The sequence below is a fragment of the Moritella sp. 24 genome (assembly GCF_018219155.1).
Classification (GTDB): domain Bacteria; phylum Pseudomonadota; class Gammaproteobacteria; order Enterobacterales; family Moritellaceae; genus Moritella.
Genome location: NZ_CP056123.1, coordinates 3,633,303 through 3,748,645, shown reverse-complemented (window position 1 = coordinate 3,748,645; position 115,343 = coordinate 3,633,303). Strand labels below are relative to the sequence as shown.

Here is a 115,343-nt window from a genome sequence, read left to right as displayed (position 1 = left end):
ATGCTTAGGGTTTACCTTTAACTCTTCACTACTGACATCATAACCAAGGTACGCGATTCGTTGACGTTTTTTGATGTCGTCATAGACTTCACTATCAGACTCTGAAACCTCAACAATAAAGCGCATAGGTTCTCGCATGGCTTGATGCACCTCTGCACACAACTCTACATAGGCTTGGGTGATGACAATATCGCTCTCGCCATTATCGGTTAGCGCGCTTAAATCAAAATTAACCTGACCAAAAATAGTGTCGCCATTACTGTCGAATCCGCTGCGTAAACAATCATATTCAACACCGTCTTTACTTGAAGTACAGGTTCTACCTGCTGAGATCGTTGTATTTTCAGCTGCAAGGGTGTATTCAATTTCAATATTAGGACGGTAATGAATACCCCCACCGAAGCGCCCATAACCAATATCAAATTGCATCATCTGTGAATCGTTGGCTAGTGGTAATGTTTTAGGTCCTTGAATACGCAGTAATAGGCGACCATTTGTAAGTTGACTCTGTAATGCTTGGCGCTCTACATCATTAAAGTACCAATGACGCCAGATCCCTTGTGTTTGTTGATCCGAACCAATGGCATAACCCAGTGTTTCAACGGGTGTTGCTTGATCTATTTCAGCAAAATTAGTGATATCAGTAATATCTTCAGGGTTTAAAATTGAGATAGACCATTCACCATAATCTTCAATTTTGGTGCCGACGCGATTCATTGGATAAAGATAAAATGTCGCCTTACGGATAATGGCATCAGGTGGCAGACGCAATAAATCAAAATCAATGACGCCATAACAGACACCTTGGGTTTTGTTTACGCCGATAAACAATGAATTATGGCCAAAATGTTCTTTATTTTTAGTCTGATTCAGTGAGCTAACATAACCAATATTATTGCTTTGTGGAAATAAGGTATTGGAAAACTCATCTCGATTCAGCTTGGTTTTTAATTTCAACTCTGGCGCGAAAGGAGACTTTATATTCGAATCTCGATTCACCTTACGGATATTGTAGAAATAGCGCTGGTTGGCTTTTAGCTGCTTGTCGACATAGGTTTTATTTGCGGTGATAGCAATAAGATTATGCTCGGTACAATAATCTTTCGGCTTTTCACTGCGATATATCTCAAAATAGCAATTTGGCTCGTCTTTGCTATCGGCCCAAATTAAGTCACATTGATGACTGTTTATATCTGTTGTGGTGAATTGCTGTGGTCGCGCAGGTGCGTTGACGGAGTAATTAATGGTTTCACCTAAGGCATACAATAATGCAGGTATATTTTCTTCTACATCTTGAACCATGTTGGTGAGGTAATCTGGAATATTACGCGTGCCGACTTCAACGACAGATGAGAGTATATTTCGGTTAAAATAATATTCTCGTCCACTGCCATTAATCAAGTTCGCTGGTGGCTTACCACGATGGATCCCATATCGACGACCTGAAATACGATAGATTTCTTGTGCCATATTGGCGCAAAGCACATTCAGGTCAGTCCCTTCTAGTTCAGCTTCGTGATTAAATTTATGTGCAGGAAAAAATACATTCCCCTGAGAATGGTAATCTAACGCGATGGTAATATTTGGTTTATTATCGACGAAATTTTTAATGGCTTGTGTTTCAGGTTCTGAAAATGCGTGTGTGCCACCGTAAATATTTGAACTCGTATTATTTGTTTTACGGAAGTTAACGTCAAAATTACGATTAAGATCCACGCCAAATGTACCGTCGCCATTATCTCTTCGGTTTTTACGCCAAAAAGAATAATGCAGTCTTGAGTATTCAAAACCATCGGGATTTAAACAGGGCACCATGTAGAGCGTATTACGTTTTAGTGCCTGTAGAACTTTTGGATTATTGGGATAGTTATCAATAATGTAACGCACAAAATTAATCGCTAGTTCAATACCAATCCATTCTCTCGCATGGATAGTACCTGTATATAATAACGCTGGTTTTGTATCTGCGTTGGCGATATTTTCCGACAAGGTGACCATCATAATTGGTCGACCTTCACAAGTATTACCTATGCTTTCCAGACGGATCAAATCAGGATGATCCGCCATGGCTTGAGTCAGAAAATCAATCGCGTCTTGATAAGAAACGTATTGTCTTTTCATTTCATAACCTAATTATTGATAAAAGCTATGCGAGCTCTGTATAGTGATTTGATGCTCTAGGTTGATAACCTTGAGCGGCGAGGTGCCTAAATTTATCTTGAAAGTTCCAACACTCACTCGGCCACTCTTCATGCTGAGAATATTGAGTGCGTTGTAATGGGTAGAGCTGTGAACCGGGTGCTAGCTCGCCTGTATCTGTTGAATATTCTTGGCTACCAAAAGCAATATGGCGCAGCGTACGTAAAACAGATGGTGATATTTTCCCGAGTTCTTCCCAGTTCTTATCCATGAAATAAGGCTTTCTAAACTGACCATTGCCTAATAGCCACATGAGATATTGACCGATCCAGTCGCGAATATAAGGGAAGGCTGCAAACGCTGTCGCGCATTCTAAAATACTGTATTTATCGTCAAAACTAACGGCAATATCCGATGCCCAGTATTCACTGTTTGCGGCTTTTGATGCTGCAACAGCAAGGTTTAGCGCTTCTTGTGGCACGTCTTGGTAATCCATGCTGCCACCTTGGCTTGTGTTCGTTAGCCATTCGCCTTCAGGAGGACGACGCCAAAATGCGCAAACAGGTTGATGACCAATTAGCATGACTCGAATATCGGCTTTCATTGGTACAAAATCTTGAATGTAAGCAGGTAGGTAGCGTTTTTCTTGTAATAAACTAATTGCTTCATCGGCACTATCTACTTTGTGAACGAAGTATCCACCATAGTTAGAAGGCCCATAAGATAGCTTAATAATTTTTGGGAAGTCGGTCTGACGTAAAAAATCGAGCGCTTCTTGCTGCTGGTAAAAAATATGTGTGTTCGGTGCTGCTAATTCATTTTTACGGCAAAAATGGGTAACGTTCTCTTTTGATTTATTACAGAATTGGCTATCCAATGATGGAATAAAACGGACATTGGGTAACGCTTTTGCAATGTCTCTAAAAGTTTCGTAAGCGGTAGCAGGGATATTACCGATAAGTACGTCGATATTTTTACTTTTCACTTCATCAATAAACCGTTGTTTGTCATTGCCCCAGTGATAGGAAACCTGTTCAATTTTATCAGGCCAACCTTTGAAGTTAGAACGATCAAAAAATCGTAATACGTGATCAAGGTATAACAAACCGATTTTAGGTTTTTTAATGTGATTAAGAGGTAAATTAGCATTAAGCTGTGACATAGTTAAGCTCCGTATTAAGCTGAGTATTGGCAACATTTGAATTGATGTTAATCGCGTCTAAAATATTGTTTAATGAAGGCTTGGCTGTCGTGATATCAATCAGTTCGACGATCTTATCGATCTTATGTTGATTGAAGTTTAAGCCTAAAATTTCTTGCTCTGGTGTTGCAAATGCAGGGATACCATTCACTTCGATAACAACATACTTTTCATGCTCAAGATCATAAATAATATCGACGCCAGCAATTTCTAACCCCGTTATTTTCGCAGCATTAATAGCGAGTGCGATGACTTCATCGTTGGGTTCTCGAAGCATAATATTACCGCCATTGGTAATATTCGTTTTCCATTCGCCCTTTGCTGCTTGACGGCCATAGCATGAAACAACCTGACCATTGACGATATCGATTCGATAATCAGAAAAATCATTTTCAATAACACGTTCAATGTAAAATTGCGGTGCATCTTGTTTCAATAAATAAGGTGTTAGCAGGTCAAAATCACGTTCACTTTCAAGCTTAATTAATCCTCGTCCACCCCAACCATCTACGGGTTTACAAATCGCTTTGCCTTCCCAAGATTGCAGTTTTTGTTTGAGCATCGGAATATTCTTTCGATTACATAAAACGTGGTCTGTTGTTGATACATTGTGACGACGTAATAGATGTGCGGTTCTGAATTTATCTTCAGTTAACGCAAAGGCGTGATAGTTATTAATAGTCGGAATTGATTCTGACAAGCTCTGATATAGATACTGCTGATAATTAGTTTGCTGGCCAGCATTATAAGAAAAAAACAAATCAAGCTGATTCATGATAATGCCATTACAGAGAATTTGACCATCAAATGATGTGGCTTCAGCCAGATCTAGATTGGTAACAGCATTAATTTCTCTTTCTCGTAAACCTTCTAATATTTTTTGTTCGATGGCCTTGCCGCCACAGTTTTGGTACATCCAAATGCCAATATTCCTGAATGCCATACTTTAGTCCTTAATGTTAATCACTTGTTGATATAAAAAGTTGAAGCTGAAGCTTTATGTGGAGATTGTATACCCTATATATATGTTTTTGTAGCCTTTTAAGCTATTTATTACTACTATTTAGGTAATGGTTATTAAAGTGTTGTTTTTTAGTGAATATGTGTGCAATCGAATATAAGGTTTAATCATGAATATCGACTTTTCGGATTTAAAAAAATTAGTAGAAATAAATTCTTGGACGGGTAATAAGCAAGGCGTAGATCTTAATAGAGAGCTGATGATGGCATTTTTATCGCCATTGGGTTTTGAAAATGAGGTTTACCACAGGGAGCACATAGGCAGTCATATTTTGTTTAAGAGTCAGCATGGTGAAAATAAACCGCGAGTATTATTACTCGGGCATTTGGACACTGTTTTTCCTCCTAATACATTTGAATCTTTCAGCGAAGATGAAGAGTGGATATATGGACCTGGGGTCTGCGATATGAAAGGGGGGAATTTTGTTGCGCTATCAGCCCTAAGACGTATTTTTGCAGATAATGGCAGTGTTAATCATATCGATATATTACTCGTGAGTGATGAGGAAACCGGGAGTGATGATAGTAAATATCTAACGCAGGAACTCGCGAAAAATTATGATGTTTGTTTTGATTTTGAAGCGGCAGGTCGAGAACACGAAGTGGTTGTTGCGCGTAAAGGGGTGGCTACATTTTATATTGATTTAGTGGGCAAGGCGGCACATGCAGGAAATCATTATGTAGATGGTGTGAATGCGAATCTTGCCGCGGCAAAGCTGCTAATCGCGTTAACAGAGCTGACTGACTTAGCACAAGGTACGACAGTTAATGTAGGCAAAATCGAGGGCGGAATTGGTGCGAATACGATATCTCCTACATCACACCTTGCTGTCGAAGCAAGATTTACGTCGGAAGAAGAAAAAGATCGAGTACTTGCGGACATTCAGCATTTAAGCCATGAATCTTGGGTTGCTGGTATTGAGATAAAAATGTCTGGTGGTCTACAAAGAGGTGTGATGGCGGCAAACCATCAGCAAACTAAATTGCTAGCACGATTAGCGGATGTACTTGGTTATGCGTTAAAAACAGAGCATCGAGGCGGGGTGAGCGATGCGAATGTAACTGCTGCGGCTGGGTTAGTCACGTTGGATGGGTTTGGTCCTTATGGTGACGGTGATCATACTGTGCATGAAAGGGCGTCTAAAGCCAGTTTTGAGCGCCGTATTGAAGAGGTATATAAAATTTTATTGTCTTATCAGTAATATTAATTACTTATCTACAGATAGCAAAAAACCAGCCGAGGCTGGTTTTTTCATATTAACTTATATTCTTATTTAACTGACTTTATATGGTAATAAGAAGATGTTCAATGAAACGCTAAATTAGAACTGGTTCATCGTGTTGTCTTTACCGCCTGCTTTCAGTGCTGCATCACCAGCGAAGTATTCTTTATGGTCATCGCCCATATCAGAACCAGCCATGTTTTGGTGCTTAACACATGCAATTGATTGACGAATTTCTTTACGCTGAACACCTTTAACGTAACCCAGCATACCTTCATCACCGAAGTACTCTTTCGCTAGGTTATCAGTTGATAGCGCAGCTGTATGGTAAGTCGGTAGTGTGATTAGGTGATGGAAAATACCCGCTTCACGTGCTGAATCAGCTTGGAATGTACGGATCTTCTCATCAGCTTGGATTGCCAATTCTGTGCTATCGTATTTCTCGTTCATTAGGTCTGCACGATCATACGCTGCAACATCTTGACCTGCTTCAACCATGATATCAAAGATCTGTTGACGGAAGTTAAGCGTCCAGTTGAATGATGGCGAGTTGTTGTAAACTAGTTTCGCATTTGGTACTACTTTACGGATTTCATTTACCATTGCACCGATTTGACCAACGTGTGGCTTCTCAGTTTCAATCCATAATAAGTCAGCGCCGCCTTGTAGCGATGTAATGCAATCAAGTACACAACGTGCTTCACCCGTTCCTTGTTTAAATTGGAATAAGTTACTTGGTAGACGTTTAGGACGTAATAATTTACCGTCTTTCTTCAGTATTACATCGCCATTGCCTAGCTCTGCTTCTGAGATCTCATCACAATCAAGGAATGAGTTATATTGGTCACCAAGATCACCTGGTTCACTTGTTACAGCGATTTGTTTCGTTAGACCTGCGCCTAGTGAATCTGTACGCGCAACAATCACACCATTATCAATGCCTAGCTCTAGGAATGCGTAACGAACTGCGTTGATTTTCGCTAGGAAATCTTCATGTGGTACCGTTACTTTACCATCTTGGTGACCACACTGTTTTTCATCAGATACTTGGTTTTCGATTTGGATACAACATGCACCGGCTTCAATCATTTTCTTAGCAAGTAGGTAAGTTGCTTCTGCGTTACCAAAACCAGCATCGATATCTGCAATGATTGGCACAACGTGCGTCACGTGATTGTCAATCTTGTCTTGTGTATCAGCTACTTTAGCTGAATCGCCCGCTTCTTTTGCAGCGTCTAGTTCACGGAATAAACCGCCTAGTTCACGTGCATCAGCTTGACGAAGGAATGTGTATAGTTCTTCAATTAATGCAGCAACAGATGTTTTTTCATGCATTGATTGGTCTGGAAGTGGACCAAACTCAGAGCGTAGTGCAGCAACCATCCAACCAGAAAGGTAAAGATAACGACGGTCAGTGTTGTTCTCAAAATGTTTCTTAATAGAAATCATTTTTTGTTGACCGATAAAACCATGCCAGCAACCTAAAGACTGCGTGTACAATGAAGAATCATTATCGTAGTTTTCCATATCAGCGCGCATAATGTCAGCTGTGTATTGCGCAACTTCTAGGCCTGTTTTGAAACGGTTTTGAGCACGCATACGTGCAGCATATTCAGGACTAATTGCAGCCCATTTAGAACCTTGTTCAGCTTTTAGCGTCGCTACTGAATCGATATCATTGTTGTATGTTGACATAGCAAATCCCTTACAGTTATCAAGTATGAATAATTAAATTGAAACGCAGTGAGTAAAGCCTTTTATTCGTTTGCGTTTTGATGAGTTAATATTAAACGCTCATTTAATATTTAGTTAGTTTATATTTTTTATAGTCACCATTCACAGTGTGAATATACCTAGCTGTGAATTTACCTTATTTATGGTGTATTCTGTTTATAGCGGTTAATTAAGGTTGAATTTAACTCAATGTAAGTCTGTATTTCATTGGGTTAGCACCATTTTTTTACTTTATTATTGTAGGTATTTATTTTATGAATATATCAGGGATTGATCTTAATTTATTGATTTACTTCGATGTTTTGTTACGTGAAAAGAATGTGACACGTGCTGCTAGTATGCTCAATATCACCCAACCTGCAATGAGTAATGGATTACGCCGATTGCGTACTTTATTAGATGATCCTGTTTTAGTGCGTACATCCGATGGTATGACGCCAACTGAAAAGGCACGTAAGTTAGCGCCCGTAATAAGAAAGCTATTATTGGAGTTAGAAGAAGCCTTACAAGAAGAAAAAGAATTTGATCAAAGTAGTCAGCGGGTATTTCGGATCATGGCCAGTGATTATGCGGAATCGACGTTGATACCATTACTGTTAAGCAAGCTAAGTAAAGTCGCGCCAAATATGACTGTGGATATTATGACGCCATCAGATGTGACCTTTCATGATGTGGAAGAAGGCAAAATTGATATGGCTATTAACCGTTTCGATGAGTTACCCCAGTCGTTCTATCAAAAAACGCTTTGGCATGATTCGTTCACTTGTATGATGAATGCGGATAATCCGATTGTGAATAAGTTTAATCTTAATCATTATCTCGCGTCGAAACACGTATGGGTATCTAAAACTGGTTTTGGTGTGGGTGTCGGGATGAATCCACATGATGTACAAAAATTAGGTTGGGTTGATGAGGCGCTAAATCGTTTAGGTAAAAAACGAGATATTAAAGTGTTTACCCGTAATTATAATGTAGCGATGCAACTAGCATTACAAGATGAATTAATTGCAACATTACCAACGCAAGCAGCCTTAATTCATAAGAATAATAGCGATTACACTTTATTAGAGCCACCGTTTCCTATTCCGAATATTGAATTGAAAATGATCTGGAGCCCGTTATTACACCATGATGCTAGCCACGTTTGGTTCCGCCAGTTAGTACTCGAAGCTGCAATGGAGCTGCGTGATAATAGCTAGTCTCTAATGCAGTAAAGGTACTCTCTAAATGGAGTTAAGGTACTCTATTTAAAATACGTATTAGTATTGCTGGATCTCTAAGCTGCTAATGATGTGGTGGCCACTGGTTACTTGCTGACTAAGTTGATACATGGCGTTAGCCAGTTGCTCGATAGCGATGGGTTTCTGTTGCTTCAGTAGCGGCAGTGGTAACAAAGATAATACGCTCAGCGGATAATAAGCAAGGGCTTCCATCAGTCTAAACTCATCACGCTTACCATGTAATAATGTTGGCTGATAAAGAAATAATGCGGCCAGAGGAAGTTGGCGTAATAATAGCTCTGTTTCCCCTTTTGTTTGTAAATAACTACTTGGCGATTTAGCATTCGCACCCACTGCGCTAATGACATGCAGTTGCGCGGTACTGTGATTAGCAATCCACTTGCCAAAATTAACAATGTAGTCTTTATCTACTTGCCTAAATGCAGCGAGTGAACCTGCTTTTTTACGTGTTGTTCCTAAGCAGCAATAGGCGCAATCAATGTCAGCATCAATATTCAAATGGGGTAACTCGGCTAAGTCGATGACGATCTCTGTTACTTTTTCATTTTGCTTAAAAGGTGTTGTTCGGTAATGTACAACATAGATCTGAGCAATATTAATATCATTAAGTAATTGCTGCATAAGCAGGCTACCTGTCGCGCCAGTTGCGCCCATGATAATGACATTTTTCATGATTATTCCTTATTCATAAAATAGCTAGGCAGTATTGGCTGCAATATTTGAAAAACGGTATCGTTGACGCCAAAGTAATGCGGCTAATTTGATGATGAGTAGCCAGATTAAGTTGAGACTGATACCACCGATTAATCCGGTGATTAATGCTGCTTGGCTTAATGGTATACCGGGTTTGAATAGCATCAGGGTATTTTGAGCTAGTTTACTATCAATACGAGTGACAAAATAAGTGAGCTTATTAAGGTAGTTACCGTCGCTGAGTATTGCTAAATCGGCAGCTAAGGCGGGTACTGATTGTTGTAATGTAAATACTTGCTTACCAACCTGCTGTACAGCAGGTGCTGGACTGTTATTGAAATCCGTAATCAATTTATCAAGCTGACCATGAAAATTGATATCAGCAATTAATTGAAATTGTTTTAGTTGGTTTTGTTGAGCAAGATAATAGCCGGAGAGTTGTTGACTGTAGTGGTCAATGAACTGAGGAAATTGCATAAAAAGTATGACGCCTACCGTAAATAATAAGCGTTGTAATAAACCGTGAATAAACGTCATACCGAGCGCGTCCTTGTTAAGCTTTATAGTTCTGCGCCGTATTGTGCTTCCATCCAGCCTTCTAGGATAACCATTGCTGAAGCACTATCAATTGCGCCTTTTTGAAGGGCTTTAAAACCACCTTCTTCAAATAAACGTGCTTTAGCATCTTTGGTGGTAAGGCGTTCGTCATGCATTTCTGTTTTCACATTAAATCGGCCTGTTAAGCGGTTAGCAAATTTAATTGCACGCTTGGTGATCTCTTGCTCTGTGCCATCCATGTTTAATGGTTTACCTACGATCACAAGATCTGGTTGCCATTCTTTAATTTGCTGCTCGATTAAATCCCAATCTGGAATGCCATCGTTTGCTTTAAAAGCAACAAGCGGTCGCGCTGTGCCTGTAATTTCTTGACCAACGGCGATACCAATACTTTTTGTTCCAAAATCAAAACCAAGTAGGGTTCTTTGTCCGCTTTCTGCATTACTCATATTTTTCTCCGTAGGCCCCTTAATATTAAGAGTGTCCTACCTCACTAGATAGTTGGCTGACGTCGATACCTATTTTTTGGACAGCCTGTTCCCAGCGTTGGTGTACAGGGACTTTAAATAAAATATTTTCGTCTGCGTTAATAGTTAGCCAACTGTTGTCAGCAATTTCTTGTTCTAACTGCCCTTTAGTCCAACCTGAATAACCCAACGCGACAATGTAGTTGTCTGGTTGCTTTTTGGTACCAAGTGTCGCTAATACATCAAGCGATGAAGTGATCATCAATTCATCATTAATTTGTAAACTAGAGCTAAAACCAGGTGAAGCAGTATGTAACACAAAACCACGATCTTCAGATACAGGACCGCCTTTAAAAACAGGGTCATTAATAACTGTTTTTGTATCGTTTTTTGGTGCTGTCTCATCATCAAGATCGGCTTCGACAGTTTGTGATAATAATTCGTCGATAGAAATATTGACGGGTAGATTAATAATAATCCCCATCGCACCCTCGTTATTATGTTCACAGATATAGATAACAGAGCGTTCGAAAATACCATCTTTCATGCTCGGCATCGCGATGAGGAAGTGATCTTGTAAAGAGTCCATAGGCTTATCTCTGTTGTTAGCTGTGAGTTTCATTATGGCAGAAAATCATAGCTACAGTGGTTAAAGTCACTATAAGCTATGATTTATTGATAGCAGGGCAGGTTAATTAATCTTTTTTTAAACGCGCTTCAATCGCATCCATCAACATACCTGTGACGCTAACATCATAAGCAGCTTCGATTTCACGGATACACGTTGGGCTAGTCACATTGATTTCGGTAAGTTTGTCACCAATCACGTCTAAGCCAACAAAGATTAAGCCTTTTTCTTTTAATTTAGGCCCTAATGCTTTAGCAATTTTCCAATCACTTTCTGATAACGGACGTGCTTCACCGCGGCCGCCAGCTGCGATATTACCGCGTGTTTCACCACTTGCTGGGATACGCGCTAGGCAATACGGCACTGGTTCACCATCAATAACTAAGATGCGTTTGTCGCCATCTTTGATATCTGGAATGAATTTTTGTGCCATGCAGTAACGTGTTTCATGTTCAGTCAGTGTTTCGATAATCACGCTTACGTTTTTATCTTGTTCGTTAAGACGGAAAATTGATGCGCCACCCATACCATCTAGTGGTTTTAAGATCACGTCTTTGTGTTCTTTATGGAATGCGCGTAATTTGTCTTTACGACGGGTTACTAGCGTTGTTGGCGTAAATTCGTTAAACCATGCTGTGTACAATTTTTCGTTTGCATCACGTAAGCTTTGTGGCTTATTAACGATTAATGTACCTTCGTCTTCTGCACGCTCAAGCATATAAGTTGCGTAAACAAATTCAGTATCGAACGGAGGATCTTTACGCATTAACACAACGTCAAGGTCTGATAGTAGGTGGTTAGTTTCTTCACCTAGTTCATACCAGTTTGCTGGGTCTTGCTGTACTTTTAATGGACGAGAAGCGGCATATGCACGGCCTTCAAGCATAGAGAGATCTTGCATTTCCATGTAGAAAAGTTCGTAACCACGGTTTTGCGCTTCCATTAACATTGCAAAGCTAGAGTCTTTTTTAATATTAATGTCTGCGATGGGATCCATCACGATGCCAAGTTTAATTGTCATATTCTTTATCCTATCCTAAATCGCCAAAGCGGCATTGTAGTGCGGTGATCGCCGTTAATGCTGCCGTTTCTGTTCGTAATACTCGAGGACCCAATAACGTTTCTTCAAAGTTGAATTGTTCTGTCATGCTGATTTCATCCGCAGATAAACCGCCTTCAGGACCAATTAACAAACGCACGCCATTTTTCGGCTCGGGTAATGTGTTAATGCTGTATTTTGCGCGTGGGTGCAGGTTTAATTTTAATTCTGTTGTTTCTTCTGCTGCCCAGTCTTTTAATTGCTTTGGTGCTAATACTTGTGGCACGAAATTACGGCCACTTTGTTCACACGCAGAAATGACAATTTTTTGCCATTGCTGTACTTTTTTCTCTAAACGTTCACCTGATAGTTTCACACCGCAGCGCTCACTAAAGAGTGGCGTGATAGTCGTCACACCCAGCTCGACTGATTTCTGGATAGTGAAATCCATTTTTTCGCCGCGAGAGATTGCTTGACCAAGATGGATCTTTAATGGTGATTCACTGTTGATGTCTTGAAATTCGTCAATATGAACGGTCACTGATTTTTTAGTTGTTTGTTCAATTGTGGCTTGGTATTGGCCACCTTTACCGTTAAATAAAGTTAGCGTATCACCTGTAGTCATACGTAACACACGACCCACATGGCCTGCGCCGTCTGGTGATAATTCAATGCTAGCACCAACGGTTAGTTCGTTGGTTTCAAAGATGCGAGGATGACGCATACTGTTTACCTTTATTTAAAAATGTAGTTAATAAAATGATTATACCCACTTTTTTAATTGGCCGATGAAATTTATCAGTTAGCGGTTCAAAAAGTTAGTTAAATAGTTGGTTAATCAATACAGGTGTGGGAATGAGATGATCATTCGCCCAGATCTGATCCAATGATAGTCTGAATAAGATCTGGGGTTGAATGGTGCTTTTATCAAGGCTTAACGCAGTTGTAAGCCTTTATTCAGGTCGATTAATTTACTCAGCACTTTGTCTCCGTCCATACGAATACCGTTGTGTTCGAACTCTGAGGTTAACCAGTATTTTAGGTTGTTAACACGTGAGACCGTTTCGAGACTGTATTGCATGTCGACATACATGTCTTCACTGTAGATGGCCGCTGCAACCGGAACTTGGTTATTCTTAAGTACGTCAAGGTCGTAAAGGTTAGACCAATCTTGTTTTTCAGCTAGCTGTTGTGCCGCTGCTTGTAGTGGTTTTAAGTTATTAAATTGCTCAAACATCCACGGATAAATCATCTCTCCAGTGAATAAGAATGGCTGACCAGCTTGATAGTTGAACTCGTCATAATCAGCTCGAACACGGTGTGCAGCCCAGTCAGATGCTTGTTGTTGGCAATAGATAGACTCGTGTAGCAGGGCAAAGATCGGGTTAGTGTTGTAATCAAGGAATTGACAGAACTGCGCTAAAAATAGCGGATTAACTTGCGTACCATGTTGCGTGGTAATGAGCGCTTGTTCAAGTAGGTAATAAACGGCTTCTGGGCCTTCTTCCATACCTAGATTAACACCAAGTAGTTGTAGCATTTCAACCGTCAGTTTTTCACCTGTCGCAAGATAAGTATCGTTCTCGGTAATATGCGCTGCTAGTGCTGCCACAAGGCCTTGAGCGTCATTAAAACGACTAAAGAAATCGTTGTTTTTTGCTAATACGCGTTTATAGGTTGCTTGATAAACATCGTCAGCAGGACGTGTCAGAGAGGGGAGTCCACCCGTAACGAAGGCTTGTGTTAACCCTTCTGGCGCAGCGGTTAAGTAGCGTAATACACAAAAGCCACCGAAGCTTTGGCCGATGATACTCCAAGTATTAAATGGAGATAGTTGTGCGCGAATTGCTTCAGCATCACGGACAATATTATCTGCACGTAAATGGCTTAGGTACTCAGCTTGTTCATCAGCTGTTAAATGATTAAGACTTACCGAACTGATTGGCGATGATAGCCCTGTGCCGCGCTGGTCGAGTAATAATACGCGGTATTCTTGTAATGCTCGTTTGATCCAGCCGCCATTCGCCATCGGACGTACCGCACCAAACCCTGGACCACCTTGAAAATAGACCAAATACGGCAGGTCTTGATCTTGTTTATCTGGCGCAACAAGTTCACGTACAAATACGTCAATCGTGTCGCCGTCAGGTTTGTTGTAATCAAGTGGCAAGGTGAATGTATGCTTTTGTGCAACTAAGCCGCTTAATGTGAGATCAATTTTCATGGCAATCCTTTGTTCGCAATAAAGTAATTATGTAGGGCATTGTAACCTTAAATTAGCGTTATGCATTAGCCGCGGCATGTTGTTTCTGTGCTTTATAGCGAATTTGGGCGATAAGTAGTATTGAGAATGAAACAATCGCTAGGATTTCGAATCCTGAAAATTGTGCAATGCCTAATGCCGTTAAAAATGTCATACAAAGTACAGGAATCGATGGCATGAATTGCGCTGTGACAGCCGCGCCTAATTTTTTTATCGCAACTTGCATTAAGAATAACGGTATGACACTACCGGTGATCGCTGCACCAGATAACATTAACCATTCGTTAGTGTTGAGCATTAATGTATTGGGTTGTAACAAGGCGTAGCTGCCGCAAGCCAAGATCACGAGGTAAAAGCGAACCGATAATACTTGTGAGGGTGTTAATCCTGTTTTTCGATGGAAATATTCTGAGCGCTGCATGTATAGCGCAGCAAAAAAGCATGATATCAGTGAGTAGCCAATGCCTTGAAAGGTTACGGCCATAACTCGGTCTGAGATATAAAACGCGAGAAAAATGGCACTCAAGCAGGACACTAAATTAAAGATATAACTGGGTTTACTATTGGCAAATAATCGCCACTGTAACGCGCTATTAAAAAATGGCAGGCAGCCAAAAAAGACAATGGCATAAATTAAAGGCGATACATACGTCATGACAACAAACGCGAGCAGGGTATTGGCTAACGTGGTTATGTTTAATTGCAACAGTGTTGAAGGGTGCTGGAGACTCACTGTGACAATTTGGCGAATATTTTTGCTGTTGAGGAGGGTAAATATAAATGCTGTCAGACTATAAGTAATAAATGTTGAAGTAACAGGATCGACAGTTTTAACGGCTTCAGCCATTAAAATAAACGAAACGGATGAGATAATGCAAAATATCAGCGCTTCCTTGTACTTACATAAAGCGTGATTACTCAAATTATATTTCTCAAAATGTTGGAACATATCCCTTCTCCAATGACGTTTTACAGCTTAATACCACTTAATTGATACTTCTTGACCTAACCTTCATCTTATATTAAAAAATAGAGAGTTAATGATGTTAAATTCATTACTATCAAATAGATAAATCTGTTTAACGTTAGGATTATTGCGTGTTATTGAAAAAGTGAGAGGGAACCATAATCATGGATAAAGATTATAAAATCAGTGCTAATTTCGCTGATATGGATGTAGATGTCATACACGGATTTATTTCAGGCTCATACTGGGCGAAAGGAATTCCGATGGCCACGTTGCAGCGCTCGCTAGAAAACTCATTATGTTTTGGTGTGTTTACTCAAAGTGGTGAGCAAGTGGGGTTTGCGCGGATGATCACAGACAAAGCAACCTTTGCTTATTTATCTGACGTGTTTGTACTTGAAGCGCATCAAGGTAAAGGGTTAAGTAAATTGCTCATGGCGGCTATATTAGATCACCCTGATTTACAGGGACTCAGACGTATGGTGCTAGCCACGAGTGATGCCCATGGATTATATCAACAATTTGGTTTTACAGCGCTGGCAGCACCAGAGGTTTACATGGAACTGCATACGCCGTATTTGTATGAGTAAAAACGCTCAACGCTGGATTAAATAGCCTCCATTTTTTAGAGGCTAATGTTCATTATTTGTTTATTATGATTTCAGCGCGAGCAATGCGCCAAAACTAACAAGCCCAACTCCACACACCTGATTCAATCGTTTTCTAACACGTAATAATCGTGTCTGTAATGCCGCTGAAGTAAATAATATCGCGACGATGGCAAACCATATTCCATGTAGGGCAATCATATAAACACCGTAGATGAAGGCGTGGGTATTGTCATTTGAGTCTGGTGAGATGACTTGGCTAAATACACTTAAGAAAAACAACATTGTTTTAGGGTTTAAGACATTACACAGAAACCCTTGAGCTAGATATTGCCAATTTTTATTTTTACGTTGTTCTGCCGACGTGGTATTTAATGGACTGTTCGCAGAGTAGATACCTTTAATACCAAGGTAGATCAAATAGCCTGCCCCCGCGTAGCGGATCATGTTATACAGAAATTCATTCTGTGAGATTAAATAGCTAATACCAAACATCGAGTAACTGATGTGGACACAGATGGCGAGACTTAAACCGAGTGCAGTAAAAATTCCCGCTTTACGCCCATCATTGATACTGGTTTTTAAGACTAAAACAAAGTCAGCGCCGGGGCTGATAACGATTAATACACCTAATAGAGCCAGACTAAATATTTCCATAACGCTTCCTGTATAATTCATAATTATTGGATAGAGGTTCATTGTAGGAGAATTACAGCTTCGCTATAATCGAATTGATTTCAATTTATATGTGAGAAAAAGTCACCAATGAGGCATCTAAAAGCATTTCATGTTTTTCATGTGGCAGCTGCACTGGAAAGCTATAGCAAAGCAGCTGACAAACTGTGTATTACTCATGGTGCGGTGAGTAAACAGATTAAAACATTAGAAACCCATTTAGCAGTGAATTTATTTTATCGAGAAGGGCGAAATGTGAAATTAACGCCTGCGGGTAAATTATTGTCTGGATATACCGAGCAAGCATTTAATGCACTTGAGGCGGGTATTCTGCATGTGGCTCAAGCGACACATAAACACTTAGAAGTATCGTGTGAGCCGACATTAACAATGCGCTGGTTAATGCCGAGGTTAAGTGATTTTTATCAAGATAATATAGATGCTGATGTGCGGCTATCTACAGCAGGTGGTCCTGTGATACTGGGTAGTAATGGTTTATCGTTAGCGATACGACGAGATGACTTCCCACTGTTACAGGATTATCAACGGACGCCTTTAGTTGAAGAATGGGTTGGTCCCGTATTTTCTCCTGAATATTGGGAACAGGTAAAAAATGACGCTGGTAAGATTAAGTTACTGCATAGCCAAACACGGCCGCAAGCTTGGGATTATTGGTTACAAGATAGTTGGTTACAAGATAATTCGATCGCTAGTTCGGTCGCTAGTCAGGGAGACAATTTTCAAGTTTCAAGTGTTCAGGTTCAAACGATTCAAGTTCAAGATCTTCAGATACAAAGTGAGCAGACATTCGCACATTTCTATTTTTGCTTACAAGCAGTGGTTGATAACTTAGGTGCTGCGATAGGTTCATACCCTTTAGTTATGGACGATCTACAACGTGGTAATTTAGTTGCCCCGTTTGGTTTTAAGCGTTCGGGTCATCATTATATTTTATTAAGCCAAGATAATTCTTCATTAGCTCAAGACGATGAGAGTGGAGAATTACAGAAAGCATTCACTAATTGGTTGCAACTGAATCTTGCTGCATGTGTGCCAAATTAATGAGAATAGAGAATAGAGAATAGAGAATAGAGAATAGAGTGATAAGTGGTAGGGGCGGAGCAAGATGAAAACGGCGTTCATGGCACTATAATAGCCAAAGAATAGACCTACATTGCAATAATGAAATAGTGCAATGTAGACCCTACCATGTTGTGCGTTATATTCTTACCAAAGTCCGCGATCTAAACAGGCCGATTTAACAATACTATTTTCGTTACCTTGTAAGTTTTCAATTAATTGAGTACGTCGGCATTCAGTTCGTGTTACAGGGTATTGTTTATCCCATGCTTGTAACTCTCGTTTTTGTCTACCTATGTTATAAGCGGGATAAGCAGCTTCCATATAAAGGTAAGCACGAGCAATTTGACCTTTGGCATAATCAGGCGGTTGTACAGTTTTATTTTTCATTTTGATTGGGCAACTACCGAATTGATTCTTTTCTGCGGTAACTTGTGACGCAAAGTTATAATTACTGCGCAGGGCATTCACTGCACCAATAGCGGGATATAGGTTATACATATCTGCTTGCATATAACGGTAAGGGATATTCAACTTTTCTGCACAACGACGGCCTTTAAAGATTTTACCTTTACTGTTTACACATGCGCTATCACCTTCACGCCATTCTTTAAAATTACGGCCAAAGTTCTCGGCTGGCACAACGTGTTCCCATTCTATTTTAGCCTGACGTTTTACATGCTTTGTAGAGGTAAAGCCATTATGGTCAGTGATCTTCTTTTTACTATTAAAATCGGCCTGACAATAGATCGTCAGCTTAGGTACTTTAGTGTAAACCTCTCGCTCAAGCATTTTTTTGGCTTTGCTAAAAGATTGATTTGTTTGATTGCCATCGTTAGAAGCATAAGAGAAAGAGGGGAGTAATAGTGAGGTTGATATAACTATAATACTGAGTTGTTTTAACATTACAGGCTGCTCCAATGTAATAATACAACATTGTAGCACAGCTAAAATAGACGAAAGAATACTGAAAATGGATATTAAGTTTGTTTTGGTCGAGATGAGTGAGAAATTAAAATAATACCAAAATACGCGTTATAGCGTGATATTTGAATAATCGATTAAAGATTAAGTGAAATTTTTTGGGGGATAGTGGAAGATACAGATATAAAAAAGAGCAGAAGATAACGACTGCTCTTTAGATATCGAGGTAATAAATTAGTTTGCGCGAGATGCTGCGTAACGAACTGCGATATCTGAATCTGTTAACATTTTTTCTTTTAACACACCTGATTTAGCCATAAAAATACGTTGAGAGATCGATAAAGCACTCAGATCAAGACTACGAGCAATTTGCTCCGCCTGATTTTTATTACGCTTTAAAACTGCAGCTATCAGTTTTTCCATTTCATAATCGGTTGATTTTGCAGTATCCAACGTTTGAGTCATAACCTAGTTCCCTATCACAATGGTATGTATTAAGTTATTTTATCTTATGAATTTAGATAAATACACCTATATAACGTTAATTTTTCATATAATTAGCTAACAAGTTGTCATATTAAAGTTTTGGGTTAATCTCTTGTTATTAAATACAATTTAATACTTTATGGTTAAACTTTTTCTGCAAAATCGACAAATATATTTGACGTTATCGCGAACTATTTTATTATGACGACGAATTGTTAGCTGATGCTCAGTACATTGACAAGCATAGGTAAAAGTTTTGCCTTTCACACTCGATACGTCATATTCATGTGTTGTTTTTGCGGTGAGATCAAATATTTTATTCATGATTTGTTGCCACTCTTTACCATGGGGCTTAGTTCGACCAAAAATTTGGTAAACCAATAGGTGAGCAACTTCATGTGGGACGGTATGTGCAATGAAATGTTGTTGATTTTCTCGTAATAAAACGGGATTAAAACGTAATTCATTTGTTTGTAATCTGGCACTTCCTGCTGCTTTACCACGTTGATTAAAATTAATTTGTGGGCGAGGGAAGTTGCGATTTAACCGTTGTTCGGCTTGCTGGTAGCACGTGTCTATTTTTGCTAACACTAATTGCGCTAGCATTTCAGGTGTAGGATTTTGTTGATGTGCACTCTGTGGTGGTGCATTTTGTGATAATAAAGTGTCGGGCATAATTGGTATCTATAAAAAAGGCGCTTTGGTTATATAACCAAAAGCGCCTCTACTATTAACGATTAACTCGCAACTGTTAATTAGCAGTTGCTAGCTAAATGTTAATGTTGATTAAAGACCTGCTGCATCACGTAGGATTTCAGCTTTGTCTGTTGCTTCCCAAGAGAATTCGCTACGACCAAAGTGACCATAAGCAGCTGTATTTTGGTAAATAGGGCGCTTAAGATCTAGCATTTCGATTAGACCGTGTGGACGTAATTCGAAATGTTCACGAACAAGTTTAGTTAATAACTCTTCGCTTACTTTACCAGTACCGAATGTTTCAACAGAGATTGACGTTGGTTCTGCAACACCGATCGCGTAAGAAACTTGGATTTCACAACGGTCAGCTAGGCCAGCCGCTACAATGTTTTTAGCAACGTAACGTGCTGCATATGCTGCTGAACGATCTACTTTTGATGGATCTTTACCAGAGAATGCACCACCACCGTGACGCGCCATACCACCGTATGTATCTACGATAATTTTACGGCCAGTCAAACCACAGTCACCTACTGGACCACCGATAACGAAACGACCGGTTGGGTTAATGAAGAATTTAGTATCTTTCGTTAACCATTGCTCAGGTAGTACTGGCTTGATGATTGTTTCCATCACGGCTTCAACTAGATCTGCTTGTTTGATATCTTCAGAATGCTGAGTTGAAAGAACAACTGCATCGATACCAACAATTTTACCGTCGTCATAAGCAAATGTGATTTGGCTTTTTGCATCAGGACGTAACCAAGGAAGTGTACCGCTTTTACGTACTTCAGCTTGGCGTTTAACCAGCTTGTGTGAGTAAGTAATTGGCGCAGGCATTAATTCTTCAGTTTCATTGTTTGCATAACCAAACATTAAACCTTGGTCACCAGCGCCTTGCTCTAGTGGATCATCACGGTCAACACCTTGATTGATATCTGGAGATTGCTTACCGATTGTGTTTAATACAGCACAAGAGTCAGCGTCAAAACCCATTTCTGAGTTGATGTAACCGATTTCACGTACTGTCTTACGAGTGATTTCTTCGATATCAACCCAAGCGTCAGTCGTTACTTCACCACCAACCATAACCATACCTGTTTTAACATAAGTCTCACAGGCTACGCGTGCTTTAGGGTCTTGAGCGATGATTGCATCAAGTACAGCATCGGAGATTTGGTCTGCAATTTTATCAGGATGACCTTCTGATACTGACTCAGAGGTAAACAAATGTTTAGCCATGGTTCTTATTCTCTCTCTATATTTAAACACAACCGACGTAATATACGTTTATATGTGTAGAAGTTTTAACATCTAGACGGCTATTCTAAACCACTTTACCGGTATTAAGATAGTCTTTATGTCATATTAATTTATTAAATATGTTTAAAACTGCGATTTTCAGTGGATTTTTATTTATGTATATATGTAATAAACAGTCAATATGCAGTAGCATAGGACGAAAGTACTAAAAGTATGAAGTCACGACTATTTTTTAGCTGAAATTAAATATTCGTTTACTATTATTAAATATAATTACCATTATCACTCATTTGCCATTGGGAATAATTAAAGTGTCATTGAAAAAATCATTAGTTATCACAGCAGGGTTACTCGCTAGCTTTAGCAGTGCTGCATCAAATATTTCACTTGCTTTCGATAACGATAATATCGTTTTGGGCTACGACATTGAAATGCAAGAAGCACTTAAGTTAAAAGGTGATTACCTACAAACTATCGACAATGGTTACACTGTAGATACAGGTCTTTATGCGTTTCAAGATGTAGGTTCAACGTTTTTTGAACTTGGCGCAAAAGCGATGAGAATGGATAACGACAATGGTGATGGTTATGCATTAGCATTTGGTGGTTTAGGTGGATTACGCTTAACTGAAGAGTTTAGCCTTGAAGCTGAGTTTCACTTTAGTCCAGAAATCTTAGCGTTTGGCGATACAGAGAATTACACACAGTGGATTGCACGTGCTAGCTATGCGGTAATGCCGACTGCAAGTTTCTTTGTTGAATATAACCATACGACAGTTGAATATGATCGCATGCCAAGCGAACGTTTAACAAGTGATATATTATTTGGTCTAGCGTGGGTCTTCTAAGATCACTTTAGATTCATTTATATCGTAAAAAGCACCTAAGGGTGCTTTTTTTGTTTTTCGTCATGTGAATTTATCGATAAATCACATATTAATTGACTGAAACAGGTGTTGCCAATCTCTCTTTTTCTTCTTCAGGGCCTGCTTCTTTGGGTAAGGATAATTTTAAGAGTTCGGCGTAAAGTGGTTTTCCGCCAATTGCTTGAGCGACGAATGTTGCGCCAAGGCAAGTGATTAATAAAGGTAAAATCAATTCATAGCTATCTGTCATTTCAACGACTAACACAATACCTGTTACAGGTGCTCTTACTGTCGCTGCAAATAATGCGCCCATACCTGCAATTGCATAGACGATAGGTTCGTCAACGAAACTTGGAAATAGTTCGGCAGCAATAACACCGTAAGCCAACCCAAATAATGTACCTAAAGTCAGCATAGGGGTAAATACACCACCAGGGGCGCCAGAGGCAAAACAAGCAATAGTCCCCATTAAACGCAGCACAAATAATCCGACTAAAATAACCCAAGCACTTGGGTCTTGCACCATTCTCACCATTAAATCTCTACCGTTACCAGCGATATCTGGGGCGAATGATTGTAATAGGGCAAACAGGCAGCCAAAGAAAACACCAGTCAGAATAATACGGTGCATCTTATTATTTTGTTTACGTTTTAATAATTTAGTACTGCTGATTATCCAACGGTTGAAATACACGCCAATGACACCAAAAATCGAGCCTAATAAAAGAAATAGCCAAAGTGAGGTGAGTGGTGGCACATCAAAATCAACGATGGGCATCACAGCGTCTTGACCATGAAAAGCACGCATGACGATCGTCGCTACCGCAGCTGCAAGGGTTACGCATTTTATAGACGTCATGTTATAGCGAAAGTGAGGACGCATTTCTTCAATAACAAATAAAATACCGGCAAGGGGAGCATTGAATGCGGCTGCTAAGCCTGCTGCGGCCCCTGCCGCCACTAAAATATGGGTTGAATTAGTATAGCGCTTAGCGGTATCTGCAAACATCCGTCCGACTGTGCCACCAATTTGAATTGATGGACCCGCACGGCCAAAAATCATTCCTGAACTAATTGCTAATGTGCCAGCAACTAATTTTACCGGTAATAAACGACGCCAACGGATATCATACATATCATCCAACGCCCCTTCGATATGCGTAATACCGCTGCCAGATGCTTCGGGAGCAAAACGCAATGTTAACCAAAACGCAAAGCCAACCATGGCTCCACTGAGCATCATAATGAAAAGAATATTAATCGCTGGTGGGAGTGCTAAAGGGTTAAATATTTGTAATCGCTGTGCATCGGTCCAGAGTACCGCAGCTTCAAATAGCGCGATCATTAAACCTGTCATCCCCCCGACGAGAGCTGAAATAATAGGGAGAACAATATAATCGTGCTTGGCTGAGAGTAACTTAGGACTTGTACGGTGCTTACGCAGTGCTGTTTTGAAGAATTTTAAATTGGGTGATTTAGCCATTCACATGTGCCACCTGAACCAGTGAGAAGAGTGCACATAAGCTCGTATCAAATAGTAGAGAATCAATGCAGAAGCAGTATAACGAATAAACAGTGTTGATAGTATTTCTTTTTAGTTAGATCCAATAAAAAACAATTTTGATTAAAAAACATTATTTATGTGCAATGTTCACATTATTACAAATAAAATCGCACACTTAAATTCGTTTGAGTGCTAAAATGGTTTCATTCGAAAGGTGTTATGGTTAGCTTAGAACGTTAATACGTCATTGCTAACTGAAAAACCGATAAATCTAAATAAACTAAAAAAACTTGTTATACATAAGATAATTTTATGACAATATAACAGCTTAAAAGTATTTTAAATTAATCTTAGCAGGAGCAAAATATGCCATCTCGTCAAGAGCTAGCGAACGCAATTCGTGCCCTAAGTATGGACGCAGTTCAACAAGCAAATTCAGGCCATCCAGGCGCACCTATGGGCATGGCAGATATTGCCGAAGTATTATGGCGTAAAAACCTAAACCATAACCCAGCAAATCCAAACTGGGTTGACCGTGATCGCTTTATTCTTTCAAACGGTCATGGCTCAATGCTTATTTACTCACTGCTTCACCTTACTGGCTATGCATTACCAATTGAAGAATTGAAAAATTTCCGTCAATTGCATTCAAAAACGCCGGGTCACCCTGAATACGGTTATGCACCGGGCATTGAAACAACGACTGGCCCACTAGGTCAAGGTATCACTAATGCTGTTGGTATGGCGATTGCTGAAAAAACATTAGCAGCACAGTTCAACAAGCCTGAACATGATGTTGTTGATCACTTCACTTATTCTTTCTTAGGCGACGGTTGCTTAATGGAAGGTATCTCACACGAAGCATGTTCACTTGCTGGCACATTAGGCCTAGGTAAACTGGTTGCATTCTGGGATGACAACGGCATTTCAATTGATGGCGAAGTAGATGGTTGGTTCACTGACGATACAGTGAAACGCTTTGAAGCTTACGGCTGGCATGTTATTTCTGTAGATGGTCATAACCCTGCAGAAATCCAAGCGGCAATTGATGCATCTAAAGCAGAAACATCACGTCCAAGCCTTATCTGTTGTAAAACAGTAATCGGTTTCGGTTCACCAAACAAAGAAGGTACGCATGACTGTCATGGTGCTCCTCTAGGTGACGCAGAAATCATTGCAACACGTGAAAAATTAGGTTGGAAACACCCTGCATTCGAAATCCCAGCAGATATCTATTCTGAATGGGATGCGAATGAAGCTGGCGCACAAGCAGAAGCTGCATGGAATGAAAAATTTGCTGCTTATGAAGCTGCATACCCTGAACTAGCTGCAGAATACGTTCGTCGTACTTCTGGTGAATTACCAGCTGACTGGGAAACTAAAACGTCTGACTACATCAAGCAGCTTCAAGCTGACTCTGCAAAAGTAGCAACACGTAAAGCATCACAAAACTGTATTGAAGAATTTGGTGCATTATTACCAGAACTACTAGGTGGTTCAGCTGATTTAGCACCATCTAACTTAACGATGTGGTCTGGTACTAAAGCAATCACTGCTGATGACGCATCAGGTAACTACTTACACTACGGTGTACGTGAATTCGGTATGACTGCAATCATTAACGGTATGTCTCTACATGGTGGCTTCACGGCTTACGGTGCTACATTCCTAATGTTCATGGAATATGCGCGTAACGCAATGCGTATGGCTGCATTAATGAAAGTGCAAAACATCCAAGTTTACACGCACGATTCAATCGGTCTAGGTGAAGATGGTCCAACTCACCAACCTGTTGAACAAGTTGCAAGCTTACGTATGACGCCTAACATGAGCGCATGGCGTCCATGTGATTCTGTTGAATCAGCTGTTGCTTGGAAACACGCAATTGAACGTAAAGATGGTCCTACAGCATTAATCTTCAGTCGCCAAGGTCTAACTCCAATGGCACGTGATGAAGCACAATTAGCAAACGTTGCTAAAGGTGGTTACACGCTAGTTGATTGTGATGGCAAACCAGAGCTTATCCTTATCTCTACGGGTTCTGAAGTTGAACTTTGTACTAAAGCTGCTGCAGAACTTACTGCAAAAGGCCGTAAAGTACGTGTTGTATCTATGCCTGCTACTGACGTATTTGATGCGCAAGATGCTGCATACCGCGAATCAGTTTTACCTTCAGACGTTGTTAAACGTGTTGCAGTTGAAGCGGGTATTGCTGACTTCTGGCACAAGTACACTGGCTTTAACGGTGCTATCATCGGCATGACAACATTTGGCGAATCAGCACCTGCTGACCAATTGTTCGAAATGTTCGGTTTCACTGTTGCTAACGTTGTTGCAACGGCTGAGTCACTGTAATTTTAAACCTGTGTGCTGATCGCACGCAGATTTAATCTATTACGGTAACGAAAAAAGAGCGCTATGCGCTCTTTTTTATTGCTTGTCATTTAATGACAGCGAATAAGATGACGGATACAAAAAAACCAGCATAACGCTGGTTTTTTATTATTCCGTATCGATTTGCTAACTACGCAACCTGTACTGGAATATCGTTACTTGTGCGAACAATATCATTCACTTGATCAAGATAAACAAGTGAAGGCTTGTGTTGTTTCGCTTCTTCATTGTCCATGCGAACATAAGCACAGATAATGATACGATCGCCTACTGCTGCTTTACGTGCTGCTGCACCGTTCACAGAGATTATTTTTGAACCGCGTTCGCCAGCAATCGCGTAAGTTGAAAAGCGCTCACCATTATCAATGTTATAGATATCGATTGCTTCATATTCTAGGATCCCTGATGCATCAAGCATATCTTGATCGATTGCACATGAACCTTCATAGTTTAATTCTGCATGTGTTACACGCGCTTGGTGTAATTTACCTTTTAGCATTGTGGTTTGCATTGTTCTAAAACCCATTCCATTAATTGTTTATGAATGTACAAAATATGTACCAGCGACCATAGTAGCGTATTTGTCCAATTAGCGCAATTATACTACTTATCAGGTAATTTGTACTTATTGTCAGTGAGCTATGTTTATGATTAGCTTAGTTTAATCACTTGGTTATCGATTAAGCGTGCTTTTCCTAAAAATGCTGCCATTAAAATAACGGCTTGCTGACTGTGTGCAGTGAGAGTTGCTAAAGTATCCGCATCTACAATATCAATTGCATCGGTATTGAAACCTGCAGCATTAAGTTGTGCTGTTGCTTGCGTGACTAGAGCTTGATTTGCTTGCTCATCAATCGATACTTGGCTTGCAATCGTCGCCATGACTTCTGCAAGTAGAGGGGCGATAGCGCGTTCTTCTGCTGTTAACAGGCCATTACGAGAGCTCATTGCTAATCCAGACTCTTCACGTACTGTCGGCACGCCTACGATTTGAATCGGCATTGCTAGATCGTTGACCATATGACGAATTAAGGCTAATTGTTGGAAATCTTTTTCGCCAAATAAAGCCACATCAGGTTGTACTAAATTAAATAATTTAGCCACGATTGTCGATACACCGTTAAAGTGACCTGGGCGATGCTCACCTTCAAGCACTTCTGAAATACCTGGTACTTGAATAAACGTTTGTGCCGCTAAGCCTTTTGGATAAATAAGCTCAGGTGTAGGTGTGAATACTAAATCAGTATCAACACTTTGTAAGGCGCGACAATCTTGATCTAACGTTCGTGGGTAGGCAGCTAAATCTGCAGCTTGGTTAAATTGCATTGGATTAACAAAGATACTGACGACAACACGATCTGCGTATTTCTGTGCTTCTTTAACGAGTGTTAAATGACCGTCATGGAGATTGCCCATAGTAGGAACAAAAGCGGTTGATATACCTTGACGGCGCCAAGCGATAACTTGCTCTCTAAGAGCATCAATATTTGCAATAATATCCATATATTAATTACCTAATAAAATTGAAGGGTATGTGAAAAGAGAGCTGTGTAAATGTGAGTTATTTACACAGCCCTTAACCCATTTATGAGAACATGTGCTCATCGGCAGGGAATGTTTGCGCAGCAACTTCATCGATGTAAGCGCTAATTGCTAAGCGCATATCACCGGTTTCGGCTAAAAAGTTTTTCGAGAATTTAGGTACGAAGCCTTTCGAAATACCAAATGCATCATGCATTACTAAAATTTGACCATCTGTGTCGCGACCCGCGCCAATACCGATTACAGGAATAGTAAGCGCTTCTGAAATACGTTTGGCTAATGGTGCAGGGATACATTCAACAACTAATAATTGAATACCAGCAGCTTGTAATGAGAGCGCATGCTCGACCATCTCATCGGCTTTATCCTGGGCACGACCTTGTACTTTAAATCCGCCAAAAACGTGTACTGATTGTGGTGTTAAACCAAGGTGGCCACACACTGGAATACCACGTTCAGTCAGTGCTGCAACACTTTCGACTAACCATTCACCACCTTCCACTTTAACCATGTTTGCACCGGCTTGCATTAGCGTTGTTGCATTCGTTAAAGTTTGTTCTTTGGTCGCGTAGCTCATGAATGGCATATCAGCGATAACAAGTGCTTTCGTCGCACCAGCACGTACACAACGGGTATGATAAGCAATATCTGTTACAGTGACAGGTAACGTATCATTATGGCCTTGTAATACCATTCCCATCGAGTCGCCAACTAATAATATCGGCATTCCGACTTCATCAAATAATGCTGAAAAACTCGCATCATACGCGGTAATACTGGCAAATTTTTGTCCTGCTTGCTTCATCTTAAGCAGTTTAGATACGGTAACCTTGCTCATTGGAAATCCCTCTTCACATTACTCTAAGTTTTGAAAAATAGTTAAGTCATTACGAGGACATTCCTCAAGTAATTCTGACAATATTTGACCACAAGGAAGCTGTAATTGTGGTGCTATTTCTGCTAATGGATAGAGTACAAATTCACGTACTTTCATGCCGTAATGTGGCACTGTTAAGCGTGGTGTACTCATCACTTCATCGCCGCACAGTAAGATATCTAAATCGAGGGTTCTAGCTCCCCAATGTTCTTTACGTACACGGCCTTGTTCATTTTCGATATGTTGCAGTGCATCGAGCAACTGAATCGGCGTTAAACGCGTATCAACACAGGCAACCGCATTGATATAATCAGGCTGCTCTTGTGGCCCCATCGGCTTACTGGCATACAGCGATGATACCGCAATAAAACGACTTGCTGTTAATGTCTGTAGTGCGGTAATTGCTTCTTTTGCTTGGCTAACCGGATCGGCAAGGTTACTGCCGATCGCGATATAACAACGCGTGTAATCATTTTCCACAGAAGATGACATATTATTCACCATCGTTCTCACTCGCTGTTTTTTTCTTTTTTACACGACGTGGACGTGTCTTTTTAGCTGCTGGTGAGTTCAATTCTTTGATTAGGTTTTGGCGACCTGTTGCGTTTGCACTTTGGTAATCACGCCACCATTGAGTCACTTCAACTAAATCGCCACCTTGGATCTCTGCACGCATTTCTAAGAAATCAAAGCCCGCACGGAATTTTAAGTGTTCGAATGCTTTTTCTGCTCGTTTACCTTGGCGGCGTGGTAGGCGGCCTTGTAAATGCCAAATATCGCGGATAGTTGAGGTAAAGCGACGTGGAATAGCAATGCTCTTCGTTTGTGAATCAAGCGCGTCATTCATCGCAAGTAATATCGCATCGTTATAATTAAGACCGCTATCAATTACGCGCTCTTCAGCCATCGCTTCAAGTGGATACCATAGCATTGCTGCATAGAGGTAAGCAGGAGTCACACGTTTACCAGCGTTGATACGACGGTCGGTATTTTCTAATGCAATTTGAATGAATTTGTCACAATGACTTGTGCCTTCTTCATTTTGGTATTTGCTTACTAATGGGAACAATGGCTGAAATAAACCGTGTTCTTTCATTAGTTTGTAAGTTGCTAGGCCTTGGCCATTTAAGAACAGTTTTAATGTTTCTTCGAATAAACGTGCAGCAGGAATACTTTGTAATAAGTTTGCCATGCGTTTAATTGGCTCTGCTGCATCGGGACTGATTTGCATATCCAGTTTAGCGGCAAAACGAACGGCACGTAGCATACGTACTGGGTCTTCACGGTAACGCGTTTCAGGATCACCGATTAAACGTAACTGCTTGCTTTGTAAGTCCGCAAGACCACCTGCGAAGTCATACACGGCACGATCTGCAATGTTGTAATACAGTGCATTAACGGTAAAGTCACGACGTTCCGCATCTTCACTGATTGTACCGTAAACATTATCACGTAGTAGCATTCCGCCATCAGACTGCTTCGATGTTTGTTGGTTTTGTTCTTCAACATGGTGACCACGGAAAGTCGCAACTTCAATCATGTCACGACCAAATAAGATGTGAGCAAGACGGAAACGGCGGCCAACTAAACGACAGTTATGAAATAATTTTTTGATTTGTTCTGGTTCTGCATTCGTCGCAATATCAAAATCTTTTGGTTCTTGACCGATAAAGATATCACGTACACCACCACCAACAAGATAAGCTTGATAACCTGATTTGTGCAAACGATAAAGTACTTTTAACGCATTTTCACTGATTAAGTTATGGCTAACTGGATGCTGACCTTTTTCTAGTTTGAATTCATTTAACGCTAAACCTTGACCACTCGGTACTGGCGTTGCGATGACAGCTGGTTCTGCTGGTTTTGAAACGTTATCAGAACGAGTTTGTTGAGGTTTTTTCTGGCTCTGTGTATCACGATCTTTGCGTGTATTTGACGCAGTTACAGGTGCGGCTTCTGCTGCATCTGAAGTTTGATCCATCTGTTTTTTACTCAGTAGATTTTTACAGAATTTAGTGATTTGAGTGAAAATGGTACACCTCGGATTAATATAAAAATTGGTTGAATTATTTATGCCGCCATATAATAGCGCTGCGTTGGTAAAATGACAAAGATTGTCGACGAAATTTAGTATTAATCTTGCCTTATGGGCCTAATACGATTGATTTCTGTCTGGGTAGGTTTTTGACGGACCAATGTTCTGTTCCCCACTGTAAAAGTTGTGGGATAGAAAGATCTTCAAGCGCATTAAAAACAGGTAATGCTAAAAACTTAAATGCTTCAATTAAAAGCGTTTTAGTTTTCGTTGTATCGAGACCCGGAGCATGATTTTGCTTACTTAGCTTTGACCCATCGACATTGCTGACTAAGGGTAAGTGTAAGTACGATGGTGCAGGCTGGGCAAATTGACTAAAAAGATATAGTTGTCGACCTGTTGGTTCAATGAGGTCTGCACCTCTGACCACCTCGGTAACACCTTGATAAATATCATCAACTACGACAGCTAAGTTATAAGCGAATAAACCATCTTTACGGTGAATAATAAAGTCTTCCGCCGCCAGTGCTTTTTCGATCTCTATTTTTCCGTGTAGTTCATCAATAAAATAATTAACGGGTGTCGTTGTTGTTAGGCGTAAAGCAGCATGCTCAGCGGTAAGTTTTTTGTGCTTACATTGCCCTTGGTAAAACTGACCTTGAGCTTGAATTTGTTTGCGGGTGCAATGACAGTAATAGGTTAGGCCCTGTTGGCTGAGCTGTGCAATTGCGTCGCGATATGCTGGTTCACGTTGACTTTGATAGATAACGTCACGATCCCAATGTAAGCCAAAGGCATCAAGTGTCGTGAGGATATTAGCTGCCGCACCGGCGACTTCTCTCGGTGGATCAAGATCTTCAATGCGTACTAACCAAGTACCTTGGTTGGCTTTTGCTTGTAAGTAGCTGCCAACAGCAGCGATCAGGGAACCAAAGTGTAGCGGTCCTGAAGGGGAGGGCGCAAAGCGTCCTACGTAGCTATTGGACATAAATAACGTTCTTAAAATAAAAAGGGCTATAAATAGAAAGAGGGCTAATAAGCCCTCAATAAAATCATGTCAGTAGAAACTGATTAGCCAACCATTTGCTTTTCTTTAATTTCAGAAAGCGTTTTGCAGTCAATACACTGTTCTGCAGTTGGTCGAGCTTCTAAGCGACGGATACCAATTTCGATACCACAAGTGTCGCAAAAACCGAATTCATCATTTTCAATTAATTGAAGTGTTTTTTCGATTTTTTTGATCAGTTTACGTTCACGATCACGTGCTCGAAGTTCTAAGCTAAACTCTTCTTCCTGTGCTGCACGATCGACAGGATCTGGGAAGTTTGACGCTTCATCCTTCATATGAACCACTGTGCGATCAACTTCTTCACGCAGTTCATTACGCCAAGCACTTAAAATATTTTTAAAGTGATCTCGTTGTTTCTCGCCCATGTATTCTTCACCAGGTTGTTCCTGGTAAGCGTCTACACCTGCAATGGCTAAAACGCCGAGTAATTTTTTCGCTTCAGGCATGCTATCTCTCCTAGTCCGCATTACGCCGCAATATTACAGAGCACTGCTAAGCAATATTTATGGGCGGTATAAATACCAGAAACACACAAACTGCGCAAACTAAACTGGCAAATTGTTCACTAACACCCTCTTTTGGGTTAGTTTGGCTGTGATGTTAGTCACAGTTGAATGAAATTTGCTCTACCAGTAAAATTTGGTGTGTTTCTATTGTACTCGCGTATGCGAATACTTCAACTCCTCGGTTAATGGCCTGCTTAACAAGATCACTATAGTCCTTATCGAGGTGTTTAGCAGGTTTTAAGGTCTTAATTCCGGAGTGTTGAATCACAAATAATAGTACGGCTCTGTGTCCACTTTCCTTTACAGCAATGAGTTCTCTTAGGTGTTTTTGCCCACGGACACTGACAGTATCAGGAAAATATCCGCAGCCACCTTCTAATAAACTGGCACTTTTAACTTCGATGTAGCATTTACCTTGTTTTGCATCATCGAGTAAAATATCAATGCGACTATTTTCATGACCATATTTCACTTCAGTGGTCAGATTTTCATAGCCAACCAGCTGTGATATAGCATCTGATTCTATCGCTTCTTTAGCAAGTTGATTCGCTTTCATTGTATTAATGCAAATCATGTCGCCATTGGCTTTTTCGGTTAACTCCCAAGAACGTGAATATTTACGCTTGGGATTGTCTGAGGTTGAATACCAAATTTTATCTCCAGGATCACCACAGCCTGTCATTGCACCTGTATTCGCACAATGAATCGTTACTTCTTCACCACTTTCTAGGATCACATCGGCTAAAAAGCGTTTGTAGCGTTTAATTAATGTTGCTGGCTGCAGGGGCGTTGGATAATGCATAGAGTTGCTCGTTAGTAAAAAATCAGCCTAGAGCATAATAATTTTTGAGAGATAAAGCTATACGTAACCACGTGATGAGAAAGTGGTTACGTATAGCGCAGGATGTATTAATTAAATTTTGATAAATCTCGTCGCCATTTTTTATCTTCTTCAAAACTGGCTTTCTGCCATATCTGTTTTACATTGACTGTCAGCTGAGTATCAATTTCATTGGCGTCGAGTGTAAACGTAAGCGGGTTCGCCATATTAGGTTGTGATAAAATTTGTTGATCGTGAAATACTTGTTCAACGATACAGACTGAGGTTTTATCTAGGCTATCGGCATCACGCGCTAATGGATTGTTACAATTATTCATAACATCGCCACCATTGGGATACATCACACTCAGCATTTTATGTTGACTACCAATAGATACATCAAAATAAATTTTCTGGCTTGCGAGATAATTATAAATATTGGCTGACAGTACCGATGGTGCGCGGTCGTTTTCATTATAGTAACGTGATAGTTTCACATACGAAGAGCTCCCACCTGGTGCGGTAACATCGGCTGAACGCGTGTATTTATGCAAGATACGCATGTGATGTATTGGTAATGTCCAACCTACTTGCACCTGTACTTCGATGGTGCCATTACTGAGCTCTTCGACATTGGTGATACGCGTTTGAACTTTGGTGTTGAGAATCGGTTCGATGACTTCACTATCAATGTTGTCTCGTACTTTTAATAACTGTGTAAGATTGAACTGTGGACTACGACCATGATTTGAAAATAGACGTTTTACATCATCAAGTACAGAGCTGAGTTGCACCACTTCATGATCTTGCTGACGAATGAGACGTGCGCTTTGTTGTGTTGAAATTTGTTTGTCAGCAATCGCTAATTTTATTTCGCCAAGGTTTTTTAAATTATTATCAAATTCATTGTCTAGGGTGATGAGGCTTTTTTCTATCGTGAGGTTGTTACGTAATATTTTTACGCTTTCGCCAATATAATGCTCGTCAAATGTGGCTCGTATTTGTTGAACAACAAATACATGGCCCTTATAAACATCGCCATTTTTAACTATCTGAGGTTTATTTTGAGGGGTTACATTAATATAAGCCGCTTGAATAATCGGGACATATTGTTTGTAGTTCGTTAAATCAACGGGTTTATTCATTAACTGATAATTACGGACATCAAAGCTGGCTTTGATGCGGGCTTTTTCTAGCATAATTTGTTTTGCACTGGCAATGCTTTCACCATTGGTGAGTTGGTGGGTGATGGTGTATGTTTTTGACCAAAAGCCAACATGAGCGACGGCTGAATGGCTAAATATGACGATTAAAGATAAAAAAAGTGACGTAAATAAGCGCATAGTAAGTTCCTTTTGCTATTCCTTATAAATAATAGACTTAAATTTAATGAATGGTGTTTTTAGGGTAAAATCTTCCTAATTACTGATTTAATTAATTTCATTCAGAGAGGCCATTGTGGCAGCGTTACCGATCACGTCCGTATTACCAAGTTTGTTTGCGGCATTAAAATCATCAAATCAAGTTATTTTACAAGCGCCACCTGGAGCGGGTAAGTCAACGCTGTTGCCATTAAAACTACTACAAGAAAATATCTTTAGTGGGCGTATTTTAATGTTAGAACCTCGGCGTCTTGCTGCGCGTAACATTGCTGTTTTTATGGCGTCACAGTTACAACAGAAAGTCGGTGAAGATGTGGGTTATCGTATGCGTGGTGATACCAAAGTGTCTCAATCCACACGGCTTGAAGTGGTGACGGAAGGGATCTTAACGCGAATGATTCAGCAAGATCCGGAATTAACCGATTACGACTTGATCATATTTGATGAATTTCATGAACGTTCATTAAATGCGGATATTGGTTTAGCCTTTGCCTTAGAAGTGCAACAAGGATTACGTGATGATTTGAATCTGTTAGTGATGTCGGCGACACTCGACAGTGAAGGTTTGCAGAATATGTTGCCTGACGCTAAATTGATCACTGCTGAGGGGCGCTGTTTTCCGGTTTCTTATAGCTATCACCCAATGGATTTACAGCGCAGTAATATCAAACAAGCATTACCGAATTCGATTGTTGCCACGGTTAAATTAGCATTGCAGCAGCAAGCCGGTAATGTTTTAGTATTCTTACCGGGTGTGAGTGAAATAAAACGTTGTCAGCAGCAATTGCAGGAATTAACGAATGAGCACCTGCAGGTTTTACCTTTATACGGGCAATTGACCCAGCAGCAACAGCAAGCGGCCATTAATCCTTTAGCCAAAGGACAGCGTAAAATTGTATTAGCCACTAATATTGCGGAAACGTCTTTAACCATTGAAGGTATTTCGGTCGTAATTGATTCAGGCCTTGAGCGTCGAGTGAGTTTCTCTCCACGCTCAGGTGTTGGACGATTACAAACAAAACGTATTAGCCAAGCTTCTGCTACACAGCGTGCGGGTCGTGCAGGGCGTTTACAAGCTGGTCATTGTTATCGCTTATGGCGTGAAGAAGACCATAGCCGTTTAGAGGCGCAAATAGAGCCGGAAATTATAGCGGCTGATTTGACGTCGACCTGCTTAGAATTAAAAGTATGGGGTGTTGATAGCTTTGCTGAACTGGCATTACTTGATCAACCGTCGACGGCTAACGTGCAATATGCAGAAGAGCTGTTAACGGATTTAGGTGCATTAGAGTCGGGGAGTTGCAGTAAGCATGGCCAAGCACTCGCTGAGTTTGGGATGTCACCTCGTTTAGCACATATGTTATTAACGGCAAAAGAGTGGGAAAATGAACGCCCGGGAATTAGTTGGCTAGCATGTCGGTTAATTGCATTGTTAGAAGGGAGTGAACGCTTACCGTTGGATTTAGATTTTGCGCTACAACAAATGGCGTCGGGTCACTTTAAACAAGCATTGCGACAAGCGCAGCAGTGGGCGCAACGTTTTAGCTTTGTTAAAAGTAGCAGTAAACAAGCTAACACTCACGCTTACACAGGCCTGTTATTAGCATTAGCCTATCCAGATCGTATTGCACAGCGCCGCACCTGTAGTGGCTCTGGTCAGGCTGCGCGCGGACAAGCTATTTATAGTCAAGATGTTCGCTATATGTTGAGTAATGGACTTGGGGTTAAATTAATGGCGGATGCGAGTTTAGCCACGGCAGAGCTCTTAGTCGTAGCGGACTTGTCATTAACGGAGCAAGGTGCGGATGCCATGGTATACAACGCCTGTGACGTCGATTTAGCGGAACTAAAAGCTGGATTACCGCAGCTATTTACTGAACAAGCGTTTGTGCAATGGGATTTAAAAGCCCAAAAGTTAATTGCCCAGCAACGCCAATGTTTAGGTAAGCTTGTGTTATCTCGCCAAGTATTAACAACTATTACCCCAGCACAAAAACAAGCTGCGGTACTTGCGGGTATTCGTAAAGCTGGATTATCGGTACTGCCATGGAACGATCAAAATAAGGCACTATTAACGCGTTTACGTTGTGCAAATCAATGGTTACCCGAACTCGGGTTTATTGATTACAGTGATGAGGCACTTATTGCTGATTTAGATAATTGGTTATTGCCGTATTTAACAGGTGTTACTGGCCCTGCTCAGATGAAGAAAATACCACTGACGGATGCATTGTTATCACGCTTAGAATGGTCGTTACAACAGCGCTTAGACAAGGAATTACCTACCCACTTTACTGTGCCGACGGGGTCTAAAATAAAATTACGTTATAGTGATAATGTGGCGCCGAGTTTACCCGTGCGAATTCAAGAAATGTTTGGTCAAGCGAATAAACCTGCGGTTGCCAACGGTCGTGTGCCGATTGTGATAGAACTCTTGTCACCCGCTCAGCGTCCGCTACAGATAACTCAAGATTTACTCGGTTTTTGGAGTGGCAGCTATACCGAGGTTAAAAAAGAGATGAAAGGGCGTTATCCGAAGCATTATTGGCCGGATAATCCATTAGAAGCGATGCCGACAAGACGTGTTAAAAAACATATGTAGGAAAGCAGTAATAATTATGCGTAATCTGCTATTATCCGGCAGAGTTCGTTTCAGCAAAACAAAAGAAGATTATCATGACTAAAAAAATCGCTACATTGCATCCCCGTAATCCACATCAGGGACGTTATGATTTAACAGCCTTAGTTAAAACATACCCAGCATTAAAAGCGTATATTACGCAAAACCCTCGTGGAGAAGAAACGGTCGATTTTAGTGATGATAAAGCCGTTGTTTGCTTGAACAGTGCTTTATTAGCGCATTTTTATCAAGTACCAAATTGGCAGATCCCGACTGGCTATTTATGCCCGCCAATTCCGGGGCGTGCCGATTATATTCACTATATTGCCGATCTACTTGCAGAGATTAATGATGGTGAAGTGCCAACTGGTAAGCGTGTTAAAGCGTTAGATATTGGTACAGGTGCAAACTGCATTTATCCGATTATTGGCCATCGTACATATGGCTGGGGTTTTGTTGGTACTGATATTGACACGGTTGCGGCTAAAACAGCGAATGTGATCGTACAAGCAAACCCAAGCTTAAATAAAGCGATTAAAATCGTATTGAAGAAAACACCAGGCAGTACTTTTAAAGGTGTTATTAAATATAACGATAAATATTCTGTAACGGTTTGCAATCCTCCATTCCATGCATCAATGGCTGACGCCGAAGCTGGTACAGAACGTAAGATTAAAAACTTACACAAAGGTAAAGCGGCACCGACGAACACCAAGAAACTGAACTTTGGTGGTCAAAATACTGAACTTTGGTGTGAAGGTGGTGAGTTACGCTTTGTAAAAGACATGGCAAAAGAGAGTAAAGATTTCGCAGAGCAAGTGTGCTGGTTCACAAGCTTGATTTCAAAAGGTGAACATCTTGAAGAGCTTGAGCAGCATTTACACGCGTTAGGTGCAAAACAAATACGTGTGATTCCTATGTCACAAGGCCAAAAAGTAAGCCGCGTATTAGCGTGGAGCTTTATGGATTCTGACGAGCAGCAAGAGTGGGCTGCGGATAACTGGTAAGAACGACGAGTTAAAGCACTGCTAATAAAGCACGAATAAACCGTGACTAGCAGATAGCGTCATATTCAGGTAAATTTATACGGCAAGCATTACGCTTGCCGTTTTTATATCTGATAAGTCTACAATCAGGGAGACATCATATGTTGATATGGTTAGGTTACTGTTATTTAGTATTGAGTATTATTACATTGCTGGTATATGGAAAAGATAAATGGGCGGCAAAACGGCAGGCATGGCGGACGCCAGAAAAGACATTGCACCTGTTGGCATTACTCGGGGGATGGCCAGGAGCTTTAGTTGGGCAAACGCTATTTTCTCATAAAAAAAGTAAAGCCAGTTTCAAACGTATTTTTTGGTTAACCGTGGTTGGTAATGTATTAATTGTATTCGGCATTTTTCAAATAGATCCGAGCTATGTGATTGTCAGCTAATTTAAAAGATTAAAACTTTCGCCTGATTTACACATTTTTACGCTATCTATACTATGCCTTTGTTTTGTTGTGGTATACCATTTCGGCATTATTATGCTGATTACGGCTATTTTGAACGAGAATTGGGTATTCATTAATGTCGTCAATTAAGAACAATAAATTACAATTAGCACTAACGTGGGTGTTATTAACAAGCGTGTTAGTCCTTATTTTTGCACTATTACCAGTGAACGATAAGGCAGAAATAAATAAGGTGGCGGAGAGTAGCAATACGAATACCAAGGCAAGTGCGATCACAGCCTCGGTTGCCGATGAACCGAAAGTTAAAAAATCGGTATCCTTAGAAGCATCGTTAGCCCCTGCCGGTAGCGTGAATTCAGCGACAGCCTTGCTCGCGAGTACTGCTATTTCTACGACTGTTAGCGAAGATAATACGACGGTTACGGCAGAATCTGTTGAAATCATTGCAGAGGAATTAGCTAAATCGTATCCAAAAACAACCAATTACGTGATCCAATCTGGTGATACTCTTGGTGGTATATTCGAGCAATTAGGCTTGAGCCAAACAAGTTTATATCAAATCCTAGAAGTTGATTTAAACGTATTGGCATTAGACAGTATTAAACCGGGACAAACGTTAATTTTTACTGAGTTTGAAGGGCAGTTAACACGCCTTGAATTAAAAGTTAGTCTTTCTCAGCAAGTTATTTATAAAAGCTCTGGTGATAATGGCTTTGAATTTGAACAAGTTAATATCGATGGTGAGTGGCGTGAGCACAGCTATATTGGCAAAGTTAAATACAGTTTTGCAGGTTCGGCAAAGCAAGCGGGATTATCGTTATTCGAAGCACAATTTATTGCTCGTTTATTAAAAGATAAAATTAATTTCAGCCGTGATTTTCGTACGGGTGATACGTTTAAAGTGTTGGTATCACGCCAATATATTGGTGACGAATTAACAGGTGAAAACCGCATCAATGCCGTGAGTATTAATAATCGTAACCGTAATATTAGCGCTTATCTATATGAGGGCACGTATTATGACGAAGCGGGCTTAAGTATTGAAAGAGCGTTCGTGCGTTGGCCTGTAAGCAAAAAATATCGTATCTCATCCAACTTTAATCCAAGACGCGTGCATCCGGTGACAGGCTTATTGCGTCCGCATAATGGTACTGATTTTGCGACTCCGATTGGAACCCCTATTTTTGCGACAGGCGATGGTGTGGTGTCTCGAGTACTTAACCACAAGTATGCAGGGCTTTATATCGAAATATCAAATGGACAAACATACCGCACTCGTTTCTTACATCTGAGTAAGGCGTTTGTTAAAAAAGGACAGCGAATAAAACGCGGACAAAAAATTGCGTTGTCGGGGAATAGTGGTCGTATCACGGGACCTCATTTGCATTATGAACTACATATGCGCGGTCGTGCAGTAAATGCAATGAAAGCTGATATCCCTATTGCTACCGCGATTGAAAAAGATCAACAAGCGGCATTCAAGGTCGCATTAACGAATTATCATGCAGCTTGGGAAGAGGCTAAAAGCTAACTTTACCACGCATAGTTTTCGTTTTTCCACGCTGAGTTTTAGTGTCCATACGTTTCTTTTTGGCATTACGACTCGGCTTGGTTGCACGGCGTGACTTTTGGATCACGGTCGCCTGTTTAATCAATTCAACTAAGCGTTCAAACGCTACCTGCTTATTAAAATCTTGGCTTCTTGATTCCTGAGATTTTATAATAATAACCCCGTCTTTCGTAATACGATGATCACTTAACGCCAACAACCTTTCTTTATAAAATTCCGGTAGTGAAGACGCTTTAATATCAAAACGCAAGTGGATCGCAGTTGATACTTTATTGACGTTTTGGCCACCTGCACCTTGAGCGCGGATAGCTTGAATATCAATTTCTGAATCGGGAATTGATACATTGCTAGAGATGAAAACCATTGAGTAACCTTGGTGTTAATTAGTGAGTAAGCGCTAGCGTCTGTTCGGCTATAAGCCTATGATACTCTTGTTTCCTGCGATTGTTAATTTTCAATTGCGTGAGGTTACTGTCTTCTGTGTGATGAGAGAATATTTATGATGATAATTAGACCTGTCAAAGTCACGGATGCTGAAGCTTTATCAATGCTACTCTCCCAACTTAATGGCGAAACCCCGTTTATGGCGATGGGAGAAAAAAACAGTGCCGCTGAACTGTGCGCGCATCTTGCGCTGTTTATTGAGGCGTCGACACAGGTACTCTATGTTGCAGAGCAAGTGTTAAATAATGAATCATCATTGATTGGTTTTACTATTGGTATTGCGGGTTATGTTGGTCATGATATGGATGCTATTTCTTTGGTTATTGGTGTGCAACAGGCGAGTATTGGTGTGGGGCTTGGACGTGAGTTACTTGCTCATGTCGAAACGTGGGCACGACTGTTAAATTACAAGCAGCTAGAATTAACCGTCATGATAACGAATAAAAACGCGATAGTATTTTATAAAAACAATGGCTTTAAGCAAATTATAGCAAAGCCGAAAGGGATGATTGACGGCATGACAAAAAATGAATTATATATGGTAAAGGTGATTAATTAGGATTAAGGATGATCAGATGGATATAGGCTACTGGGCAATGTTTTTAACCGCGTCGTTGGCATTAAATATGACTCCGGGACCTGATCTGATATTTGTACTAACGAAAACCGTCAGTAATGGCCGTAAAGCGGGGGTTGTTGCCGCTGCAGGGGCTTGTTCTGGAGCCTTGGTTCATGTGGGTGCTGCGGCATTAGGACTATCTGCAATTATTGTTTCTTCAGCTTACGCCTTTATGTTGATTAAAATTATCGGTGTTGGTTACCTTATTTATTTAGCTTGGCAGGCTTTTACGGCATCAGGTGGCATTGAACTCACCTCGACAGAAAACATGAATAGTGATATTTCATCGACTCCTTCACATTGGAAAATATTCAAGCAAGGGGTATTAATCGATGTGCTTAACCCCAAAGCTGCTATCTTTTTTATGGCTTTTTTACCGCAATTTGTGCGAGAAGGACATGGTTCAATTCCAATGCAATTATTACTGCTTGGTCTGATTGTGGTAGTCGGTGCATTCGTGGTCGAACTCGGCTATATTTTTGCCGCGCATCGTTTAACTAAAAAGGTAAAAAGTAATCAAAGTTTTACACTGTGGCTTAACCGTGCTGTCGGTACAGTTTTTGTTGCCCTTGGGATCAAACTCGCAGCAACGTAATTAGGTAGTAAAAATACACATCCCCAATAGTTGAGTTAGAGGGAATGAACAGGGTAAACTAGCGACTCTTTTTTATGGTATTTTATTTGATCGTATTTTACCGTATTTAATGCAATTTCTAGGATCCTTTCCATTGGCTAAACGTCCCGTAAGTGATGACACAAAAAAGATTGTCACAAAACGTAAAACACCGGCAAAATCAGCAGCAAAAAAAACCGCAAAGAAACCGACCACAAAAAAAGCCGCTAAGAAGAAAGTCACAAAAACCAAAAGTCGAACTTGGACACGCAGTGCCCTTATCTTCCTATTCAAATTTACGTTAGCTTTTTCGGCTATTTTCGTTCTCTACGGTATGTATTTAGACAGTAAGATCCAAGCTCGATTCTCTGGTCCTATTTGGAAAACCCCTGCACAAATATACGCGCGTAGTTTAGAACTGAAACCGGGTATGTTCTTACCACACGAAAAACTGGTTGAAGAACTGGAACTGCTTAATTATTTGAAAGTAGCGAAACCACGTACCGCGGGACAGTTTGCTATGTCGAGCAATAAGATAGAATTGTTGCGTCGTAGTTTTACGTATCTGGATGGTGTGGAGCCTAACCAAGCGCTGTTTTTGAGCTTTGCCGAGAATCGTTTAGTCAGTATTCGTGATCAAAAAACCGGTAAATACCTGAATTCGGTCAACCTTGACCCTATGCTACTGGATACGCTGCAAGCACCAAATCAAGAAGACCGTATATTAGTTGAATTGCAAAATTACCCGCAATTACTCATTGATACTTTGCTGCTGGTGGAAGATCGTGATTTTTATCATCACAGTGGTGTATCACCTGTTGCCATTATTCGTGCTGCATTTGCCAATATGAATGCAGGTCGTACCGTGCAAGGTGGTAGTACCTTAACGCAGCAATTAGTTAAAAACTTTTTCTTAACCCGTCAACGTAGTTTCTGGCGTAAATTTAATGAAGCATACATGGCGATATTGATTAACTACCGTTTAAGTAAAGACGCGGTGCTAAGTGGTTATCTTAACGAAGTGTATTTAGGCCAAAATTACAGTGATGGTGTATATGGTTTTGGTTTGGCGAGTTATTTTTATTTTGGTCGTCCTGTTCCAGAGCTAAGCATCGATCAAATGGCCTTTTTAGTGGCGGTAGTTAAAGGACCATCATTTTATGATCCGTGGCGTTATCCTGATCGTGCCCTTGAGCGTCGTGACATGATTATTCGTCTATTATCAAAAAATGGCAAAATAAGTACAGCTGAATATCGAGCTGCTATTTCTAGACCCTTGGGTATTATTCCTCGTGGTCACATGAGTGTCTCTAAAGCGCCTGCGTTTTTATCATTATTACGTCGAGAGCTAAAAACGACCTTTGGCGATGCGCTCTATGATCAGTCTGGATTGAAAATTTTCACCAGTTTAGACCCGCTTGCGCAACGAGCGGCAGAAAAAGCAATCTCTGAAAGTTTACCGCGTTTAGAGAAGGCGCGTAAAATCGATGGACTAGAAACCGCAATGGTGGTGACCGATCGTCAATACGGCCGTGTGACCGCGATTGTTGGTGGCCGTAATACGCAGTATGCTGGTTTTAATCGTGCTTTAGATGCTTCCCGTTCGATTGGTTCATTAGTCAAACCTGCGATTTATTTAACGGCATTTGAGCAAGGCTATGATCTTAACTCACCATTAGAAGATAAACCGTTGCGATTAAATAATCAGTACGGTAATAATTGGCAGCCAAAAAATTATGATCGTAAATACCGCGGTGAAGTGCCTTTGTATCAAGCCTTGATGCAATCGTTAAATGTACCTACTGTTAATTTAGGTATGGCGCTTGGTGTTGATAATGTGATTAAAAGTTTAAAGCGTTTAGGTATTAATAAGGTCGATAACCACTATCCATCGATGTTGCTAGGCGCATTAAATATGTCTCCGTTTCAGGTGTCACAGATGTATCAAACGATTGCGACAGCTGGTGAATATCATAAGCTAACGAGTCTTGTCGCAGTGGTGGATGACGAAGGTGATTTAGTTTATCAGCAGAGTCTGAAAGGAAATCGTCGCTTTGCCCGAGAGGACACCGACTTGACGATTTATAATATGAATCTCGTCGCGAAACAAGGCACAGCACGTCGCCTTAGTTGGCAATTTCCGGGGATTAACTTCGCTGGTAAAACAGGCTCGACAGACAAATTACGTGATAGTTGGTTTGTTGGCTTAGACAACCGCGATGTAGTGACCGTGTGGGTTGGTCGCGATGATAATAGAACGTCTACGTTAACTGGCTCAAGTGGTGCACTAACTGTGTTTGGTGATTATATGAAACTGCGTAGCGCTGACAGTTTAGTGGTGAATTAAGGTATGTAAGTGCTAATATTGTAAAGTAGGCTCAGTTAATGAGCCTACTTTTTTTCTGCCCTAAAATCTGCGTACGTAATATTTTACCCAAACCGTCGCTAGACGGACCTATTTTTCTTTCTATTTCTATAAACGCCCTAAGCTAGATTACTCGACGGTTTTCATCAGGACATTTTGAAATATTTCCAATGTTATATTTTATCAATCAGCTCGGTGTTTAACATTGTGTTAACAATATTGTGCTGCCCGACTCAGCAAAACCGCCATTCTTTCTTATGAATTAAACGCTTAAATATCGTTAATTAATCATAAAGTATTATTTCACCCTGTAAAATAAGATATGAAATGATCTTGGATCACAAAGAAATGGCAGGGTGATACAAAGCATTAAACACACAACACGGATCACTATTTTAGCGTTATTAACTTACTACAATATATTTTTGATATTTATAAAAACCACTTAATGATCGTTTAAGGATAAGCGTAATGAGTATAAATAGAACTAAGTTAGTGAGAAAAACATTTGCTCTGAGTAGTCTAACGGCAGCATGCTTGATAGCATTTAACGCACAAGCAAGTACGTTTGATTGTACGAATATTGCTTTGTGGGATCCGCAAACAACGTATGAAAAGAAAGATACTCAAGTACAAAAAGATGACCTTGTATATATAAATAAATATTGGGCAACGGGAACGGATATTCCTGATCCCGACGCCCCTACTTGGGCTAACTGGCAAAAGCAGGGGAGCTGTGAAGGAACGGGACCCGGAACAGATCCTGGCGTCGATCCTGAACCAACACCAGGGGTAGCGCTGGTGATGCCAAAGCGTGCTAACCCAGTATCACTGAAAGTAAAAGGCTGGCCAAGTACATTAGCAATGGGGACGTTGACTGATACAAGTCCAGCGATGAATACCCAACTAGCAGCAGCGCAAGTTAATGCAATCTTTGCAACGCAAGCAAGCAGTCGTGGCACACTTATTGATCCTACGGTTATCACTCACCTTATTAAACAAGCACGTGATATCGAAGTTGGAAGTTCAAATGTAGTATTACCCACAATTGCACTTAATACAGTCGATGCGAATGATGGCGTTGCTGCTGATGACATTGTTCACTACGAAAATTTAGTTATCCATTTTCAAAACATGATCCGTGCTAGCGCAACAATACAGCAAAGCAAAGATGCTTCTCATGCTAATCCAGCTTCTGTTGTATTAAATACAGGTTTATTAGAAAGTTGGCAATCACCAGAGTTTACAACTACCTATGGTAAGCAAAATGCTTGGACTGTGATTGAAGTTAAAAAAGCATTAAAAGAAGCCATCAACAAAGAAACTGCTTATCAAGTGAAGGATGTAGACGGTGTTACCAGTACTCTGAGTCAACTTTATGACTTAGCGGCCTTAGAAACGGAAGTCGATAGATTAATTGAGAATAATATTATCGGCTGGGTACAATCGCAAAACTTTATCATGAAACGTTTTAGTCCAGATATCGCATTTGGTTGGGTTGCTCCGCGTATTGACAGTGTTGATGTACACGCTACTCACTCGGGTTTGGGAGCGGTTTGGAGTAAAGCTTCAAATGATGCAACTGCATTTATTTTGTCAATTCAAGCATATAAAAAAAATGTGCTGCAACCGGATTTTTTAGCATTTGATAAAGCCGACGATGATGCATTCTCTGCAGCTGGTCTTGGCAATGAGGTCTATGGTGCAAAGCAATGGGATACCTATTTAACTTACGTAAAACAAGTGACTGATTTCTTAGATAAACCCGCAATGTTATGGCAAATTCCTGGTGGACACTTGCCGAGTAAAGCCGATACCACGCCCCTCACTCGAGTGTCTGCCGCGGGTAGTTACTTTATGGGTGACAAAGACATTGCAAATTCAGTCGACAACATTCGCTTAGATGTTACAAGCCAAGCGTTAGATGCGAGCGTATATGGGGCAAGTAGCGCTGGTTCTGTCCTACAACCTGCTAAAGATTATGATTGGGGTACTAGCCGTTTGCGTCATGCCGCATACAGTAATGTATTTGCAATTCAATGGGGTGGAGAATCATCTGTCAGTGTGACGGGTAGTAACTGGTTGCAAGATAAAGTGGTTAATTATCAAAATAAAGCCAAGGTACCACTTTATTTTGCAGGTACTGGCGATAATACGTCGAGCCAAATCACCTCTATTGCACAGTTAAATCAAGACTTAGCCGCAGCTGAAAATAAAATGGATAATGAAGTATTTCTTTCTCTTCAAGCAAATGGTTCTTACATCCCCTCAACCGTTTATAAGTGGGCGGATTTCTTAGCTGCGCTTAACCCAATGCATAATGTGGGCGTTGCTGACGTGAAATTCTGGTTAATGGATCCAGCCGTCGATGATGCAACCAATATCTTATATGCAAAAGTAGCCATTGCCGCTTTCCTTGCTCAGAGCATGAAAGAGACAATCAAATACAACGTATGTGACGAAAACAATTGGTCGATCGATACTGGCGAGCCTATTGATTATCCAATGACCGCTTCTTGTGGCCAGTTACAGCAAGACTATGCGAGTTATGGTGAAGATGCTTTAGGTAACGATAATCCATATTCTTGTCCTCGCAATAGTAAAATGGAAGTGTCTGCATTAACGAATGCAACTTGGTATGGTGCTCCAGGGCCTCTATTTGCAGCACCCGATGCCGTATTAGAAGAAAAAGGCCTATTAGTGAACGGTAGCGCGGGCTACTGGGAAACGAGCTCTTGGTGTAATACCGCTGAAGCTGGTCCTATTGAGGAGAATAAACAGGTTTATGACCGTAATAAATGCGAAACATACCCAGGTCAAAAAGCAGGTGGTTTTGTGTGGAATGGTATAGCAGGTAAATCAGTTGAAGGTTGTGGCTGGTGGGGACGTGGTGTTATTCAAACAACAGGTCGTTTGAACTTTGGTAAACTAAATCACTTTATTGGACGAAGCCATGTAGACACCGATAATATTGGTAAAATGATTCAAGGTATTCAGGTTGATGCAGCACCAGAAAATCCATTGTATGCCGATCTTGACCTTTGTTCTGAACCTGAGTTGATTTGTAGTTCAACTGAGCACGGCGAGCTTAAATGGATTGCAGGTATCTTCTTTTGGATGAATGAAGTGCAAGGTTACAATGATGTTGGTGGCCCTTATGCGGACTGGAATTACTTCACAGAGCTGAAAGCTTATGTTGATGGTGGCCTAGTCGGTGATAAATTTATTAATGATACGTCAGGTATCGTGAACCGTGGTTGCCCAGATGATAAATGCCTGAAGCCGGATGGCGTATTAGATCCTGTGGATGGTTTAAAAGATCGTGCAGATAACTTCAAAAAAGCACTTAAAGCAATGGGCGTTAACGCGACTTAAACGAATGCTATTTTTGTTTGATATTGACCCATAATAAAACGGTGAACTCTCTCTAACTTGATTTGGTTTAGTTAGAGATAGTTCACCGTTATTGATTATTGATTATTGATTATTGATTATTGATTGTTATAGCGCTGTTAGTGTTATTTAGAAGTGACCTTCAAAACCAACAAATACACCGTCAATTGTTGCGTCAGCTTTTACGTCATCAACGTTAAAATCAAGCTGTTGTATACGATAACCTGCGCGGATAGACCAATCTAATACGTAAGCTGGGTTTAATACAAAAGAAAGACCAACTTCTGCATCACCGTATACATCACCAGTGATACCAATTGCATTTACCATTGCAAAGGCTTTAAGTGGGAACATTGGTAGACCAACTTCACCATATAAGTAACCCATAGGTAATGGACCTTTGAATGAGTGCTCATTACCATTTTCTTGGAAAGTACCGCTCAGTTGACGCCAAGTAACACCCGCATCTAGAGATACGATGTCATTGTCTAAGAATTCATAATACAACGTGAAATCAACGGTTTTAAGGTTAATGTTTTCACCCGATGAAGAGCCTTCAACATCAACATTTGAAAAGCTAATTGCACCATTTGGAATTAATGGGATAGGGTGCTCAAATTTAGCATACATGCGGTAGTTATATGTATCTTCATAATTAGTAAAACTAGCATTATTGTTATATTTGATAGTTCCATCAACACCTGATTGCCAGATATTTGCACCAAAGTAAGTGCCGATAGTATCAGCCATTACGCTGTTTGAAAGACCAGTCAGAAGAGTTAGTGCAAGTAGTTGTTTTTTCATAATGAGTCCATGTTCATTTATGTAATTTATCGCGCAACAGTAACAGCAAGCGTCCTTAGTCAATAAGTATTAGACATTTATTCATTAAATCCTAATGCTATTAACTCGTGATTAATACTTTCGGCCGGTATGGAAAAAAGTTTAGCGCTAATATTAGCGCTAATATTAGCGTTTATAAAACGGCTCGCATGCAGTTGTTTTTGTGGTCATTATACATTTCGCAGTTAAATAATCATGTTTATTGAACTATTTATGTCATTTTAACTAAAGTAGGTTGGTTTATTTTTGACTAGTACTTTTACTAGGTAAAAAAAAGACACAAAAAAGCCCTAAAAACAGGGCTTAATTAAATGATAAAAATGGTACTTTTATCATACTTTTCAGTATGTAATTGTTAAGCTAGTTTAGCGAAACAACGTTCAGCAGCTGCAATGGTTGCTTCAATGTCTGCACTGGTATGCGCAGTTGATAAGAAACCAGCTTCAAATGAAGACGGTGCTAGATAAACACCTTCGGCCAACATAAGGTGGAAGAACTGCTTGAAACGCTCTGCATCACATTTACATACAGCTTCAAAACCTGTCACTTCAGCTTGGTCTGTAAAGAAGAAACCAAACATACCACCCACATAGTTTACTGCTAATGAGATGTTTTGGCGTGCAGCTGCCGCTTTAAGACCTTCAGCAAGTTGCTTTGTGCTTGCACTTAATTGTGCTGCTACTTCAGGTTTATCTATTTCATTTAGCGCAGCTAAGCCAGCAGCCATTGCAATAGGGTTACCTGATAATGTACCAGCTTGATATACAGGACCTGTTGGTGCAATGTGTTGCATGATTTCAAGTTTGCCGCCAAACGCGCCAACTGGCATACCGCCACCGATTACTTTACCTAATGTTGTTAGATCTGGTTTTACTTGATAGTGCGCTTGTGCACAACCTGTAGCAACACGGAAGCCTGTCATTACTTCATCAAGAATAAATACAGCATTGTATTTATCACAGATGCTGCGTAGACCTTGTAGGAAACCATCTTGTGGTGGGATACAGTTCATGTTGCCAGCAACAGGTTCTACAATGATGCAAGAAATGTCTTCTGGGTATTCAGCAAATAATGCTTCAACAGAGGCAAGATCATTGTATGTTGCTGTTAACGTATGTTTAGCGAAATCAGCTGGGATACCTGGTGAACTTGGTTGACCTAATGTTAATGCACCTGAACCTGCTTTCACTAATAGTGAATCAGCGTGGCCATGGTAACAACCTTCAAATTTTAGGATCTTGTCGCGGTTTGTGTAACCACGAGCAAGACGGATAGCACTCATTGTTGCTTCTGTACCAGAGCTAACCATGCGAACTTGTTCCATTGATGGCACCATCGCTTGAACTTTTTGTGCCATGATCACTTCGATTTCAGTTGGCGCACCAAAACTTAAACCATTTTCAACAGCAGCAAGTACAGCAGATTTGATTGCTGGGTGGTTATGACCCAAGATCATTGGACCCCATGAACCAACATAATCAATATAGGCATTGTCATCTACATCATAGATACGTGCGCCTTCGGCACGTTGAATAAAGAGTGGGCTACCACCAACGCCATTGAATGCGCGCACTGGCGAGTTTACGCCACCTGGAATAATTGCTTGAGCTTGCGTGAAAAGTTGGCTTGATTTAGACATCTGCAATCCTTTTATCTACTGTCAGAGACGACATATATCCAAGCATTTTGAAGTAACTTGGGTATATTAATTAAGAAATATTTTAGGGCGTTATTATACCTGTTAAGTGGTTTAAACGTAGCTTTTTTACATTTTTAGCGACTTGCATCTAAGTAGTCTTTGTTTTCATCGACAGAATAGTTAAAATAGCGCTCTATTTTTATGCTTATTCACGCAACAAGGCTGACATGTTTAAGATTATTAAACCACGTTACATCGTATTATTAGCACTCGCTATATTATTAGGTTATGGCTTTTCTTATTTAAAAGGCATGGAATCAGCAGCAAAAATAATCATGAAAGATGATGAAATAGCACGCCTTAATACTGGTTTGGCTGAAACAAGTAAAATGAAAGCACAAGTCGAAGTTGAATTACAAACCTCGCAAATATTAGTGGAACAATTAACAGAGCAGCAGCGTAATTTATTTAATGAAAATGCAGAGCTAAAGCGTGAGTTAGTTTTTTATCAACGAATCATGGCGCCAGAAGACGTAATTAATGGCGTGAAACTGGAAAGTTTGACATTTATTCCAGAAGTGAGCGACGATTATTATTTTATGCAGCTAGTGTTAATGCAGGTGCAAAAGAAAAAACGTCATATTAAAGCGTCTGCAGACTTAGTTTTCTACGGTAGCCTAGATGGTAACCCGGTAGAATACCGCTGGAGTGAATTAGCTGATGAGACACAACAAAAACTAAACTTTTCATTCCGTTATTTTCAAGCTGTAGAAGCCTCTGTTAAATTTCCGTTGGGCTTTGTGCCAGAGCGAGTTGCATTTGTTGGGAAGGTGAAGGGCAATCGTTGGAATTCCGGTATTAATTTAAAACAAAACTTTGAATGGAGTGCAGTGCTGCAAAACAGTGACTCAATCTCAGGGTAATCACCAGCACTTACCATTAAGTAAGCACAAACGATAGTTGACTGAAATAGTCAGGTATTAGATAATTGAACGTATAATCGAGTTTAAGTGAGAACAGATATGGAACTATTTACAGACGTTGGTGCAACTCAGGCTGACAATAACGATATTGTTGAACAAGCTGTTACACCTGTTGCTGTGGAAGCAAGTGCAGACGATATGGTATTGCCTATTCACTTTAGTGATGCAGCTGCAGCAAGAGTAAAAGAGTTGATCACTGAAGAAGAAAACCTAGCGCTTAAATTACGCGTATACGTTACAGGTGGTGGTTGTTCTGGTTTCTCTTATGGTTTTACTTTTGATGAAAAGATTAATTTTGGTGACACTGTTATTGAAAAGAACGGTGTAACTATGGTTGTTGATTCTATGAGTTTACAATACCTTGTTGATGGCACGGTTGATTATATTGATGGCTTAGAAGGTTCTCGCTTCTTAGTAAACAACCCGAACGCAACAACTACATGTGGCTGTGGTTCAAGCTTCTCAATTTAAAGAATGCTTTAACCTCAAACCATTGACTCGTACTTAGCGGCCGTTAAGTACGAGTATTCCTACAACACATTCTCCCTGATTATAAAAAAATTAGTGCTAATAGCTTATTTTTTAATGTTTGTGACCGATCGTCTTATTTTTACACTTCCGCCATTTCTATCTTGTTAAATATGTTGCATCATAGCGATTCAATTATGTTCAAGGGAATGATAATGAATAACTTCACTGCATTGGCTATTGTCAAAAAACCAATATTTCAAGCATCAGTCATCGCTGCCGTATTCATGTTATGGATGGCTAGTGGCATTGGTGATCCTGCTGAACAGGAAAGTGGTTCCGTCGCGAATAATACCAATGCTGTTATCGACAAACCAATCCCACAAGTTCGAACTGAACAATTTGACGCTCAATTGATCGCACGGTCTATTTCTCTTTATGGTCGAACTGCTGCTGACAGAGAAACCAATCTAGGTGCCGAAATGGCTGGTCGAGTCGAAGAAGTACTTGCCAAACGAGGTAGCTTTGTTAATAAAGGCGACATAATAGTGAAAATGGAACAGAACGATCTGCCACAATTATTAGCTCGCGCAAAGACTTTATATAAACAACGTGAAATAGAATATCAAGGTGCGAAGAAACTTGCTGCACAAGGATTTCAAGGTAAAGCTCGTTTAGCTGAAGCGGCGACAGCATTGAGTGATGCGTCGACCAGTGTATTCACTATCACGTTACAACTTGAAAAGACGGTCATCATTGCGCCTATTTCAGGTATCTTAAATGAACGCCATGTGGAAGTGGGAGACTACTTAGCTAAAGGTAATCCGATTGCTACTATCGCAGATATTAATCCCTTAATTGTGAAAGCTGATGTCACTGAATTGGACGTGAATAATGTGCGACTGAAACAGGTTGCGCAAGTACGTTTAGTGAGTGGGCAAGTTGTCGAAGGTAAGGTGAGATATATTTCACGCGTTGCCAATTCGGCAACGAATACGTTCCGTATTGAGGTCGCGATTAAGAACCCTGATTTATTATTATCTGCAGGTGGTAGTGCGGAACTGTCACTGCCACTTAATCAAGAATGGGCAGTTAAACTGTCACCGTCAACGTTAGCGCTGGACGAAGAGGGTGTTATCGGTGTGAAAACCGTCGTTGATGAGCACGTCGTATTTACACCTGTTGATATTCTTAAAGCCGATGCGCAAGGTTCTTGGTTAACTGGACTTGGTAAACAGCCAGTCGTTATCACTGTTGGGCAAGGTTTTGTTCGTGCGGGTGATAAAGTCGATGCGGTATCAACGAGGGTTCAATAATGAACGGTATTATTTCAGCAGCGTTAAATCACAGTCGCACTGTGATCATGCTGCTCATTCTTATTCTTGTTTCGGGTAGTGTCACCTACCTTAATATTCCCAAAGAAGCTGAACCAGATGTGCCGATCCCGTTTATTTATGTGTCGGTTAACCACCATGGTATTTCTCCCGAAGATGGCGAACGCGCGTTACTACGACCATTAGAACAAGAGCTGAGAGGCATTGATGGTCTAAAAGAAATGACCTCGACTGCAAGTGAAGGTCATGCCTCGGTTAAACTCGAATTCCATGCTGGTATTGACAGTAATATCGCCTTAGCCAGTGTGCGAGAAAAAGTCAGTTTAGCCAAAGCACAATTACCAGATGATTCTGAAGAGCCTGTGGTTAAAGAGATCAGCATGGCGACTCAGAAACCAGCGTTGACAGTGATCTTATCTGGTGATGTTGCTGAGCGAGCTTTAATCAGTGTATCGCGTGACTTAAAACAAAAAATTGAAGCCTTGACCGAAGTACTTGAAGTGAGTGTCGGTGGCGATCGTGAAGACATGATTGAAATCTTGGTTGATCCCTTGTTAATGGAGAGCTACAACCTCGACCAGAATGACATTTATAACCTTATTTCACGTAATAATCTATTGGTTGCCGCAGGCACGTTAGACAGCGGACAAGGTCGTTTTCCCGTTAAAGTACCATCGGTATTTGATTCATTAAAAGACGTACTGGATTTACCGGTAAAGGTGGATGGCACACGAGTGATTACCTTTGGTGATGTGGCGGAAGTGCGCCGTTCATACAAAGATCCTGTGTCGTTTGCGCGTATTGACGGTCATGCTGCCGTATCGCTGGAAGTGAAAAAACGTCCCGGTGAAAACATCATTGAAACGGTTGATAAAGTTAAAGCATTGGTTAACCAAGAAAGTGCTTATTGGCAAGGTGTCATTAAGGTCGATTTTACCGCAGATAGCTCTGAAGACGTAAAAGACATGCTTAGCGACCTGCAAAATAACGTATTGTCAGCAGTGTTATTGGTTGTCATCGTGATTATTGGTAGTTTGGGTGGGCGTAGTGCATTACTTGTTGGTATTGCAATTCCAGGCTCATTCCTTGCGGGTATTTTAATGCTAGCCGTATGGGGTTATACGATTAATACCGTCGTGTTATTCGCTTTGATCATGGCCGTCGGTATGCTGGTGGACGGCGCGATTGTGGTGACGGAGTTTGCCGACCGTGAGATGAACGAAGGGCGTAGCAATAAAGAGGCGTACGGACTGGCTGCTAAACGTATGGCTTGGCCTATTATCGCCTCGACAGCAACAACACTTGCGGCATTTGCGCCGTTATTGTTCTGGCCGGGGATGATGGGTGAATTCATGAAGTTTTTACCTTTAACACTTATTACGACATTAAGTGCCTCGTTAGTCATGGCATTAATTTTTGTACCGACGCTCGGTGGTATTTTTGGACGTCGTCGTCAGTTATCTGCATTAGAGCAGAAACAAACAGAAGTCGCAGAGGCGGGTGATGTGACTAAAATGCCGGGAGTAACGGGCTGGTATATCAAGGTATTGAACGGTGCGATTAAAAAACCGTGGTGGTGCTTAGGTGGGGCAGTCTTGTTTTCTTTTCTCGTGATAAAAGCATATGGGGTTTATGGACAAGGTTCTGAGTTTTTCCCTGATGTGGAACCGCCAGGATTTAATATTATTGTGCGTTCACAAGGTGATTTATCTATTCATGAGCAAGATGCATTAATGCAGCAAGTGGAAGCTAAATTATTGGATATGCAAGAGATTGAAACTTTGTATGCGCGTACGGGGAAAGACAATCAAAACGGTGAGCAAATTGGTGCTTTACGCGTTAACTTAGTTGATTGGCAGGAGCGTCGTAAAGCGGATGAAATCATTGCTGATATTCTAAATAAAACCTCAATGCTAGCTGGGATTGAGATTGAAGCGCGCAAAGATGAAAGTGGTCCGCCACAAGGTAAAGATTTTCAGTTAGAGTTAAGCTCTCGCTATCCTGAACTGTTAGAACCTACATTAGCTAAAATTCGTGATTTTATTGCAGTGCAAGATATGTTCACGAACGTCAGTGACAATGGTGCAAAACCGGGCATTGAATGGCAGATTAAAGTTGACCGTGCAGTTGCTGCCCGCTACGGTGCCGATGCCTTGTTAGTAGGTAATAACGTGCAGTTTGTGACAACAGGGTTACGTCTTGGTGGTTATCGCGCTGATGATGTTGATGATGAAATGGATATTCGTGTACGTTTCTCTGAGGAATATCGTCATATCGATCGTTTAGAAGACTTACGTTTAAAAACCGCAGCAGGGCAAGTGCCGTTAAGTGTATTTTCAACACTTACTCCAGAGCAGAAAAAAGACTCTGTGCGTAAAGTTGATGGTCGCCAAGCACTCAAAATCGAAGCGGATTTATTGCCGGGTTACAACGTCAATGAAGAATTACCTAAGTTAATGGTTGCGATGCAGGGACTTGATCTTGATCCTCGCGTCAGCATGCGTTTACGTGGTCAAAATGAAAATCAGCAAGAATCTGCTGAATTTCTTAAAAATGCGCTGTTGATTGCTCTCGCGGTGATGGCGATTATTTTGGTTACGCAGTTTAACTCGTTCTATCAAGCATTTTTGATTCTAACCGCGGTGATCTTCTCTACCGTAGGGGTATTTCTTGGCTTGATGATAGTGCAAGAACCGTTTGGTATCGTGATGTCGGGGATTGGTGTTATTTCGTTAGCTGGTATTGTGGTAAATAATAATATTGTGCTTATTGATACCTACAATGTACTTAAACGCGAAGGATTACCTGCGGTTGAAGCTGTATTACGGACGGGGGCGCAACGTTTACGTCCAGTGATGCTAACGACGATTACGACTATCTTAGGTTTAATGCCAATGGTATTACAGATGAATGTAGATATCGTTAATCGTACGACAACATTTGGTGCACCATCAACGCAATGGTGGTCACAGCTGGCTACTGCGGTTGCTGGTGGCTTGACGTTTGCGACAGTGCTGACCTTAATATTAACGCCGTGTATGTTAGTGCTCGGGGATAGACTTAGCCGACGTTTGAATAAAAATATTCCAGTGGTGAAGGTTCGCTCTGTGACTGATGGATCACCGGCTAAGTTTGATGAGGAGCTGCACGTGGCGTATTCTTCAGATAAACAAGGCTCTGATACTGTGGCAGTTAAGCAATTAGAGCGCTAGTATAATAAAAACAGGTGCTCATTGACTATATCTAGTTAAGAGCACCTTTTTTGACTTCAATTACTTGATTTTAAATGCGTGCCATACCAGTAATAACCAAGATAACATCAGACCGCTGCCACCAAAAGGTGTGATACTACTTAACCATTTCTCACCCGTTAATGCATATAACATCAAACTACCACTGAAGGTGATAATACTCGCCAACTGTAATCCAGCTATCCAGTTAAAACGTCCAGCGGGAAATTTATTATCTAACAAAGCCAAGAAGAGTATGGTTAAAGTATGGATAAATAAGTAGTCCCTTGCTGTCGCAAAGTTTGCAACACCGTTATTCAGTACCAGTTGCGAATGCCACAGGTGTGCTCCCAGTGTCCCGACTAAAATATTAATAAACATTAAAATAGAGCTGATTATAAGAAAATATTTCAATTTTGTGTTTTGCATTGTGCGGTTACCTTTAGTCAATTTATAGACTTAGTTTGTTGTAATGCGTAATAAAGTTGTCATTTATCTTACATTTTTTGTTCATATTTATCACACATCTTTGTCATATTTGATCCCTAGAATTGATTCCAATTTAAAGCAACTACTCAACAACATCTTTTATATTTGTTAATGGAATGGAATTCAAAATGAAAAAATCACTACTTGCACTTGTACTACCAAGTTTATTCGCATCAACTGTTGGCGCGGTTGAAGTTTATAAAGACGATGGTCAATCGGTTGATATATATGGTCGTGCTTATGCTGGTCATGGCTTTGGCAGTGAAGATAGCGATGAGTATGGTAATGACTCTTATATCCGTATCGGGGCTAAATTAAAATCAGATATTTCTGACTCATTATCGGCATTTGGTCGTTATGAATTACAGTACGATCTTAAAGATAGTGAAAAAGAACCTACAACTAAGACTCGTTTAGCTTACGTTGGTTTGGATAGTAATGTTGGTGCATTCAGTTTTGGTCGTCAATACAATGCGCTTACAATCGCATCTGACTTGACTGATGTTGCTTATACGAATGCTTATGGCGGCAACTTGGGTAATACAAGCCGTGATAACAGCACATTAAAGTACAGTAATAAATTTGCTGGTTTACAGTTAGATGCGTCATACCGTCTTGATGATAACCAAGATGATACTAAAAGCGATGAAGAATATAGCTTAGCAGCGACATATAAGCTTGATTTTGGTTTAACACTGGCAGCAGGTTTCAGTGCAAAGTCACCGACTGATGACTATGATGCATCACTTTTCTTAGTGGGTGCGAGTTACAAAACGGGTCCAATGACGGTAGCTGCTACATATTCTCAAGGTTCTGAGTTTGAAGAATATGATTTTAATGGCGATGACGCCAAAACTACAGCTGACCACACTGCTTATGAATTAATGGTTGAATACAAAATTACAAAGCAGCTTCGTGCGCAAGTGCTATATAATAAGCAAGAGCTTGAAGATACAACAACATCTACGACTACCGATTCTGTTGATGACTTAGTATTTGGTGTTCGTTATGACTTTAATAAGAGCTTACGTACTATTGCCGAATACCGCATCAATGGTGTTGAAGATAAAGACAATGACTTCCACCTAGCCGCGCGTTATAGCTTCTAATCACGACGTTAAGCGTAGTTTGGCTACATTAGTCAGTGTTTAGCGACATGAATAAAAGCGGTTAATCTTCGGGTTGGCCGCTTTTTTGTTTTTACTTCTCTATTTATAGTACCTACCTAGTTCATATTCAAATCGTAAGCTAGTTGTGTATCGATTGAAAACAGTTGATAATGGCTGACATTTTCTAGCTGGGCATCTTATCTTGGCCTTCGAACTTAACAAGGCGGGTAAATACAATGCAGCAATTGGACTTAAGGTGCGATACTTGTCCTTTACCGCTCATCAAAGTAAAGCTATGGTTAAAGCAAGCTGAGCTTGGTACAGAAATAATCGTATTACTGACCGACCCTGGTTCTCGTCAAGATATACCTAAATTTTTAATCAGTCTTGGTCAAGCAGTCGTAGAGTTAGAAAACAGTCCATTAGTGCTACGCATTAAGGTTGTTAAACTAACCCCACACTTATCCCTCACACAGCTAAATACTCAAAATTAAGGCAATAACAACTTATGCTCTCTGTCGTATCTCGTTGGTATCAGGATCGTTTTTCTGACCCACATGCAGTCACTTTATTCTTTTTATTAATATTTGGCTTTTCGGTTATTTATTTTATTGGTGACTTAATTACGCCGTTCTTAGTTGCAGTCGTATTAGCGTATTTACTTGATTGGCCATTAATACAATTAATGCGTTTGGGTATATCTCGAACCTGGGCGACGGTGATTATTTTGATGCTCTTTGTCACTATGATGGTGATGCTCACTCTCGGTCTAGTGCCAACGGTATGGCATCAAGGTGTGAACTTAGTTAAAGCCTTGCCGCTAATGCTTAAGCAAGGCCAAGAGTTCTTATTGATGCTGCCACAAGAAAATCCTGATATTTTTAATGAAGAGCTGATCAAAACGGCATTGTTAACGGTACAAGACCACGCTGTTAAGTCTGGTGAGATGATAGTAAGTGCTTCCTTTGCGTCTTTGTTTGATCTTGCGGCTATTCTAATTTACTCAATTTTAGTGCCGTTATTAGTGTTCTTTATGCTTAAAGATAAAAGCCGTTTGGTGAAAGATTTAGTGAGCGTATTACCGCAAAATCGTCGTTTAGCGATTGAAGTTTGGACCGAAATGAACGGTCAAATTGCGAACTATATTCGCGGTAAAGTATTCGAAATAATCATTGTTGGTTTCTTTACTTGGTTGGTATTTTTCTTTACTGATTTACAATATGCAGTACTGCTTGCGGTTGCCGTTGGTTTCTCGGTATTAATTCCTTATATTGGTGCTGCGGCTGTTACTGTTCCTGTGATGCTAGTTGGCTTGTTCCAATGGGGGCTTACTCCTGAGTTTACGTATATGATGATCGCATACGGTATCGTGCAAGCGCTTGATGGTAACTTATTAGTGCCATTACTGTTCTCTGAAGCGGTAAACTTGCATCCCGTTGCTATTATTATGTCGGTATTATTATTTGGTGGTTTGTGGGGATTCTGGGGGGTATTTTTTGCCATCCCATTAGCGACGTTAGTTAAAGCTGTGTTTAATGCATGGCCAAAACGTTCAGCTACAATCGCATAATAAGCTTAATAAGTACGTAGTATAAAAGGCGCTAATCACGAATGAATTGTTCTGATTAGCGCCTTTTTTGTTATGGCATTATTCATTTTTTAGTTAGCCGCTATTCAGCTAAAAGCGTATCGGTTTTAGCTGCACAGACAAAATCATTTTTATGCAGCCCTTTAATACTGTGTGACCACCAAGTAATAGTCACTTTTCCCCATTCTGTTAAAAGTGCAGGGTGGTGACCTTCTGCTTCAGCCATATCAGCGACACGATTCGTAAATGCGATTGCTTGTTTAAAGTTTTTAAATTTAAATTCACGTTCCAGTTGCATGATGTTGTTACGAACTTCGACGGCCCAATTTGGGATTTGGTTAATTAATACTGCTAACTCTTCATTACTGACTTGTGGTGCATCTGCACGGCATGCTTGGCAACTTTGTAAATTTAATTCGGTCATAATTGTTACTCTTTTTAGGGGCTGTTATTTTTAAACAAAGGGTAAATAAAGATAAGCAGTGCTTAGCAAGCTGCATCTTCTTTTGGAGCATAAGCCGAGGGCTTCATACCTAATATTCTGGCTTCTTTTATTAAGGTAATTAAATCGAGCTTAATTAACTGCTGTAAATCGGACAGTTGATTAATCACAAAGTAGTTCTTTTGCAATTCGTCAATACGGTAGTGAGTACGAAATGCTTCGATTACTTGCAGTGGTTGCCGATTAGGAATATCACTTTCTAAGCTGTAACAGGTTTCTTCTTTTGATGACAGAATACCACCGCCAAATATTTTTAAGCCTTGTTCACTTTGCATTAATCCAAATTCAATAGTAAACCAGTACAAGCGTGCGAGCATAGGACGATCAGCTTTGTCGGCCTTTAACCCTAATTCACCGTAATGCTGAGAGAAGTCAGCGTAAGCTTGATTGGTGAGCAACGGACAGTGACCAAATAATTCATGGAAAATATCCGGTTCTTGAATGTAGTCTATATCTGCCTTGGTACGAATGAACGTAGCCGCTGGAAAACGTTTCGTTGCTAACAATTCAAAAAAGCGTTCAAAACCGATCAGCGCTGGCACGTTCTCGACTTGCCAGCCTGTTAACTTTTTTAGTTTACGGTTGATATCCGGTAATTGTGGAATACGATCTGCGCTCATTTTAAGCAGCTCAATTCCCTCGATAAATTCATCACAAGCACGGTCTTTAATAATACGAGTTTGACGATTGTAGAGTGTTGCCCAAGTACTATTTTCCTCATCACTATAATTGATGTACCCATGCTGATCTGGTTGGTGTGAAACATATTTTGGTGTCGGGTCAATTGCTAAAGATGAGTCCATTACGAGTGCCTGCCGCTGTGTTATTCGATTGATATTTAGATTAACCTTAATTCAATGAGCATTACAGATTCAGAGAAATGATAAATAAACCAGTACAGTTATGTTAATCTGTTACTGTACTGGTGAATAATTACGTGAACTGTACTGGTTTATGATTCACCATTGAAAATCACATAATATAAAGCAGCAAAAATAAATGACTAAAGTATTGTTATATCAACAAGTAGCCGATGACTTACGTGATCTTATTAATCAGGGCGTATATGTACCGGGGGATAAATTACCGTCGCTTAGAGCCTTGTCGGTAAAGCGAAAGATGAGTATTGCCACGATTCAGAGAGCGCTTGAAGAACTTGAGATAATAGGGCTTATTGAGGCAAGGCCAAAGTCGGGCTATTACGTGTGCTTTAATCGTCGCACTGAAGTTGTGATTGAGTTTCCTAGTATTACGATGAAACCTAAGTCGGTGAAAATCCATGAATTAGCCAGTCAGATATTTCATCAGTGTGGTGCACCTGATGTGATTAATATGGGGACCTCGTATCCGTCGAGTGATTTTATGCCGACGCCTGCATTGCAAAAGATATCGAATCAAGTCATTAAGCACCATATGCCTGATATTGTGGAAGTGCAGTTTTCTGCTGGTAATGCATTATTACGAGATGTTTTGTCGAAACGTATGAATGAATCTGGCTGTCAGGTATCAGCTGATGATGTCATTGTGACTAACGGTTGCTTAGAAGCGTTATCGGTATGCTTGCGCGCTATTGCTAAACCGGGGGCGACGATTGCCTTGGAATCACCGGGTTTTGTTGGTTCACTGCAATTAATTGAATCATTGGGGTATAAAGCACTCGAGATCCCTTGTCATCCAGTGACGGGAATGAGCCTAGAAGCACTTGAACTAGCCTTAGAACAGTGGAAAATATCTGCGGTATTAGTGGTGCCAAGTTACAGTAATCCGCTAGGGTCGTGTATGCCAGAAAGCAACCGTAAAAAGCTGGTGGAATTATTGTCGGCTAATGATATTCCGTTAATTGAAGATGACTTGTTGGGTGATCTATCGTTTGATGGTTCGCGCTTAAAACCCTGCAAGGCATTCGATAAAAAAGGCATGGTACTGTATTGCTCGTCAGTGTCTAAAACTATCGCGTCAGGACTACGGGTGGGGTGGATTGCGCCTGGTGCTTATTATAAGGAAGTTTCTTATTTTAAGACGTTTACCAATATTAGTGCTCCGCAATTTTCACAAATTGTTGTTGCTCAATTTTATAACAGCGGTAAATATGAGCGTCATGTGCGTCAATTGACGGCTAAGATCGCCAAACAGGTATATCAGATACAATCCTTTATTCGCCAATACTTTCCCGACGGTACACAAGTATCAAGCCCGCAAGGTGGTTGTATTTTATGGGTGGTGTTACCTACAGGGATTGATGGGCATCAATTACACCTTAAAGCGATTGAAATGGGAATCGGGGTCATTCCGGGTCAGCTTAGCAGTGCGACAAATAAGTTTGATCACTGTATTCGAATTAACTGTGCTTGTGATCCTAAAATAGATATGAAGGGCAGTATTAAGGTATTAGCTGATATAGCGCAAGATCTTTTGGCTGGGTAAGGAATTTGTTACTTTACCCGTTAATCTGAGAGGCGTTATAATAACCGCGCACTGAAATAGAACAGGGATATGTTTTAACAGTTATGTTGCTTGAATTTAAGCAGTCCTCGTTTATTTTTAGTTGGCCTTTTTTATGGGCTAAAAGTGTGAGTAAAAGCCATGAGTCAAAAACCTAACCTATCTATTGCGATGACGAATCTAATTACAGAAGTGCGCGGTGTTTTTCCTTTCTATGAACCTGAATCGAGCATTTGTGGTGATTCGTGTGAAGGTTGTCCGAAGAAATTATTAGAATTAGTCGACTCTGAACTTTGCTACTGGGAAGACCAAGTTAAGCATGGCACAGCGCCGACCTTTGATGAACTAAACCGCGTTGGTAAACTGTGTCAAAATGTGAGACGCGGTTTGAAACGTAATGGATTGGTTGATTAATCGATTAGGCAGTAATTAACAACTATCCGTTTTAATAGTGACAACTGGTAATCTTGGTGCTGTGGTGACAGGGTTTTCGTAACGAACTTGGCATCTAAAGCTCGAATTCATCTGGTCACGATCACTACTAAAGAAAATGAAAATGTAATTTTTTGCCGTTGACTTGGCTGTATAGAATGGCGCAGCGTTTTTGTCGGCTGCTGCGGTGGCTGCATCAACAGAATCAATATCTAGCCAAGCTTTAACCTGTTCGTTAAGCTCGGCAACACTGTCGCTACCATCAACCGATGGATAAGCGTTATATAAAGGCACCTCAACTCCATTAATGTCGATGCGACCATCACCTGTATTTTGACCTTGAATCAGAGCTCGGGAATAGACTAACTGTAATGCACTCTTCATTGAACCTTGGATAGATTCTAAATTTTCAGTCTTTGCATCATTTTTTAGATTGATGAACTTTGGTATTGCTGTTGCGGCTAGAGTGCCGAGAATGATAATGATGATCACTAACTCAATTAGGGTGAAGCCCTTATTTTTCGAATGCTTACGATCCATTTTCATCTTTCGTTATCCTTAATCGAATTAGCTCGCTTATGACCCCATAATATTTTTATTTTTCAGGAACGACAAGATAAAAGGTGACGATTTGTCTATAAATAAGGGGGACACAAACAGTAATTAAGATATATTATTATTTGTATGTATATTTAATACCTGTATTACTATTTATTACCAAGAGTTGATTCCCGTTAAACTGTATGCATAATTTATTTATTCGCGATTTAACGACAGTCAGGTTGAGTACCTGTTTTATATGTTCGGTTACCCGCTAGATCGTACCCAACAGGGTTAGCAAACAGTAGTCGATATTTATTATTATCTTCAGTAGGTTGTTTGTATGTTAGAAAACAGTCTTGATATTGGTCGTCTTTTTTAAAATAAATAGCAACAACTTTTCCACTATTTATTGTATCTATAAATTTCAGTTCAGATGAACTCAACAGTAGATCTATATCTTCAGCTCTTGGATAGCCGTAGACTGTTTTTATACCATCAACATCACCGTAATTTGTCGGCAAGGTACCTGTAAATAAAGGGGATAGATGGGCTTCATTCTGAATGACTGATTTAGCATAAACAATTTGAGCAGCAGAGTTAATTTTACCTGCTAAATCCATCATGACAGCATTTTTACTATCCTGACTTAACCCTATGAATTTTGGGATTGCTGTTACTGCTAATACCCCCAGTACAATGATACTAATCACTAACTCTACTAGGGTGTACCCTTTTATTGATTTCATTCTATTAACTCTCTTACTTTATTTTCGAAGAGTATATTGATTCGTCCCACACGGTGAAACTAGTAGAAATACTAGAACACTATCATAGATGAAAAAAGCCAGTAAACTTGAATGATTGGATACTCAAGGTTACTGGCTGCAGTGTTATTACTGGTATAAATAATTAATATAACTGACTACTTAGCCGTTAAATAATCCAATACTACTTGGTGATGATCTTTTGTTTTAAATTTGCTGTATTCACCTTCTAGTGGCACTGCTTTTAGCGATGCAGACGTAAATACATGTTCAACAACACCTTGCTCATCAATTAAAAATGATAGGCGGTGGATGCCGTCATATTCCTTACCCATGAACTTTTTAAGGCCCCAGATACCGAAAGCATCTGCAACTGCATGATCAGGATCTGACAGTAGGCTAAAGTTTAATTCATCACGCACACTAAATTTAGTCAGACGAACTACTTCATCAGGGCTGATACCAAGTACTTCTACATTCTGCGCTGCTAATGCTGTGATATGATCACGTAAATTTTGCGCTTGTGTTGTGCAACCAGGTGTCATTGCTTTCGGGTAGAAATACGCTAAGACTTTTTTACCAGCTAATGAATCAAGCGAAATGCTTTCATTATGTTGGTTGAGTAGCGTAAACGATGGTGCTTTATCACCAGACTTTAAAGTTTGCATGGATATAAGTGTCCTAACAATGAATTAACGTATGTGGCTATTGTGCGTGACTTTTTGTCTGTCGACAAGAGACTATTAGCAATCGACACAATGCGACATAAATGCATTTATGCATAATAAAATAGTGATAACTCGTATTTAAGGGGATGACAATGCAAACATTGGCTGAGTTGTGGACTCTACTTAATCGCTTAAACAAATTTAGTTTTAAAGTGAACACAGATAATGAATCTGTCACAGGCTGGCAAGGTGAAGGACAGGGGTTAATTAAACGCCGCGGTAATATGGCTTCAGTGTCGGACGATATCGAATTAGGGGCGGTTGTCGAAACGATTGAACGTGGTGATTATTATGTTACCGCAGATCGAAAGGTATCGATGCAGAATCAATATTTGTGGCAATTTGAAGGTGATCATATTCGTTTAACCCATCTTCGTTTTGGTTGGGATAACCCTGTATTTCTGTTTGATATTATTGAAAACGGGCTAGGGGAATTGGTTACACGTCAATCACATCAATGTGCGGCAGATAATTATGATGCGTCGTTTGTTCTGTATGCCGATAATCTTATGATGCAGTGGCGTATTCAAGGACCAAAAAAGCGTGAGGTATTAGATTATATTTATTCGGTATGATATTCACTCAAACAGTAAGGTAGTTTATTCATTATTATAAACTGCTGTTTTCGAAAGTTTTTTTGTTATTTAGGCTTTGTTTTCTATCGATATGTTCAATATTAAATGAATGACATACGATGTGAGGATAAGCTTATGTTAGAACAAAAGCAGGTTTTATTTTCTGTATTATTTATTAGCGTTCTATTTTTTGGGGCGACGGGTAATAAAAATACGCTGAAGTCCGGTCAACATTATTTAGATACCTTGAGTTGTGCGAGTGATAAGTCGGGTATCGAAGGATATACCGGTGTAAAAAGTTGTGTTTTAGGTCGATAAAATAAAAATATCGTTATTAGTATTGAAGACGATAAATGTGCTGTCGTTTATGTATTCAAGTGGTATTTTTATTGTTTATTATGAATCACGTGAAATTTACGACTTTATATATGGTTAATTAATACTTTTCTCCCCCTTATTAGTAGTTGCAAGTGGTAATCATTATCATTACACTTTGCGTTATTTAGAATCTAGACTAAGTAACAAGGAAGTTGTATGAAAAAAGTGAACTGGAAACGTGTTAATCGTAAGACTCATTACTGGGGCGCTGCAATTATCGCGCTTCCGATACTCGTTGTGCTTATTAGTGGGTTATTACTACAAGTAAAAAAAGAAGTTACTTGGGTTCAACCCGCGAGTATGAAAGGCGAGAGTAAAATCCCGCAACTATCATTTCAACAGATATTAGATATCGCTAGTACAGTCCCTGAAGCTGAGATCCAGAGCTGGAAAAATGTCAGTCGTATGGATGTTCGTCCTTCGAAAGGTATTGTGAAGGTCAGAGCTAAAAACAAAGTCGAAATTCAAATTGATAATGCCAGTGGTAAGATCTTGCAAGTTGCCTATCGCCGTTCCGATCTGATTGAATCTTTGCATGATGGCTCATTCTTCCATGAACATGCTAAATTATGGCTGTTTTTACCGGCTTCGGTGATCTTACTTATGTTGTGGATTACGGGGATATATATGTTCTTGATGCCTTATATATTAAGACGTCAAAATCGTAAGAAGAGCCAATTGAGAGAAGCGAATAATACCTTGTCAGCATCGGTGAATTGATCGTACAGCTTGTTCAAGTATTAAGATTGGGCGCGGTTAGTATTTACTACTAACCGCGCTTACTCGTTTAAGATGTAGCGACTTTGTTTTCCACCATAAATTGATACTCGGCATTTAAGAGCATGCATAGACCGGCGAGTTCTGATTCCAAGATAGCTAAATCACAATCTAATGTTGTGTTTAAGGTGAAGTTAGCTTTGAGAATATCTTTGTTGTCAGAGCTGGTCAGTACTTCTGAGCGTAATCCCGCTAAATTGAGATTATTGTTGGTAAAGAATAGCGTGAACTGCTCGATAAGACCGGTTGAATCTGGGATGGTGACTTCGACATCAATGGTATGGTCATAGTTGATTGGTTCGTGACGTTCAGTGCGTTTCATCATGGTGATTAAATCGAGTTCTTGGCTTTTTAATGGCAAGCTTGATTCGATTTGAATCATGGCATTCCATTCACCAGATAACAGCATAATTAGCGTGAACTCATTACCAAAAATAGCGAGTTTGCTATCAACAATATTGCAACCACAGTTACTTACGTGGCCTATTAGTTTGTGGACGATACCTGGACTATTGCTGCCAAGGGCAGTGATAACTAAATTCTGCGTCATTTTCTTCCAGGTCCTTTTCTTCTGGGTAAATTAAAGTAAGCAAGTAGAGTATGATATACCCAAGCAACTTCAAGATGCAACAATCCGTAAGCTTATCAACCAGCATATTGATGTTAGTCGGCATATAACCAAAATATGCTTGCGGCAACTGACCGCTACATACTATTATGCCACGTGTTTTATAGTTAGTTATCACAAGGCCAATATGTTAACAGGTAATATCGTCGCACTTATTACTCCTATGCTCGACAACGGAGACGTCGATCTTTGCTCTTTACAAGGTTTAGTTGAATATCATATCCAAAGTAATACCACTGCACTGGCGGTGTTGGGTACGACAGGTGAATCTTGCACGTTTGCTCAAAATGAGCACCTTGAGGTGGTTAAATACGTACTCGAAATAGCGCAGGGCCGTATTGCTATTATTGCAGGGACAGGATCAAACAGTACCCGTAATAGCATTGCCTTAAGCCAAGAATTACACAAGTTAGGTGTGACAGCCGGACTTTGTGTCACGCCTTATTATAATAAGCCAACCCAAGAAGGCTTATATCAGCATTACAAAGCCATTACTGAAGCCTGTGATTTACCTCAGATTTTGTATAATGTACCGGGTCGTACAGGCTGTGATATTAGTGATGAGATCGTCATTCGATTGGCGGAACTTAATGCTATTATAGGTATCAAAGATGCTACCGGTGATTTATCTCGCTTAACTCAGATTAAACCTTTCTTACCCGATGATTTTTTACTATATAGTGGTGATGATGCAACGGGTTGTGAGTTTATGCTACAAGGCGGTAATGGGGTTATTTCTGTTACCAGTAATGTGGCTGCAGATGCAATGAGCCGTATGTGCCGTTTTTCATTAGCGGGACAACGTGAAGAAGCGACTGAAATTAATAATAAATTAATGCGTTTACATCAAGATTTATTTGTCGAATCAAATCCAATCCCGGTAAAATGGGCGTGCAAACAGTTATCTTTGATTGAAACGGCTAACTTACGGTTACCATTAATTGAATTAGATCAGCAATATCATGCTCAGGTGAGTGCGGCACTCGCACTTGCAGTGGATGCATAAATTTTTGAATTAGGGAATATTAATACTATGACTATGTCATCAACAGGTCACCGCTTGACTGCCGCTAAACGCTATAGCGTTATAGCGTGTGCTATTTTAGTCAGTGCTTGTTCAGGATCAGATACAAGACGTCAAGCAAATCTAGATTTTGAATATTTAAATCAAACAATCAAACCGGAGTTGGTGATTGCTGAGGGACTTGATACTCCTTTGTATACACAGCGTTATGATGTGCCTGAACTCGTTGAAGGGACTGAAAACTACCCTGTTGGTGCCGATGTTGATGTACGTTCTCCAGTGCAAGTATTGGCGTTATCACCGTTAGTACGTGTTGAAGAAGGTAGTGATAATGTCACTATTTGGTTTAATAGTCGTAGCTCGCAAGATGATATTACTGCACAAGTATGGTCGTTATTAGCAAATTTCTTAGCCGACAAAAAAGTCGCTATTGCGAAATTGGATGATGCGAATCATACGTTAGAGACTGATTGGTTAATTAATCAAGATACCTTTGATGAATTTAAAGAAGTATCTGATTATGAACTAAAACAGCGTTATAAGTTCACACTGTTAACAGCTGCAAGTAAACGTACTGTGGGTCTACAGGTTGATTTGATTGACCATGAAGAACGTTTAGAAGGCACTAAGGTTGATAATGAACTAAGTAAAGGCGACAGTCGTCGTTTTGCTGTGCAAATGCTAAACCTGCTTAATATTTATTACGAAATTGATCGTATTGAAGGTAATAATAAAGAAACTGAACAACAAAAAGCCTCGAAGCTTAAAATCGATTTTGTTGATCAGAAACACCCTGTTATTACGTTAAACATCCCGTTTGATGATGCCTGGAAGTTATTACCAATGGTGTTGAATAAAGTGGGCATGACCGTTGAAGACGAAGATAAATTGGCGTCAACAATGCTTGTTAGCTTTGATGAGCAAACGGATGACTATTGGATTAATAATAAAGTCACTCGTGTGACATTAGCTGAAGATGATTATCGTATTCAGGTAGGTGAAATTAAAGGCCATACTTCAATTGCATTCTTTGGTGAAGACAAGCAACCTTTGTCTGCTGAAACCATGAGTCAGTTATTCATAAGCTTGAAAGACGCAGCTGATGCATTACGTGCAGAGAAAGCTGGGACTGAGTAATATTGATTAAACACATAATGTGTTAATCGCACGGTATTAATAAAGCCGTGTTAATAAAAAATAAGGGCCTATGTATGCAGTACATAGGCCCTTATTGTTTATAGATACGAGTTATTTATTCGAGATGTAAAACGACCTAATATTTATTTGTTTATGTCTTTTTTCTCATCATGCTGCATTGGATTTTTTTCGTATTCGTTACGGTATTCGTTGTTATAAGCTTGTTGGTCATCTTCATTATCATCCGGTAATGGTTTCGCATTTTTTCCTGCATCCAGATGTAAACTTTTACTATATTGTTCTTCAATTTCTTTTGGTATTTTCATTTTCATGTTTGCGGTGTATTTTAATGTCATGATAGACCCTAGAATAAAACCTAAGGCAACTAGAATAATGATCCAAACCATAAATCCTCCTTCTATTATTGTGTGAGCGTTATTAATTGGGTGTTGATACGTTATTTATGTATTGCGTATAAATCTGTTCTATATTGGCTAAAATAGCCGCTTTACCTTGAATATCAGCATTACTAATGGTGTTGGTGATGAATGCTAATGTGCAAGCTTGCTGCGCTTGTGCTGCGATAGGCGCATAACTTAAATGCCAAGGCTCTCGGGATACTCCACCACGATCTTTATCATAAGGACGATAGAAGCCAAAGTCGGTAATATTGTTATCTAACCACGTTGAAAATGCTGCAAGATAACCACCTTCATCATATTCTTGTGGGATTAATTGTAGCTGATAGCCTGTTGGTAACGCATTGTTATCACATACATCAATTTCACTTCCCCAGTGATGGCGGCTGGCACCGGGTAACATTGACCAACGTAATATTGCGAATACTTTTTCTTCTTCACTTAGTATAGCTGGATCTAATGGCTGGCTATCATGATCTAGAATGGGTCTTAGCCCGCTAAATTTATTATTCCAAATGCTTAGCTGTTGTTCAAAAGAGCGAAAGCTAGAGACAATTGTAAGTGCGAACCCAGCTTGTTTTGCCTTTACTTGTAATTGCTGAAATGCAGGTAATACTTGCTGGTGGATAAAGCGTGGTTGTGAAGGCACTTCAATGACGTGGCTTTGTGTTTGACCTGATAGCTCAAGTGTTGTTAATTGCATGTATTTACACCGTACGATCGCAGTGGCCGAGATCACGCGCTGGAGCGATGATGTCTCGTACGCGTTGTTTTAATACTTTCGCTTCTGGAAAACCGCCGTCTTGTTTACGTTCCCAAATCAGTTGCTGATTACAATGGATCTCAAAGCGGCCCCCTGTATCTGGGTGTAAGCTTATTTTACTGATCTCCTCACCGAACGTATGCAGCAGCTCTTGCGTTAACCAAGTTGAGCGTAACATCCAGTTACATTGGCGACAGTAATAAATATCAATTTCAGCGTTGATCTCTGACACGGTTAAGGTCCTCTTTTTATGACTTATTCTAGTGTACGATTACTCATCCTAGCGTTATTATTGGTTGTTGGATATGATTTTTATCCCTAATTTTTTATTTGAGTTATTGATTGTGGATCTTGAAGTCGCTTGGGTATATTGCTTATTTAGGGTACACTTCGGCCTCATTTTCAGCATTGGTTTTTTTAATGTATAGCATTTTATTTCAGAATAATGATTTCTTGGTTATCAACAAAGCAGCGGGCATCGGTTTTCACGATGAAGACGGCGTTGATGGTATTTGTTCTATTGTCAGAAAGGATATTGGCAGACTGGTATTTCCGGTACACCGTTTAGACAAAGTTACATCTGGATTGTTGTTACTGGCTAAATCATCAGAATCAGCTGCTAAATTAGCAAAGCTTTTTGAACTGCATGAGATTCAAAAATATTACCTCGGTATTATCGATAGCAAACCAAAGAAAAAACAAGGTTTAGTGAAGGGTGATATGGAGCGTTCACGTCGTAGCATGTGGCGTTTAACTAAAACGTTAACAAACCCTGCTGTGACTCAGTTTTTCACACAAAGCATTGGTGATGGTAAGCGTTTAGTTGTGTTAAAGCCACACACAGGTAAGACACACCAACTACGTGTTGCATTAAACAGCCTAGGAAGCCCTATCTGTGGTGATCCGCTGTATCAAAGTGCTGATGCTTGGAAATACGATCGCGCTTACTTACATGCATACAGCTTGCAGTTTACGCTTGATGGTGAAGACTTTAATTTTGTTGCTGATGAGCTTAGCGGTGAACAGTTTATTACTCCAGCATGCAAAGAAGCATTAGTTGCTTATGCACAGCCTGAGACATTGGCTTGGCCAAAAGTATAATCGTTATATAACCAAGTTACTGCTAGGTAGATTGGTTAAATAATGCATAAAAAAACGCCCAACGTAGGACTCTCTCGAGTAATAAGTTGGGCGTTTTTGTTAACGATGTTTGGGTATTGCTTTATTCAGCTTAGAACTATTTATTCCAATTAAAATAAGTCAGCAATCATCGCTTCTAGTTTGTTTTGATCGATAGCGAAGTTACGGATACCTTCAGCTAGTTTTTCAACTGCCATTGGATCTTGGCTGTGATCCCAACGGAATGCTGCTTCTGTTAGTTTTGCTTTCGGTGCAGTTTGTTCTACTTCAGAGAATAGCGCTTGTGCAACAGGCTCTGAAGAGTTTTGTAGCTCTTCTAATAGCTGTGGTGCAATTGTTAGACGGTCACAACCAGCAAGTGCTAGGATTTCACCTGTGTTACGGAAGCTTGCGCCCATAACAACTGTGTTATAACCCGATGCTTTGTAGTAGTTGTAGATAGTGCTTACAGAGATAACACCTGGATCGTTAGCACCTTCATATGTTTCGCCTGTTTTAGCTTTGTGCCAATCCATGATACGGCCAACGAAAGGTGAAATTAGGTATACGCCTGCTTCTGCACATGCTTGCGCTTGAGCGAAAGAGAATAATAGCGTTAGGTTACAGTTGATGCCCATTGCTTCAAGCTGTTCTGCCGCGCGAATACCTTCCCAAGTAGAAGCCAGTTTGATCAGAATGTTTTCTTTCTCAATGCCCACTTCTTTATATAAGTCGATTAATAGTAGTGCTTGTTTAACACTTGCTTCTGTATCGTAAGAAAGACGTGCGTCAACTTCAGTTGAGATACGACCTGGAATTGTCGTTAAGATCTCTTTACCAATTAATACAGCTAGTTTGTCACATGCAAGTGCTACTTGTGTTTCTGGTGTTGCATTCTCTTTAGCGTAAGCAATTGCTTGTGCTACTAGTGGTTGATAAGTCGGTAATGCAGCTGCTTTTAAGATAAGTGATGGATTCGTCGTCGCATCTTGAGGCTGGTATAATTTAATTGCATCCACATCGCCTGTATCTGCAACAATTGTAGTTAATTTACTTAGCTGTTCTAACTGATTACTCATTATTTTATGTCCACAATTATATTATTGATCGATTGTAAGGTATTACCGTTAACTATTATGAATATTGTCTACAAAGTCAATAAGACTATTATCGGTAGCGCTATTCATTAGGAGAATATTTCTTTTCATTGAATTTCGGTAATTTCTGTTGTTCATGTTAACACAGCTTTCATTTGAAAGTATGTAGTCTTTCATCACGTTTTTCAGACAAAAATATTACTTGCAATCACATTCTGCTACGGTATGTTGTTTATATATAATAAATAGGATATATGAGCAACGTAATGGAAAAAGATACCTTAAATAATGTGCATATTTGTTCTGAACAAGTATTGATGACACCCTCTGAATTAAAAGCTAAATTACCTATTTCAGATCATGCACTTGGCTATATACAAACTGCACGTGAAACGATTGCAAACATTATCGCAGGTAAAGATAAGCGTTTGCTTGTTGTGTGTGGACCTTGCTCAATTCATGACGATAAAGCGGCATTAGAATACGCTGATAAATTAAAAGCACTACATGACGATTTAGGCGAACACCTTTATATTGTTATGCGTGTGTATTTCGAAAAACCACGTACAACGGTTGGTTGGAAAGGGGCTATCAATGACCCACACATGGATGGCTCATTTGATGTCGAAACAGGCCTAATTAACGCACGTAAATTACTTATTACGCTTGCTGAAATGGAAATTCCAACTGCAACCGAAGCACTTGATCCAATTAGTCCACAATACCTTGCAGAGTTATTTGCTTGGTCTGCGATTGGTGCGCGTACCACTGAATCACAAACTCACCGTGAAATGGCATCAGGTCTGTCTATGCCTGTTGGTTTCAAAAATGGCACTGATGGTAGTTTATCAACCGCAATTAATGCGATGAAGTCTGCGTCACATTCACACCGTTTCATGGGTATTAACCAAGATGGTCAAGTCGCGTTACTACAAACGCAGGGTAATCCTGATGGCCATGTGATTTTACGTGGTGGTAAGCAACCTAACTATGATTCAGTTGCCGTTGCATTAGCAGAGCAGGATATGGTTAAAGCTGGCTTACGCCCAAGCTTGATGGTTGATTGCAGTCATGCGAATTCAAATAAAAATCACGAACTACAGCCGCTAGTAGCAAAAAATGTGATTCACCAAATTCAAGAAGGTAATAGCTCTATTATTGGTGTGATGATTGAAAGTCACTTAAATGGTGGAAACCAGTCGTCAGAACAACCTATTGCTGATATGGCATACGGTGTATCTGTTACTGATGCATGTATTGATTGGGATACAACAGAAACATTATTGCGCGAAACTGCAACTGAGTTAAGCGACTGTTTAAATAAAAGAGCATAGTATTTAAATAGAGTCGCTATATACATCAAGGACGTCACGAGGTAAATGGTCAGTGAAACTGGATCCGTTAGGTAAGTTAAGAGATAAAATCGATGATGTTGACCAACAATTGGTTGACCTGCTGGCACAACGATTAGCATTAGTTGCTGAAGTCGGGGAGATAAAGAGTGAGCATGGCTTACCAATTTACGTACCTGAACGTGAAGTCGCTATGCTGGAAAAACGACGTGAAGAAGCGGAGTCGAAAGGCGTTCCTGGCGCGTTGATTGAAGATGTATTACGTCGTGTCATGCGAGAATCATACGCATCAGAAAAAGACTCAGGTTTTAAAACTGTAAAACCAGACCTTGGCCGCATTGTCGTGATTGGTGGTGCGGGTAAATTAGGTATGCTGTTTGTACGCATGTTCCGCCTCTCTGGTTATCAAGTTGATATTCTTGAGCAAGGTGATTGGGATAATGCGGATGCGTTATTTGCCAATGCTGGACTTGTGGTTGTGTCAGTGCCAATTAATCTAACAGAAACCATTATTGCTAAGTTAGGCCGTTTACCTAAAGATTGTGTGTTAGCTGATATAACTAGTATTAAAAACAAACCATTGCAAGCGATGTTGAATATACATCAAGGACCTGTTGTCGGGCTACATCCAATGTTTGGTCCTGATGTGGGTAATTTAGCAAAGCAGGTTATTGTTTGTTGTGATGGCCGTGACAGCGATAAATATCAATGGCTGTTAGATCAAATGCAAATCTGGGGCGCACGTATTTATGATGTTGACGCGAAGCAACATGATGAAGCGATGACTCTCATCCAAGCATTACGTCACTTTACGACGTTTGTATACGGTGCACATTTAGCGGAAGAGAACCCAGATCTACAGCAATTATTGGATCTGAGCTCACCGATCTATCGCTTAGAATTAGCGATGGTAGGGCGTCTGTTTGCACAAGACCCAACCTTGTATGCTGATATTATTTTATCATCTGATAATAACGTATCGATGATCCGTCGTTATGCTGAACGATTTATGCAAGCGGCTGATATGTTAGAGCGTAACGATAAAGAAGGCTTTATTCGTTCGTTTGAAATGGTATCGGATTGGTTTGGTGACTATTCAACGCAGTTCCTGCAAGAAAGTCGTAGCTTGTTATTACAAGCAAATGATAATCGCCAATTCTTTGGTGTTGAGAACTAAAAGCTTGGTATTGAGAACTAAAATCTTAGTGTTGAGAATTGAAAGCTTGCTGCTGAGAATTAAAAGTTCGGTGTTGAAAATAAAAAGAGCATCTCGATGATGCTCTTTTTTATATCTGCTGTTTCATTATGCTATTTATTCAATCGCTTTATTCATAACGCTATTTTTATAAGACAGCTTCTTTATAAAATAACGTTTCTTATAAATTAAAGTAACTCTTCTGGTACATCAGTCGCAGCAACATCTTCACTTGGATAACAGCCCAATACTTTTAGTTGGTTGGTAATGCGTGTTAACTGTTTAATGACCGTCTGCATTTTTTCTGATTGTAAGTTAGCTGCAACATCAATATAGAACATTTCTTCCCAAGGGTTACCTTGGATAGGGCGTGATTCTAATTTCGTCATATTAACGCCTTGTTCGCGTAATACTAATAATGCTTCAACTAAACAACCCGCTTGTTGACCAGTAGACATGATAAATGTTGTTTTAGACGGGATTTGAACCGCAACATCGACAGGTTTACGTGCGACAACAATAAAGCGACTGTAGTTTTCAGTTTGATTTGCTAGGCCAGTACGGATTGGAGTCAAACCGTATAATTCACCGCCTGTTATACTGCCTATTGCAGCGACAGTTTCAGTGTTCAGTTCTTTTACTTTTGCCATTGCAGCTGATGAACTGTCTACAAATTCAATTTTAATGTGTGGGTGCGCACTTAAAAACAGTGAGCATTGTGCAAAAGGTTGCGGATGAGCGTAGATCGTTTCAATTTTTGATAAGTCAGTATCACATGTTGTGATTAAACTATGCTCAATTGGCTGCGTCAGTTCACCCACAATTGATAAGCTTGTATGTTGTAGTAGGTCATAAACGTCATTAATGCTGCCAGAAGAAGTATTTTCAATCGGTAGCATACCGTAGTCAGCTTGACCTTTTTCTACAGCTTTAATGATCTGTTGGAATGTAGGGAAGCCTAGTTCTACTAAACTATCATCTTGGCGAGCGAAGTATTTTTTACAAGCAAGGTTTGAATAAGAGCCCTTATCACCTAAGAAAGCGACACGCGCAACAGGTACTGCGGCATTTGGATTTTTGATTTGTTGTAAAAAAGCTTGCTGTAATAATACTGAATCTTCAAGAATCGAATGGTAAATATTCATGATGTAATTACTATCAAGACCAAGTTCACGACCCTGATTAATTAAACGCACTAATAATTGTTGCTCACGATCTTGATCGCGTACAGGTTTACTCGTCGATTGCTTACTCTTTGCCACTTCGATGGCTAAGTCTCTGCGTTCGGATAGTAGCTTTAATAAATTACTATCAAGCGTGGTGATACGAGTTCTAATATCGTTGAGGTCTGCCATGAAATAGGATCCTTGTGCGTACTCTATAAGGTTATTTAGTTATATATGCCTAATGATGCACATTTATTTATAATTGATTGTTTAATTTATTTATCTAGGGGGGCAAAGTCAAGGTGTCAGAGGCAAACTGCGGAAATAAAAAAGCGCAGTCCTATGCTGCGCTTATTTGTTGTTCCCATATAAAGTTGGGAATCAGAAGATTTTAGTCTTTTCGATTAATACTCTGCGAGTTCTAATTCTTCGTCAGAAATCTTTTCGACAGGTAGTTCTTCACCACTAATAACACCTGCTCGACATTGTTCTTTACCACTGCGATGCTCTGAATGCTTGTCGCTGTATTTATTTAATTGACGCTCTAGTTTTTGGCCTAAAATAGTAATTGCAGCGTAAAGATCTTCTCCTTCAGAAACTGCTAATAGTTGGCCTTGTGGTAGATGAATGCTAGCTTCAATTTTTTTAACGCAGTTCTTATCTTTCGTGATAGTTACATGCGGATTAATCATCGGAATGTTGAAGCGCTCTAACTTAGCGTACTTCATCGCGAGCTTTTCGCGCATAGGAGCCGTAACTTTAATTTCTTTACTGGTTATTTCAAATGTCATAGACATCTCCTTGTGTTTACCCTTTATTGGTTCAACTTCAGAATACGACTTTCAGGTTAAAATAAAGTGATCTGTATCACATTTGATGATTTAGTTTTTTAAAGCACTTAAAAGTGTGACGCATTAAACATTTATAAGCATTTACATTAAATTCGTTGTCTTCTAGCTGATGCTTAGGCATTATGCTTAGCTGTTTTTATTAAAACTAAATAATTGCTGACGCTAATAATATGACTAACATGTGTAATATAACGACTCCACAAGATGAACCTGCTACGAATGCGACACACCTTGATCGTGTATTATTACAACTGAGCGTTATTGATTGGCATGACAGTAATGAGTTTATTTTATTTCTCGAAAATCTCATCAATAAAACCCAACACGCATTAAATATTGCCACTGTAAATATTAATTTATTTAGTGGTTCATTGACTGATGTAGTGCAGTTATTACCACAGTATATATCGACGATAGAAGCAAGCGCTAATTTTAGTGATATTGAGTTATCTCGTTTAAATTCAGGTGATTGCATTTTTAAATCGGCAGGTGAAAATAATAAAGAAAGTCATGTAACATTAATTATTCCCTTATTTAAAGGTGATAAATTTATTGGCGTGATTAATTTTTACGACATGCTTAAAAATGATATTACATCGTCTCATGTCATTTCTTTTTGTCACGCTATTGCAAGCTTAGTTCAGCGTAATTTACGTTTGCTGGATAACGAATTTCAGTGTGCATTATCGGTGACTAAAGCAAGTGAATCACAAGAACAATTTCATAGTTTGGCATTTTTTGATGTGTTAACAGGATTAGCTAATCGACGTTTACTGAACCAAAAAATTGAAACGCAATATGAACTAGCAACAAATACAGAGGTTGTTGGTGCGCTTTTATTTATTGATCTTGATTATTTTAAAGCGATTAATGACTCACTTGGGCATGCGGTTGGTGATGCCATATTGGTCGAAGTTGCGCAGCGATTAAGAGAAATACAACGTGAACAAGATTTTATTTCTCGTTTAGGCGGTGATGAATTTGTTATTTTGTTACCTGACTTATCAGAAAACCCAATGCACGCAGAGCAACACGCTAACTTATTCGCCGAGCGATTAATCGAACGTATTTCAGAGCCTTATTCATACAAGGGACAGGCGTTACATATCGGAGCCAGTATCGGTGTAACCCTATTTCCCAGTAAAAACCAGCAAGCTGTCGATTTATTAAAACAAGCTGATACGGCAATGTATCAAGCTAAATCCAATGGTCGTAAAAAAGTATCATTCTTTAATGTGAAGATGCAGCGCAAGGCTGATAAGCGTCTGCACATTTACAATTGTCTAAAGAGTGCCATTGCGAAAAATGAATTGTTTTTACATTACCAACCTCAGCATATGGTGAACAGTAATGAGATTATTGGTGTTGAAGCGTTATTGCGTTGGCATTTAGGCGGAAAACAACTGATCTCTCCTGCGGAGTTCATCCCTATCGCGGAAGAAACAGATTTAATTATCGATATTGGTATATGGGTACTACAAGCAGCGTGTCGTCAATTTGTTGAATGGCAGTCTCAAGGTATTTGTGTGCCGCAAATATCGGTGAATGTGAGTACACGTCAGTTTCATGATGATAACTTTGTCGATTCAGTACTCATGGTATTAGATGATACCGGTATGGACCCGATGCAATTAAATTTAGAAATTACTGAATCTGTCGTGATTGAGCATGCAGAAGATGCGATTAGGAAAATGACTGACTTGAAAAATATAGGGGTTAGTTTTGCTGTTGATGATTTTGGATCAGGTTATTCATCGCTCAGTTATTTAAAACGTTTACCGGCGAATGAATTGAAGATTGACCGCTCATTTATTCAAGATATTCCTTATAACGTGTCTGATATGGCGATTGTTGAAGCGGTATTAGCAATGGCAAAACACATGGGCTTTAATGTCACCGCTGAAGGGGTTGAAAGCCGCCAGCAGTTGGAGTTTTTACAACGACAGGACTGTAGTTTTTATCAGGGATTCTATGCCAGTAAACCATTATCTAATGATAATCTCGTACTTTACGTTAAGCGCCAACAAGGATAGTCTGCGCTATTTATAATCTGGTCAGTTATAACCACAATGTAATAAATAAGGATATAAGATGAACATTTTCGTCTCTTTAGTATCTATATCCTTGTAAATTACAGTTAAATGCTATTATTTTTAGTAACTAGATAAAATGACTAACTTCATCGGCCAAAGGAACCCAGCCATGAATAAACCTCTTAGTGCTGCATTATTATTTCTTACATCTTTATTATCCTCCCATACTGCCACTGCTGATACGGTTGCGACAAGTGCGCCTTTATATCCTGCAATCGCGATGCATGGCGAACCAGCATATCGCAATGATTTTACCCATTTCGACTATGTTAATTTAAATGCGCCTCGTGAGGGGACATTGCGTCGGGCTGCAATGGGCAGCTTTGATAACTTCAATGGTTATATTGTTAAGGGGGTATCTGCATCGGGTACAGGCTATTTATTTGATACCTTAATGCAGCAAAGCAGTGATGAAGCATTTACGTTATATGGCCTAGTTGCTGAATATATCGAAGTGCCAGATGATCGCAGTTGGGTACGTTTTCATTTAAATCCAAAGGCTAAATTTTCTGATGGTAGTGCGTTAACGGCTGCGGATGTTAAATTTACTTTTGATGTATTGATGGAAAAAGGTGTACCGCAATTACGCGCGCAATACAAAGATGTCACGAGCGTTGATATTGAAAGTACATCAGTGATTAAATTTAATTTTAAAGATAATAAAAATAAAGAACTGGCGTTGATATTAGCGCAGTTACCCGTGTTTTCTGAACAAGACTGGCAAGGCAAAGATTTTGCTAAAGCATCATTGAATATACCGTTGGGCTCGGGGCCGTATACGATCAAAAAATTCGATGCTGGCCGTAGTATTGAGTATCAGCGTAACGATGATTATTGGGCAAAAGACTTACCCGTAAATCGTGGCCGCTATAACTTCAAACATATAATTTTTGATTATTATAAAGATGGCAGTATCGCGTTTGAAGCCTTTAAAGCTGGCGATGTTGATTTTAGAGCTGAGAATATTTCTAAACAATGGGCTACTGGCTACGTTGGCAAACAATTCACTTCTGGTCGTATCATCAAAGAAGAGATCCAACATCAAAACCCGCAAGGAATGCAGGCGTTTTGGTTCAATTTACGCAAAGACAAATTTAAAGATCCCAATGTACGTAAAGCGCTGAGTTTAATGTTTGATTTTGAATGGACTAATAAAACATTATTTTATGGAGCATATAAGCGTTCAGAAAGTTTCTTTAGCAATTCAGAACTTGCCGCGACAGGAACACCACAAGGTGATGAACTGGCACTACTGACACCATTTAAATCACAATTACCGCCTGCACTTTTCACCACGCCTTATACGCTGGATAAAACTAAAGGTGATGGTCGTGTACGTAAACAGCAGCGTCAGGCGATTGGTTTGTTAAAGCAAGCGGGGTGGACGTTAAAATCAGGCAAAATGGTGGATGCGAACGGCAAGCAATTAAGTATCGAATTTTTGGTTTATAGCCCGTCATTTGAACGTGTTATTCAGCCATTTCGTAAAAACTTACAGCGTATCGGTGTCGCTTCTGAGATCCGTATTGTTGATGTATCACAGTATATGAACAGGCTGAATAACTTTGATTTTGATGTTTACAGCCTAATACAAGCACAAAGTTTATCGCCGGGTAATGAGCAACTCAGTATGTGGGGAAGTGAATTTTCTAATATACCTGGTACACGTAACCGTATTGGCTTACAAGATCCTGTGGTTGATTCGTTAGTGAAGCAAGTCATTAATGCGAAAGATCGCGATAGTTTGGTTACTGCGACTAAGGCACTTGATCGTGTTTTATTATGGAAAAATTTAGTGATCCCACAATGGCATATCAGCAGCTATCGTGTTGCTTATTGGCAGCAAATTCAGCGACCAGAAAAACTACCTCAATATGGTTTAGCCATTGATAGTTGGTGGGAGAGTACTGGTGTTAATAGGGAAGGAAATTAGCTAAATGTGGAGTTATATACTGCGTCGTTGCTTGCTAATGATCCCGACGTTATTGGGTATTATTACGCTTAACTTTATCATTATTCAAGCCGCGCCAGGTGGGCCTGTTGAGCAGTCTTTAGCTAAATTACAAGGTATTGAAGCTTCGGCAACCAGCCGTTTTGATGGTAATAGTCAAGGTGAAGTAGAAGTTAATCTAAACAATGATGGTAATTCTTCATACCGTGGCGCACAAGGTATTGATCCTGATTATATTAAAGAATTAGAACGGTTATATGGATTTGATAAACCCTTGCATGAACGCTATTGGTTGATGCTTAAAAGCTATTTACAATTTGATTTTGGCGATAGTTTTTTCCGTGATAGCACTGTGATCGATTTGGTGTTAGATAAATTACCGGTATCAGTGTCACTCGGGTTATGGACTACGATTTTAGTGTATCTCATCTCGATTCCACTTGGGATTAAAAAGGCTATTTCACATGGTTCTTCATTCGATATATGGAGTTCAAGTGCAGTCGTTATTGGTTTTGCTATCCCTAACTTTTTGTTTGCGCTATTACTGATTGTGGTCTTTGCTGGCGGCAGTTACTTTGACTGGTTTCCATTGCGTGGACTGACTTCTGCTAACTTCGATGAATTAAGTACATTCGAACAAATCAAAGATTATTTCTGGCATTTAACCTTACCGATCATCGCCTCTGTAATCAGTAGTTTTGCAACATTAACGCTACTGACTAAAAATACTTTTTTAGATGAAATCAATAAACAATATGTGATCACGGCAAGAGCGAAAGGATTGACTGAAAACCAAGTGCTATACGGGCATGTATTTCGTAATGCGATGCTGTTAGTGATTGCTGGATTACCAGCGGCGCTTATCAGTATTTTCTTTACTGGTTCACTGATGATTGAGATTATATTTTCGTTAGACGGACTTGGTTTACTCGGTTTTGAATCGGTAATTAATCGAGATTATCCGGTTGTTTTTGGCACCTTATATGTCTTTACCTTGATGGGATTAATTATTAAATTAATCAGCGATGTTACCTATATGCTGATTGACCCTCGCATTAATTTTGAGGCGCAAACATAATGGGCTGGACTGCAACTTGGCACCGTATAAAACAAAACCCAATGAACTTAAATCGTTGGCAAACCTTTAAGCACAATAAACGGGGCTACTGGTCGTTATGGCTATTCACAGGATTATTTTTATTTAGTTTGTTTGCAGAAATAATAGCGAACGATAAACCATTATTAGTGCGTTACAACGAGAGTTATTACTTACCTATTTTAAATGACTATAGTGAATTAACATTTGGTGGTGACCTCGATATTCCAGCTGATTATCGTGATGAATATATTCAGGAAATTATTTTAGAGCAGGGTGATATATGGTGGCCCTTGATCCCCTTTAGTTACCATACGTTTAATTATAATTTAACCGTTCCTGCGCCATCTGCACCGGACAGCGAAAACTGGTTAGGTACGGATGATCAAAGTCGTGATGTATTAGCGCGCCTTATTTATGGCTTCCGTATTTCGGTATTATTTGCTATCACCTTAACCTTATTTAGTTCGGTTATTGGTGTAGCCGTCGGTGCCACTCAAGGTTATTTCGGTGGTCGAATTGATTTGTATGGTCAGCGGTTTATTGAAATATGGTCTGGTTTGCCTATGCTGTTTTTACTCATTATTTTAGCCAGCTTAGTCCAGCCTAACTTTTGGTGGTTGCTGGGTATTATGTTGCTATTTAGTTGGATGGCCTTGGTTGATGTCGTTCGAGCTGAGTTTTTACGTGGCCGTCATTTAGAATATGTCATTGCAGCGAAGGCGTTGGGACAATCTCATCGCGCCATTATGTTTAAGCATATTTTACCTAATGCGATGGTAGCGACGATGACTTTCTTACCGTTTATTTTTACTGGCGCATTAACCACGTTAACCTCCTTGGATTTTTTGGGTTTTGGTCTTGAAGTTGGCTCACCGTCTTTGGGTGAATTAATTAAGCAAGGTAAAAATAACTTACAAGCCCCCTGGCTAGGGATTACGGCATTTGTATCGATGGCGGTGATCTTGGTGTTATTAGTCTTTATTGGTGAGGCTGCGCGTGATGCGTTTGATCCTCGTAAGGGAGTATCATGAGTCACGTTAACGAAAGGGTACTTGAAGTCGATGATCTATCGGTGAACTTTGGCCAAGAATCGGTGGTTAAGCACGTTTCCTTTAGCATTGAAAAAGGTAAAACGTTTGCACTGGTTGGTGAAAGTGGTTCTGGTAAGTCGGTCACTGCATTATCTATTTTGCAATTGTTGCCTTTTCCTGCGGCAAATTATCCATCGGGTAGTATTAAGTTATTAGGTAAGGAAGTCATTGGTAAAGAGCGTGCCGTGATGCAGTCATTACGTGGTAATACGGCAAGTATCATATTCCAAGAACCAATGACGTCACTTAACCCACTGCATACGATTGAAAAACAAATATCAGAAATCCTTTTTTTACATCAAGGCTTAAATAAAAAAGCAGCGCAGTCACGTTGTTTGGAATTATTAGAGCTGGTTGCAATCCCTGAGCCGAAAACACGTTTAGGCTCTTATCCCCATGAATTGTCCGGTGGTCAGCGTCAGCGTGTGATGATTGCTATGGCGTTAGCCAATAAACCTGATTTATTGATTGCAGATGAGCCTACAACTGCGCTTGATGTGACGGTGCAATTACAAATTTTAGAATTATTAAAGTCATTGCAGGCAAAGTTAGGTATGGCGATACTCATGATCACGCATGATTTGAATATTGTGAAACATTTAGCTGACGATGTTGCTGTGATGAAGGAAGGGGAAATCGTTGAGGCGGGTAGTGTTGAACGTATTTTCTCTGATCCTCAGCATGTTTACACTAAAACCTTACTCGACGCTGAACCGCAACGAGACATACCAGTATTGAGTTCGGTAAAGCCGTTATTACAGGTAAGTGACTTTAAAGTTTGGTTTCCACTTAAGAAAGGTCTTTTTCAGCGAACTTATGATCATGTAAAAGCCGTTGATGGTGTTTCTTTGCAGTTAAATCACGGTGAAACATTGGGTATTGTTGGCGAAAGTGGTTCAGGTAAAAGCACCTTGGTACGCGGTTTGTTAAGGTTGATTGGGAGTGAAGGTGATATTCATTACGAAGGCACTAATCTGCAAGGATTAAACCTAACCGCAATGCGAGATTATCGTCAATCATTACAAATTGTATTTCAAGATCCGTTTGGTAGTTTAAGCCCACGTATGTCAGTCCGGCAAATCATTAGTGAGGGACTAGAAGTACAAGGTAAGCACTCCGATGCTGAAATCGATATTGCGATCAAACAAGCCTTGATGGATGTAGCCTTACCTATTGAGTCATTATCTCGTTATCCGCATCAGTTTTCGGGTGGCCAGCGTCAACGTATCGCTATCGCGCGTGCGTTAGTGCTCAAACCAAAAGTATTGATATTAGATGAACCGACCTCAGCATTAGACCGAACTGTGCAGAAACAAATTTTAGATTTATTGTGCCAGTTACAACAAAAACATCAATTAAGTTATATCTTTATCACTCATGATTTAGCTGTGGTAAGGGCGGTTAGCCATCGAATTATAGTGCTAAAAGAAGGCAAGATTGTTGAAGAAGGCGAAACGGAAACTGTGTTTAATCAACCACAGCATGCCTATACACAAACACTGTTATCAGCGGCGTTATGCTTTAGTTAAATTACTTGTTTTTTAATACTTTAGAGATAGCTATGTAGAGTTAATAGTGTAAGCATGCTAGATTGCTTGTATGTGATTTATTCTGTTTTATTAAAATAAAGGATTATGAATGTCATCATTCTCAGACCACTTTTACCAATATATGTTACGTGATCAAAAAAGTGACGATGATAGAATTAAAGGAATGGGGGTGATTACTTTTGCTCTCGTAGGCATGATCGTAGGTGGTTATAGTGCCATGAAATGGGATAGCCTAGAAGTCAGTGCATTAGTGATGACATCCGTGATTATGCTGTTCGGTTTTTTGTGTTGCATTACTTTGGTTAAACTTGGAATTAGTCCGATTATTGCAGGAAATGTGATGCAATTTGGTGGCATGATTCACTTATCTAATTTGATGTTTCAAACAGGTGGCGCAAATTCACATTCTATTATGTGGATTGCAGCAATGACCATTTTTGCTTATTTATTAATTAACGCGAGATCTGGTTTTTTTTGGTCGGTGGTCATGATGGCAGCTTATGCATTAATGATTATTATTGATTATACGGGTTATGAGTTACCACAATTAGTCCTGTCAGAAAAAGACGTTAAAGTTGAAAACTATTCAGCTCTGTTATTACCCCCCCTGATCATTTGGTTCGCTAATCATTACAATAGTAAACTACATAAAAAAGCGGTTCATTGTAATAATACGGCGCTAGCAGCGGCTGAATCAGCCTCATATGCAGCAGAGCAAAGTCGTGAGGAATTACAGCAGCTATTTGACGAAGTAGGGAACACGGTTACCCAGTTAGTGCAAACATCGAGTGACTTAACAAGGCATTTAACAGAGATGTCTAAATATGCGAAAGATATTGATGATGGTGTTGGTTCACAAGTGTCTGCAACGGGTCATATTAATGAATTACTGCAAGACACGGCCTCACTCGTGGGCGATACAAGCGATATTATTCAAAGTGTGAGTACTGACTCTCAGCGGGCGGAAAAGCAAGCCGATAATAGCTCTATCGCGATGACAGCAACGATTACTTCTATGTCTGATATTAAGGACAGTAATGATGCGATTGAAACAGCCATTATGGTGATCACTGATATCGCGAATCAAACTAATCTACTTGCATTAAATGCGGCAATTGAAGCGGCGAGAGCAGGTGAACTGGGTCGTGGTTTTGCGGTTGTTGCCGATGAAGTGCGTAACTTATCTAAACGCAGTACTGAATCTGCCAATGAGATTAAACTATTAATTGAAAAAAGTTCATCGGATGTTAACCACGGTTATGAAGCCGTAGAGACTAACGCTGAAACATTTTCTGAGATTATTGATGCGGTTACTAATATGAGCGAGCAAATTTCAGCTGTGAGTACGAATGTCGTGAATACAAATGACAATATTACAGGTGTGTTATCTGCGAGTGAGCAAGTCACATCGGTGACTAAGAGTAATGAACTCAGTGTGCAAGCGATGAATAAAAGCATTCGTGAATTATTACAAGTAAATGATGAATTAACAGGTATGTCGACACGTCTAGTTACAATGGTCAATCATCATTAGACCAGCCCTAATTACATCTGAACAGTAGTAATACTGGCTAGTTTATTGGGATAGTTATTATTTTTAGACAAAAAAAAGCTCACTTTATAATAGTGAGCTTTTTTCATTTTGAAGGCATATTTATTTCTGAAACGCTAACCCGAAGTTAGAATGAGAAAACCAAGCACGCCGGCATTAAAAGTCCAAATACGATGTATTACATCTGCTTGACCAATGAAGTGGTCGGCTGTTTCGGTTTCTGATTTAAATATAGCGTATTAATCATAAGATGCAACTGTTGATAATGCATTTATGACACTTTATTTTTGTTGAATGTTAACTTAGTGATGTTGATCATTAAGATTGTCGTAAATAACTGTTAAATTAGGCCATCTAAAAAGGATATTAATTTGAGTAAAGTAGAGCCTTTACTTCAACTTGATCATGTTTGGAATAATTGCGAGATAAGGATATCAAATGCAGTTACTAAAAAAAATTGTGATGATGGCGATGTTTTTTCCGTCACTCGCGATAGCGAATAATTGTGCTATTTTAGTGAAACTAGAGTCGCCGTATTTACAATATCAAGCGATTTATCTTGATGAGATATTGTCACAACCTGTCGTTAATAATCAGCTATGTCTCAGCCATAGTGAGGCAACGAATAACACAGAACCGTACTACCTAGAACTATTTTCGGATAATGGTTCTAATCTTGATTCCCTACTTATTTTCCCTGAGTATTATATAGATCGTGATGTCATTACGATCACCACCGCTGATTTACTCACTCATTTTTGTCGTCAATGTCATGATGTGAATAATTACCGCCAATTCATCAGCTTACCTGCAGTTAAAAATATTGCGCAAGAAATGGATGTTATTGTCGCTAATAAACCTCATTTGATGATGCTTGATGTGATTAAGCAGACGTTTCAGCAGGCGTTATTGGATCTTTATAACCAAGACCTGAGTGAGAGTGTGGTATCAACAAATGATATCGATATTGATGTAGCGAATAAGATAAATAAGGTTGTTAAGCAAAAGGACAAATATATAGACAAGCAGCGTCCAGACCATTTATTGCCTATGTATGGTGGCGCTGAGTTGCAAAATTTTATCCCACAAGGCCTTCAACTTAATCACATCGATAGCTTACCACTCGCGAGTTATAGTATTGACGCCACTGCTGCTGCTGTGGTTGATTTTTATCGTTCGCATTATCCTGAATATAAAAGAATTAGCTTTGGTAATTTTGTTATGTTGGTAAAAAATAAATTGCCGTTTGAGGGTTATAACCCTGAATATATGGCGATACCTCATATCGTCATTTCTGAGGACCCCTTGGGTAAGGGAAAAACACTATTGCAGATTACTTATCGCCCCGAGTCTGGTGAGATTAAAGGAACTCGTGAAATGATGTTTAAACCGGTGACATGATGGATTTTATCTTCATCCCATAATATATCTTGCGTTATAGATAGCGTAATCGTGATGGCGACACCTTGTATGATGCCTAATAATAGTCCGAGTAAAATATAAGTTGAAATAGACAAGTTTATGCTTTGCTCTGGGGTGAAAGGCTGCGTAATAATTTTAACATTGCTGGTAGGCTCATATTCACCAAGGTTATAGCTAATTGACACCATTTCATAACGGGTTAATAAATCTAAATAAAGTGTATTTTTTGAGGCGAAGTCTCGTTTCAACTGCTGTAATTTTTGTTCAACTATCGAGTATTTTACTTGGTTGTCTTGAAAGTACTTGTATTGCTTATTCAGAACTTCCAGTTCTAGTTTTAATACTGTGATGTCGTTTCGGTAGTTTTCATAATCATTAAGTTCATTAAGTAACAGTGGCGTGACTTGCTCTGTTAACGCTTGACGTGTAAGCCGCGTAATGCGATTTAACAATATATCTAACCCTTGTTGATTTTGTATACGAGACTGTAGCTCTTGCCTTTGTTCTTGTAAGCGAGCGATCTGAAAACTGATTAATTTAACGCTAGAGTGGGCGTCTGTATAGTGTGAGAGTTGTTGAATTCTTAATGTTTCCAGCTGAGTAATTTTATTATCTAGAAATTGGGCTGCTGGGTTAGTCAGGATTAGCCTTTTGGTCAAAAGCGTTAACTTGGATTGGAGTAACGCTAAATTTTGTTTTTTACTTTTAATTGAATGAGTTATTTTAATGAGTGCGGATTCTCTTGCTTCATGTAATTCGGCAATGGTCGTGGAATGTTCGAATTTATAATCGAGAAGATCCTGCTCGGCTTGCAGTAATAATTGGTGTTGCTGTCTAAGTTGTTCAGCAAGAAAAACTTTACTGTTTAATGCCGTATCGTGATTTGGCTTCGTTAATCGTACAATAAATTGTTCACTGACCACTTTCAATATTACGATTAATTGTTGTGGGTCTGGCCATTTCATTTCTATTTTGACTAAATCAGTGCCGGTGAGTGTGAGTATTAATGATTCTTTTATGTTATCAATGACTTCTTGTTGCTGCTCATCTGAGTCACTGAGTTTAATCAGCCCCACTTTCTTTGCTACATCGATTAATACTTCTTTGCGTTTCGCGAGAATATTAATGGTTTTAAAGCGGGATTGAATATTTAGGGGTAAGGATAATTCGGCTAAAAATGGGTTTAGTATGTTACGTTCTTGCAATAAAATCGTGGTATACGAATAATAGCTTTCAGGAATACTGCGGCCAACGGAAAAGCCGATGATTGGCATTATCAATACTGGCAGCAGCAAATAGATACGCTTACGCCAAAATATATCGTAGCTACGATACAGCCAAGCCCAAATATTCATTTGTTATCGATTAATAATGTGGTGACTGTCGCCATAAATAGTTGCCATAAATAAAAATTGAAATACCTAAGTTACAACTATTAACTGTAGTTAGATGTTTGAATTATGGCAATATTCATCGGTATTAAGGCAACAAAAAGTTATATATTACGGCATTATTTATGCGCTTTAAGTGCTATATCACAAAGTGTTTTTATTCCAGTCAGTACTCGGGGTGAAAATCTGTGAGACACATCGGGATCAATTCTAAATATGTTTCCGCTTTTAACCGCAGGGATACTCTGCCAGCGTTGCCATTGCTGTAAGTCTTTATTGTTGACGGTACCGGCTACAATCACTGCAGGTTGTTTCACTAGTACTTGCTCAACATTAATCACAGGGTAGGGCACTGGACTGTCGCTGAATACGTTATTAAATCCGCATAACTCAAATTGTTCTTGTAACCAAGGGTCACTCGCAACTGTCATTAATGGCGTTGACCATACTTGATAAAATAGATCTTGCTTTGGATTCTGTTTATATTCTTCACGCAGTTGGGCTAATGCTTTACGGTATTTATCACTGACTGGTTCGGCAATAGACTGTGTACCTAATACTTCCCCAAGCTTTTGAATTTGTGTTGCCACATCAGCCAATCCACCAGTTTTTGATGGAAAAACCGGAATGCTAAATTTCTTTAGCTGGTTGATATCTGCTGCTGAATTACCTTGTTGCCAATAAATGATGAGGTCGGGTTCTAATGCCAAGATGGTTTCAATGTTTACTTGCTGTGAACTGGCGACAATTGGTAATGATTTTGCTTGTTCAGGGTAATCTGAATAGGCGCTCACCCCGATGAGTCTATCACCTGCTCCTGCAGCAAAAATAAGTTCTGTCGTGTGTGGTGATAGCGATATGATACGTTGTGGATATTGTGCTTTTACTGACGACGAGAGGGTGATTAATGATGCTGCCATCAAGGCGAATATTGGTGCATAGACTGACATAAAAAACCATTTAGCTAATAGCGATAAGCAAATATATTGCGGTGATAAAACATAACCAAACACAGAGAGCGAAGGTTAATTTTTGTTGGGCGCGCTGAATATCATCGCGTTGTACTTTCTCGGTGTGACCAAGTTGACAGAATCGGTTCATTACGCCTTGGTACTTCCGAGGTCCACCTAATTGTACTGCTAGGCTATAAGCAAAACTTGCTAATAAAAAGCCGCTGCTAAAATGATGCCATTGATTTGCTTGTGTCTTCAGTGTTGATAGCGAGCTCGTTGAGCGCTGTAAGCCACGTAGCGTGCAGCCAAGAAGAAGATGTGTTGGCGTTGATAACCAGTCTAAAATGAGTGCTGGAGCGCGTCCGAAGTGGTGGTTCGTCGGCAGTTTGCTATTCCAGTTATGTGCCATGAGTTGGATTATCCGATAAATAATAGCAGCCCATATTCCCATACTGGCATACCAAAATATTACTCCAAACCATTGGTAACTATTACGTAGGCATAGATTTTCGATACTGGTTTTATGTAAACCGAGTAAGGATAGTTGGTCTAAATCACGTAATGTGCGCGATTGAATCTGCGTGATAATTGTTTGCTTTTCTAGGTTGCCTAGATCCACATCAGGTAAGTGAATCTTTTCCCATTGTAATAAACACAGTAATAATACGAATTCAAATAGAATAGGTTCAATGACAATAAACTGAATAACGGCGGCAATGATCAGTATTAAACCGAGCATGGTTATCATCGCAAGATTACCGGCGATATATTGCTGTTGATGGCTACGCTTGGCATTATTCACTTTATGCGCGATTGCACTAAAGAGGATATTTAATAGCTGTGTTGGATGAAAGCGTGGAGGGCATAAGGGTAAGCGTGCAATAATGATTGCAGTCAGCAATATAAATACTGACTGCATACTGGTCCAATCCATGGCCAAATTCATGTTACTTTAACTCGTGCAACATGTTTACTACCATTGCTGATGAGTTTTTAGCTGCAACAACGAGGTATTCTTCAAATGACGTTGGAGATTCTTTACCTGCGATATCAGATAATGAACGAATAACAACAAATGGTACGTCAAACTGGTGACATGTTTGTGCAATTGCTGCTGCTTCCATTTCTACAGCGGCCATTGTAGGGAAGTTAACACGTGCTTCTTCCACTTTCTTAGGATCACACATAAAGCTATCGCCAGTACAAATTAGACCTTCGATAGTTTTAATGTCGCTGTCTGCTGAGATTGCTTTTTTAGCCGCTTCAACAAGACGTGTATCAGGGATAAATGCAGCAGGTTTCTGTGCACATTGACCCATTTCGTAACCAAATACAGTTAAATCAACGTCGTGATGACGAACTTCACTTGAGATAACAACATCGCCAACTTTAAGCGCTTTATCGTAACCGCCAGCAGAACCTGTGTTGATGATGTAATCTGGTTTGTAATGCTCAAGTAGTAGTGTTGTTGCTACGGCTGCTGCAACTTTACCAATACCTGATTTACTTAAAATCACATCATGACCAGCAAGTGACCCGCTATAATACTCACAACCAGCTTGAGTAAATGTTGTTACGTTGTCTAGTTGCTCACGCAGGATCTCAACTTCCTGCTCCATTGCACCAATAATACCTATTTTCATCGTCGTCTCTAATCTATTTCTTTAAAGGCACTATGCTAGCACAGTTTTCTTGTGGTATTAATTCTTCGTTAAGGTATTAGTTAAAAGAAACACCTAAGCCAAACGCAATTCTAAAGTCATTTTTTTCTAGTTGATCACCATTAATATCTTGTAGTGGGTTATTTACTCTGTCCCAGAAAAAGGAGATATCAAAATCAAGTACATCAGTAAGTTCAATATCAAAATTTAATTTAGTATTTTGTAAATTGCCACCGAGTTCTGATTCTGTTGCTGTTATTTTATAACTCACTTCAAAGTCAATTTTGTCATGAATTTCTCGTTCATAATCAATAGTAAGGGATACCGCTAAGCTAGAGTCACTATTGTTTAATTGTGCGTCAGCATACTCATATTTAGTGTACAGATAAGAGGGACCTAAGTTCATCTCTAGTTCTTGATCACCATCGTCAATGAATTGATAACCCACACCCATACCAAGATTTATTCGGTTGCTTACATTTTGTAATGGGTCGCGGTATAAACTTAAATCAATCGGTCTAAAAAAGAGATCCTTGTCGCTATAGACATCATACGTCATTAAAAAACGGTGATTTTCGTCTGTTTGAACATTATTCGTTTCACCGATAATGGCTGTGTATGAGGTTTTAATACGTGACGTTGTGGTGTGACGAGAAAGCTCTGCATTGGTATTGTATTCAAGCTTATTGGTATTACCTGAACTGAGATTAGCACCAAAGGTTACTTTACCTTTCCAGATATTTCCTTCTGTCTCGGCACCTGAAATCAGCGTCATGAGTTCTTCTTGTTGAATTTTATGCTGACGATTGTTGCTGATGATGAGAACACCATCTTCAAGCGCGATGGTGCCGGTAATCACCCCTCCATTTACAGTACGGATCGTAAATAATTGACGGCTATTGATACGACTAATATCAGACCATTTAATTTTTAAATCACCGAGATCATCGCTGTCAAACGCGAGCTTTTCATCATAGAGATCTTCGATGTTACCAATTAAGAACTCCCCTGATTTTAACCAAATCCAATCCTCATCGATGCCTAAGCTATCTGCGAGTATAATTTCTTGGCTGTTTTCAGTGGTGGTAATTGCGTCTGTATTCTCTGTAATATTGGTATTCGAGGGGGTTACTTCGCTAGGCGTCTCAGGCACTTCTGTTTTAATGTAATCGCCTAAGATTATCTCTTGCGCAGCAAAGCTCGGTACGCTGAATGTCGTACAGATAAAAGTGAGCGTGATACTGACAACAACTAACTTTAATTTAGCTGTTGTTAAGGGATTAAACGAATTCATTATGACCAAGTACTGGGCCCTTTCATATCTTAAAATGACTGACATGATACAAAAAATAAGTAGGTAATTAAATATATTATCGTTTTTGATAGTGGAAAATAATGAATAAAAAAACGCTAGCACAATTAATGCTAGCGTTTTTAATTAGATATGTAATGTATACGATTAACTAAATGTGTTCGATTAATCGTTTCATATTATCCGTGGCTTAAACGTCTAAATCTTTTATATTTAAACGTCTAAATAATCGAGTATTGCCTCTGCTGCACGACGACCTTCATCAATTGCTGTTACCACAAGATCAGAACCTCGGACTGCATCACCACCTGCAAAAATTTTCGGGTTTGCAGTCTGGAATGGGAAGTCACTTTCTGCTGGTGCGATAATGCCATTCCAACTGTTGGTTGTAACGCCTTCATCCAATAACCATTGTGCTGGATCAGGTTGGAAGCCAAACGCTTGAATCACCGCATCTGCTTTCAGTACGTGTTCAGAACCAATTACTTGCTCGGCACGACGACGACCATTTTCATCTGGATTACCTAAACGGGTTTTCACCATTTTAACGCCTGTTGCTTTGTTGCCAGTACTTTTATCACTCGCAATCTCAACATCAAGCGGTTGTAAATTCCATAAGAATTTTACGCCTTCTTCTTTCGCGTTTTTAACTTCGCGTTTAGAACCCGGCATACTTATTTCATCACGGCGATATGCACAATAAACATTTTTAGCACCTTGACGGACAGCTGTTCGAACGCAATCCATCGCGGTATCACCACCACCAAGTACAACAACCGTTTTGTTTTTCAAGTTGATAAACTCGTCGCTGCTCTTTTCAAAGCCAAGCTCATGGTTTGTGTTTGCAATAAGGTAAGGCAGGGCATCATAAACACCTTGTGCAGAACCGTTATCGAAACCACCATTGATGTACTTATACGTACCAACACCAACAAACACAGCATCGTATTGTGCTACTAATTCACTGAATTGAATATCTTTACCAATTTCAGTGTTAAGGCAGAACTCGATACCCATCTCAGTGAAGACTTCACGGCGGTGAGTCATGACACTTTTATCAAGTTTAAACGCGGGAATACCAAACGTTAATAATCCACCAATCTCAGGATTACGATCATAAACAACAGGTGTTACACCATTACGTACTAAGATATCAGCCGTTGCAAGTCCTGCTGGACCTGCACCGATAATAGCCACTTTTTTGTTGTTACGAACGACTTTAGACATATCTGGACGCCAGCCTAATTTAAAGGCTTCGTCAGTAATGTATTTTTCAACATTACCAATAGTGACAGCCCCAAAGTCAGTATTTAACGTACAAGAACCTTCGCATAAACGATCTTGAGGACAAACTCGGCCACAAACTTCAGGTAAGCTGTTCGTTTCATGACAAAGCTCAGCCGCTTCAATGATGCGACCTTCTTCAACCAGTTTTAACCAATTAGGAATGTAGTTATGCACAGGGCATTTCCATTCACAGTATGGGTTACCACATTCTAAACAGCGACCCGCTTGCATTTTTGCTTGGTTCGCCGTAAATGGCTTATAAATTTCGATAAAGTCTACTTTACGGATCTTTAACGGTTTTTTATCTGGATCAATGCGTTGTACATCGACAAATTGAAATACATTATTACTCATGATCCCTCCTATTGAGCCTGGACACGTAGCTCTGCAGCAGAGCGTGATTTGTGGCCAAGTAATGCGTTAATATCAGCTGATTTAGGCTTGATAATAAAGAATTTATTTACCACAGTATCAAATTCATTGAGCAGTTCTTGCGCATGCTGACTGCATGTTTGAGCAAGATGTTCAATGACGATACCGCGTAGATTTTCAACGTGCATTGGGTAATCCGTTACTGCATGTTGTTCAACAAGTTCGTTGTTGATTTTACTCGCTAGCTGACCATTTTGGTCGTAGATGTAAGCAAAGCCGCCAGTCATACCTGCGCCAAAGTTAACACCTGTATTACCTAGGATAGTCACAATACCGCCTGTCATGTATTCACAGCCGTTATCACCAATACCTTCGATAACTGCATTTGCACCTGAGTTACGAACAGCAAAACGCTCACCAGCAAGACCTGCCGCAAATAATTCACCACCAGATGCACCATAAAGACACGTATTACCAGCGATAACCGCTTCATTTGATTTAAACGCTGAGCCTGGTTCAGGACGAATAACGATCTTGCCGCCTGTCATACCTTTACCGACATAATCGTTCGCATCGCCAACAAGATTAAGGTTTAGACCACCTGCATTCCAAACACCAAAACTCTGACCTGCTGTACCGGTAAAGTTAACGGTAATTGGATCCGATGCCATACCTTGGTTACCGTGCTTTTTCGCTATCTCACCTGATAAACGAGCGCCAACAGAGCGATCTGTATTTTTAATTGGGAAATTACTTGATAGCCCAGATTTCTCTGCGATTGATTCAATGTAATGTGCAATTAAGGCTTCGTTTAATTCAGCTTTATCATACGGTTCATTTTTTGCCTGACAATAAACACCTAAGCCTTCTTTAGGCTGAGGCTTATAGGTAATTCCTGACAAATCAATTTTACGTTGTTTTTCAGTTAATCCTTCTAATTGCACCAGTAAATCGGTACGACCAATTAAATCGGTTAACTGAGCCACACCAAGTGATGCCATGATTTCACGGGTTTCTTGGGCAATAAACTTAAAGTAGTTCATTACCATTTCCGGTAAGCCATGGAAGTGATCTTGGCGTAATTTTTCGTCTTGTGTTGCAACACCTGTCGCACAGTTATTCAGGTGACAAATTCGGAGGAATTTACAGCCTAAAGCAACCATAGGGCCTGTACCGAAACCAAAGCTTTCAGCACCAAGAATCGCACCCTTAATGACGTCAAGACCGGTTTTTAAACCGCCATCAACTTGTAAGCGGATGCGGTGACGTAAGCCATTTTCAACCAGTGCTTGCTGTGTTTCTGCTAGACCGAGTTCCCAAGGACTACCTGCATACTTAACAGATGTGATTGGACTTGCAGCTGTACCACCGTCATAACCTGAGATAGTAATTAAATCTGCGTATGCTTTTGCTACACCTGTCGCAATCGTACCAACACCCGGTTCTGATACTAATTTCACCGACACTAATGCTGATGGATTAATTTGTTTAATATCAAAAATCAGCTGCGATAAATCTTCAATTGAATAAATATCATGATGCGGTGGTGGTGAAATAAGTGTTACACCTGGTACTGAGTTACGTAATTTTGCAATTTCAGTGGTGACTTTATGGCCTGGTAGTTGACCACCTTCACCGGGCTTCGCCCCTTGCGCTACTTTAATTTGAATGATTTCTGCATTCATTAAGTAATGCGGTGTTACACCAAATCGACCTGATGCAATTTGTTTAATTTTAGATACTTTAAGCGTGCCGAAGCGACGTGGATCTTCACCGCCTTCACCTGAGTTAGAATTACCACCTAAGGTATTCATTGCAACTGCGAGAGCTTCATGTGCTTCAGGGCTTAGAGCTCCGATTGACATAGCGGCAGTATCAAAACGCTTATACAAGTTGTCGACATGTTCAACGTCATCAATCGCAATCGGTGCTTCTGATGTTTTTAGCTGTAACATGTCACGTAAGCTTGAAATAGGGCGTTCATTTACTTCTTTCGAGTAGCGTTGGTAATCTTCGTAATGACCACTTTGAACTGCAGTTTGTAATGTGCCAACTACGTCAGGGTTATAAGCATGGTATTCACCACCGTGAACATATTTCAGTAAACCACCTTGTGAAGTAGGTTTACGTTTAGTCCACGCTAGTTTGCTTAATTTTTGTTGGTCGATATGGAAATCGCTAAAATCAGCACCTTTAATACGGCTGCTTGTACCTTTAAAGCATAGCTCAACCACTTCATCGGCTAAACCTACGGCTTCAAACAGTTGTGAGCAACGGTAGCTCGCAATCGTAGAGATACCCATTTTAGACATGATCTTGTACAGACCTTTATTAATACCGTTACGGTAGTTTAATAATGTCTTAGAGATATCTTGTTTGATTGTTTCTATTTCAACAAGCTTTCTTAATGTTTCATAGGCAAGGTATGGATAAATTGCCGTTGCACCATAGCCAAGTAATACGGCAAAGTGATGCGGGTCACGGGCACTTGCTGTTTCGACAACAATATTTGTGTCGCAACGTAAGTTCGCGTCAACCAATGCAGTTTGAACCGCACCAACCGCCATTGCCGCAGGAATAGGGAAACTATTTTTAGTTAATGTTCTATCTGTTAACACTAATAGAACAGCACCCGATGCGGCAAGTTCAATCGCTTCAGCAGTAATACGCGCAACAGCACGTGATAGCGTTTCATCTTGACCGTTAAAGCAAAGATTAATTTGTGCTGTTTTATAGTATTCGTTGCTTAATTCAGTGACTTGTTTGAAGTCTGAGTACAATAAAATAGGCGATGCAAATAATACACGATGTGCGTGACCGTCTGTTTCATTAAATACGTTGTGTTCGCGACCAATACAAGTTGCCAAAGACATCACGTGATTTTCACGTAAAGGATCAATCGGTGGATTGGTTACTTGGGCAAACTTCTGACGGAAGTAGTCATACAGCGAACGTGTTTTAGTCGAAAGCACGGCCATTGGTGTATCATCACCCATAGAGCCCGTTGCTTCTTGTGCATTCTCACCTAATACGCGAAGAATTTGTTCGACTTCTTCTCTGCTGTAATCAAATTGTTTTTGGTAAGTAGCTAATTGCTCGTCACTAAAGGTACGAGTGCCAATTGCTTCTTGTGGTAATGCTTCAAACGGCGTTAGTTTCGTTGAATTATTTGATAACCATTCGCGGTAAGGATTACGGCCTTTTAATTCTTGGTCAATATCCCAAGATGTCCATAATTTACCTGTTTCGGTATCAATAACTAATAATTCACCTGGGCCAACACGGCCTTTTTCGATAACTTCATCAGCTGTGTAATCCCAGATACCGACTTCCGATGCGACTGTGATTAAACCATCTGTTGTACGTACATAACGAGCAGGGCGTAAACCATTACGGTCTAAACCACAAGCCGCGTAACGACCGTCACTCAGTACGATCCCCGCTGGGCCATCCCAAGGTTCCATATGCATTGAGTTGAAATCATAAAATGCACGCAGATCATCATCCATGTTTGGGTGGTTCTGCCATGCTGGCGGCACTAATAGACGGAAAGCACGGAAAATATCCATACCACCGGCTAAAAATAGCTCTAGCATGTTGTCCATTGATGACGAGTCAGAACCTTTGGTATTAACGAACGGTGCTGCATCATGCATGTCAGGTAGTAAAGGTGAACTGAACTTATAGCTACGTGCTCTTGCCCATTCTCGGTTACCTTCGATCGTGTTAATTTCACCATTGTGCGCCATAAAGCGGAATGGTTGAGCTAACGGCCATTTAGGCGATGTGTTTGTTGAGAATCGTTGGTGGAACAGGCAGATTGCAGATTGCATACGAAGATCTGCAAGGTCTAAGAAAAACTTAGGCAGATCACCAGCCATACACAAACCTTTGTAAATCGTCACTAGGTTTGACAAGCTTGCAATATAAAAATCGCTATCGTCTGTAATTCGTTTTTCGATACGACGTTTAGTTAAATATAAACGGCGTTCGATATCTTTAGGCGCCCAACCTGCGGGTGCATTGATAAAAATCTGTTGAATTTGAGGTAATGATGAAAGCGCTATTTCACCTAATACGCTCGTATCAAGAGGGACTTCACGCCAGCCGACAACATTAAGTGTTTCGCGTTCTAGTTCTTCTTTAATGATTTGTTTTGCTGCAGCTGATTTATCAGTGTCTTGATTTAAGAAAATCATACCAACAGCGTAGTTACTACCGAGATTCCAATTATTTTCTACCGCAATAGCACGGAAAAAACTGTCAGGCTTTTGCATTAGCAAACCACAGCCATCTCCTGTTTTTCCATCAGCAGCGATACCGCCCCTATGTTGCATACGGTCTAATGATGAAATCGCGACGCGAACTAATTTATGGCTAGCTTCACCTTCTTGATGGGCAATTAAACCAAAACCACAGTTGTCTTTTTCCAGCGACGGGTCATAGACTGACATTGCACTTCTCCCTTGCATTCAATTCACTAAATTACAAACTATGTAAACCCAATTGAGCGTCTACTCACAGGTACAAAATACATACAAAAATAGATAAATCGTTAAAGTTTCCAAAAGCCGAAAATTGGCTAACCTGCCAAATTTACCAGAATTAACACTTAGGTCAATCTAAAAATGTATTCTGAGCTACTTATCACCTTTTCATGTAAATGGGCCATTTGTTTTGGCATTGGATAATAAACTGCCCAAAATGCTGAGGATTACTCAAAATTTAGTTTTTAATTTTGATAATATGACATTGTGTGATTTATTTGGGTTGTTTGATCTGTTATTTGTGTTGTTATGCGCGATATATTGTCTAAGTTCAATGTAATGTGCTGATTTAGCAGGTTTATGTTATCTGGTACTAAAGTATGTAAAACAAAAATGGGTGGCTGCGGTAGTTTTCATCATAACTGCTTTACAGAGATTTGATTTTGGTGTTGTATGGTCATCTGTGTGAGATGGATCTTGGGCGAAGATATGGACGTAAATTATCAATATTTGATGAAACCAATATTAAATTGGTGGCAGGCTATTACTGAATTATCAACAAATGCCTCTCTTACGATCACGCTTTGGTTAGTCATTACAGTGCTATTAATTAGCCTGCTTGTTATTTTAACGCTCGTGCGCAGACTCAAAACGTGTAAATCATTACTGACATTTTCCGCCACACCTACACTTGTTCTCGATGTTAAAAAAGGTTCGATACTTTATTCTAACACTGCTATTACTGACATATTCGATCAAGAAAATAGCAATACTAGCCATATCGTTGCCCAGTGTTGTTTCGAACGCTTATCGCATCTAGCTGAACAAACGGCGATAACCACAGATGTTTTTCACATCAAACAATTAAAGAAAACATTACGCTTTAGTGCTGTACAAATAAATTACCAAAGACGTCGAGCTTGGTTATGTCAAATCGATCATATTGGCACTAACTCTTCAGCTATTTCCCCTTGGGATGTCGACGGGCAAATCGTCAATAATTTATTTTCTTCTAATTCAGCTTTTGTCCATATCAAAACACTAGATGGATTAATTCTCAATTGTTCACCGTCGTGGGCGGCTCAATTTGGTCAATCAGTAGAGCAAGTTAGCGGTCACTTTGAGCATGATTTTTATAGTTCGTCCAAGATAGAACAGATCAAATCTTATGAGAAAGCGGTTGTGGCTGGTGATATACAGGAATATGAGGAATGGAATACCGCTGACGACAATAATATTTTATTACAAACGATGAAATATCCACTATATGACGAGCATAAAAAAATAGTCGCTATTTTAACGGTATCGAACGACTTAACCGAAGTGATGGAACTTAATGAACGCTTACTTAATGAAAATGGTGAGCATCTGCGTATTGAGGCTGAGTTGAGTCGTCATAATAGTTTACTCAACTCGGTGATTAATGCGACGCCAGATCCCGTTGCCTTTATGAATGGAGATGGCAAATACGTTGGTGCTAATCTTGGTTATTGTGAAGTGCTTGGTGTGGAACATGCCGATTTAATTGGTATGGATAGGACGCTATTACTTAATCAAGACAAAAAAGTGTGGTTATTAGAGCAAGAAAATCAACTACTCTTAGATGGCAAGTCGGTTCGTTATGAAGAATTATTGCATTTAGCGGATCAGGAACCTCGTTGGTATGAAATATGTAAACAGCGTTATGTGAATCATACCAATGGCGAGAATGGTATTTTAATCGTTTATCGGGATTTGACCGAACGTAAGCGTATTGAGTATGATCTTGAGCAGGCGATTGAAAAGTTTGATGAGCTTAGTTCTGTTGATCAACTGACTAAAATTGCGAATAGACGTACCTTTGATACGAAATTACAGCATTATTGGTCAACGCATCATCGTGAAATAAAACAGATGTCGTTGTTGTTCTGCGATGTTGATAGTTTCAAATTGTATAATGATAATTATGGTCATCCTATGGGTGATATTGTATTGGCTAAAATCGCGCAAGTCATGAATGACCAAGTACATCGTGGTGCAGATTTAGTCGCTCGTTATGGTGGCGAAGAGTTTGCGGTCATTTTACCTAATACTGATGAAGAAGGTGCGATTCGCCTTGCGAATAAAATTATTAAGGCGGTTCAAGGGTTAGCGATTGAACATGCTTATTCTAAAGCAGCCAAACATGTCACCTTGAGTATTGGTATCGCGAGTATGTGTCCTGAACATGAAAGCTCAGAGGCGCTATTACTTGAACATTCTGATAAGGCGCTTTATATGGCGAAGGAGAATGGGCGTAATCAGTATTGTGTCTATGCAGAAAAAGGGCATGATCAGGAGATGGCAGAATTAAATTTTGACTTACTAAAATCCTAGATTTATTAAAAGCTTAATTTTCCTGTGGTTTGCTTATAACCTATCGTATATTATTAATTATCTAGATAATTTTGTTAATATGGGTACACCATGATGAAAATCAGAGCTTGGGCTCAATACTATGTTGATATGCTCACTAAATTGGGTGTTATTCGATTTAGTATTCTCTCTGCCGCAACGGTTATTTTCTTTTCTATTACTATTCAAGCAAGTATCAATTATATTCTGCGTGGTCAGGTTAAACTTGACGATTTGTATGCAGCTATTTTATTTGCAATTGTTGTCACACCTTGGGTGGTATTTTTTCTCTCTATCGTCGTTCAGCAACTTGAAGACTCTCGAAAACGCTTAAGTAAAATGGTGTACAAACTGCAAGAAGTGCGGGCACGTGACTTGCAACTACAGCAAGAATTACAAGTCAATCTGATTGAACTGAATGATGAGTTTGAAGAGCGTAAAAAGGCTGAGGCAGACAGGAATCAAGCATTTAAAGACCTAGAAAATGAAGTTTTTCAGCGTGAACAGGCGCAATTAGTCGTAGAGGAACGTTCTGCATTAGTGCGCTCATTTATCGATAGTTCACCGGATTTGGTTTATTACAGTAATGAAGTCGGACGTTTTTCAGGGTGTAATCTCGCGATGGAAGCGCTGACGGGTAAAATTGAAAAAGAGCTGATCGGTTTGACGCCTTTTGATTTGTACGACACTGAAATCGCTGCTAAATTTGCAGCAACAGATAAAGTGGTATTAAACACGCAGTTACCTGAAACCTATGAACAATGGTTGACGTATCCTGATGGCCATAAGGCATGCTTTGAATTACGGAAAGTTCCTTTCTTTGGGCAGCGAAATGAATATATCGGCGTATTGGGTTATGGACGAGACATTACCGAACGTAAAAAATATCAAGATGCATTAGAGAAAGCCAGCCGAGATAAAACGACGTTTATTTCAACCATTAGCCATGAATTACGCACCCCGTTAAATGGTGTTGTTGGACTAAGTCGAATTTTATTGGACGGCCCGCTTAATGATGAGCAGCGCCAGCATTTGAATACGATCTATGTTAGCGCGCAAACAATGGGTAATATTTTTAATGATATTATCGATTTAGATAAGTTTGATCGCCGTAAATTTGAGATCGTAAACCAACCGATAGAATTTCGAAGTTTCCTCAACGATATAAAAACTCTCGCATTACTCCAGGCTGAACAAAAAGGGCTTGTTTTAGAGTTTGATGTGTTTGGTGATATCCCAGACTTTATTAATGCAGATGGAACGAGATTACGCCAAGTTTTATGGAATCTTGTATCAAATGCGGTGAAATTTACCGATTCAGGTCAAGTGAGTATTCGGGTATTTACCAGTGAAGAAGAGGGAAATCGAATTGGTTTAACCTTTGAAGTTGAAGATTCTGGTATTGGTATTTCGGCAGAAGGCCAAGATAAGATATTCGCAATGTACTACCAAGAGCAAGGCAGTAAACGAGCAACGGGCACGGGTATTGGCCTCTCTGTTGCAAAAAGTTTGATGACGGCAATGGGTGGTGATATTTGGGTGAGTAGTGAGCTAGGCGAAGGGAGCTGCTTTACCATTGAATTTGATGTAGATGGGGTCGAAAGTTTACAGAGCAATGAACTTGCTGCAAGTGAACAAGTGTCACTGTCTGTCTTATTGGTTGAAGATATTGAGTTAAACGTCACCGTTTGTACTGCGATTTTAAATAAATTGGGTCATACAGTTGAGGTAGCTATTGATGGTCGTAGTGCGATCAGCATGGCAGAGAATAATCATTATGATTTAATTTTCTTGGATATTAATTTACCTGATATTTCCGGCTTTGAAATTATAAAAATATTACGTGATAATCCGGCTCTAGAACTACCTCCTGTTGTCGCACTGACTGCTAATGTGATTAATAATCGCCAAGAATATATTGAAAAAGGCATGGATGACGCGATTAGCAAACCCCTTTCTATCAATGCCGTTACTGGGGTGATTAGTCGCTTATTAAGCAGTGTTGAGCAAGGCGAAGCCCCTAATGTTAATTATACGGCTGATGCGTTCGCTGGCGAACAAGAGATGTTAGTTGAATATCTTGATATTGATTTATTACAACAATATCTTGATACATTAGGTAAAGATTTATTACTGCAAAGTGTTCGTCTGTTTGAACAAACCATGCCGAGCTATTTAGCAATATTGAATAGTACATTAACGGCTCGTGATCAAGATGCTATCGTTGACGAAGCCCATAAAATCAAAGGTGCAGCTGGCTCTATTGGTTTAACGAGAATACAGCAGGTATCACAACTCGCACAGTCACCGGAACAGCCGACATGGTGGGAGAACATTGATGATTGGGTTGAGCAGATTAATACTGAATACCTGCATGATATTAAGCGTTTGAAAACTTGGATTGAGAATCAAGATGTATAATTGGGATTCGTTCACTAATTTTATTACCCTGCTGTTAGTTTTCTTGCATGCGGTGATCATTGTATTAGTGTCGTTTCGCGTTATTACTAAACGTCGTTCAGCAAGTATTTCTTTGGCCTGGCTATCGGTAATTTATACATTACCGTTTGCTGGCGTTATTGTGTATGTTATTTTTGGCGAGTTGTACTTAGGTAAGAAAAGAGTGCAACGAGCTGAAGCCATGCTCGAACCTTTCACTACACGAATTAACCAGTGTGCAGAACCATACAATGTTAAAGCTGATAATAATGTCAGCAGTTTAGTTACCCCATTACGTGAACTGATCTACGGTCGTTTTCAAATGCCTGCAGTGACTGGTAATCAGCTGACATTGTTAACCAAACCTCATTGTATTCTTGAGCAAATAACAGCAGATATTAAAAGCGCAACACAAGTCGTTTATATGGAATTTTACATATGGTCGATAGGTGGTAAAGCGGATAATGTCGCGTTAGCGTTAATTGATGCCGCGAAACGAGGTGTTGATTGTCGCATTATGTTGGATTCTGTCGGGAGCTCTCAATTCTTTAAAAGCCATTGGCCTAAGCGTTTCAAGCAAGCTGGTATTCATCTTATTGAAGTGTTACCAGTGGGACCTATGCGGATATTTTTTCATCGTCAAGATTTACGTATGCACCGCAAGCTAATCACGATTGATAGTCATGTTGGCTATACTGGCAGTATGAACCTTGTTGATCCGGATGTGTTTAAACAAAACGCAGGGGTTGGTGGATGGGTTGATATTATGATCCGTATGCAAGGCCCTATTATCCCAATCACACGCGCATTACTTGAGTGGGATTGGGAGATGGAAACAGGAGATAGTTTAGTCGATACTACGGCTTCTAAGTGTAAGAACAGTGCGATATTTACCGAGCAAAGCCAAGTGCAAGTGATACCATCAGGGCCTTATTTTGATGATGATAATATTCATCAAGTGTTGGTTTCTGCCATTTATTTAGCGAAAAAATCATTAATTTTAACGACGCCTTATTTTGTTCCAGATGAAGCACTGCAAGCTGCTCTTAAAACGGCCAGTGCTCGCGGTGTTAAAGTGCAAATAATTTTACCAGCGAAGAATGATTCGCGTATGGTTGACTATGCGTGTAAAGGTTTTTTCGATGAGTTATTAGTTTGTGGGGTCGAGATATATCAATATCAAAATGGTTTACTGCATACTAAAAGTATTCTGGTAGATAACGAGTTGTGTTTAGTGGGGACGGTTAATTTAGATAAGCGCAGTTTTTGGTTGAATTTTGAAGTGACCTTACTTATCGATCAATCACCTTTTATTGCCGAGCTCTATCAATTGCAGCTATCCTATATAGCGCACTCACATAAAGTTTGTTTAACTCAGTGGCGACAGCGAAGTCGATTACAACGATTTTTAGAAAGCCTATTTTATTTATTTAATCCGCTGCTTTAGATTCAAATAAGTCGTCATGCTGAATAGCCGTTTAGAGTAAGCAGTGAACATGAAATAAGAAATAGACATTAAGTAAACATAACAATAAGTAATTAGCAGGGATTTAAAATGAAAAAAACAATTTTATTAGCATTAACTGTATTTGGATTAGCTGGCTGTAGTAACACTGAAACAACCGCTGAAACAGCAAAGCCATTACCAACATTACCGAGTTACAGTAATAGTTGTCCGGATGAACGCCCACAAATGTGTACGATGGATTACCGTCCCGTGTGTGGTACTACTGAGTCGGGTGAATTAAAGACGTTCGGCAACGCATGTGGTGCCTGTTCTGATACTACAGTTCGTGGCTACTCTGAAGGCGAGTGTAAGTAGTTAATCATGGATGTTAAAAAGCCCTGATAATATTATTATCAGGGCTTTTTTATGCAAACCTAAGTGTTTAGGTTTATTATTATTCGGCTTGTGATTCGCGCGCTAATTTAGCATCTTGGCAGCCTTTAATTGCATCTTGGATGAGATCCAGTGCTGTGCCGTTGTATTCTGGTAATACAACATCTGAAGTTGCGATAGGCGTTGTTCTTTCACCCCACTTAATCATAGTTGCACCCCAAGTTAAGCCACCGCCAAATGCAGCAAGTAATACATTATCACCAGCTTTAATTCTGCCTTCTTCTAAGGCCTCACACAATGCGATTGGTACTGTTGCTGATGAAGTATTACCGTATTTGTGTACGTTAACCATCACTTTTTCTTTGCTTGCACCCATGCGTTTTGCTAGGAAATCGATGATGCGTAAGTTTGCTTGATGAGGAATAATGAAATCAACATCTTCAGGTGTCATTTGTGCTTTTTCAAGTGCAATTGCAGATGCTTCACCCATGCGTGTTACTGCACGTTTAAAGATTTCTTTACCTTCGAAATTAAAATCGAATAGGCCATCAATATTTTTGAAACGAGCTCTGTCAGTACCGAAGTTTGGTACAGAAAGGATATGACCAGCATCGCCATCACAACCAATTTTATTACTTAAAATACCTTGTTTTTCAACACTTGACTCAAGGATAACTGCGCCAGCACCGTCACCGAACAATACCGCTGTACCACGTTCAGTCCAATCAAGGAAATAGCTGATACGTTCAGCGCCGATCACTAATACCTTGTCCATTTGGCCACTTTGAATAAAAGCGTTAGCGGTACTCAAACCATAAACAAAACCAGTACACGCTGCATTCATATCAAATACGGCTGCGTTTGTAGCTCCTAATTTAGCTTGTACTTTTGATGCAGCACTTGGCAGTGTGCAATCTGCAGTACAAGTTGCAAAGAAAATACCGTCAAGTTCTGTCGCATCAATACCCGCTGCTGCGATTGCTTGGCAGGCTGCAACATAAGCAAGTTCTGACGTGCTTACATGTGAAATTCGGCGCTCTTGCATACCTGTTCGAGATTGAATCCACTCATCATTTGTATCAAGAAAAGTGCTCAGGTCATCATTTGTTAGCGTTGCTGGTGGTAGGCATTTACCCCAACCGGTGATGTTTGCATAATGCATTTAAATTTACCTATGTTTGGTGACTGGTAATACAGAGCGGGTCGTGAAATATACGCAATACGAGGTGATTAGTCTTTATTGTACGCTGTTCAGCGAAACGAGTGTAATTAAAATTATTTCGCTAATTATAGAGGCTAGTATTTGAAAGTGGTAGTTAATTTATTGATATTGGATTATTTATGACAAAAATAAGACACAAAAAAGGTACCGTTTAGGGTACCTATCTTTGCGCTAATATTGCCTGTCATTTGTGATGACGATAACCCTGGATAAGGAGTGTTCCTGATTGGTAGCAAGAAGGGTACTTCTATCACCGCATTGACCTGGATTAAGGTGTCTGCTAATCAGCTTTTGGCGTTTTCTTTAACTGGATTTAGTATATCGAGGTTGTTTTGAAATGTGGTTGCGATGTTTGCACTAATATCCATGTTCTTCGCAATTAGATTTGTACTTTTATCTATTATTAGCAATAATTAACCCATAAGGTATTTATGGGCGCTATATATAGTCTTTGTTTTATTAAATAGAGGTGATAATGGCCAATATAAATGATAATGATAGCGTTGGAGTATAAATATGAAATTAGATCGCACAGATAAATTGATTCTTAACCTGATACAAGAAAATGGCAGGATCAGTAATTTAGAGTTAGCAGACAAAATTGGCCTATCTGCATCACCTTGCTCTAGACGTGTAAAACATTTAGAAGAATTAGGTTTGATTGATAAGCACGTGACATTGCTTGATCAAGCGAAGTTAGGGTTAAAGCTAACGGCTTATATCCATATCAGTATGGATCGACATACGCCGGAACGCTTTGATAACTTTGAAGCTGAGATCGCAGCTATTCCAGATGTGATGGAGTGTTGCATTATTACGGGTAGCGATGCGGATTTTCAGTTAAAAGTAATTGTACCGGATATGGAGCACTACCAAGAACTATTACTGGGTAAGTTGACGCGAATTAAAGGCGTTACCGGAGTGAGGTCGAGTTTTATGTTACGTAACGTATTAAGCCGAACGGTATTACCGCTCGACCACATCAAATAATATATAAAGCGTAATATTAGCTGGCTGCAGAAAGGTATTTTACTTTTGCAGCTTGGTAATCGGCAATAACACCATTCATGACAGATTCTTCATACGGGATCAAACCGCTTAGCAGCATTTCTTTTTGACCTGTACCGACTTTTTCTTCACCTTCGTAAAAATCAAATTTGAAAGTCACAGTTGCACGTTTACCATTTACATCAATGAGTGCTTCATCAAATCTAAGCGCAATGTTTTTCACATCAACACGTGTCATGTTTATTTCCATACATTTGTACATGATAAGCGCACGGGCTGGATTAAACATTAAATTTTCGCTACGCATGAGGGGAACCATCACATCAGGAAAGTTCTTTCCTGAAAACTGAACATATTCAATAATAATTTTGCTAATGATCTCGTCATCATGAGATGAGTTTCCTGCGAGTTCTAGCTCCATTAATACTTGTTCATTTGCGTTTATTATCGTTGTTTTATTTTCTGATAGTGGTGAGAATTGCAAGTCGACGTCATTTCTAACCATGCCAGTAAAATTTATTTTCATTGTTTCAGACAAACCGAATTTAGCTAAAGAAACAGCAAAAAGCAGATCGCCAGGTACACAAAAGCGTTTGTTATCCACATCGTGGATCTTGTTATAGTCATTTGCAACTGTTTTAGCAAAATGACTAGCTTGGTGTTGAGTAAAGCGAAAAGTGCTGTCTTCTTGAGAATAGAATTCGTTTAGAAACATATTTTATATAAACTACGATAATGAAAACGCCAGTCTACATTACTTTTAATTATTGGCAGGTCGATCCAGTTGCAAATATGGCATTTAAAATGCTTACTGGATCATGTCGTCGTGTTATTTTTTTACATCGGGGGTGACACTTCTTAAGATCCCAATCCCTGTGCTGAGTAGTGTTGAACTGGTTTTAATGAGTGTTTCAGCGGGCATCGTAGCAGCAGAACCCATCATGGTTGGGATAAACTTTTTAAATGAATTATCGACCCCTTCTTCAACCTCTTTACTTAATTGTGGTAAAAATTCTTCAATGATTTGATCTAATTCTTGTTTCACATGCGCTTCTAATTCGGGTTGCATTTCGGTTATTTTTGCCTCGATAGCATCGGCAATTTCTTTACTTATTTGTGGGGATGCTTGCTCAATAGTCGTTTCAGCTTCCTCTTTGATTAACGCTATTTGTGTTGCGAGATATGGCTTAATAACATTGTTGAATACATATAAAAACGTCAGTGCGGTGAAGAGACTACTAAGTAAGGCAGTAAAGATAATTGTGAGCATAATAAACCGTGATATGAGGAATAAGTTATTAATATTAACGATTTAGTGACTTGTGTAAAGGTAAATATGAATGGAAGCAGAGATAGATCCATAATGGCTTATGGATCTCGTATTATTTATTAAATAGGCAAGGTGTTAGAATACCACTGTGCGGTTTTCATAAATAAATACACGTTCTTCCAGTACCAGGCGTAATGCCTTGCTGAGTACTGATTTTTCGACATCTTTGCCTGAACGTGCCATATCTTCGGCATTGTATTTATGATCTACGTGGATCACGTCTTGCAGGATAATAGGTCCTTCATCAAGGTTATTCGTGACGTAGTGGGCTGTTGCACCAATAATTTTTACACCGCGTTCAAATGCTTGTTTATAAGGTTGTGCGCCAATAAAAGCAGGTAAGAAAGAGTGGTGGATATTGATGATTTTATTTTCAAACGCAGCCACAAAATGTGGCGTGAGAATACGCATATATTTAGCTAAAATAACATAATCAGGCTGGTATTCAGATACTTTATCAATGATACGTTTTTCATGTTCTTCACGGCTAATGCCAACGTGAGAAACGGTATGGTAAGGCACATCAAATTTTTCGGCTAATTCGGCAAGATTATCATAATTACCAACAACGGCAGCAATTTCAACGTCTAAACCACCGTAGTAGTTTTTCATTAAAATATCACCTAGGCAATGCGCCTCTTTGGTGACTAAAATAACGATGCGCTTTCGGCCTGCTGATACCAGTTTACGGTGAGCACCAGTGGGTAGGGCGCCATCGAGGTCTGCAAGTAAAGTATCATCGTTAAATATACCTTCGAGTTCAGTCCGCATGAAAAATCGGTTATGCGTGTTATCAACAAACTCGGTATTATTGACAATGTTAAGCTGGTGCTTGTAACAAATGTTGGTGATCTTTGAGATCAGTCCTTTTTGGTCGGGACAATCGGCCAGTAATATCTTCTTTTCCATAATATCTACTACTTTATTTGATGGTTTATATTGATATGGCTGAATACTTAAATCTTGTATTTATACCAATGACAATTAACAGTTGGGCACTTATTTTTGTCATTGGTATTAGCTATATTTTCTGTGATTAGCGTACTTTTCTTCATATCGCGTAATGATATTACCGCATAGTCGCCTTAATTAACCACAGCATTTCTTATACTTTTTCGTACTACCACATAAGCAAGGGTCATTGCGGCCTTGTTTTAGTGGTGCAGGATTTTGTTCACCATGGGTATAAAACCATTGCTGATCTTGAAATAAGAAGTTAGAGCGTTCATGCAAACAAGCTTCTTCTTCACCATCTTTAAACCAAGCTTTAAATTCTACAACACCAGTCGCGCTTTCTTCATCACCTTGACTCATGATTATTTCTAATCGTAACCACTGTGTATTCTCAGCCGTTTCAGCAATTAAATCTTCATTTAAGTCGGCAATAAAATCAGGATGGTGAGTCGCCATTAAATAAACCGGCACGTTATGTACATAAGCACTATAACGCGAACGCATCAGTTGCTCTGCAGTTAGAGCAACCGCTGTGCCATAAATATATTTACCACAGCAATCTTTAAAGGGCATTGCTAAGCCACAGCTACAAGAAGTATGCATAATTGTACTTATTTTTGTTGCTAAACAGGCTGTCTAGTACCGATTAATACAGTACCGTCTTGCTGAAATGAAAGGGCTTCTTTACGTTTTGCAGAGATTAATAGTGCGCCATCATCATAGAATAAAAAGTTTTTCCAGTTACGTCTAAATGTACCCCAGTTTGTTTCGATCATATTGAATCGTTCGTAACAAAAATAAACTTTGCTGTTATCATCCCAAGTCAAATGTGCAAGCACTTCTTCGGGTAGTTCATAAGTGTCATCGTTGTCCCAAGCTTGTTGCCAGTCTGCTTCTTGTGACCATGTATTTTGATCATGTGGCCAGTCGCCTTTACTGAATTGATCAGTAAAGTTACATTGTGAACTAATGAGTTGGCTCCATAATTGACCCGCTCTTGCTTTGCTAAACGGTTTGATTGTTGCTAAATCATCAGCACTCATTGGTAGCGAGTTATGATTAAAGATCCACTTTCGAGAATAAGATTCAAGTTCTATATAGTTCATTTATGGCACTGGTTATAAGTAAAATTATTTTAAGTTTACAGTATTATTTATGCTTTCGGTATCAATTACTCCTTTGCCCCTAATTTAACGTATTGTAGTGTTACTATAAAAAATTCGAGTGGTGTTATTATAAAATATCCAATAAGATGCAGGTCGTTGTTTTAATGATTAATAGGTTAACTTAAGGTATTTAAAGATGTTTCAACCGAGTCAGTTTCAGCCGCAGTGGTGGATTCGTAATGCACATTTACAAACAATGTTGCCGACGATTAGCCGCCGTAATCTGAAATTACCGACAATTAATGAAAGACTAGAACTTGAAGACGGTGATTTTCTTGATTTAGCCTGGACTGAACGACCAATAGCTGAAAATAATAAACCGATTATTATTATTTTTCATGGGCTTGAAGGGTCTGTTGAATCACCTTATGTTAAAGGGATCATGCGAGCGGCAAAAGAGGCTGGCTGGATTGGTCTTGTCATGCATTTTCGTGGTTGCAGTGAAGAATCAAATCGTTTATTACGTGCTTATCACTCTGGTGACACTAATGATGCAAGCTATGTTATCGGGTTAATTGCGAAGCGTTATCCTCGTGCTCCTTTGTTTGCTGTTGGTTACTCGCTGGGTGGCAGTGTGTTAACACATTATTTAGCCCAAACAGGGAAGCAATCTCAATTATTAGCGGCATCCGTTGTATCGGCACCATTATTGTTAGCAGAAAGCGCAGAGCGGATCAAAAAAGGTTTCTCTAAAGCTTATCAGCGCCGACTGATTAAACGTCTCCAAGCCAGTGTCGTACGTAAATTTGAACACTTAGATATGCGTTCTGCATTGAACTTAACGACAACACAAATCAAAAAATTAAATACTTTTGTCGAATTTGACGATCGAGTGACAGCCCCCTTACACGGTTTTAAAGATGCGCTGGACTATTATAGTCAATGCAGTAGTTTGCAGTTTTTACACAAGATCGAAACTCCGACATTGTTTATTCATGCCGAAGATGACCCATTTTTAACTAAAAAAGTGATCCCCACCCCGAAGGAAATGTCGGACAATATATTATTTGAATTAAGCCGCTATGGCGGGCATGTTGGTTTTGTCTATGGCTCGATTTTAAAACCGAAATATTGGTTGGAAGAACGGATCCCAAGTTGGTTTAGTGAATTCACTAACGATAAAAAATAATAATGACAATATTTAACAGATCTCGTTTTTAAGATATTGATTACACATGTAATGCGATCTTAAAAAAATGTCCTATTGTTAATGGTAGCGGTTTTTATTCCGCACTATTTCATCGAAAACAGGGACAGTTAAATGAATGCTAAAATAGTTAAGGATATTGACTCAGGAATATTCACTGAGACCACGATTAGTGATCTACCGGGTCCAAAACAGAAACCTCTCTTAGGCAACTTCACACAGATTTCACCAGAATCATTTCATACTAATTTAGAGCAATGGGCGGAAGAATATGGCCCTGCTTATCAAATGAAATTATTAAATAAGCAGTATTTAGTGATTTCAGATCCTAAAATTGGTTTAGAAATCATTAAGCAAAGACCGAAGTTATTTAATCGTACAGAGCGCTTAGAATGGTTATTTGAAGATCTGGGCTTTCACGGTGTATTTTCCAGTAATGGGGATAAATGGAAACGGCAGAGACGGTTAATTATGCCTGCATTTTCTTATAGCACTCTTGCTAATTTTGTACCTCATTTAAAATCATTATCCATTAATCTGCAAACGGCGATCGATCAAAAAATAGCGACAGGTGAAGCGTTTGATGTGCATCGTTTATTGCAGCACTTTACCATCGATATCACCACAAGCTTGGTGTTTGGTTATCAAACCAATATGTTATCTGGTAATACTGATACGAGTTTACGCGACAATATTGACCGCTTATTTCATGCATTAAATAAGCGCGGTAAATACCCTTTTCCATGGTGGCGTTATATCCGTACACCCGAAGCACGCAGAGTGGATAAAGCGCGTGAAGAAATTTATCAACTCGCGGTCAGTATGATCGCGAAAGCGAAGCGAGAACTTGCCGATAATAAAGCACTAGAAGAAGAACCGGAAACAATTTTACAAGCGATGATTGTGGCGAGTGATAGTGATGATAATAAATTAACGGATGATGAATTATTTGCCAACATACTCACATTACTGCTGGCTGGTGAAGATACAACGTCTAATATGCTGGCTTGGACACTGTACTACCTTTCTCAAAGCCCAACCTTACAGCAACAAGTGATTGATGAAGTATCACGCGTGTGCAACGGGGATATAGAAACATTAGACCTTGCCGCATTAGAGCAGTTTGAACTGATTGAGGCGGTATTACGTGAAGGCTTACGGTTAAAAGGTACCGCCCCACTTATTTCTGCGGAACCCACTGAAGATACAGTATTGAGTAATGGTATTAAATTACCAAAAGGGACTGCAATTTTTATTCTGACACGACCCGGTGGTTTAGATGAAAAAGTAGTGGAGTGTCCTCAACAATTCAATCCTGAACGTTGGATAGCCAAACCGGAAAAACCTGTATGCCCACATTTACAAAGTAGCCATATACCGTTTGGTGCAGGTGCAAGACATTGCCCAGGCGAACGCTTAGCGATGATGGAAGGCAAGGCTGTTATTGCTCGTTTATGTTGGTATTACGCGATCAGTCAGCCTGAACAAGCGCCAGAAGTAGGCGAGGAGTTTGCATTTACGATGCGCCCAACAAATTTGCAACTGACACTTACTCCTCGTTAATCTTAGTGACCCCATTAGCTAAGTTGGTCTATTGGGGTCTTACAGTATTTATATCCGTTTATTTGACGATTAACACAGGGCAGTGGGCGTGACGCGTCACAGATTCTGCAACGCTACCAATCAGTATGTGTTCTAGCCCTGTTCGACCATGACTTGCGATGATGATCATATCGCAATCAAAATCAGCGGCAGCTTGGGTGATTTCTGTTGATGGATGGCCTTCTAATACCGCTGTATGTAGTGGGATACTCGGTTTAATATCAGAGGTTAATTCATCTAATTTTTCTTGCGTTATTTTAAGCATATGTTCGTGAATGTCACTGGGCGTGATCGCGAGTACTTGAAAACTATCAAAGCCATGGATCTCATTAATAACACTAACTAAATGTAAGGTAGCATCATATTTCAACGCCATGTCTGCAGCATAGCTTATCGCTTTATTCGCTGTACCTGAAAAGTCGGTAGGGCAAAGAATATTGTTAATTGTCATGATGATACTCCTGTTCAAAATAGACGAATAGTTAGTTGTAAAATAATGCATTTACACTATTAAATATACTCACTTAGGACTAGTAAACTGTTACTTAGATCATAAAATATAGTTTAAGTATTCTGTTGTTACCATTTCAGTATAGAACAGAGATATTTTAGTTTTGAAAAGAGTTATGGACTGAATAACCATTGTTCTTCAGGGGAATATGAGAGTGTATATTTTGATAAAGCTAAATAAAAAAGACTAACGAGTTACCGCTAGCCTTAATTGTTATTATAAAGTGTTTAAATATAACTAGAATTGCATTGCGACCTCATTTGTGGCGCTATCTGCTAGGCTATCGATGAACTCGATTGTCACTTTACGATCTCTTGGGTATTGTACAAGATCACCAAGTTCAGAGCTTGCGTATTCGGCACCAAAAGATTGCACTTGAATATTACTTTCATTAACGCCTAACGCAATGAGATTATCTTGTACTGCGACAGCTCTTTGTTGCGCTAAATTAATATTAAGTTCATCTTGTCCACTTGGGTCTGCATGACCAGATAAGACGATGTTAATGGTGTCATGTTCAATTAAGTAATCCGCTATTTGTGTTAATCGAGCTTGATTGGTTGCGTCTATCACGCTTTGGTTAACAGCAAAGAGTAGATCTAATTGTAATGCGTTTAGCACCAACTGTTGATTTAACTCTTCGGTTTCTGATATTTGCTGTATCTGTTGGTCTAGAATCAATACGTCTTGTTGTAGCTGATTATTTTGTAATTCACTTGCCAATAAATTTTCTGCTATCTGCTGATTTTCAGCAACAAGTTTGTCGGATTCAATTGATTTATCCCATGTATTATTAATCCAATCTCCTGCAGCTACGCCTAACACTAAGCCAATAGGACCACCTGCAATTGTTCCCACAATAATTGTCGATGAAAATACGCCCGCTTTTTCCCATGTTGTTAATGGTTCTTGCTCTGCTGCATTTGCCGATACGCTCGTAAATACCATTGATGTAATAAGTAGTGATTT

At 39.8% G+C, this 115,343-nt stretch carries 103 protein-coding genes (2 of these 103 cut by a window edge); 45 read left to right on the top strand and 58 right to left on the bottom strand.

Translation table 11 applies throughout. The features are described 5' to 3' along the window. The 3 genes in view from HWV00_RS16685 to HWV00_RS16675 are tightly spaced (at most 25 nt apart) and all read right to left on the bottom strand, a layout consistent with a single transcriptional unit that may run on beyond the window. Window positions 1-2,121, bottom strand: the 5' portion of a protein-coding gene (locus HWV00_RS16685; protein ID WP_211683142.1) for a M14 family zinc carboxypeptidase. 543 nt of this gene lie to the left of the window's left edge; the window shows 2,121 of its 2,664 coding nt (coding positions 1-2,121); its start codon is at window positions 2,119-2,121; its stop codon lies beyond the left edge, outside the window. 25 nt (window positions 2,122-2,146) lie between these two features. Then, a complete protein-coding gene (locus tag HWV00_RS16680; protein WP_211683140.1) occupies window positions 2,147-3,301 on the bottom strand; it encodes a RimK family alpha-L-glutamate ligase in 1,155 nt (384 codons plus the stop codon). Then, on the bottom strand, window positions 3,288-4,283 hold the full coding sequence (locus HWV00_RS16675) for a RimK family alpha-L-glutamate ligase (protein WP_211683138.1): 996 nt from the start codon (window positions 4,281-4,283) through the stop codon (window positions 3,288-3,290). Before HWV00_RS16675 ends, HWV00_RS16680 begins: the two co-directional genes overlap by 14 nt. A gap of 187 nt (window positions 4,284-4,470) precedes the next feature. Between HWV00_RS16675 and HWV00_RS16670 the strand changes: the two genes are divergently transcribed. Continuing rightward, the gene (locus tag HWV00_RS16670; protein ID WP_211683136.1) at window positions 4,471-5,562 is read left to right on the top strand and encodes a M20 family metallopeptidase; all 1,092 of its coding nucleotides are present in this window, start codon (window positions 4,471-4,473) and stop codon (window positions 5,560-5,562) included. A 120-nt stretch (window positions 5,563-5,682) separates the two neighbouring features. On the opposite strand, the gene HWV00_RS16665 is transcribed toward HWV00_RS16670, so the two are convergent. Continuing rightward, a complete protein-coding gene (locus tag HWV00_RS16665) occupies window positions 5,683-7,278 on the bottom strand; it encodes an isocitrate lyase (protein WP_211683134.1) in 1,596 nt (531 codons plus the stop codon). Between the two features lie 293 nt (window positions 7,279-7,571). On the opposite strand from HWV00_RS16665, the gene HWV00_RS16660 reads away from it, so the two are divergent. After that, window positions 7,572-8,516, top strand: coding sequence for a LysR family transcriptional regulator (locus HWV00_RS16660; protein WP_211683132.1), 945 nt, complete (start codon window positions 7,572-7,574; stop codon window positions 8,514-8,516). Between the two features lie 60 nt (window positions 8,517-8,576). Here HWV00_RS16660 and HWV00_RS16655 read toward each other — a convergent pair whose 3' ends face one another. The 8 genes from HWV00_RS16655 to HWV00_RS16620 form a co-directional block, all read right to left on the bottom strand. After that, the gene (locus tag HWV00_RS16655; RefSeq protein ID WP_211683130.1) at window positions 8,577-9,230 is read right to left on the bottom strand and encodes a short chain dehydrogenase; all 654 of its coding nucleotides are present in this window, start codon (window positions 9,228-9,230) and stop codon (window positions 8,577-8,579) included. Window positions 9,231-9,254: 24 nt separating this feature from the next. After that, window positions 9,255-9,788, bottom strand: coding sequence for a DUF2937 family protein (locus tag HWV00_RS16650; protein WP_211683128.1), 534 nt, complete (start codon window positions 9,786-9,788; stop codon window positions 9,255-9,257). Window positions 9,789-9,811: 23 nt separating this feature from the next. Next, a complete protein-coding gene (ruvX, locus tag HWV00_RS16645; protein ID WP_211683127.1) occupies window positions 9,812-10,258 on the bottom strand; it encodes a Holliday junction resolvase RuvX in 447 nt (148 codons plus the stop codon). A gap of 25 nt (window positions 10,259-10,283) precedes the next feature. Continuing rightward, entirely contained in the window at window positions 10,284-10,865 is a 582-nt protein-coding gene (locus HWV00_RS16640; protein WP_211683125.1) for a YqgE/AlgH family protein, read from the bottom strand. A gap of 106 nt (window positions 10,866-10,971) precedes the next feature. Continuing rightward, entirely contained in the window at window positions 10,972-11,925 is a 954-nt protein-coding gene (gshB, locus tag HWV00_RS16635; protein ID WP_211683123.1) for a glutathione synthase, read from the bottom strand. A gap of 10 nt (window positions 11,926-11,935) precedes the next feature. Next, complete coding sequence (gene rsmE / locus HWV00_RS16630; RefSeq protein WP_211683121.1) at window positions 11,936-12,667, bottom strand: 16S rRNA (uracil(1498)-N(3))-methyltransferase; 732 nt, start codon at window positions 12,665-12,667, stop codon at window positions 11,936-11,938. Window positions 12,668-12,877: 210 nt separating this feature from the next. After that, window positions 12,878-14,167: an alpha/beta fold hydrolase gene (locus HWV00_RS16625; protein ID WP_211683119.1), complete on the bottom strand. Its 1,290-nt coding sequence runs from the start codon at window positions 14,165-14,167 to the stop codon at window positions 12,878-12,880. A 58-nt stretch (window positions 14,168-14,225) separates the two neighbouring features. Then, window positions 14,226-15,155 (bottom strand): DMT family transporter, encoded by a 930-nt coding sequence (locus tag HWV00_RS16620; protein WP_211683117.1) that lies wholly within the window; start codon window positions 15,153-15,155, stop codon window positions 14,226-14,228. Window positions 15,156-15,337: 182 nt separating this feature from the next. Here HWV00_RS16620 and HWV00_RS16615 point away from each other — a divergent pair, with 182 nt between their 5' ends. Further along, the gene (locus HWV00_RS16615; RefSeq protein WP_211683115.1) at window positions 15,338-15,763 is read left to right on the top strand and encodes a GNAT family N-acetyltransferase; all 426 of its coding nucleotides are present in this window, start codon (window positions 15,338-15,340) and stop codon (window positions 15,761-15,763) included. A 63-nt stretch (window positions 15,764-15,826) separates the two neighbouring features. Here the strand turns inward: HWV00_RS16615 and HWV00_RS16610 are convergent, their stop codons facing one another. Beyond that, window positions 15,827-16,438 (bottom strand): LysE family translocator, encoded by a 612-nt coding sequence (locus tag HWV00_RS16610; RefSeq protein WP_211683113.1) that lies wholly within the window; start codon window positions 16,436-16,438, stop codon window positions 15,827-15,829. A gap of 108 nt (window positions 16,439-16,546) precedes the next feature. Here HWV00_RS16610 and HWV00_RS16605 point away from each other — a divergent pair, with 108 nt between their 5' ends. Next, entirely contained in the window at window positions 16,547-17,518 is a 972-nt protein-coding gene (locus HWV00_RS16605; RefSeq protein ID WP_211683111.1) for a LysR family transcriptional regulator, read from the top strand. A gap of 165 nt (window positions 17,519-17,683) precedes the next feature. Here the strand turns inward: HWV00_RS16605 and HWV00_RS16600 are convergent, their stop codons facing one another. From HWV00_RS16600 to metK, 4 genes are all read right to left on the bottom strand, one after another. Further along, window positions 17,684-18,442, bottom strand: coding sequence for an endonuclease (locus tag HWV00_RS16600; protein WP_211683108.1), 759 nt, complete (start codon window positions 18,440-18,442; stop codon window positions 17,684-17,686). 252 nt (window positions 18,443-18,694) lie between these two features. Further along, window positions 18,695-18,925, bottom strand: coding sequence for a hypothetical protein (locus HWV00_RS16595; RefSeq protein ID WP_211683106.1), 231 nt, complete (start codon window positions 18,923-18,925; stop codon window positions 18,695-18,697). A 150-nt stretch (window positions 18,926-19,075) separates the two neighbouring features. Then, window positions 19,076-19,621, bottom strand: a complete 546-nt coding sequence (locus tag HWV00_RS16590) for a SprT family zinc-dependent metalloprotease (RefSeq protein WP_211683104.1) — start codon at window positions 19,619-19,621, stop codon at window positions 19,076-19,078. Between the two features lie 111 nt (window positions 19,622-19,732). Beyond that, on the bottom strand, window positions 19,733-20,884 hold the full coding sequence (metK, locus tag HWV00_RS16585; protein ID WP_019440741.1) for a methionine adenosyltransferase: 1,152 nt from the start codon (window positions 20,882-20,884) through the stop codon (window positions 19,733-19,735). A gap of 332 nt (window positions 20,885-21,216) precedes the next feature. On the opposite strand from metK, the gene HWV00_RS16580 reads away from it, so the two are divergent. Beyond that, entirely contained in the window at window positions 21,217-21,753 is a 537-nt protein-coding gene (locus HWV00_RS16580) for a YfaZ family outer membrane protein (protein ID WP_211683102.1), read from the top strand. An 88-nt stretch (window positions 21,754-21,841) separates the two neighbouring features. Here HWV00_RS16580 and clcA read toward each other — a convergent pair whose 3' ends face one another. Continuing rightward, window positions 21,842-23,254, bottom strand: a complete 1,413-nt coding sequence (gene clcA / locus HWV00_RS16575; protein ID WP_211683100.1) for a H(+)/Cl(-) exchange transporter ClcA — start codon at window positions 23,252-23,254, stop codon at window positions 21,842-21,844. A 387-nt stretch (window positions 23,255-23,641) separates the two neighbouring features. Here clcA and tkt point away from each other — a divergent pair, with 387 nt between their 5' ends. Next, window positions 23,642-25,630: a transketolase gene (tkt, locus tag HWV00_RS16570; protein WP_211683098.1), complete on the top strand. Its 1,989-nt coding sequence runs from the start codon at window positions 23,642-23,644 to the stop codon at window positions 25,628-25,630. Between the two features lie 169 nt (window positions 25,631-25,799). Here tkt and panD read toward each other — a convergent pair whose 3' ends face one another. The 9 genes from panD to HWV00_RS16525 form a co-directional block, all read right to left on the bottom strand. Further along, window positions 25,800-26,180: an aspartate 1-decarboxylase gene (gene panD, locus HWV00_RS16565; protein ID WP_067039560.1), complete on the bottom strand. Its 381-nt coding sequence runs from the start codon at window positions 26,178-26,180 to the stop codon at window positions 25,800-25,802. Between the two features lie 140 nt (window positions 26,181-26,320). Further along, entirely contained in the window at window positions 26,321-27,172 is an 852-nt protein-coding gene (gene panC / locus HWV00_RS16560) for a pantoate--beta-alanine ligase (RefSeq protein ID WP_211683096.1), read from the bottom strand. 82 nt (window positions 27,173-27,254) lie between these two features. Next, a complete protein-coding gene (gene panB / locus HWV00_RS16555; RefSeq protein WP_211683094.1) occupies window positions 27,255-28,049 on the bottom strand; it encodes a 3-methyl-2-oxobutanoate hydroxymethyltransferase in 795 nt (264 codons plus the stop codon). 18 nt (window positions 28,050-28,067) lie between these two features. Further along, window positions 28,068-28,592 carry a 2-amino-4-hydroxy-6-hydroxymethyldihydropteridine diphosphokinase gene (folK, locus tag HWV00_RS16550; protein WP_211683092.1) on the bottom strand — a complete coding sequence of 175 codons (525 nt, stop codon included), beginning with the start codon at window positions 28,590-28,592 and terminating at the stop codon, window positions 28,068-28,070. Then, a complete protein-coding gene (gene pcnB / locus HWV00_RS16545) occupies window positions 28,582-30,072 on the bottom strand; it encodes a polynucleotide adenylyltransferase PcnB (RefSeq protein WP_211683089.1) in 1,491 nt (496 codons plus the stop codon). Before pcnB ends, folK begins: the two co-directional genes overlap by 11 nt. Window positions 30,073-30,235: 163 nt before the next feature. Beyond that, window positions 30,236-31,114 carry a tRNA glutamyl-Q(34) synthetase GluQRS gene (gene gluQRS / locus HWV00_RS16540; protein WP_211683087.1) on the bottom strand — a complete coding sequence of 293 codons (879 nt, stop codon included), beginning with the start codon at window positions 31,112-31,114 and terminating at the stop codon, window positions 30,236-30,238. 83 nt (window positions 31,115-31,197) lie between these two features. Next, the gene (gene dksA, locus HWV00_RS16535; protein ID WP_211683085.1) at window positions 31,198-31,641 is read right to left on the bottom strand and encodes an RNA polymerase-binding protein DksA; all 444 of its coding nucleotides are present in this window, start codon (window positions 31,639-31,641) and stop codon (window positions 31,198-31,200) included. A gap of 154 nt (window positions 31,642-31,795) precedes the next feature. Beyond that, a complete protein-coding gene (gene sfsA, locus HWV00_RS16530) occupies window positions 31,796-32,503 on the bottom strand; it encodes a DNA/RNA nuclease SfsA (RefSeq protein WP_211683083.1) in 708 nt (235 codons plus the stop codon). A gap of 107 nt (window positions 32,504-32,610) precedes the next feature. Beyond that, entirely contained in the window at window positions 32,611-33,864 is a 1,254-nt protein-coding gene (locus tag HWV00_RS16525) for a sugar fermentation stimulation protein (RefSeq protein WP_211683081.1), read from the bottom strand. A 115-nt stretch (window positions 33,865-33,979) separates the two neighbouring features. Here HWV00_RS16525 and hrpB point away from each other — a divergent pair, with 115 nt between their 5' ends. The 4 genes from hrpB (at window position 33,980) to HWV00_RS16505 (ending at window position 39,513) form a co-directional block, all read left to right on the top strand. Next, entirely contained in the window at window positions 33,980-36,505 is a 2,526-nt protein-coding gene (hrpB, locus tag HWV00_RS16520; RefSeq protein ID WP_211683079.1) for an ATP-dependent helicase HrpB, read from the top strand. Window positions 36,506-36,579: 74 nt separating this feature from the next. Further along, window positions 36,580-37,530 carry a 23S rRNA (adenine(1618)-N(6))-methyltransferase RlmF gene (gene rlmF, locus HWV00_RS16515; protein ID WP_211683077.1) on the top strand — a complete coding sequence of 317 codons (951 nt, stop codon included), beginning with the start codon at window positions 36,580-36,582 and terminating at the stop codon, window positions 37,528-37,530. A gap of 140 nt (window positions 37,531-37,670) precedes the next feature. Further along, window positions 37,671-37,961 (top strand): DUF1294 domain-containing protein, encoded by a 291-nt coding sequence (locus HWV00_RS16510; protein WP_211683075.1) that lies wholly within the window; start codon window positions 37,671-37,673, stop codon window positions 37,959-37,961. A gap of 136 nt (window positions 37,962-38,097) precedes the next feature. Next, a complete protein-coding gene (locus HWV00_RS16505) occupies window positions 38,098-39,513 on the top strand; it encodes a peptidoglycan DD-metalloendopeptidase family protein (RefSeq protein WP_211683074.1) in 1,416 nt (471 codons plus the stop codon). Here the strand turns inward: HWV00_RS16505 and arfB are convergent. Beyond that, on the bottom strand, window positions 39,503-39,916 hold the full coding sequence (gene arfB, locus HWV00_RS16500) for an alternative ribosome rescue aminoacyl-tRNA hydrolase ArfB (protein ID WP_211683072.1): 414 nt from the start codon (window positions 39,914-39,916) through the stop codon (window positions 39,503-39,505). The two genes, HWV00_RS16505 and arfB, sit on opposite strands and share 11 nt — an antisense overlap. 135 nt (window positions 39,917-40,051) lie before the next feature. Here arfB and HWV00_RS16495 point away from each other — a divergent pair, with 135 nt between their 5' ends. The 4 genes from HWV00_RS16495 to HWV00_RS16480 all read left to right on the top strand — a co-directional run bounded on the left by HWV00_RS16495 (window position 40,052) and on the right by HWV00_RS16480 (window position 46,968). After that, the gene (locus HWV00_RS16495; RefSeq protein WP_255554710.1) at window positions 40,052-40,555 is read left to right on the top strand and encodes a GNAT family N-acetyltransferase; all 504 of its coding nucleotides are present in this window, start codon (window positions 40,052-40,054) and stop codon (window positions 40,553-40,555) included. Between the two features lie 16 nt (window positions 40,556-40,571). Beyond that, entirely contained in the window at window positions 40,572-41,210 is a 639-nt protein-coding gene (locus HWV00_RS16490) for a LysE family translocator (protein WP_211683070.1), read from the top strand. A gap of 133 nt (window positions 41,211-41,343) precedes the next feature. Then, window positions 41,344-43,575 (top strand): penicillin-binding protein 1B, encoded by a 2,232-nt coding sequence (gene mrcB / locus HWV00_RS16485; RefSeq protein WP_211683068.1) that lies wholly within the window; start codon window positions 41,344-41,346, stop codon window positions 43,573-43,575. Between the two features lie 489 nt (window positions 43,576-44,064). Beyond that, entirely contained in the window at window positions 44,065-46,968 is a 2,904-nt protein-coding gene (locus tag HWV00_RS16480; RefSeq protein ID WP_211683067.1) for a chitodextrinase precursor, read from the top strand. Between the two features lie 147 nt (window positions 46,969-47,115). On the opposite strand, the gene HWV00_RS16475 is transcribed toward HWV00_RS16480, so the two are convergent. After that, entirely contained in the window at window positions 47,116-47,790 is a 675-nt protein-coding gene (locus HWV00_RS16475) for a TIGR04219 family outer membrane beta-barrel protein (RefSeq protein WP_211683065.1), read from the bottom strand. A 394-nt stretch (window positions 47,791-48,184) separates the two neighbouring features. After that, complete coding sequence (gene hemL / locus HWV00_RS16470) at window positions 48,185-49,468, bottom strand: glutamate-1-semialdehyde 2,1-aminomutase (RefSeq protein ID WP_211683063.1); 1,284 nt, start codon at window positions 49,466-49,468, stop codon at window positions 48,185-48,187. Between the two features lie 227 nt (window positions 49,469-49,695). Here hemL and HWV00_RS16465 point away from each other — a divergent pair, with 227 nt between their 5' ends. The 4 genes from HWV00_RS16465 to HWV00_RS16450 all read left to right on the top strand — a co-directional run bounded on the left by HWV00_RS16465 (window position 49,696) and on the right by HWV00_RS16450 (window position 55,465). Further along, a complete protein-coding gene (locus HWV00_RS16465; protein WP_211683061.1) occupies window positions 49,696-50,391 on the top strand; it encodes a DUF6776 family protein in 696 nt (231 codons plus the stop codon). 198 nt (window positions 50,392-50,589) lie between these two features. Further along, window positions 50,590-50,922: an iron-sulfur cluster insertion protein ErpA gene (gene erpA, locus HWV00_RS16460; RefSeq protein ID WP_085983555.1), complete on the top strand. Its 333-nt coding sequence runs from the start codon at window positions 50,590-50,592 to the stop codon at window positions 50,920-50,922. A 212-nt stretch (window positions 50,923-51,134) separates the two neighbouring features. Beyond that, window positions 51,135-52,235, top strand: coding sequence for an efflux RND transporter periplasmic adaptor subunit (locus HWV00_RS16455; protein WP_211683059.1), 1,101 nt, complete (start codon window positions 51,135-51,137; stop codon window positions 52,233-52,235). Continuing rightward, window positions 52,235-55,465 carry an efflux RND transporter permease subunit gene (locus HWV00_RS16450; RefSeq protein ID WP_211683057.1) on the top strand — a complete coding sequence of 1,077 codons (3,231 nt, stop codon included), beginning with the start codon at window positions 52,235-52,237 and terminating at the stop codon, window positions 55,463-55,465. Before HWV00_RS16455 ends, HWV00_RS16450 begins: the two co-directional genes overlap by 1 nt. A gap of 60 nt (window positions 55,466-55,525) precedes the next feature. On the opposite strand, the gene HWV00_RS16445 is transcribed toward HWV00_RS16450, so the two are convergent. Beyond that, the gene (locus HWV00_RS16445) at window positions 55,526-55,912 is read right to left on the bottom strand and encodes a DUF423 domain-containing protein (protein ID WP_211683055.1); all 387 of its coding nucleotides are present in this window, start codon (window positions 55,910-55,912) and stop codon (window positions 55,526-55,528) included. 188 nt (window positions 55,913-56,100) lie between these two features. Between HWV00_RS16445 and HWV00_RS16440 the strand changes: the two genes are divergently transcribed. From HWV00_RS16440 to HWV00_RS16430, 3 genes are all read left to right on the top strand, one after another. Beyond that, window positions 56,101-57,081, top strand: coding sequence for a porin (locus HWV00_RS16440; RefSeq protein ID WP_211683053.1), 981 nt, complete (start codon window positions 56,101-56,103; stop codon window positions 57,079-57,081). A gap of 236 nt (window positions 57,082-57,317) precedes the next feature. Continuing rightward, window positions 57,318-57,575, top strand: coding sequence for a sulfurtransferase TusA family protein (locus HWV00_RS16435; RefSeq protein WP_211683051.1), 258 nt, complete (start codon window positions 57,318-57,320; stop codon window positions 57,573-57,575). Window positions 57,576-57,589: 14 nt separating this feature from the next. Further along, window positions 57,590-58,651, top strand: coding sequence for an AI-2E family transporter (locus tag HWV00_RS16430; protein ID WP_211683049.1), 1,062 nt, complete (start codon window positions 57,590-57,592; stop codon window positions 58,649-58,651). A gap of 100 nt (window positions 58,652-58,751) precedes the next feature. Here the strand turns inward: HWV00_RS16430 and HWV00_RS16425 are convergent, their stop codons facing one another. Together HWV00_RS16425 and phhA are read right to left on the bottom strand one after the other, a co-directional pair. Continuing rightward, window positions 58,752-59,093 carry a 4a-hydroxytetrahydrobiopterin dehydratase gene (locus tag HWV00_RS16425; protein ID WP_211683047.1) on the bottom strand — a complete coding sequence of 114 codons (342 nt, stop codon included), beginning with the start codon at window positions 59,091-59,093 and terminating at the stop codon, window positions 58,752-58,754. A gap of 62 nt (window positions 59,094-59,155) precedes the next feature. After that, window positions 59,156-59,974 carry a phenylalanine 4-monooxygenase gene (gene phhA, locus HWV00_RS16420; RefSeq protein WP_211683045.1) on the bottom strand — a complete coding sequence of 273 codons (819 nt, stop codon included), beginning with the start codon at window positions 59,972-59,974 and terminating at the stop codon, window positions 59,156-59,158. Between the two features lie 196 nt (window positions 59,975-60,170). On the opposite strand from phhA, the gene HWV00_RS16415 reads away from it, so the two are divergent. Together HWV00_RS16415 and HWV00_RS16410 are read left to right on the top strand one after the other, a co-directional pair. Continuing rightward, window positions 60,171-61,595, top strand: a complete 1,425-nt coding sequence (locus HWV00_RS16415) for a PLP-dependent aminotransferase family protein (RefSeq protein ID WP_211683043.1) — start codon at window positions 60,171-60,173, stop codon at window positions 61,593-61,595. A 159-nt stretch (window positions 61,596-61,754) separates the two neighbouring features. Further along, a complete protein-coding gene (locus tag HWV00_RS16410; protein WP_211683042.1) occupies window positions 61,755-62,027 on the top strand; it encodes a hypothetical protein in 273 nt (90 codons plus the stop codon). 15 nt (window positions 62,028-62,042) lie between these two features. Here the strand turns inward: HWV00_RS16410 and HWV00_RS16405 are convergent, their stop codons facing one another. The 3 genes from HWV00_RS16405 to bcp all read right to left on the bottom strand — a co-directional run bounded on the left by HWV00_RS16405 (window position 62,043) and on the right by bcp (window position 64,020). After that, on the bottom strand, window positions 62,043-62,591 hold the full coding sequence (locus HWV00_RS16405) for a prepilin-type N-terminal cleavage/methylation domain-containing protein (protein WP_304610840.1): 549 nt from the start codon (window positions 62,589-62,591) through the stop codon (window positions 62,043-62,045). A 221-nt stretch (window positions 62,592-62,812) separates the two neighbouring features. Beyond that, window positions 62,813-63,334, bottom strand: coding sequence for a type II secretion system protein (locus HWV00_RS21600; RefSeq protein WP_211683040.1), 522 nt, complete (start codon window positions 63,332-63,334; stop codon window positions 62,813-62,815). 176 nt (window positions 63,335-63,510) lie between these two features. After that, window positions 63,511-64,020: a thioredoxin-dependent thiol peroxidase gene (gene bcp / locus HWV00_RS16395; RefSeq protein ID WP_211683038.1), complete on the bottom strand. Its 510-nt coding sequence runs from the start codon at window positions 64,018-64,020 to the stop codon at window positions 63,511-63,513. Window positions 64,021-64,172: 152 nt separating this feature from the next. Between bcp and HWV00_RS16390 the strand changes: the two genes are divergently transcribed. The 3 genes from HWV00_RS16390 to HWV00_RS16380 all read left to right on the top strand — a co-directional run bounded on the left by HWV00_RS16390 (window position 64,173) and on the right by HWV00_RS16380 (window position 65,753). Beyond that, complete coding sequence (locus HWV00_RS16390) at window positions 64,173-64,655, top strand: DUF6314 family protein (protein WP_255554697.1); 483 nt, start codon at window positions 64,173-64,175, stop codon at window positions 64,653-64,655. A 135-nt stretch (window positions 64,656-64,790) separates the two neighbouring features. Then, the gene (locus HWV00_RS16385) at window positions 64,791-64,973 is read left to right on the top strand and encodes a hypothetical protein (RefSeq protein WP_211683034.1); all 183 of its coding nucleotides are present in this window, start codon (window positions 64,791-64,793) and stop codon (window positions 64,971-64,973) included. Window positions 64,974-65,189: 216 nt separating this feature from the next. Continuing rightward, complete coding sequence (locus HWV00_RS16380) at window positions 65,190-65,753, top strand: PepSY domain-containing protein (RefSeq protein WP_211683032.1); 564 nt, start codon at window positions 65,190-65,192, stop codon at window positions 65,751-65,753. 67 nt (window positions 65,754-65,820) lie between these two features. On the opposite strand, the gene HWV00_RS16375 is transcribed toward HWV00_RS16380, so the two are convergent. Continuing rightward, entirely contained in the window at window positions 65,821-66,360 is a 540-nt protein-coding gene (locus tag HWV00_RS16375) for an ACT domain-containing protein (protein ID WP_211683030.1), read from the bottom strand. A gap of 205 nt (window positions 66,361-66,565) precedes the next feature. Here HWV00_RS16375 and dapA point away from each other — a divergent pair, with 205 nt between their 5' ends. Continuing rightward, window positions 66,566-67,444 carry a 4-hydroxy-tetrahydrodipicolinate synthase gene (gene dapA, locus HWV00_RS16370; protein ID WP_211683027.1) on the top strand — a complete coding sequence of 293 codons (879 nt, stop codon included), beginning with the start codon at window positions 66,566-66,568 and terminating at the stop codon, window positions 67,442-67,444. A gap of 27 nt (window positions 67,445-67,471) precedes the next feature. Continuing rightward, window positions 67,472-68,599, top strand: coding sequence for an outer membrane protein assembly factor BamC (bamC, locus tag HWV00_RS16365; RefSeq protein WP_211683026.1), 1,128 nt, complete (start codon window positions 67,472-67,474; stop codon window positions 68,597-68,599). A 143-nt stretch (window positions 68,600-68,742) separates the two neighbouring features. On the opposite strand, the gene HWV00_RS16360 is transcribed toward bamC, so the two are convergent. Genes HWV00_RS16360 through HWV00_RS16350 form a run of 3 tightly spaced genes read right to left on the bottom strand, consistent with a single transcriptional unit; the run spans window position 68,743 to window position 69,959 of the window. After that, a complete protein-coding gene (locus HWV00_RS16360; RefSeq protein ID WP_211683024.1) occupies window positions 68,743-69,006 on the bottom strand; it encodes a DUF2897 family protein in 264 nt (87 codons plus the stop codon). A gap of 31 nt (window positions 69,007-69,037) precedes the next feature. Then, window positions 69,038-69,721, bottom strand: coding sequence for a M15 family metallopeptidase (locus HWV00_RS16355; RefSeq protein ID WP_211683021.1), 684 nt, complete (start codon window positions 69,719-69,721; stop codon window positions 69,038-69,040). Between the two features lie 4 nt (window positions 69,722-69,725). After that, on the bottom strand, window positions 69,726-69,959 hold the full coding sequence (locus HWV00_RS16350) for a SelT/SelW/SelH family protein (RefSeq protein ID WP_255555036.1): 234 nt from the start codon (window positions 69,957-69,959) through the stop codon (window positions 69,726-69,728). 242 nt (window positions 69,960-70,201) lie between these two features. Between HWV00_RS16350 and HWV00_RS16345 the strand changes: the two genes are divergently transcribed. Next, the gene (locus HWV00_RS16345; protein WP_211683017.1) at window positions 70,202-70,882 is read left to right on the top strand and encodes a TIGR01621 family pseudouridine synthase; all 681 of its coding nucleotides are present in this window, start codon (window positions 70,202-70,204) and stop codon (window positions 70,880-70,882) included. A 149-nt stretch (window positions 70,883-71,031) separates the two neighbouring features. On the opposite strand, the gene tal is transcribed toward HWV00_RS16345, so the two are convergent. Next, complete coding sequence (tal, locus tag HWV00_RS16340; RefSeq protein WP_211683015.1) at window positions 71,032-71,979, bottom strand: transaldolase; 948 nt, start codon at window positions 71,977-71,979, stop codon at window positions 71,032-71,034. Window positions 71,980-72,263: 284 nt separating this feature from the next. On the opposite strand from tal, the gene HWV00_RS16335 reads away from it, so the two are divergent. Continuing rightward, on the top strand, window positions 72,264-73,331 hold the full coding sequence (locus tag HWV00_RS16335; protein WP_211686639.1) for a 3-deoxy-7-phosphoheptulonate synthase: 1,068 nt from the start codon (window positions 72,264-72,266) through the stop codon (window positions 73,329-73,331). A 52-nt stretch (window positions 73,332-73,383) separates the two neighbouring features. Beyond that, window positions 73,384-74,526, top strand: a complete 1,143-nt coding sequence (tyrA, locus tag HWV00_RS16330; RefSeq protein ID WP_211683013.1) for a bifunctional chorismate mutase/prephenate dehydrogenase — start codon at window positions 73,384-73,386, stop codon at window positions 74,524-74,526. Window positions 74,527-74,732: 206 nt separating this feature from the next. Here tyrA and pheA read toward each other — a convergent pair whose 3' ends face one another. Further along, a complete protein-coding gene (gene pheA, locus HWV00_RS16325; RefSeq protein WP_211683011.1) occupies window positions 74,733-75,899 on the bottom strand; it encodes a prephenate dehydratase in 1,167 nt (388 codons plus the stop codon). A 215-nt stretch (window positions 75,900-76,114) separates the two neighbouring features. Next, window positions 76,115-76,501 (bottom strand): ribosome hibernation-promoting factor, HPF/YfiA family, encoded by a 387-nt coding sequence (gene hpf / locus HWV00_RS16320; protein ID WP_211683009.1) that lies wholly within the window; start codon window positions 76,499-76,501, stop codon window positions 76,115-76,117. A 239-nt stretch (window positions 76,502-76,740) separates the two neighbouring features. Here hpf and HWV00_RS16315 point away from each other — a divergent pair, with 239 nt between their 5' ends. The 7 genes from HWV00_RS16315 (at window position 76,741) to HWV00_RS16285 (ending at window position 87,298) form a co-directional block, all read left to right on the top strand. Beyond that, complete coding sequence (locus tag HWV00_RS16315) at window positions 76,741-78,594, top strand: bifunctional diguanylate cyclase/phosphodiesterase (protein WP_255554691.1); 1,854 nt, start codon at window positions 76,741-76,743, stop codon at window positions 78,592-78,594. A gap of 169 nt (window positions 78,595-78,763) precedes the next feature. Then, window positions 78,764-80,587, top strand: coding sequence for an extracellular solute-binding protein (locus tag HWV00_RS16310; protein ID WP_211683005.1), 1,824 nt, complete (start codon window positions 78,764-78,766; stop codon window positions 80,585-80,587). A 4-nt stretch (window positions 80,588-80,591) separates the two neighbouring features. Next, window positions 80,592-81,683: a microcin C ABC transporter permease YejB gene (locus HWV00_RS16305; protein ID WP_211683003.1), complete on the top strand. Its 1,092-nt coding sequence runs from the start codon at window positions 80,592-80,594 to the stop codon at window positions 81,681-81,683. 26 nt (window positions 81,684-81,709) lie between these two features. Then, on the top strand, window positions 81,710-82,735 hold the full coding sequence (locus tag HWV00_RS16300) for an ABC transporter permease (RefSeq protein ID WP_304610863.1): 1,026 nt from the start codon (window positions 81,710-81,712) through the stop codon (window positions 82,733-82,735). Then, window positions 82,732-84,324 carry an ABC transporter ATP-binding protein gene (locus tag HWV00_RS16295; RefSeq protein WP_211682999.1) on the top strand — a complete coding sequence of 531 codons (1,593 nt, stop codon included), beginning with the start codon at window positions 82,732-82,734 and terminating at the stop codon, window positions 84,322-84,324. The genes HWV00_RS16300 and HWV00_RS16295 overlap by 4 nt, the downstream gene beginning before the upstream one ends. Window positions 84,325-84,433: 109 nt before the next feature. Continuing rightward, window positions 84,434-85,879, top strand: a complete 1,446-nt coding sequence (locus tag HWV00_RS16290; RefSeq protein WP_211682997.1) for a methyl-accepting chemotaxis protein — start codon at window positions 84,434-84,436, stop codon at window positions 85,877-85,879. A gap of 456 nt (window positions 85,880-86,335) precedes the next feature. Then, complete coding sequence (locus tag HWV00_RS16285) at window positions 86,336-87,298, top strand: hypothetical protein (protein WP_211682996.1); 963 nt, start codon at window positions 86,336-86,338, stop codon at window positions 87,296-87,298. On the opposite strand, the gene HWV00_RS16280 is transcribed toward HWV00_RS16285, so the two are convergent. The 7 genes from HWV00_RS16280 to gltB form a co-directional block, all read right to left on the bottom strand. Then, complete coding sequence (locus tag HWV00_RS16280; RefSeq protein ID WP_211682993.1) at window positions 87,235-88,674, bottom strand: polysaccharide export protein; 1,440 nt, start codon at window positions 88,672-88,674, stop codon at window positions 87,235-87,237. The two genes, HWV00_RS16285 and HWV00_RS16280, sit on opposite strands and share 64 nt — an antisense overlap. Window positions 88,675-88,829: 155 nt before the next feature. Then, entirely contained in the window at window positions 88,830-89,660 is an 831-nt protein-coding gene (locus HWV00_RS16275) for a cobalamin-binding protein (RefSeq protein WP_211682991.1), read from the bottom strand. A 10-nt stretch (window positions 89,661-89,670) separates the two neighbouring features. Beyond that, entirely contained in the window at window positions 89,671-90,582 is a 912-nt protein-coding gene (locus HWV00_RS16270) for a cobalamin biosynthesis protein (protein WP_255554686.1), read from the bottom strand. Window positions 90,583-90,610: 28 nt separating this feature from the next. Then, window positions 90,611-91,306 (bottom strand): 5'-methylthioadenosine/S-adenosylhomocysteine nucleosidase, encoded by a 696-nt coding sequence (gene mtnN, locus HWV00_RS16265; protein WP_211682988.1) that lies wholly within the window; start codon window positions 91,304-91,306, stop codon window positions 90,611-90,613. 76 nt (window positions 91,307-91,382) lie between these two features. Then, the gene (locus HWV00_RS16260) at window positions 91,383-92,618 is read right to left on the bottom strand and encodes a YdiY family protein (RefSeq protein ID WP_211682986.1); all 1,236 of its coding nucleotides are present in this window, start codon (window positions 92,616-92,618) and stop codon (window positions 91,383-91,385) included. A gap of 231 nt (window positions 92,619-92,849) precedes the next feature. After that, window positions 92,850-94,277 carry an FAD-dependent oxidoreductase gene (locus tag HWV00_RS16255; protein ID WP_211682984.1) on the bottom strand — a complete coding sequence of 476 codons (1,428 nt, stop codon included), beginning with the start codon at window positions 94,275-94,277 and terminating at the stop codon, window positions 92,850-92,852. 8 nt (window positions 94,278-94,285) lie between these two features. After that, window positions 94,286-98,749 (bottom strand): glutamate synthase large subunit, encoded by a 4,464-nt coding sequence (gene gltB, locus HWV00_RS16250; protein ID WP_211682982.1) that lies wholly within the window; start codon window positions 98,747-98,749, stop codon window positions 94,286-94,288. A gap of 522 nt (window positions 98,750-99,271) precedes the next feature. Between gltB and HWV00_RS16245 the strand changes: the two genes are divergently transcribed. The 4 genes from HWV00_RS16245 to HWV00_RS16230 all read left to right on the top strand — a co-directional run bounded on the left by HWV00_RS16245 (window position 99,272) and on the right by HWV00_RS16230 (window position 105,416). Then, window positions 99,272-101,137: a diguanylate cyclase domain-containing protein gene (locus HWV00_RS16245; RefSeq protein ID WP_211682979.1), complete on the top strand. Its 1,866-nt coding sequence runs from the start codon at window positions 99,272-99,274 to the stop codon at window positions 101,135-101,137. Window positions 101,138-101,227: 90 nt separating this feature from the next. After that, window positions 101,228-103,576: an aerobic respiration two-component sensor histidine kinase ArcB gene (gene arcB / locus HWV00_RS16240; protein ID WP_211682977.1), complete on the top strand. Its 2,349-nt coding sequence runs from the start codon at window positions 101,228-101,230 to the stop codon at window positions 103,574-103,576. After that, window positions 103,569-105,041: a cardiolipin synthase gene (gene cls / locus HWV00_RS16235; RefSeq protein WP_211682975.1), complete on the top strand. Its 1,473-nt coding sequence runs from the start codon at window positions 103,569-103,571 to the stop codon at window positions 105,039-105,041. The genes arcB and cls overlap by 8 nt, the downstream gene beginning before the upstream one ends. Before the next feature lie 108 nt (window positions 105,042-105,149). After that, the gene (locus HWV00_RS16230; RefSeq protein ID WP_211682973.1) at window positions 105,150-105,416 is read left to right on the top strand and encodes a lipoprotein; all 267 of its coding nucleotides are present in this window, start codon (window positions 105,150-105,152) and stop codon (window positions 105,414-105,416) included. A 79-nt stretch (window positions 105,417-105,495) separates the two neighbouring features. Here HWV00_RS16230 and HWV00_RS16225 read toward each other — a convergent pair whose 3' ends face one another. Beyond that, window positions 105,496-106,596: a ketoacyl-ACP synthase III gene (locus HWV00_RS16225; RefSeq protein WP_211682971.1), complete on the bottom strand. Its 1,101-nt coding sequence runs from the start codon at window positions 106,594-106,596 to the stop codon at window positions 105,496-105,498. A 576-nt stretch (window positions 106,597-107,172) separates the two neighbouring features. On the opposite strand from HWV00_RS16225, the gene HWV00_RS16220 reads away from it, so the two are divergent. Then, entirely contained in the window at window positions 107,173-107,646 is a 474-nt protein-coding gene (locus tag HWV00_RS16220; RefSeq protein ID WP_043994560.1) for an Lrp/AsnC family transcriptional regulator, read from the top strand. A 16-nt stretch (window positions 107,647-107,662) separates the two neighbouring features. Here HWV00_RS16220 and HWV00_RS16215 read toward each other — a convergent pair whose 3' ends face one another. From HWV00_RS16215 to HWV00_RS16195, 5 genes are all read right to left on the bottom strand, one after another. Then, window positions 107,663-108,379 (bottom strand): DUF3581 family protein, encoded by a 717-nt coding sequence (locus tag HWV00_RS16215; protein ID WP_211682970.1) that lies wholly within the window; start codon window positions 108,377-108,379, stop codon window positions 107,663-107,665. Between the two features lie 114 nt (window positions 108,380-108,493). After that, window positions 108,494-108,934 carry a hypothetical protein gene (locus tag HWV00_RS16210; RefSeq protein WP_211682968.1) on the bottom strand — a complete coding sequence of 147 codons (441 nt, stop codon included), beginning with the start codon at window positions 108,932-108,934 and terminating at the stop codon, window positions 108,494-108,496. A gap of 135 nt (window positions 108,935-109,069) precedes the next feature. Further along, on the bottom strand, window positions 109,070-109,903 hold the full coding sequence (purU, locus tag HWV00_RS16205) for a formyltetrahydrofolate deformylase (RefSeq protein WP_211682965.1): 834 nt from the start codon (window positions 109,901-109,903) through the stop codon (window positions 109,070-109,072). Window positions 109,904-110,083: 180 nt separating this feature from the next. Continuing rightward, window positions 110,084-110,551 (bottom strand): YchJ family protein, encoded by a 468-nt coding sequence (locus tag HWV00_RS16200; RefSeq protein WP_211682963.1) that lies wholly within the window; start codon window positions 110,549-110,551, stop codon window positions 110,084-110,086. A 20-nt stretch (window positions 110,552-110,571) separates the two neighbouring features. Then, on the bottom strand, window positions 110,572-111,054 hold the full coding sequence (locus HWV00_RS16195) for a DUF2947 domain-containing protein (RefSeq protein ID WP_211682961.1): 483 nt from the start codon (window positions 111,052-111,054) through the stop codon (window positions 110,572-110,574). 196 nt (window positions 111,055-111,250) lie between these two features. Between HWV00_RS16195 and HWV00_RS16190 the strand changes: the two genes are divergently transcribed. Together HWV00_RS16190 and HWV00_RS16185 are read left to right on the top strand one after the other, a co-directional pair. Further along, window positions 111,251-112,243, top strand: a complete 993-nt coding sequence (locus HWV00_RS16190; RefSeq protein WP_211682959.1) for a hydrolase — start codon at window positions 111,251-111,253, stop codon at window positions 112,241-112,243. Window positions 112,244-112,375: 132 nt separating this feature from the next. Next, on the top strand, window positions 112,376-113,824 hold the full coding sequence (locus HWV00_RS16185; protein ID WP_211682957.1) for a cytochrome P450: 1,449 nt from the start codon (window positions 112,376-112,378) through the stop codon (window positions 113,822-113,824). A gap of 58 nt (window positions 113,825-113,882) precedes the next feature. Here HWV00_RS16185 and HWV00_RS16180 read toward each other — a convergent pair whose 3' ends face one another. After that, window positions 113,883-114,314, bottom strand: coding sequence for a universal stress protein (locus tag HWV00_RS16180; RefSeq protein WP_211682955.1), 432 nt, complete (start codon window positions 114,312-114,314; stop codon window positions 113,883-113,885). 297 nt (window positions 114,315-114,611) lie between these two features. Next, window positions 114,612-115,343, bottom strand: the 3' portion of a protein-coding gene (locus HWV00_RS16175; protein WP_211682953.1) for an OmpA family protein. It continues 21 nt past the right edge of the window; the window shows 732 of its 753 coding nt (coding positions 22-753); the start codon falls outside the window, past its right edge; it ends in the stop codon at window positions 114,612-114,614.

What these genes read in the sequence shown, in the direction of transcription:
- HWV00_RS16680 (WP_211683140.1), bottom strand. Translation starts at nt 3,301, where the DNA reads ATGTCACAGCTTAATGCTAATTTACCTCTTAATCACATTAAAAAACCT.
- HWV00_RS16675 (WP_211683138.1), bottom strand. Translation starts at nt 4,283, where the DNA reads ATGGCATTCAGGAATATTGGCATTTGGATGTACCAAAACTGTGGCGGC.
- HWV00_RS16670 (WP_211683136.1), top strand. Translation starts at nt 4,471, where the DNA reads ATGAATATCGACTTTTCGGATTTAAAAAAATTAGTAGAAATAAATTCT.
- HWV00_RS16665 (WP_211683134.1), bottom strand. Translation starts at nt 7,278, where the DNA reads ATGTCAACATACAACAATGATATCGATTCAGTAGCGACGCTAAAAGCT.
- HWV00_RS16660 (WP_211683132.1), top strand. Translation starts at nt 7,572, where the DNA reads ATGAATATATCAGGGATTGATCTTAATTTATTGATTTACTTCGATGTT.
- HWV00_RS16655 (WP_211683130.1), bottom strand. Translation starts at nt 9,230, where the DNA reads ATGAAAAATGTCATTATCATGGGCGCAACTGGCGCGACAGGTAGCCTG.
- HWV00_RS16650 (WP_211683128.1), bottom strand. Translation starts at nt 9,788, where the DNA reads ATGACGTTTATTCACGGTTTATTACAACGCTTATTATTTACGGTAGGC.
- ruvX (WP_211683127.1), bottom strand. Translation starts at nt 10,258, where the DNA reads ATGAGTAATGCAGAAAGCGGACAAAGAACCCTACTTGGTTTTGATTTT.
- HWV00_RS16640 (WP_211683125.1), bottom strand. Translation starts at nt 10,865, where the DNA reads ATGGACTCTTTACAAGATCACTTCCTCATCGCGATGCCGAGCATGAAA.
- gshB (WP_211683123.1), bottom strand. Translation starts at nt 11,925, where the DNA reads ATGACAATTAAACTTGGCATCGTGATGGATCCCATCGCAGACATTAAT.
- rsmE (WP_211683121.1), bottom strand. Translation starts at nt 12,667, where the DNA reads ATGCGTCATCCTCGCATCTTTGAAACCAACGAACTAACCGTTGGTGCT.
- HWV00_RS16625 (WP_211683119.1), bottom strand. Translation starts at nt 14,167, where the DNA reads ATGAAAATTGATCTCACATTAAGCGGCTTAGTTGCACAAAAGCATACA.
- HWV00_RS16620 (WP_211683117.1), bottom strand. Translation starts at nt 15,155, where the DNA reads ATGTTCCAACATTTTGAGAAATATAATTTGAGTAATCACGCTTTATGT.
- HWV00_RS16615 (WP_211683115.1), top strand. Translation starts at nt 15,338, where the DNA reads ATGGATAAAGATTATAAAATCAGTGCTAATTTCGCTGATATGGATGTA.
- HWV00_RS16610 (WP_211683113.1), bottom strand. Translation starts at nt 16,438, where the DNA reads ATGGAAATATTTAGTCTGGCTCTATTAGGTGTATTAATCGTTATCAGC.
- HWV00_RS16605 (WP_211683111.1), top strand. Translation starts at nt 16,547, where the DNA reads ATGAGGCATCTAAAAGCATTTCATGTTTTTCATGTGGCAGCTGCACTG.
- HWV00_RS16600 (WP_211683108.1), bottom strand. Translation starts at nt 18,442, where the DNA reads ATGTTAAAACAACTCAGTATTATAGTTATATCAACCTCACTATTACTC.
- HWV00_RS16595 (WP_211683106.1), bottom strand. Translation starts at nt 18,925, where the DNA reads ATGACTCAAACGTTGGATACTGCAAAATCAACCGATTATGAAATGGAA.
- HWV00_RS16590 (WP_211683104.1), bottom strand. Translation starts at nt 19,621, where the DNA reads ATGCCCGACACTTTATTATCACAAAATGCACCACCACAGAGTGCACAT.
- metK (WP_019440741.1), bottom strand. Translation starts at nt 20,884, where the DNA reads ATGGCTAAACATTTGTTTACCTCTGAGTCAGTATCAGAAGGTCATCCT.
- clcA (WP_211683100.1), bottom strand. Translation starts at nt 23,254, where the DNA reads ATGGCTAAATCACCCAATTTAAAATTCTTCAAAACAGCACTGCGTAAG.
- tkt (WP_211683098.1), top strand. Translation starts at nt 23,642, where the DNA reads ATGCCATCTCGTCAAGAGCTAGCGAACGCAATTCGTGCCCTAAGTATG.
- panD (WP_067039560.1), bottom strand. Translation starts at nt 26,180, where the DNA reads ATGCAAACCACAATGCTAAAAGGTAAATTACACCAAGCGCGTGTAACA.
- panC (WP_211683096.1), bottom strand. Translation starts at nt 27,172, where the DNA reads ATGGATATTATTGCAAATATTGATGCTCTTAGAGAGCAAGTTATCGCT.
- panB (WP_211683094.1), bottom strand. Translation starts at nt 28,049, where the DNA reads ATGAGCAAGGTTACCGTATCTAAACTGCTTAAGATGAAGCAAGCAGGA.
- folK (WP_211683092.1), bottom strand. Translation starts at nt 28,592, where the DNA reads ATGGTGAATAATATGTCATCTTCTGTGGAAAATGATTACACGCGTTGT.
- pcnB (WP_211683089.1), bottom strand. Translation starts at nt 30,072, where the DNA reads ATGGATCAAACTTCAGATGCAGCAGAAGCCGCACCTGTAACTGCGTCA.
- gluQRS (WP_211683087.1), bottom strand. Translation starts at nt 31,114, where the DNA reads ATGTCCAATAGCTACGTAGGACGCTTTGCGCCCTCCCCTTCAGGACCG.
- dksA (WP_211683085.1), bottom strand. Translation starts at nt 31,641, where the DNA reads ATGCCTGAAGCGAAAAAATTACTCGGCGTTTTAGCCATTGCAGGTGTA.
- sfsA (WP_211683083.1), bottom strand. Translation starts at nt 32,503, where the DNA reads ATGCATTATCCAACGCCCCTGCAGCCAGCAACATTAATTAAACGCTAC.
- HWV00_RS16525 (WP_211683081.1), bottom strand. Translation starts at nt 33,864, where the DNA reads ATGCGCTTATTTACGTCACTTTTTTTATCTTTAATCGTCATATTTAGC.
- rlmF (WP_211683077.1), top strand. Translation starts at nt 36,580, where the DNA reads ATGACTAAAAAAATCGCTACATTGCATCCCCGTAATCCACATCAGGGA.
- HWV00_RS16510 (WP_211683075.1), top strand. Translation starts at nt 37,671, where the DNA reads ATGTTGATATGGTTAGGTTACTGTTATTTAGTATTGAGTATTATTACA.
- HWV00_RS16505 (WP_211683074.1), top strand. Translation starts at nt 38,098, where the DNA reads ATGTCGTCAATTAAGAACAATAAATTACAATTAGCACTAACGTGGGTG.
- arfB (WP_211683072.1), bottom strand. Translation starts at nt 39,916, where the DNA reads ATGGTTTTCATCTCTAGCAATGTATCAATTCCCGATTCAGAAATTGAT.
- HWV00_RS16495 (WP_255554710.1), top strand. Translation starts at nt 40,052, where the DNA reads ATGATGATAATTAGACCTGTCAAAGTCACGGATGCTGAAGCTTTATCA.
- HWV00_RS16490 (WP_211683070.1), top strand. Translation starts at nt 40,572, where the DNA reads ATGGATATAGGCTACTGGGCAATGTTTTTAACCGCGTCGTTGGCATTA.
- HWV00_RS16480 (WP_211683067.1), top strand. Translation starts at nt 44,065, where the DNA reads ATGAGTATAAATAGAACTAAGTTAGTGAGAAAAACATTTGCTCTGAGT.
- HWV00_RS16475 (WP_211683065.1), bottom strand. Translation starts at nt 47,790, where the DNA reads ATGAAAAAACAACTACTTGCACTAACTCTTCTGACTGGTCTTTCAAAC.
- hemL (WP_211683063.1), bottom strand. Translation starts at nt 49,468, where the DNA reads ATGTCTAAATCAAGCCAACTTTTCACGCAAGCTCAAGCAATTATTCCA.
- HWV00_RS16465 (WP_211683061.1), top strand. Translation starts at nt 49,696, where the DNA reads ATGTTTAAGATTATTAAACCACGTTACATCGTATTATTAGCACTCGCT.
- erpA (WP_085983555.1), top strand. Translation starts at nt 50,590, where the DNA reads ATGGTATTGCCTATTCACTTTAGTGATGCAGCTGCAGCAAGAGTAAAA.
- HWV00_RS16455 (WP_211683059.1), top strand. Translation starts at nt 51,135, where the DNA reads ATGAATAACTTCACTGCATTGGCTATTGTCAAAAAACCAATATTTCAA.
- HWV00_RS16450 (WP_211683057.1), top strand. Translation starts at nt 52,235, where the DNA reads ATGAACGGTATTATTTCAGCAGCGTTAAATCACAGTCGCACTGTGATC.
- HWV00_RS16445 (WP_211683055.1), bottom strand. Translation starts at nt 55,912, where the DNA reads ATGCAAAACACAAAATTGAAATATTTTCTTATAATCAGCTCTATTTTA.
- HWV00_RS16440 (WP_211683053.1), top strand. Translation starts at nt 56,101, where the DNA reads ATGAAAAAATCACTACTTGCACTTGTACTACCAAGTTTATTCGCATCA.
- HWV00_RS16435 (WP_211683051.1), top strand. Translation starts at nt 57,318, where the DNA reads ATGCAGCAATTGGACTTAAGGTGCGATACTTGTCCTTTACCGCTCATC.
- HWV00_RS16430 (WP_211683049.1), top strand. Translation starts at nt 57,590, where the DNA reads ATGCTCTCTGTCGTATCTCGTTGGTATCAGGATCGTTTTTCTGACCCA.
- HWV00_RS16425 (WP_211683047.1), bottom strand. Translation starts at nt 59,093, where the DNA reads ATGACCGAATTAAATTTACAAAGTTGCCAAGCATGCCGTGCAGATGCA.
- phhA (WP_211683045.1), bottom strand. Translation starts at nt 59,974, where the DNA reads ATGGACTCATCTTTAGCAATTGACCCGACACCAAAATATGTTTCACAC.
- HWV00_RS16415 (WP_211683043.1), top strand. Translation starts at nt 60,171, where the DNA reads ATGACTAAAGTATTGTTATATCAACAAGTAGCCGATGACTTACGTGAT.
- HWV00_RS16410 (WP_211683042.1), top strand. Translation starts at nt 61,755, where the DNA reads ATGAGTCAAAAACCTAACCTATCTATTGCGATGACGAATCTAATTACA.
- HWV00_RS16405 (WP_304610840.1), bottom strand. Translation starts at nt 62,591, where the DNA reads ATGAAAATGGATCGTAAGCATTCGAAAAATAAGGGCTTCACCCTAATT.
- HWV00_RS21600 (WP_211683040.1), bottom strand. Translation starts at nt 63,334, where the DNA reads ATGAAATCAATAAAAGGGTACACCCTAGTAGAGTTAGTGATTAGTATC.
- bcp (WP_211683038.1), bottom strand. Translation starts at nt 64,020, where the DNA reads ATGCAAACTTTAAAGTCTGGTGATAAAGCACCATCGTTTACGCTACTC.
- HWV00_RS16390 (WP_255554697.1), top strand. Translation starts at nt 64,173, where the DNA reads ATGCAAACATTGGCTGAGTTGTGGACTCTACTTAATCGCTTAAACAAA.
- HWV00_RS16385 (WP_211683034.1), top strand. Translation starts at nt 64,791, where the DNA reads ATGTTAGAACAAAAGCAGGTTTTATTTTCTGTATTATTTATTAGCGTT.
- HWV00_RS16380 (WP_211683032.1), top strand. Translation starts at nt 65,190, where the DNA reads ATGAAAAAAGTGAACTGGAAACGTGTTAATCGTAAGACTCATTACTGG.
- HWV00_RS16375 (WP_211683030.1), bottom strand. Translation starts at nt 66,360, where the DNA reads ATGACGCAGAATTTAGTTATCACTGCCCTTGGCAGCAATAGTCCAGGT.
- dapA (WP_211683027.1), top strand. Translation starts at nt 66,566, where the DNA reads ATGTTAACAGGTAATATCGTCGCACTTATTACTCCTATGCTCGACAAC.
- bamC (WP_211683026.1), top strand. Translation starts at nt 67,472, where the DNA reads ATGACTATGTCATCAACAGGTCACCGCTTGACTGCCGCTAAACGCTAT.
- HWV00_RS16360 (WP_211683024.1), bottom strand. Translation starts at nt 69,006, where the DNA reads ATGGTTTGGATCATTATTCTAGTTGCCTTAGGTTTTATTCTAGGGTCT.
- HWV00_RS16355 (WP_211683021.1), bottom strand. Translation starts at nt 69,721, where the DNA reads ATGCAATTAACAACACTTGAGCTATCAGGTCAAACACAAAGCCACGTC.
- HWV00_RS16350 (WP_255555036.1), bottom strand. Translation starts at nt 69,959, where the DNA reads ATGTTACGCTCAACTTGGTTAACGCAAGAGCTGCTGCATACGTTCGGT.
- HWV00_RS16345 (WP_211683017.1), top strand. Translation starts at nt 70,202, where the DNA reads ATGTATAGCATTTTATTTCAGAATAATGATTTCTTGGTTATCAACAAA.
- tal (WP_211683015.1), bottom strand. Translation starts at nt 71,979, where the DNA reads ATGAGTAATCAGTTAGAACAGCTAAGTAAATTAACTACAATTGTTGCA.
- HWV00_RS16335 (WP_211686639.1), top strand. Translation starts at nt 72,264, where the DNA reads ATGGAAAAAGATACCTTAAATAATGTGCATATTTGTTCTGAACAAGTA.
- pheA (WP_211683011.1), bottom strand. Translation starts at nt 75,899, where the DNA reads ATGGCAGACCTCAACGATATTAGAACTCGTATCACCACGCTTGATAGT.
- hpf (WP_211683009.1), bottom strand. Translation starts at nt 76,501, where the DNA reads ATGACATTTGAAATAACCAGTAAAGAAATTAAAGTTACGGCTCCTATG.
- HWV00_RS16315 (WP_255554691.1), top strand. Translation starts at nt 76,741, where the DNA reads ATGTGTAATATAACGACTCCACAAGATGAACCTGCTACGAATGCGACA.
- HWV00_RS16310 (WP_211683005.1), top strand. Translation starts at nt 78,764, where the DNA reads ATGAATAAACCTCTTAGTGCTGCATTATTATTTCTTACATCTTTATTA.
- HWV00_RS16305 (WP_211683003.1), top strand. Translation starts at nt 80,592, where the DNA reads ATGTGGAGTTATATACTGCGTCGTTGCTTGCTAATGATCCCGACGTTA.
- HWV00_RS16295 (WP_211682999.1), top strand. Translation starts at nt 82,732, where the DNA reads ATGAGTCACGTTAACGAAAGGGTACTTGAAGTCGATGATCTATCGGTG.
- HWV00_RS16290 (WP_211682997.1), top strand. Translation starts at nt 84,434, where the DNA reads ATGTCATCATTCTCAGACCACTTTTACCAATATATGTTACGTGATCAA.
- HWV00_RS16285 (WP_211682996.1), top strand. Translation starts at nt 86,336, where the DNA reads ATGCAGTTACTAAAAAAAATTGTGATGATGGCGATGTTTTTTCCGTCA.
- HWV00_RS16280 (WP_211682993.1), bottom strand. Translation starts at nt 88,674, where the DNA reads ATGAATATTTGGGCTTGGCTGTATCGTAGCTACGATATATTTTGGCGT.
- HWV00_RS16275 (WP_211682991.1), bottom strand. Translation starts at nt 89,660, where the DNA reads ATGTCAGTCTATGCACCAATATTCGCCTTGATGGCAGCATCATTAATC.
- HWV00_RS16270 (WP_255554686.1), bottom strand. Translation starts at nt 90,582, where the DNA reads ATGCAGTCAGTATTTATATTGCTGACTGCAATCATTATTGCACGCTTA.
- mtnN (WP_211682988.1), bottom strand. Translation starts at nt 91,306, where the DNA reads ATGAAAATAGGTATTATTGGTGCAATGGAGCAGGAAGTTGAGATCCTG.
- HWV00_RS16260 (WP_211682986.1), bottom strand. Translation starts at nt 92,618, where the DNA reads ATGAATTCGTTTAATCCCTTAACAACAGCTAAATTAAAGTTAGTTGTT.
- HWV00_RS16255 (WP_211682984.1), bottom strand. Translation starts at nt 94,277, where the DNA reads ATGAGTAATAATGTATTTCAATTTGTCGATGTACAACGCATTGATCCA.
- gltB (WP_211682982.1), bottom strand. Translation starts at nt 98,749, where the DNA reads ATGTCAGTCTATGACCCGTCGCTGGAAAAAGACAACTGTGGTTTTGGT.
- HWV00_RS16245 (WP_211682979.1), top strand. Translation starts at nt 99,272, where the DNA reads ATGGACGTAAATTATCAATATTTGATGAAACCAATATTAAATTGGTGG.
- arcB (WP_211682977.1), top strand. Translation starts at nt 101,228, where the DNA reads ATGATGAAAATCAGAGCTTGGGCTCAATACTATGTTGATATGCTCACT.
- cls (WP_211682975.1), top strand. Translation starts at nt 103,569, where the DNA reads ATGTATAATTGGGATTCGTTCACTAATTTTATTACCCTGCTGTTAGTT.
- HWV00_RS16230 (WP_211682973.1), top strand. Translation starts at nt 105,150, where the DNA reads ATGAAAAAAACAATTTTATTAGCATTAACTGTATTTGGATTAGCTGGC.
- HWV00_RS16225 (WP_211682971.1), bottom strand. Translation starts at nt 106,596, where the DNA reads ATGCATTATGCAAACATCACCGGTTGGGGTAAATGCCTACCACCAGCA.
- HWV00_RS16220 (WP_043994560.1), top strand. Translation starts at nt 107,173, where the DNA reads ATGAAATTAGATCGCACAGATAAATTGATTCTTAACCTGATACAAGAA.
- HWV00_RS16215 (WP_211682970.1), bottom strand. Translation starts at nt 108,379, where the DNA reads ATGTTTCTAAACGAATTCTATTCTCAAGAAGACAGCACTTTTCGCTTT.
- HWV00_RS16210 (WP_211682968.1), bottom strand. Translation starts at nt 108,934, where the DNA reads ATGCTCACAATTATCTTTACTGCCTTACTTAGTAGTCTCTTCACCGCA.
- purU (WP_211682965.1), bottom strand. Translation starts at nt 109,903, where the DNA reads ATGGAAAAGAAGATATTACTGGCCGATTGTCCCGACCAAAAAGGACTG.
- HWV00_RS16200 (WP_211682963.1), bottom strand. Translation starts at nt 110,551, where the DNA reads ATGCATACTTCTTGTAGCTGTGGCTTAGCAATGCCCTTTAAAGATTGC.
- HWV00_RS16195 (WP_211682961.1), bottom strand. Translation starts at nt 111,054, where the DNA reads ATGAACTATATAGAACTTGAATCTTATTCTCGAAAGTGGATCTTTAAT.
- HWV00_RS16190 (WP_211682959.1), top strand. Translation starts at nt 111,251, where the DNA reads ATGTTTCAACCGAGTCAGTTTCAGCCGCAGTGGTGGATTCGTAATGCA.
- HWV00_RS16185 (WP_211682957.1), top strand. Translation starts at nt 112,376, where the DNA reads ATGAATGCTAAAATAGTTAAGGATATTGACTCAGGAATATTCACTGAG.
- HWV00_RS16180 (WP_211682955.1), bottom strand. Translation starts at nt 114,314, where the DNA reads ATGACAATTAACAATATTCTTTGCCCTACCGACTTTTCAGGTACAGCG.